Source organism: Phycicoccus sp. DTK01, assembly GCF_017312765.1.
Lineage (GTDB): Bacteria > Actinomycetota > Actinomycetes > Actinomycetales > Dermatophilaceae > Phycicoccus > Phycicoccus jejuensis.
This window is the reverse complement of the sequence record NZ_BOPU01000003.1, coordinates 299,075-413,347: the sequence shown is the minus strand read 5'-3', so window position 1 is coordinate 413,347 and position 114,273 is coordinate 299,075. Positions and strand designations below refer to the sequence as shown.

Here is a 114,273-nt window from a genome sequence, read left to right as displayed (position 1 = left end):
GCAGACGCAGGCGCTCTCGCTCCTGCTGTTCAGCGGCGGGTCCCAGTTCGCCGTCGTTGGGGTCCTGGGCGCCGGGGGCAGCGGCGTGGCCGCGGTGGCGACGTCGTCGCTGCTCGGCGTCCGCAACGGCCTCTACGCCCTGCAGACCTCCCGGTTCCTCGGCGTCGCCGGGCTGCGCCGGCTCGCGGCGGCCCAGCTGACCATCGACGAGTCGACCGCCGTCGGGGTGGCCCAGCCGGAGCGACCGGCCCAGCGGATCGGGTTCTGGCTCACGGGCATCGCCGTGTTCCTCGGATGGAACCTCATGACCCTCGTCGGCGCGCTCGTCGGCAACGCGCTCGGCGACCCCCGCACCTACGGGCTCGACGCCGCGGCGGCGGCAGCCTTCGCCGCGCTCCTCTGGCCGCGCCTGCGCAGCGGGGACGCGGCGGCCACCGCGGTGCTCGCCCTGTTCATCGCCCTCGTCACGAGCCCGCTCCTGCCGCCGGGCGTGCCGGTCATCCTCTCCGTGCTCGCCGCCCTCGCCGTGGGGCTGCGGCGCGGCGGACGGCACGAGGGGTCGCCGACGGCCGCCCCCGGTGAGCTCGACGGACGGGACCCGCTGCCGTGACGACCTGGACCACCGTGCTGCTCGCCTGCGCCGCGGCCTACGCGCTCAAGCTCGCCGGCTACCTCGTGCCCGCCCACTGGGTCGAGGGTGAGCGTCGTTCCCGCGTCATCGCCCTGCTGCCCGTCGCGCTGCTCGCCGCCCTCGTCACCGTCCAGACCGTCGCCGGGGACGCCGGGGCGCTCGTCCTCGACGCCCGCGCCGCGGCCCTCGCGGTGGCCGTCGTCCTGCTCCTCGTGCGCGCCAACTTCCTCGTCGTCGTCGCCGGCGCGGCCGCCACCGCGGCGCTGCTGCGGGCCGTCGGCTGGGGCTGAGTCAGGCCGTGCGGTAGCGCTCGAGCACGACGTCGACCACGCGGTCGTCCGGGAGCAGCGGGGCGGTGACGACGTCGGCGCCGCACCCCTCGAGCCGGCGCTGGAAGAACCCCGGCGCCAGGAGGTACGAGACGAGCACGACGCGCTCGGCACCGTCGATGCGCGCCGCCGTCACCGCGCAGGCGGCCGGCGGCCGCGGGCCCGCCGCGTAGCCGAGGCGCACCGGGCGGCGCAGGCGCTCCCCGAGCCGGCGCGCCGTCTCGGCCGAGGCCTCCTGCGCGTGCTCGTCGCTCGACCCGGCCGGCGCGAGGACGACCGCGTCCCGCGGGCCTGCTCCCCCGGCCTGCTCCACCCGCTCGACGAGGAGGTCGACGAGGCGGTCGTCCGGCCCGAGCGCGGGGGCGACGACGACGTCCGGCCGCTCGGCGACGGCCTCGGCGAGGTCGACCCGCACGTGGTAGCCGGCGGCGAGCAGCAGCGGGACGACCACGCCGGCGCGCGAGCCGTCGGGTCGGGCCGGCAGGGACGCCACGACCTCGTCGACGGCCGGTCCGTGCACGTCGACGTACGCCTCGCGGACCTCGATGCCCGGCAGCCGCGCCGCGACCGCCTCGACCGCTGCCGCGACGACCGCGCGACCCCGCGCGTCACGGGTGCCGTGCCCGCAGACGACGAGGGCCGGCGGCTCAGCCATCGTCCGACGCGAAACCGGGCGGGGTCGCGCAGACCGGGTCGTCGAGGAAGCCCTCGGCCGCGACCCGGCCGATGACGACGACGGCGGGCGGGCGAACGCCGGCCTCCGCGAACACCCGGGCCGCCGTGGCGAGCGTCGCGCGGGTCACGCGCTCGTGGGCGGTCGAGCCCTGCTCGACCGCGGCCACCGGCAGGTCGGCCGGCACGCCCTGCGCCAGCGCGGCGTCGCAGATGCCCGGCAGCGCCGAGACGGCCATGAGGAGGACGACCGTGGCCCCGGCGGCGAGCGCGCCGGTCATCGCGGGGTCGGCGCCGGCGTGCCCGGAGGTGACCAGGACCGACGTCGCGACGCCGCGCTGCGTCACGGGGATGCCGGCGAGCGCCGGCACCGAGAACGCCGAGGTGATGCCGGGGACGACGTCGACCTCGACGCCCGCCGCGCGGCAGGCGTGGACCTCCTCGCCCCCACGGCCGAAGACGTACGGGTCGCCGCCCTTGAAGCGCACGACCGTCCGCCCCGCGAGCGCGTGCTCGACGAGCAGCCGGTTGATCTCGGCCTGCGGCACGGGGTGGTTGGTCGGGCTCTTGCCGACGTTGACGACCTCGACGTCGTCGGGCAGGTGGTCGAGCAGCCACGTCGCGCCGAGCCGGTCGGTGACGACGACGTCGGCCGTCGCGAGCGCCTCGCGCCCGGCCGTGGTCACGAGGCCGGGCGCCCCCGGGCCGCTGCCGACGAGCACGACCCGGCCGGTGCCCGACCGGTGCCGCCGCAGGTCGACGCGGCCGGACTCCACGTGCGCGCCGAGGGCGTCGCGGACCGCGACGGTCCGGCGCGGGTCGGGGGCGCCGGTGCTCACGACCCCGATCCGCAGGTCGTCGTGGGTCGACTGCGCGGCCACCCGGGCGCTGCCCGCCGCGCCGTCCGAGGCGTCGACGCACCACGTGCGCCGGGCCTCGCACCACGCGACGACGTCGCGGTTGGTCGTCGGGTCGCTGGTGGCGGCAACGACGAACCACGCGTCGTCGACGTCCTGCTCGACGACCGGCCGCTGCCGGAGCTCGACGTCGCCGTGCGAGGCCATCCGGCGGACGTCCTCGGAGGGCGCGGGGTCGACGACGACGACCCGGGCCCCGTCCTCGACGAGGGTGCGGACCCGCCGCCCGCCGACCGCGCCGGCGCCGACGACGACGACCCGCCGTTCGGCGAGGTCGAGCCCGACGAGGGTGCTCACCCGAGGCCGAGGTAGTGCTCGAGCCCGACCGTGAGTCCGGGGCGGTCGCCGACCTGCCGCACGGCGGCGAGGACGCCGGACATGAAGGAGACCCGGTCGAAGGAGTCGTGCCGCAGCGTGAGCATCTCGCCGGGGCCCCCGAGGAGGACCTCCTGGTGGGCCACGAGCCCGCGCAGCCGCACGGAGTGGACGGGGACGCCGTGCACGCGGGCGCCGCGGGCGCCGTCGGGGTCGTGGGTCGTGGCGTCCGGGACGGGGTCGCAGCCGGCCTCGTCGCGGGCGGCCCCGATGAGGTCGGCGGTGCGCGCGGCGGTGCCGGACGGCGCATCCACCTTGTCGGGGTGGTGCAGCTCGACGACCTCGACGGACTCGAAGAACGGGGCGGCGCGACGGGAGAGCTCCATGAGGAGCACCGCGCCGATCGCGAAGTTCGGGGCGACGAGCACGCCGACGGCGGGGTCCTCACCCAGCTGCTCGCGCAGCGTCGCGAGCCGCTCCTCGCTCCACCCGGTCGTCCCGACGACGACGTGGACGCCGCGCTCCACGCAGTGCGCGACGTTGGCGGGCGAGGCGTCGGGCACGGAGAACTCGACGACGACGTCGGCCCCACCGAGGTCGCCGAGGTCGTCTCCGGCGTCGAAGCGGCCGACGAGCTCGAGGTCGTCGGCGCCCTCGACCGCCGCACAGACCGTGGACCCCATCCGGCCCGCGGCACCGATGACCGCCACGCGTGTCGTGCTCATGCCGACCACCCTAGCCAGCGCGTCGATGCCGGCCCGCTCGGCGTCCGCGCCGCGCCGTCGTTCACCGTCCGTTCACCTTTGCCGGTTCCGTCGGCTATCCTGAAGGTGAACAGCAGGTGAACACCACGGAAAGGGGGCCTGACATGAAAAAGGTCACGACCACGACGAGCCGCACCGGCCTGGCCGTGCGCTGGGTCCCGGTCACCGACGCCGAGGGCCGCACGCGGATGGAGATGCGCTGGAGCGCGCCGCACCAGCTGCGTCCCCGCGCCGCCGCCTGACCGGCCGCACGTCACGCCAGAGGCCCGCACCCCCACCGGGGGCGCGGGCCTCTCGCGTTCCCCCGGACGTCCGCGGTGGCGTTCTGACGCGCCGGAGCCCCGGCACACCAGGTGTGCCGGGGCTCCGGTCCGGATGACGCGCGCGGCGCCGGCCGGGTCAGTCCTCGCTGGAACCGCCCTCGCCGGAGCGCTCGCCACGACCGCGGCCGCCGCGACGGCGACGGTTGCGACGCGGACGGTCGCCGCCCTCGCCCGACTCGTCACCGGCGTCGCCGGCCTCGTCGTGGTCGTCGTCGGAGGCGTCCGCGTCGGCCGCGGGGGCCTCGGCGACCGGGGCGGTGGGGGCCTCGGCGGCCGGGGCGGCGGGCGCCTCGGCAGCGGCCTCGGAGCCGGCGTCACCCTCGGCCGTGACCGCCGCGAGGCTCAGCTTGCCGCGCGGGTCGATCTCCTTGAGCTCGACCTGGATCTTCTGGCCGACGGACAGGACGTCCTCGACCGCGTCGATCCGCTTGCCGCCGACGAGCTTGCGCACCTCGGAGATGTGCAGCAGGCCGTCCTTGCCCGGCAGGAGGGAGATGAACGCCCCGAAGGTCGTCGTCTTGACGACGGTCCCGAGGAAGCGCTCGCCGATCTCCGGCATCTGCGGGTTGGCGATGGCGTTGATGGCCGCGCGGGCCGCCTCCGCCGACGGGCCGTCGGTCGCACCGATGTAGATGGTGCCGTCGTCCTCGATCGAGATCTGGGCGCCCGTGTCGTCCTGGATCTGGTTGATCATCTTGCCCTTCGGGCCGATGACCTCGCCGATCTTGTCGACCGGGACCGTGACGCTGATGACGCGGGGAGCGAAGGGGCTCATCTCGTCGGGGGCGTCGATGGCCTCGTTCATGACGTCGAGGATGTGGAAGCGGGCGTCACGGGCCTGGGTCAGCGCGCCGGCCAGCACGTCGGCGGGGATGCCGTCGAGCTTCGTGTCGAGCTGGATGGCCGTGACGAACTCACGGGTGCCGGCGACCTTGAAGTCCATGTCGCCGAACGCGTCCTCGGCACCGAGGATGTCGGTGAGCGCCGCGTACTGCGTCTGCCCGTCGACCTCCGCGGAGACCAGGCCCATCGCGATGCCGGCGACCGGGGCGCGCAGCGGCACACCGGCGTTGAGCAGCGACAGGGTGGACGCGCAGACCGAGCCCATCGAGGTCGAGCCGTTGGAGCCCAGCGCCTCGGAGACCTGGCGGATCGCGTAGGGGAACTCCTCGCGGGTCGGCAGGACCGGCATGAGGGCCCGCTCGGCGAGCGCGCCGTGGCCGATCTCGCGACGCTTCGGCGACCCGACGCGACCGGTCTCACCGGTGGAGAACGGCGGGAAGTTGTAGTTGTGCATGTAGCGCTTGCGCGTCACCGGCGAGAGGGTGTCGAGCTGCTGCTCCATCCGGAGCATGTTGAGCGTGGTGACCCCCATGATCTGGGTCTCGCCGCGCTCGAAGATCGCCGAGCCGTGCACGCGCGGCAGGACCTCGACCTCGGCGCTCAGGGCGCGGATGTCGGCGAGGCCACGGCCGTCGATGCGGACCTTGTCGCGCAGGATGCGCTCGCGGATGAGCTTCTTCTGCACCGAGCGGTACGCGGCGGAGAGCTCCTTCTCGCGACCCTCGAACTGCTCGGCGAGGGAGGCCTTCATCGACTCCTTGATCTCGTCGATGCGCTCCTCGCGCTCCTGCTTGCCCGCGATCTGCAGGGCGGCGGTGAGGTCGCCGGTGGTGGCGGACTCGACCGCGGCGTAGGCGTCGTCCTCGTAGTCGAGGAAGACCGGGAACTCCTGCACCGGCTTCGCGGCGGTGCGGGCGAGCTCGGCCTGCGCGTCGCACAGGGTGCGGATGAAGCCCTTGGCGGCCTCGAGGCCCTCGGCGACGACCTCCTCGGTCGGCGCCTGCTTGCCCAGGGTCTTCACGAGGTCCCAGGTGTGCTCGGTGGACTCGGCCTCGACCATCATGATCGCGACGTCGTCACCCGCGACGCGGCCGGCGACGACCATGTCGAAGGTCGAGCGCTCGATGTCGCTGAAGTTCGGGAAGGCGACCCACTGGCCGTCGATGAGGCTGACGCGGACGGCGCCGATCGGGCCGCTGAACGGCAGGCCGGAGATCTGCGTCGAGGCGCTGGCCGCGTTGATGGCGAGCACGTCGTACTGGTGGTCCGGGTTGAGCGCCAGGACGGTGATGACGACCTGCACCTCGTTGCGCAGGCCCTTGGTGAAGGTCGGGCGCAGCGGGCGGTCGATGAGACGGCAGGTGAGGATCGCGTCGGTGGACGGGCGGCCCTCGCGGCGGAAGAACGAGCCGGGGATCTTGCCCGCGGCGTACATCCGCTCCTCGACGTCGACGGTCAGGGGGAAGAAGTCGAACCCCTCGCGCGGGTGCTTCCCGGCGGTGGTGGTGGAGAGGAGCATCGTGTCCTCGTCCAGGTAGGCGCTCACGGCGCCGCCGGCCTGCTTGGCCAGGCGTCCGGTCTCGAACCGAACGGTGCGGGTGCCGAAGCTGCCGTTGTCGATGACGGCTTCGGTGGCGGTGATCTCGGGACCCTCCACGGGGCCTCCTTCTCTCGTGTCATTCACGCACGCGCATCGTCGTTGTGCGCGGGTGTGTCCTTCAGGCGGCGTCGCGCGGGGCGACGCCGGTCGTGCTGTCGATGTTCAGTTGTGGGTTCTTCCGAACGGGCCGGGCCCGTTCATGCGAGAAGGGCGGCCCCTGCACACGTGTGCGGGGACCGCCCTCTCGGAAGTCTCAACGACGCAGACCGAGGCGCTTGATCAGCGAGCGGTAGCGCTCGATGTCGATGCTCTCCAGGTAGCGCAGGAGGCGGCGGCGACGGCCGACCAGCAGCAGCAGGCCACGACGGGAGTGGTGGTCGTGCTTGTGCGCACGGCTGTGCTCGGTGAGGTCCTTGATGCGCTGCGTGAGGAGCGCGACCTGGACCTCGGGCGAGCCCGTGTCACCCTCGGTGGTGCCGTACTCGGCGATGATCTGCTTCTTGACGTCGGTGCTCAGCGGCATGGGGCGACGACTCTCCTTCGGGGGTTTCTGCTGCGCGGCGCTCCCGGGCTGGTTCACCGGGGCTCTCTGGATCCGCGGCCGATCTGACGGCAGTTGGCAAGGTTACCAGCGGCCAGGTACGCACCCCTAATCGGCGAGGAGCGTCGCGACCCACGTCTCGAGGACGAGCGCCGCGTAGTCCTGTGGCGAGCGACCGTCGGCCGTGGAGAGCCGGTAGTAGGCCGCGCTGTTGGCCATCCACAGCCGGTGGGCGACCTCCCTGTCGTCGAGGTCGCGCCGCAGGCCACCACCGGCCCTCAGGTCGTGGGCCAGGTGGCCCATCATCTCGCGCCGACGCCGTTCGAGGGACTCGAGGACGGCTGCGCACTCCGGGTCCGTGCGGGCCGCCTCCTGGAGCGACTCGAGGAGGGGCACCACTCGGGGCAGCCGGTCGGCGAGCGCTGCGGCGTACACCTCGAGCTTGGCCCGCGCCGTCGGGGCGGCCCGGACGACGGCGACGTAGTCGCGCTGTGGCGAGGCGACGCCGTCCACCCCACCGGCGAGCTCGAGGTCGTGGATCGCCAGGAGCAGCTGGGGCTTGCGCCCTACCGCGGTGTACACCGTGTCGACGGAGACGCCGGCCCGCCGGGCGACCTCGGCGACGCTCGTCGCGGCATACCCCCGGTCGGCGAACAGCTCGCGCGCGGCGTCGAGGACCGCCCCACGGGTGGCGGCGGCCCGGGCCGCGCGCAGCGGCGAGCGGTAGAGGCGGGTCTTGACGGCGTCGGGCACGCGTCCTAGCGTAGCGATATTCGTCCGAAGCTTCTTCGGACCAATGAGGGAGGCCTCATGGACACCATCGTCGTGCACCGCAGCGGGCAGGGTCCCGGCACCTGGGCCATGGGGTCGCTCTTCGAGCACCTCCTGACCGCCCGGCAGTCGGGCGGCGCCCTCGGTGTCTCCCTCGTGACCCAGCCGCCGGGCGTCGCCACACCGGTGCACCGCCACACCCGTGAGGCGGAGGCACTCCTGGTCCTCGAGGGGGTCGTCGACTACCTCGCCGGTGACCAGCGGCACGAGCTGACCGCCGGAGCGTTCCTCTGGTTGCCGCTCGGGGTTCCCCACGCCTTCCGCATCCGGGGCTCCGCTCCCGCCCGCTTCCTCTCGCTCACGGCGCCCGGAGGGCTGATGGACCTCTACGACGAGGTGGGGGTCCCGGCCGGCGGGATGCACGTCCCGGGCGATGGCGAGGGCCTGACGACGACGCAGGAGATCGCGCGGTGGAACGAGGTCGGTCCGCGGTACGGCCTGGAGGTGGTCGGGCCTCCGCTCCCGGCCTGACCGGCACGGCACCGGTGCAGCGACGCGGTCCCGGACCCGCCGCTCTCCCCGTCTGCCTCCCGGCTCTGGTCGTGATCGCCCGGGTGGCGGTGGGTTCTCACCGCCACCCGGGAGAGCGGACCAGAGCCGACGCGGTTGCCCGCGGGGCAAGGGCGCGTCGTGCTCGGGGGGCTGCGCCGCGGGCCGGAGGACCTGCCGCTACCGGCGGGTCCGTCGTAGGCTGCCCGGACAGGTGAGCGACCCCACAGAGAGGTGGACGACGTGCGCCAGCGAGGACCCAGCCCTGCACCGGCCCCGGCGCCGGCCGACCCCGGGCGCGCGGCCGCCGTGCGGGCGCTCGCCGAGGGGATGGCCTCGATGCGCGGGCCGCTCCTGCCGGTGCTCCACGCGGTCGTCCACCAGCACGGCTACGTCCACGACGACGACGTGCCGGTCGTCGCCGACGTCCTCAACCTCAGCCGGGCCGACGTCCTCGGCGTGCTGACCTTCTACCACGACCTGCGCCGCACTCCCCCGACCGCGCACCGCGTCACGCTCTGCCGCGCCGAGGCCTGCCAGGCGCGCGGCGCCGAGGCCACCGTCGCGGCCGCCGCCGACCGGTGGGCCGGTTCGACGGACGTCGAGGTCGGCGAGGTCTTCTGCCTCGGCAACTGCGCGCTCGGCCCGTCCGGGATGCTCGACGGCGCCCTCCACGGCCGGCTCACCCCCGACCGGCTCGACGCCCTCACCGAGGGGTGGCCGGCGTGAACCCCGTCGTCTGGGTGCCGGCCGACGCCGCCGCCGTCTCGGTGGGGGCCGACGACGTCGCCGCGGCCCTCGAGGCGGCCGGCGCCACCGTCCGCCGCAACGGCTCCCGCGGCATGCTCTGGCTCGAGCCCCTCGTCGAGCTCGAGACCGACGACGGACGGGTCGGCTACGCGAACGTCGCACCCGGCGACGTCGACGCCCTGCTCGGAGGCGCGCTCGACGACACCGCCCGCTGCGTCGGCGTGGTCGACGATCACCCGTGGCTCGCGGGCCAGCACCGCGTCTCGTTCGCCCGGGTCGGCGTCATCGAGCCGACCGACCTCGCCGCCTACCGCGCCCACGGCGGGCTCGCCGGCCTCGAGCGCGCCCTCACCCTCGACCCCGCCCAGGTCGTCCGCGAGGTCACCGACTCCGGGCTGCGCGGCCGCGGAGGCGCCGGCTTCCCCGCCGGCATCAAGTGGGAGACCGTCCGCACGGCGCAGGCCGACACGAAGTTCGTCTGCTGCAACGCCGACGAGGGCGACTCCGGCACGTTCGCCGACCGGATGCTCATCGAGGGCGACCCCTTCACCCTCGTCGAGGGCATGACGATCGCCGCGATGGCCACCGGCGCGACCGAGGGGTTCGTCTACCTGCGTTCCGAGTACCCGCACGCCATCCGCACCCTGCGTCGCGCCATCGACGTCGCGTACGCGCACGGCGTCCTCGGGGCGTCGGTGCTCGGCAGCGGTCGCCGCTTCGACCTCGACGTCCGCGTCGGGGCCGGCGCGTACATCTGCGGCGAGGAGACGTCGATGCTCGAGTCCCTCGAGGGCAGGCGGGGCGAGGTGCGCGCCAAGCCGCCGATCCCCGCGCTCGAGGGGCTGTTCGGCCGGCCGACGGTCGTCAACAACGTCCTCACGCTCTCGGCCGTCCCGATGGTCCTCGCCGACGGCGGCGCGGCGTACGCCGCACTCGGCACGGGTCGCAGCCGGGGCACCCAGGTCTTCCAGCTCGCGGGCAACGTCGCCCGCGGCGGGGTCGTCGAGGCCGACTTCGGCATCTCGCTGCGTGAGCTCGTCGAGGGCTACGGCGGGGGCACGGCGTCCGGGCGGCCGGTCAAGGCCGTCCAGGTCGGCGGCCCGCTCGGCGCGTACCTGCCCCCGTCGCGGTTCGACCTGCCGATGGACTACGAGGCCTTCGCCGAGGCCGGCGCCATGGTCGGCCACGGCGGTGTGGTCGTCTTCGACGACTCGATGGACGCCGGTGCGATGGCGCGGTTCGCGATGGAGTTCTGCGCCAAGGAGTCCTGCGGCAAGTGCACCCCGTGCCGCGTCGGCTCGACCCGCGGCGTCGAGGTCATCGACCGCATCCGGGCCGGGACACAGCGCGAGTCCAACCTGGTCCTCCTCGAGGACCTCTGCGCGACGATGACCAAGGGCTCGCTCTGCGCGATGGGCGGCCTCACCCCGATGCCGGTCCGCAGCGCCCTCGAGCACTGGCCCGAGGACTTCGGTGTCGAGCCCGCCGCGGCCGACGCCGCCACCGACGCGATGCCCGAGTCAGCCACCAGCACCACCGGAGGAGCGCGGCCATGACCACCATCGACGAGCGACCCGACGCCCTGGCGTCCGAGACCGACCACGGCACACCGCCGGTCAGGGGCGGTGCGCCCGCCACCATGAGCATCGACGGCCGCGAGGTCACGGTGCCCGCCGGCACCTCGGTGATGCGCGCCGCCGCCGAGGTCGGCATCGAGATCCCCAAGCTCTGCGCCACCGACTCGCTCAAGGCGTTCGGGTCCTGCCGGCTCTGCCTCGTCGAGGTCGAGGGCGGCAAGGGCACCCCTGCGTCGTGCACGACCCCGTGCACCGACGGCATGGTCGTCAGCACCCGCACCGAGCAGGTGCAGGACCTGCGCCGGAACGTCATGGAGCTCTACCTCTCGGACCACCCGACCGACTGCGCCGGCTGCGCCCGCGGCAGCTGCGAGATGCAGAAGTGGGCGCGCGAGACCGGGGTCGCCGAGGTCCGGTACGGCCTCGACGGCGCGAGCCACCTCGCCGACACCACCGACCGCTCCAACCCCTACTTCGACTACGACCCGGCCGCCTGCATCGTCTGCTCGCGCTGCGTGCGTGCCTGCTCCGAGACGCAGGGGACGTTCGCCCTCACCGTCGAGGGGCGCGGCTTCGACTCGCGGATCTCGGCCGGCGGCACCGACTTCCTGCACTCCGAGTGCGTCTCGTGCGGCGCCTGCGTGCAGGCCTGCCCGACCGAGGCGCTGACGGAGCGGTCCGTCGTGCAGCTCGGGATGCCGACCCGCTCGGTCGTCACGACGTGCGCGTACTGCGGCGTCGGCTGCTCGTTCAAGGCCGAGGTGCAGGGCTCGGGGGACGACACCCGCGTCGTCCGCATGGTGCCGTGGAAGGACGGCGGCGCGAACGAGGGGCACTCGTGCGTCAAGGGCCGCTTCGCCTACGGGTACGCGGCGCACGACGACCGGCAGCTGCAGCCGATGGTGCGCGAGTCGATCGACGACGAGTGGCGCGTCGTCTCCTGGGACGAGGCGATCCGGACGGCGGCCGAGGGCTTCCGGCGCATCCAGGCCGAGCACGGCGTCGGGTCCATCGGCGGCATCTCGTCCTCGCGCTGCACGAACGAGGAGGTGTACGTCGTCCAGAAGATGGTGCGGGCGGCGTTCCGCAACAACAACGTCGACACCTGCGCACGGGTCTGCCACTCCCCCACCGGCTACGGGCTCAACCACGCCTTCGGCACCTCGGCCGGCACCCAGGACTTCCGCTCGGTCGAGCAGGCCGACGTCATGCTCCTCATCGGGGCCAACCCGACCGACGCGCACCCGGTCTTCGCCTCACGGATGAAGAAGCGCCTGCGGGCCGGCGCGCGGATCATCGTCGCCGACCCCCGGCGCATCGACCTCGTCCGCAGCCCGCACGTCGAGGCCGCGCACCACCTGCCGGTGCGGCCGGGCACGAACGTCGCCTTCGTCAACGCGATGGCGCACGTCATCGTCACCGAGGGCCTGCTCGACGAGGAGTTCGTCCGCACCCGCACCGAGGGCGCGGAGGGCTACCTCGAGTTCATCGCCCGGCCCGAGCACTCACCCGAGGCCACGGAGGCCGAGACCGGCATCCCGGCCGACGAGCTGCGTTCCGCCGCACGGTTGTACGCGGCCGGACCGAACTCCGCCATCTACTACGGCCTCGGCGTCACCGAGCACAGCCAGGGCTCGACGATGGTCATGGGGATGGCCAACCTCGCGATGCTCACCGGCAACCTCGGGCGCGAAGGCGTCGGCGTCAACCCGCTGCGCGGCCAGAACAACGTGCAGGGCTCCTGCGACATGGGCTCCTTCCCGCACGAGCTGCCGGGCTACCGGCACGTGTCCCGGCCCGAGGTGCGCGAGATCTACGAGTCGCTGTGGGGCGTCACCATCCAGCCGGAGCCGGGGCTGCGCATCCCCAACATGTTCGACTCCGCGATCGGCGGGTCCTTCCTCGGGCTCTACGTGCAGGGCGAGGACATCGCTCAGTCCGACCCCAACACCCAGCACGTCGAGGCCGCGCTGCGCTCGATGCAGATGGTGGTGGTCCAGGACCTCTTCCTCAACGAGACGGCGCGCTTCGCCCACGTCTTCCTGCCCGGCACGTCGTTCCTCGAGAAGGACGGTACGTTCACCAACGCCGAGCGCCGGCTCAACCGGGTGCGGCCGGTCATGCCGAGCCGCGTCGGCAAGGACGAGTGGCAGGTCGTGTGCGAGCTCGCGACCGCGATGGGCTACCCGATGTCGTACGGCTCGACCGCCGAGATCATGGACGAGATCGCCTCGACCACACCGACGTTCGCCGGCGTCTCGTTCGCCCGGCTCGACGCCGAGGGCTCGATGCAGTGGCCGGTCACCGACGCCGCGCCGCACGGCACCCCGACGATGCACGTCGGGCAGTTCGTCCGCGGGCTGGGCCAGCTGACCCCGACGGTCTACGTGCCCACCACCGAGCGCGCCAACCGCCGCTTCCCCCTCGTGCTGACGACGGGGCGCATCCTCTCGCAGTACAACGTCGGCGCGCAGACCCGCCGGACGCCGAACTCGACGTGGCACCCAGCCGACGTGCTCGAGATCCATCCGTCCGACGCCGAGCTGCGCGGCATCCGCGACGGCGACGTCGTCGAGCTCGCCTCGCGCGTCGGCGCGACCCGGCTCACCGCGCTCGTCTCGGACCGGATGCCCGCCGGCGTCGTCTACACGACCTTCCACCACCCGGTGACCGGCGCCAACGTCGTGACGACCGAGAACTCCGACTGGGCCACCAACTGCCCCGAGTACAAGGTGACGGCCGTCCAGGTGACGGTGGCGACCGAGGCCGCGCGGGCCGAGAGCGGCGCCGCACCCGAGGAGCGCGGTGCCCCGATGCCGGCGGGCGCGATGGCGAGGCACCGCCGGTGAGCGGCGGCGTCCCCCCGGTCGTCCGGCTCGGGCACGACCTCGTCCGCAACTTCGAGGCGCTGCCGCCGGAGAAGGCGGCCGAGGAGCTCGCGACCCACATCAAGAAGTTCTGGGAGCCGCGGATGCGGCACGAGCTGCTGGCGCGCGTCCGGCGCGGCGAGACCGACCTCCACCCGCTGCTCGTACGGGCCGCCGAGGACCTCGTCGACGGCGACATCGACCGCTCCGAGGTGCGAGAGCCCTCCGGGGGCTGACGCGGGCGGAGCGCTAGCGTGGTGCCGCGCGCCGGACGGGCCGGCCGCGGAGAGGTCCCGATGCGCGTCGCCCTGGCCAAGACCGTGCTGCGCCTGGCCCGGTGGACGGCCGTCGGCGAGGTCCCCCGCACCGGCGTCCTCGTCGGGGCGCCGCACACGTCCAACTGGGACTTCGTGATGATGCTGCTCGTCATGTGGCGCGGCGACGTCACGCCGCGCGTGCTCATCAAGCAGGAGCTGTTCAGGGGCCCGCTCGGCTGGCTGCTGCACCGCCTCGGGGGCATCCCGCTGGACCGCGGGAACCCCGGTCAGGTCGTGCGCGAGCTGGTGCGCGAGGCCCGCAGCGGGGAGCCGTTCCTGCTCATCCTCGCCGCCGAGGGCACGCGCGACCGCGGCGAGTACTGGAAGTCGGGGTTCTGGCGGATCGCGCGCGCGGCCAAGCTGCCGATCGCGCTGGCGTTCATCGACGGCCCCTCCCGCACAGCAGGATTCGGGCCGACCATCACGGCGACGCCCGACGTCCGCGCCGACATGGACCTCGTCCGGGAGTTCTACCGCGACAAGCGCGGGATCCACCCCGAGAAGCGCACCGAGCCGCGCCTGCGCGAGGAGGACCGCCCCACCGGGGCGTGACCGTACGGCAGCCGGCGCTCACCGGAGGCCGACCAGCTCCGGTCGGGGCACGGCCGGCACCGGGGCCGTCGCGCTGACGGTCGGCTCGTCCTGCCGGGGGCGGCGACCGGTGACGATGAGGCGGCGGGCCGGGCGCTCGACGAGGACCATCATCAGCCACGAGGCGAGTGCCAGGACGCCCACGAGCCCGACGAGCACGAGCTGCGCCAGCCACGGGTCGCCCGCCGCCAGGCCGACGGCCTGCTCGACCGGCCACTCGAAGAGCCAGTGGACCATGTAGAGCGCGAACGACGCCTCGCCCGCGGCGACGAGCCACCGCAGCGAGAGGACCTGGGCGAGCCACCCGGACGAGGCCGCCAGCGCGGCGACCCCGAGGCCGAGGGCGGGCGCCATCCAGTAGCGCCCCGCCGACGCCTGGGGGACGACGGCGGTGACGACGAGCGCCAGCGGCAGGACGGGGACGAGGCGGCCCAGGCGCGCCCCTCCGCGCACCCAGGCGAGGCAGAGGAGCATCCCACCGACGAACTCGAACATGATCCGGACCCAGAACATGTTCTCGAGGTTGCCGTTCGGCAGGGCCATCGTCGCGAAGATCCAGAGCATGACGCCGTAGCTGGCGGCGGCGAGGACCAGCGCGGTGGAGGACCGGCGCAGGCGCGCGACGGCGACGAAGAGGAGCGGCGCGAGCAGGTAGGCGAACCACTCGGCGCTGATCGACCACGCCGGGGTGTTGAAGCTCGGGCGGTCGCTGACCCAGTAGTGGACCATCCCGAGGTTCTGGAGGTAGGCGTCGCCGGTGCGGCGGCTGTCCTCGACGGTGCGCCCGAGGGTGCCGAGGAGGAAGGCGGTGAGGACGTCGACGTGCAGGGCGACGACGTGCACGGGCCAGACCCGCGCGAAGCGGTTGCGGACGAACGAGCGCGTGTCGCGCCAGCGGAAGGCGCGCATCCGGTCGGCGTACGTGTACGCGAGGACGAAGCCGCTCAGGGCGAAGAAGAGGTCGACACCGAGGTAGCCCGCCCGCATGAAGGTGTCGAGGGGCGCGAGCGAAGGCTCGAGGGCGAGGATCTCCTCGCGGTAGTGGAAGAGGACGACCCACACCGCGGCGACGGCTCGCAGGCCGGTGAGCGCGGGGAGGGCCGGCCGGCGGGTCAGCAGCTCCATCCCCACGACCTTGCCGAGGGGTCGTGCCGCGGCTCAAGTCGGCAGGCCCCGGGTCTCAGGTCGCTGAAAGCGCTCGGGAATGCACTGCGCCGCAGGTCAGGCGGTCGGAGCCCGCGACGGGATGGCTCGCCGGGGGCTCCGTCGCGTGCGAGGTACGTCACGCCGACGCCCCCTCCCCTCGCCGAGCCCGCCCTTGACAACATACAACCGTTTGATTGTATGTTGATCTCGTGACCGGGAGCAGCGAGGACCGCGCGGACGCGCTGTTCCACGCGCTCGCCGACCGGACGCGACGCGACATCCTGCGCCGGGTCCTCGCCGGAGAGCACTCGGTCACGACGCTGGCGGCGGGCTACGACATGAGCTTCGCCGCCGTCCAGAAGCACGTCGCCGTCCTGGAGAGGGCGGGCCTGCTGACGAAGCGACGTCACGGTCGTGAGCAGCTGGCCAGCGGTGACGTGGAGGCCGTCCGGTCGGTCGCCTCGATGCTCGACGAGCTCGAGGCGGTCTGGCGGGGACGGATCGCCCGGATCGACCTGTTGCTCACCGAGGAGACCTGACATGCCCGTCACCGACATCGCCAAGGACGTCGAGAACCACACCCTGACCATCACCGCGGAGTTCGCCGCCCCGGTCGCCCGGGTGTGGGCGCTCTACGAGGACCCGCGCCAGCTCGAGCAGGTCTGGGGCCCGCCGGAGTACCCGGCGACGTTCGTCGACCACGAGCTGCGCGCCGGCACCCGGACGACGTACTACATGACCTCCCCGGAGGGCGAGAAGTTCGCCGGCTACTGGGACGTGACGGGCGTGGAGCCGACGGAGCGGTTCACCTTCCGCGACGGCTTCGCCCACGAGGACCTGACGCCCAACCCCGAGCTGCCCGTCTCGGAGTGCGTCTACGACTTCTCGGCGACCGAGGGCGGCACCCGCGCGGTCTACACGACGACCTACGCCAGCGCCGAGGCGCTGCAGCAGGTCCTCGACATGGGGATGGAGGAGGGGGCGCGGTCCGCCATCGGGCAGATCGACGCGTTCCTCGCGCGCGGCTGAGGGCGGCACCCGGGCCGCTCGTCACGACCGTCACGCCGGACCCTCTTCTCCCATACTTCCGTTGTGTCACAATGGTTTTGACTGTTGATGAGTCTTCCGCTCGGCGGGTTCGGGGAGTAGGATGGGGTCACGAGGGGAGGGGGAGCCGATGGCCATCAGCACGCAGCGCCGGGCGAATGCTGCGGACGTCACTGCCGCTGCGGTCGGTGCACGCACGCTCGTCGCAGAGGCGCTCTCCCCCACCCTCGTGGGTGGTTCGGTCGCCGACTGGGCGCACGCGCTCCGCGAGCTCCAGGCCCTCGCCGACGTGGTCGCCGCGGCGCAGGACGAGGCCATCGTCCGGCTCGCGGCGATCGAGCCGGTCGTGCTGGAGACGGGCGAGCTGGTCGAGACCCACCGGGCGCCGGGGCACATCGCCCTCGACGCACCGGCCGTCGTGTCGGGTGCGCTGTCGGTGTCGGCGGTACACGCGGAACGCCGGGTGCGCGACGCGGTGCGGCGTGCGGCCGACGGCCCGGCGACGAGCACCGGCCTCGGCGGGCTCCACACGGCGATGGCGGAGGGGCGGCTCGACGCCTACCGCGCGCAGGTCGTCGCGGCCGAGCTGGAGGAGGTGCCGGCCGAGGTCGCCTCCGGCGTCGTCGCCACCCTCGGCCCGTGGTTCGACCGCGAGGACGCCGCCCGGTTGCGCCGACGGACACGGCGGGTGCTGGCCGCCATCTCCCCGGACCTGCTGCGGCAGAGGGCGGTCCGTGCGCGAGCGGCCTCGGGGCTGCGGCGCTGGGTCGACGAGCCAGGGGTCGACACGTGGCTCGGGACCTTCCCGTCCGAGGACGCCTGCGCGGCGTGGGCGGCCATCGACACCCTCGCCCGCCACTACGTCGACGACGGGACCTGCGAGCACCTCGAGCGGGCCCGGGCCAAGGCGCTCACCGACCTCGTCACGTCGAACGCGACGGTCGACGTGCGGGTGCAGCTCGTCGCTCCCGCCGACGCTCAGGTGGTCGCGGCCCCTAGCGACGTCACCCCCCTCGACGACCGCGACCTCGTCACCGTCCACGGCCTGCACGCCGGCGACCCCGACCTCGTGCCCCGCGGATGGTTGGCTCGCGCGACGCCCGTCACCGCTCCGGCGTCCCCGGTGCTCCACCCCACCAGCGGCGCCCTCACCGACCCCGACGACGAGCTCGCGACGGACGCCTACCGGCCCGGTGCCCGACTGGCCGCGCTGGTCCGCGCCCGGGACGGGCGGTGCCGCTTCCCCGGCTGTCAGGTCTCCGCCCGGTTCTGCGACCTCGACCACGTCCTCGCCTGGCCGCTGGGGCCGACGAGCGCCGCCAACCTCGCCTGCCTCTGCCGCCGCCACCACCGCGTCAAGCAGCGGCCGGGGTGGTCGGTTCGGATGTCCGCCGACGGCTCCCTCCACTGGACCGACCCCACCGGCGCGGTCCGCACCACGCACCCCCTCGACCACCGGCCGCTGGTGCTCCCGGCACGTGCCCCGGACCCGCCGCCTCCCCAGGTCCGACGCGACGCGCAGACCCGGGCGCCGCACTCGGCGCTCGAGTTCGGCCTCGAGCACCGCGGTGGCACCGGCCCACCCGTGACCCGCGGGTGCCGCATCGAGGTCCATCGGCCGGTGCGCACGTACCGGGTCACCGGTCTGCACCCACCGAGACGACGCGACCCGTTCCCCGCCACCCCACCCTTCTGACCCTCGTTCGCACTGGGCGTCGTCGTCGTGCCCGCACCGGGATGCCGCTCTGCCCGGGCTCTGGCGTCCGGGGCACCGCTCGGGCACGCTGTCCCCATGGCAGTCGAGGTCATCACCACGGACGCGGCGCCCCGCAACCCGCTCTTCGCGCAGGGGACCAAGGCCGGCGGGTTCGTCCACGTCTCGGGGACCGTCGGTGTCGACCCCGCGACCGGTGCCCTGGCCGGTGAGACCATCGGCGCCCAGACCACGCAGGCCCTCGCCAACTGCACCGCGGTCGTCGAGGCGGCCGGGGGCTCGAATGACGACGTCGTCGAGGTCGGGATCCTGCTGCACGACCCCGACGACTTCCCCGGGATGAACGCCGCCTACGCGCAGTGGGTCCCTGCCACGCCGCCCGCGCGGTACGCCGCGAAGCTCGGTGCCGTGATCCCCGGTGTGCTGGTCTCGATCAGGATGACGGCCTACGTGGGCTGACGTGACGTCGCCGACCGTGGCAGCGCGCTGGGCGGCGCCCGTGGCGTCGGACTGGGGGTGATCGCCCCACGTCCCGCGCCACCGGCCACGTCCCGGCGCCGGCCACCGTCGCCCGCAGCGCTCAGACGCAGAACTCGTTGCCCTCGGGGTCGCGCATCGTCACCCAGTGGACGCCCATCTCGGCGTGCTCCTCGCCCCGGACCGCGCCGAGCCCCTCGAGGCGCTCGACCTCGGCGGCGACCCGACGGCGCTGCTCCTCCATCGGCACGGAGGGCCCGCCCCCGCCGAGCAGGTCGAGGTGGAGGCGGTTCTTGCCCTCCTTGGGCTCGGGCACCCGCTGGAAGAAGAGGCGCGGCTGCCCCTCGGCCTCGAGCGCCGAGGCGTCGTTGAACCGCTCCTCCGGCAGGCCTTGCGCCGCGAGGAAGGACGGCCAGTCGGCGAACCCACCCGGCGGCGCCGGCACCGCGTAGCCCCGCGGGGCGAGGGCGCCGGCCCAGAACTCCGCGAGGGCGGCGGGGTCGGCGCAGTCGATGACGACCTGGACGGGCAGCGCTGAGCGATCCATGCGCCGAGTGTGGACCCATCCACCGACACCGGGTGCGTGACCCACGGAACAGCGCGACAGCGACCGCGGTGGGAGCATCGGGAGGCGTCGAGAAGGAGGCCCCACGATGGCCACCACACCCACCACCATCCCGGTCCGCGTCGCGGCCGCCGACGTCCTCGCCCAGCGCCGCATCGCCGTGACCGGCGTCTCGCGCACCCCGCGGGGCCACGGCGCGAACACCGTCTACACATGGCTGCGCGACCACGGCTACGAGGTCTTCGCGGTCAACCCGCACGCGACCGAGGTCGAGGGGGACCCGGCCTACCCGACGGTGCAGGCCGTGCCCGGTGGTGTCGACGCGGTCGTCGTCGCCACGTCCGCCGCGCACGCGCTCGAGAGCGTCGAGGAGTCTCTCGACTCGGGCGTCCGCCGACTCTGGCTGCACCGCTCGACCGGCGCCGGCTCCGTCTCCCCCGAGGCGGTGGTGCGCGCGCGGGCGGCCGGCGCGACGGTCATCGCCGGTGATTGCCCGATCATGTTCCACCCCGAGGGTGACGGCGTGCACCACGCGATGTGCCGCGTCCTCACGTGGACGGGGACGGTCCCCCGGACCGTCTGACGCGACCGACCGCCGGACGTCCCGAGGGCTGGACGCACCTACCCCCACCGGGTGTACCATCATCGGTTCGCCAGCATGGGAACCCCACACACCGCAGGAGGCGGCTCCGCCGTGCCCACGACGACCGCCCACCACCCGACCACCCCCACCGACGACGTGCTCGCCCGCGAGCAGGCCCACCTCGACCACGCGCGCGACGAGCTGCGCCGGATGCGCGAGACCACCGAGCGGCTCGACGTGTCGACCGCGGCCGACGCCTTCAACGCGGCCTACCTCGACCTGGTCCTCGCCCGCCGCGTCGCCTCGCTCCAGGACGACCCGCGCACCACGCTCTTCTTCGGCCGCATCGACTGCCGCACCGAGCACGGCGAGGAGACCTTCCACGTCGGGCGGCGGCACGTCGGCGACGCCCACGGCGACCCGGTCGTCGTCGACTGGCGAGCGCCCATCTCGACGGCGTTCTACCGCGCCTCCCCCGCCGAGCCGATGGGCGTCGAGCTGCGGCGCCGGTTCGGCGTCGACCGCGGCCGCCTCACCGCCTACGAGGACGAGCGCCTCGTCGCCGGAGACGCCGCCGACCGCAGCGGCATCCTCGCCGCCGAGATCGAGCGGCCCCGCTCCGGCCCGATGCGCGACATCGTCTCCACGATCCAGCCCGAGCAGGACGAGATCGTCCGCTCCGACCTCGCGACGAGCATCTGCGTGCAGGGGGCGCCCGGCACCGGCAAGACCGCCGTCGGCCTGCACCGGGCGGCGTGGCTGCTCTACTCCTTCCGCCGGCGCCTCGACCGGGCCGGCGTCCTCGTCGTCGGCCCCAACCGCGCCTTCCTCGACCACATCGGCGCGGTCCTGCCCTCGCTCGGCGAGGTGCGGGTGCAGCACGCGACCGTCGACACCCTCCTCGACCACGGCCGCGTGCGCGCCGACGACCCCACCGAGGTCGCGCTCCTCAAGGGCGACGCCCGCTTGGCCGAGGTCCTGCGGGCCGCGGTGTGGCGCAACGTCGCCCGAGCTCACGACGCGCTCGTCGTCCCCCGTGGCTCACGCCGCTGGCGCGTCCCTGCCTACGAGGTGCAGGACGAGCTCGACGGGCTCGTCACCCGCGGGGTCCGCTACTCCGCCGCCCGCGAGCTCCTCCCCCAGCGCCTGGCCCACCTCGTGATGCTCCAGATCGAGCGCTCGGGCGACTTCCCGGGCGACACCGTGCAGGACTCGATCGCCCGCTCGGCACCGGTCCGCACCGCGACGAAGGACCTCTGGCCGGCACTCGACCCGGCCGCCGTGCTCTTCGGCCTGCTCTCGGACGCCGATGCGCTGGCCGCCGCGGCGGACGGCGTCCTCACCGAGGACGAGCAGCGGGTCCTGCTCTGGGAGAGGCCGCCCCGCAGCAAGGGGGCAGCGCGCTGGTCGCGGGCCGACATGGCGCTCCTCGACGAGCTGGCCGACCTCCTCGACCGCACGCCGAGCCTCGGCCACGTCATCGTCGACGAGGCGCAGGACCTCTCCCCGATGCAGCTGCGGGCCGTCGGTCGTCGGGCCTCGACCGGCAGCCTGACCGTCCTCGGGGACATCGCGCAGGGCACCACCCCGTGGGCGACCCCGTCCTGGGAGGAGGCGATGCGCCACCTCGGTCGGACCGAGCACGAGCTCGTCGTCCTCGACCGCGGCTTCCGCGTCCCGGCCCTCGTCATCGACTACGCCGCGCGCCTGCTGCCCCTCGTCGCACCGGGGCTGGCGGCGCCGGTCTCGGTGCGCGACGACCCCGGCCGCCTCGACGTCCTGCGCGCCGACCCGGAGCGTCGCTCGCTCGCGGTGGTCGACGCCGTGCGCTCGCTGACGGACGAGCCCGGGTCGGTGGGCGTCATCGTGCCCGACGCGTTCGTCACCGCCGTCTCGTCGGCGCTGACCACCGCGGGCATCCCGCACGGACGGCTCGACGCCGACCACGGGGACGACGAGGACCGTCAGGTCGAGCTCGTGCCGGCGAGCATCGCCAAGGGCCTCGAGTTCGACCGCGTCGTCGTCGTCGAGCCGGCGGCCGTCGTGCGCGGCGAGCCGGACGAGCGCACCGGCCTGCGGCGCCTCTACGTCGTGCTGACCCGGGCCGTGTCGGCCCTCGTCGTCGTGCACTCCGAGCCGCTGCCCGAGGTGCTGACCGGCTGACGACGGTCGGGCGCGGCGGGTCAGCCGCGCCCGTGCACCAGCTCGTCGCGGAGCCGGCCGGCGAGCGAGGCCCGCATCCGGAAGAGCTCGACGTCGGCAGCGGTGACGGTGCTGCGCTCGACCCATCCGTCACCCACGGGCACGTCGCCGGCCTCGAGGGCGGCGACGCGCTGGCGGGTCGGCGGGTGGTCGGCGTCGACGGCCGTCGTGGGCGCGGCCTCGAGGCGGGAGCGCAGCTCGGTGGGCGCCGGCCGGTCGGCCGCCTCGATGGCGAGGAAGACGTCGGCCCCCGGTGTACGAGCGGCGTTGTGCGCGGCGGTCGCGCCGCGCGGCACCCCGACGCCGGCGAGCAGCCAGCCGCGCACCGCGGCGGGCCCGGCGAGCGCGGCGGCGCGCCGGTCGGCCTCGAACGCGGCGTGGTGCAGGGTCGGACGCCAGGCCCGGTCGAGGACCGCGTGGAGCGCACGGAAGGGCACCGCCACGACCTGCATCCCGGCACCGCCGACGGCCGCGGACGCCTGGCGACGCATGAGGTTGCCCGCCATCTCGTCACCCGGCCCGTAGTAGCCCATCGTCGAGGTCGCCTGCTCGACGGCCTTGCGGTCGGCGGTCACGGCTCGGACGGGCGTGAGGATCGTCCGGGCTCCCGAGAGCACGTCCCCGGCGAGGCGCACGAGGATGCCGGCCGGCCCCCGCCGGACGCCCGAGCAGCGCAGCTCGTGGGCGAGACCGGCGACCCGCTCCCCGGGGTCGAGGGCCGTCCACTCCGGCAGGCCGACGACCAGCGCGGCCCCGCCCAGGTAGCCCGTGGGGTGCACCCGGGTCGCGGCGACGGTGTCGACGAGCACGCGGGTCGGGGCGGCGACGCCCACCTCGCGCGCCACGGCGTCGACGAGCTCGTGCACGGCCGGCTGCTCCTCGCGGCTCGTCGCGACCGCCCGACGGTCGACGCGCGCGGGGCGCGGCACGAGCCGCCACAGCACCAGCGCGCCGAGGACTCCCCAGATCCAGCGGCTGACGCCGTCGTCGAGGACGAGCACGGCCACCCACCCGACGGCGAGCGCCAGCAGCGCGAGGACGACCAGCAGGGCGAGCAGGACGGCCGCCACCGCGGAGAGGGTCGCGGACGGGGCCCGGCGGGAGTCGGTCACCCGCCGAGGCTAACCTCGGGCGACCTCGCGTCAGGGCAGGCGCGGCGGCGGGCTCAGGCGCCGACCGTCCACTTCTCGCCGTCCCAGTAGCGGTGCCGGCGGCGGTGGTGCGGGGACGGGTACCAGCCCGGCGCCAGGGTGCCCCCACCCTTCGTCGCGTCCTTGATGACGCGCCGCGTGTGGAAGGTGGGGACGAGGGCCGCGAGGACGCCCGTCGCGCAGCCCACGGTGAGGACGTAGAGCCCGACCCCCGCGTCGACGGTGGTGGCCGAGAAGGCGTCGAGGACGGCCGGGGCGGACTCGGCGAACCACGACGGGCGGCCGACGGCCGCACCGGGGTCGAAGAGCAGCATCCAGAAGGCGAAGGTGACGAACGAGCCGGCCATCAGCCCGACGAGGGCCGCGAGACGCCACACCCCGCCGACGAACCGGAGGCGGGTGAGGATGAGCGCGACCCCCATGAGCAGCGCGACCGCGCCCGACAGGACGAGGTACTCGCGGAAGCCGTCGGCGAGGCGGACGGACGTGCCGTCCGCGCGCAGCCCCAGCGCGGCCCACACGTCGGGGGCCACCGCGCCGCGCCCGACGGTGTACACGGGCAGCAGCGTCCCGAGCATGACGACGGCGCTGCCGAGGGAGAGGGTCAGCCCGGCGACGGCGTGGCTCCTGCGGTGCCTGACCTGCGACATACGACTCCTCCCGGCGTGCTCGAGGCGAGTGTGACACCCGGTGGGCGCGTCCGCGGCCGGTTCCGGCGAAGTCGGTCCCCTCGACCGGAGGGGGGTCGCTCAGCGGGTCGCGACCGCCGCGCGCAGCAGCCGCCACAGCTCCTCGACGTCCGCCCGCTCGGTGGCCTCCGCGCCGACGGACACCCGTACCATCCAGCGGCCGTCGAGGCTGCTGGCCCCGAGGAAGACCCGGCCGGTCGCGTTGACGGCCTCGAGCCAGGCGAGGGTGTGCGCGTCGAGCTCCTCGCCCGTCAGCCCCTCGGGCTCGTGGACGACGCAGACCGTCTGCAGCTCGACGGGCGCCAGCACCCGCCATCCCGGCTCGGCCTGCACCTGCTCGGCGAGCCAGCGGGCGTTCGCGAGGTCACGCCGCAGCCGCTCACGGATGGCCTCCACGCCGTCGAGCCGGAGGTGGAACCACAGCTTGAGCGCGCGGAAGCGTCGGCCCAGCGGGATGCCCCAGTCCTTGTACTGGACGACCTGGTCGTCGGTGCTCGCCCGCAGGTAGCTCGGGGTCGTCGACATCACCGAGACGAGGTGGTCGACGTCGCGGACGTAGAGCAGGGAGGTGTCGAGGATCGTGCCCATCCACTTGTGCGGGTTCCACGCGAGGCTGTCGGCGTCGTCGACCCCCGCGAAGAGGTGGCGCATCTCCGGCAGGAGCATCGCCGAGCCGGCCATCGCCGCGTCGACGTGCACCCACGCCCCGTGCTCGCGGGCGATCTCGACGATGGCGGGGACGGGGTCCATCGCCGTCGTGCCGGTCGTGCCGACCGCGGCGACGACGACCGCCGGCACGCGACCGGCCGCGGCGTCCTCGGCCATCGCCCGGCGCAGGGCCGCGGGGTCCATCGCGTAGGTCACCGGGTCGACGTCGACGTAGCGCAGGTTGTCGGCCCCGAAGCCGGCGAGGAGGACGGCCTTGGGGACCGAGCTGTGCGCCTGCGGCGAGGTGTAGGCGACGAGTGGCGCCTCGAGGGACTGCAGGCCGCCGCGGTGCTCCGACCCGTCGCTCGCGCGCTCGCGGGCGGCGAGCATCGCGACGAGACACGCGGTCGAAGCGGTGTCCTGGATGGCGCCGCGCCACTCCGGGGCGAGGCCGCAGAGGTCGCGGAGCCAGTCGGTGACGACCTGCTCGACCTCGGTGAGCGCCGGTGCCGACTGCCACGTGATGCCGAGCGCGCCGACGCCCCCGGACGCGATGTCGCCGAGGACGCTGGCGAGGCTCGCGTTGCTGGGGAACCAGCCGTAGAAGCCGGGGTGCTGGGTCTGGGTGACGCCGGGGACGACGACTCGGTCGAGGTCGGCGAGCACGTCGGCGAACGGCTCCGGCTCGGTGGGGGCGTGGGCCGGGAGGGCCTCGCGGACCTCGCCCGGTCGGACCTGCGCGGCGACCGGGAGGTCCGGGACGCGGCTGCGGTGGTCGGCGATCCAGTCGATGAGCTGGTGTCCGGCGGCGCGGAACTCCTCGGGCGTCATGGGCGCCATTCTGCCCACGCGTGGTGGTCCCGGCCGCGTGCGCCCCGCGCCTCAGCCCGCACGTGCGGGCTCGTCGCTGTCGGACACAGGGTCTGACAGCGATCACCCCGCACGTGCCGGGTCTTCCCCCGTCGTCGGCCGGATCGCGTGCTCGGGTGGGCTGGGTGGCCGCGGTCAGCTGGGCGACGGCGTGGCCGTCGACGGGGCGTAGGTGATCTTCACGGCCTTCGGGACGCTGACGAGCGCCGCGGCGTCCGTCACCGTGAACGTCTGCGCGCGGCACGTCGAGGTCGGGAGCGTCGTCACCGAGTAGGGGGACGCCGTGCTGCCGTCGCCCCCACCCACGACGACCGGGATGCGCGGCGAGTCGGTCGTCGCCTGGCAGCCCGCGAGGCCGAGGAGCGACCACAGCTGCGACCCCGCCTCGGAGTCGACGCGCACCATCTCACCGACCACCGGCGCCGCGGGTGACTGTGGCTGCTCCCCCGGGTCCGACAGCGCGAGGACGTAGGCGATACCACCGATCGCCGCCATGGCACCGGCGCCCACCATCCTCCGGGTCCCCGACCTCGTGAGGCCACGCGAGAGTGTGAAGTACTCCGCCTGGGCGAGGAGCTGGGATCGCGAGTGGGTGTAGACCGCGAGGTTGTGCGTGAGGATGCGGTGGTCCTCCTCGAGCTCGGCCACCGCAGCCCTGGCGGCCACCTCCCCCTGCTTGCCCGCCCGGTCCACCGCGGCGGCCCTCGCCGCGGTGAGGGCCCCGTCGACCTCGAACAGGGCCGCTCGCACCCCGCGCAGCCTGGTCTGGAGGTCCGCCACCGTCCGGACCCGCACCGGCAGAGCGACCCCGGTGCCCGCCGACTCGATCTCCTGGACGAAGTCCGGCGGGAGCCGGTGCAGCTCGTACATCTGCGGACGCAGCAGGTCGGTGGCCTGGGCGATCAGCCATCCCACCCCGGCGAGGCCGGTGACACCGGCGACGAACGCGGCGCCGAGCTGGTAGGGATGCTGCTGCCAGCTGAGCGCAGGGGTGGTGACGAAGCCCTTGGCGAACATCAGGGCCCCCACCGCGGCGAGGGCCGTGATCACCCACCTCACCGTCGTGCGGACGGCCTCCGCACCCGCTGCCCATTCCCGGGGGGCGGGCAGCGTCGGGTCCTCCGCCGCGGGCGCCGGCCCGTCGACGGCCGGCTTGACCGTGGCCGCGAGGGACCAGGATCCCGCGGAGGGGGGCGTGGTCACGCGCCGACGCCCTCGTCCTCGGGCGCCTCGGCGGCCGTCCCGAGGTCCTCGTCGGGGACGCGGTGGTCCGGGGCGACGTCGGCCCCGAGCGGCTCCCACTCACCCGGAGGCTCGAAGTAGATCTCGCGCTCGCCGGTCACCGGGTTGCGTCGCAGCTCGCCGTTCTCGGGCATGTCCCTCTCCTCCCGCCGGTGGCGGAAGGGTAGCGACGATCGAGGGTGACTGACCAGACCCCCGGCTCGCGCGGGGGTCCTCCCGGCTCGAGACCCCGGAACATCGACGAGACCCCGGCTCGGAGCCGGGGTCTCGTGGACTTTTCGGGGTGACCCCGAAATGTGGAGGTACGAGGGGCGTGGGGTGCGCGGCTCAGAGGTTGATCATGTGGCCGGCGATGCCCTCGACGGCCTCCTTGACCGCCTCGGAGAGCGTCGGGTGCGCGAAGACGTTGCGCGACACCTCGTCCGCGGTGAGGTCCCACTTCTGCGCGAGGGTCAGCACGGGCAGCAGCTCGGTGACGTCGGGGCCGATCATGTGGGCGCCGATGATCTCGTTGTGCTCGGCGTCGGCGACGACCTTGACGAAGCCGACGGCGTCGCCGAGGCCCATCGCCTTGCCGTTGGCCGAGAACGGGAACTTCGCCGTCTTGACGTCGTAGCCCTTCTCCTTGGCCTGCGCCTCGGAGTAGCCGAACGAGCCGATCTGCGGGTGGCAGTAGGTGGCGCGCGGGATGAAGTCGTACTCGACCGGCATCGTCTCGGCGCCGCAGAGGTGCTCGGCGGCGACGACGCCCTGGGCCTCCGCGACGTGAGCGAGCATCAGCTTGGCGGTGCAGTCGCCGATCGCGTAGACGTTCTCGACGTTGGTGCGGCCGTACTCGTCGATGGCGATGGCGCCGCGCTCGGTCAGCTGCACGCCGGTGGCCTCGAGCCCGTAGCCCTCGGTGCGCGGGGCGAAGCCGATGGCCGACATGAACTTGTCGGCCTCGAGGACCTGCTGGTCGCCGCCGGCGGCGGGCGAGACGGTGACGCGGACGCCGGAGCCGGTGTCCTCGACACCCTCGACCTTCGTCGAGAGCATGACCTTGACGCCGAGCTTCTTGTAGTGCTTGAGGAGCTCCTTGGAGATCTCCTCGTCCTCGGTCGGGACCATCCGGTCGAGGAACTCGACGATCGTGACGTCGACGCCGAAGTTCTTCAGGACGTAGGCGAACTCGACGCCGATGGCGCCCGAGCCGGCGATGACGATCGAGCCGGGGAGGTTCTCGTCGAGGATCTGCTCCTCGTAGGTGACGACGTTCTGCGACACCTCGACGCCAGGAAGCATCCGGGTGACGGCACCGGCCGCGATGATCAGGTGGTCGAAGGTCAGCTGACGGGTCTCGCCGTCGTTGAGCGCGACCTCCATCGAGGTGGCGCTGGTCAGCGTGCCCCAGCCGTCGATCTCCTCGATCTTGTTCTTCTTCATGAGGAAGTGGACGCCCTTGACGATGCCGGCCGACACCTTGCGCGAGCGCGCGTGCGTGGCACCGTACTTCATCGTCGCCTCGCCCTCGATGCCGTACAGCTCCTTCTCGTGCTGGAGCGTGTGGGCGAGCTCGGCGTTCTTGATGAGCGCCTTCGAGGGGATGCAGCCGACGTTGAGGCAGACCCCGCCCCAGTACTTCTTCTCGACGACCGCGACCTTCTTCCCGAGCTGGGAGGCGCGGATCGCCGCGACGTACCCACCAGGACCAGCACCGAGCACCACGACGTCGAAGTCAGCCATGTTCGTCAGCCTATCGGGCGCAGCCCGGCGCCCTGATCCCGCGTCCGGACGGACACGCCACGGCCCGTTCTCCGGCGCGACTGCGCTGCGTCCTCCTACAGTGCCCCGGTGACGCGACGAAGCACGGTCAACGGGATCCCGGCCCTCTGGACGGAGGGCCCCGAGCCGTACACGGCCGCGCTCGTCGTGGGGGCAGGGGTGTGTGACGAGACCCTCCGCACGGCCGGGGTCGCGCACCTCGTCGAGCACCTCGTGATGGCCGCGATGCCCCGGACCACCCTCGAGACCAACGCCTGGGTCGACGACGAGCTGACGGTGTTCCACGCCACCGGCCCCCGGGAGGCGGTCGACGAGTGGCTCGGCACGCTCTGCCGGGTGGTGCGCGACCTGCCGCTGGAGCGGCTCGAGGTGGAGGCCCGGGTGCTCGAGGCCGAGGACGGAGCCGCCGCGCCGCCGGCGCTGGCCTTCATGGCGGGCGCCCGGTACGGGACCGACGGGGTCGGTGCCCTCGGACGTCATGGCGCGCCGTCCAGGACGCTGACCCGCGACCACGTGCGGGACTTCGTCGCCCGTCGGTACGTGAGCGGCAACGCCGTCGTCATCTCCACCGGCGCGCCGCCCGAGCACGCCGACGTCCGGCTGCCGGACGGCGCGCGTCCCACCCGGCCCGAGGCGCGGGAGTCCCGCCTCGCGCTGCCCGGGTACGTCGCCGACCCGCCGGTCCCCCTCGCGTCCTGGCTGGTGGAGCGCACCCCGGTCGCGCCGGTCCTGCTCACCCTGGTCATCGAGGCGCTGACCCGGTCGCTGCGACACGACCAGGGACTCGTCTACGAGGTCGACGGCGGCTCCTCGCCCGTCGACGACGCGACCCTCCTCGCCGTGCTGTGGGCGGACGGCGCCGAGGAGGGCCAGGTGCGGGTCCTGGAGTCGACCGTCGGGGTGCTGCGCGACCTCGCGGCGTCCGGGCCCGAGCCGTCCGAGCTCGCGCACGAGCAGGCGGTGGCGCGCCAGCGGCTGACCGACCCCCGCGGGACGGTCGACCGGCTCGTGGTCGGTGCCTACCGGCTCCTCGCGGGCCGGCCGGTGCGCACGGCGGAGGAGGAGAGCACCGACGTCGAGGCCGTCACGCGCGAGGACGTGGCCCGCGCCGCCGCTCGCGCCCTCGAGACCCTGCTGCTCGCCGGGACCCGACCCGTCCCGGGCGGTATCGCCGGGGTGCCGGACCGGACCGACGACGAGCCGCCACCTGTGCCCGAGGTGACGGGTCGTCCGTGGACCCGCCGGCTGCTCAGCACCGCGCCGAGGGACCTGCGGGTCGTCATCGGCGAGTCAGGCATGACGCAGACCGCCCACGGCCACCGGCACGGCGGGTCCTGGGCTGACCTCCGGGGCGTCGCGCAGGGGCCGGACTTCCGCGCGCTCGTCTTCGCGGACGGCGGCCAGACCACCGTGTGGCCCGGCCATCTCAGGAACGGCGCGGAGGCCATCGCGGAGATCGACCGGCGAGCAGGAGTCCTTGCCTTCGAGGTCGACGCCGACTGGCTCTGAGCCGGACGTCCCCGCAGGCAGCTCAGCCCAGCCCGCGCAGGGTGAGGTGCACCGCGCGCGTCACCGGCGCGGCCGTCGAGCCGCCGGAGCCGCCCTGCGCGACGACGGCGGCGACGACCCAGCGCGGCCGGGTGGCCGGTGCGTAGGAGACGAACCACGAGGTGTCGCGCTTCCCGACGACCTCGCCGGTGCCGGTCTTGCCCGCGACCGGCCAGTCCGCCGGCATCCCGGCGAAGGCGGCGGCGGCCGTCCCCGAGGTGACGACCCTGCGCAGGGCCGAGCGGAGGTAGCGGTCGGTGGCCGCGCTCATCGGCGCCCGGTGGGTCGGGCCGGGGTCGATCGCCGTCCGCTCGCCCGAGACCGGGTCGACGAGGGCCGCCCCGACGCGCGGGGTGCGGACGGTGCCGCCGTCGGCGATCGCGCCGTAGAGGACGGCCATCTGCAGGGGCGTCGCGAGGACGTCGCCCTGCCCGATGGCGAAGTTGGCCGCGTCGCCGGCGCGCAGCTGCCAGCCGGTCGCGCAGTTCTCGCGCGCGACCTCGGTGAGGAAGCGGCGCCGCTCGCGGTCGGCGACCTCCGGGTACCCGGTCCGCGCCCGGCGGCACAGCTCGTCCTTCTGCTGCTCCCACTGCGCGCGTCGCCAGGTGCGGTCGGGCACCCGGCCGGCCGACTCGCTCGGCAGGTCGACGCCCGTCGCGCGGCCGAGGCCGAGGCCCTGTGCGGTCGAGGCGAACGGGTCGGGGGTGGTGGCCGGCGCGTCGGGGCCGCCCTGGCGCAGCCACGCGTCGTGCGCGAGCCGGTAGAAGACGGTGTCGCAGGAGATCTCGACCGCCGTCGCCAGGCTGATGCGGCCCCGCGGCGCGCTGTCGACGTTCGTGAAGTCGCGGTTCCCGATCCGGTAGACCGCCGGGCAGTCGTAGGTGGCGCGCAGCGAGCGCCCGTCGCGGACGGCCGCGGCGACCGACGCGGGCTTCATCGTGCTCGCCGGGGCGAAGCCCACGTCGGTGGCGCGGGACAGCATGGGCGTCCCCGCCGCGGGGTCGGTGAGGCGCCGGTAGTCGGCGGACGAGATGCCGCCGGTCCACACGTTGGGGTCGTACGTCGGCAGGCTGGCGAGGGCAGCCACCGCGCCGGAGCGGGGGTCGAGGACGACGACCGCGCCGGAGTCGGCCGGCCATCCGCGGCCGCGCGCGCGTCGCATCTCCGTCGCGAGGGCCTTCTCGGCGCGGGCCTGCACGGCCGCGTCGAGCGAGGTGACGAGGTCACGGCCGGGAACGGGGTCGACCCGCGACACCACCCCGGTCACGAGGCCACGGGCGTCGACCGACACGACGGTCCGCCCGGGGGTCCCCCGCAGCTCCCGGTCGTACTGCTGCTCCAGCCCCGCGCGTCCGACGAGGTCGTCGGGTTGCAGCGTCGGGTCGGCCGCGAGGTCCTCCGCGGTCGCCCGGCCGAGGTAGCCGAGCACCTGCGCGGCCTGGGCGCCCGCCGGACGGGGGTAGGTCCGGACCGGGACCGAGGACACGGCGACGCCGGGGAACCGGTCGGGGCGCTCGACGAGCGAGAGCGCGCGGGCCGCGTCGACGTCCGCGGCGAGCGGGACCGGCACCTGGGCGGACCCGGCCCAGCACGCCGGAGCGGCCGGGGCGCCGTCCTCGCCGCACAGCCAGAGCCTCCCGAGCAGGTCCTCCGGCGGGCGCCCGAGCACCCGGGCGACCTCGCGGACCTCGGCCTGGGCGGCATCACGGTCGTCGGCGACGACCCGGCGCTCGAGGGTGACGACGGTGCTCGTCCGGTGCCCCGCCAGCTCGCGGCCGTGGGCGTCGAGGATGCGCCCGCGCACCGCCGGCACGAGGACCGTCCGGGTGTCGAGCGCGACCGCGCGGGCGGCGAGGTCGTCGGCCTGCGCGAGCTGCACCTTGCCGAGCCGGACCACGAGCCCGGCGAAGGCGAGGACGACGGCCACGAGCACCGCCGTGACGCGGCCGCGCCGGCCGACGACGCTCATCCGAACCTCCGCCGCACCACCGCGCGCTCGGCGCGGACCACGAGCGGGACCACGAGCGCGGCGACGGTCGCGGTGAGCAGCACGCGCACCACCACCTCGCCGAGGTCGACCGGCGCCCGGACCGACAGGGCCCGCAGCACGTCCGCCCCCTCGACGAGCCCCGACACGACGAGGGCGCTGCCGGCCACGCGCGCTGCGCCCACCGGGCCCTCGACGCGCAGGCGGCCGGCGAGCAGCCCGGCCCCGGCGTAGACGAGGGCGTGCAGCCCGAGCAGGTCGGCGCCGGGCGGCACGAGGTCGAGGGCCCATCCACCGGCGAGCCCGGCGAGCGCGCCCGCGACGGGTCCGCGCCAGAGGGCCCAGCCGACGACGAGCACCGCGACAAGGTCGGGCACCGGCCGCACGTGCCGGGCCGCGAGCGCGGCGAGCAGGACGGCCGCGAGGACGAGGAGGGCGGTCCGCGCGAGGAGCCCGAGGGGTCGCATCATCCCCCCGCGGTCGCGGACGGGCGCGGCTGCGCGCGGCGCTCACCGAGGACGACGCCGACGACGTCGAGCGTGGCGGGCGCGACGGCGGGGGTGACGACCCCGCCGGCCGTCGGCCGTCCCCGGGCGTCGTCGACGGCGGTGACCGTCCCGACGACGAGGCCGGCCGGGAACGGCTGGTCGCCGGGGCTGCCGAGCGTCGTCACGGTGTCGCCGATGGCGAGGGCTCCGCCGGTGACCGGGGCGAGCGCGAGGGTGCCGGGCTTCGGCGCGGGCGCGCCCGCGGGCGCCGCCGCGGACACCTCACCGAGGACGCCCCGCGGGCCGACCCGCACGCCGACGGCGACCTCGCGTCCGCCGAGGAGCAGGACGTCGCACGTCCACGGCCCGACCGCGACCACGCGGCCGACGAGCCCGTCGGCGGTGACGACGGCGCGGTCGGCCTGCACCCCGTCGCGCGCCCCGACGTCGAGGGTGACCCGCTCGGGCCCCGCCGGTCCGGACGGCCCGACCCCCACGACGCGGGCCGCGACGAGGGTCAGCCCGCGCAGGGTGGGGGTGTCGAGCAGCGCGTCGGCACGCTCGGCGGCGGCCAGGCGCTGCTCGGTGTCGGCGAGGCGCGTCGTCAGGCGGGTGTTCTCGGCCCGCAGGCGCGCGGCCTCGTCCTCGCGCGGACCGACGGCGCGCTCGAGCGGCCCGAGACCGGCGGCGGCGAGACCGCGGACGGGTGAGGTGTCGACGGCCCCGGACAGGTCGAGCGCGAGGACGAGCGCGGTCGCGACGGCGAGCCCGGCCACGACGCGCCGGCCGCGGGGGCGGCGGTGTCGGTCGCGGGTCACGGCCGGCGGGTGTCGACGAGGACGCGGTGGAGCGTGGCGAGCTCCTCGACGCACCGGCCCGCGCCGCGGGCGACGGCGTGCAGCGGCTCCTCGGCCGCGCGGACGGGGACCCCGAGCTCGTGCGAGAGCCGTTCGTCCAGGCCGCGCAGGAGGGCTCCCCCGCCGGTCAGGGCGATGCCGCGGTCGACGACGTCGCCGGCGAGCTCGGGCGGGCAGACGTCGAGGACGGACCGGACGAGGTCGACGATCCGGGCGACCGGCGTCTCGATGGCCCGGCGCACCTCGGCCGAGCCGATGGTCACCGTCTTCGGCAGCCCCGTCACGAGGTCACGCCCCCGGACCCGCTCAGTCAGCTCCTCGACGAGCGGGAAGGCCGACCCGACGGCGATCTTCAGCCGCTCCGCGCTCGACTCCCCGAGCAGCAGCGAGTACTCGGCCTTGACGAAGGAGACGAGCGCCTCGTCGATCTCGTCACCGCCGAGGCGCACCGTGCGGCTGACGACGATGCCGCCGAGGCTGATGACCCCGACGTCGGTCGTGCCGCCGCCGATGTCGACGACCATCGAGGCCTCGGTGCCCTCGACGGGCAGGCCGGCGCCGATGGCGGCGGCCATCGTCTCCTCGACGACGTGGACCCGGCGCGCGCCCGAGCGCAGCGTGGCGTCCTCGAGGGCGCGGCGCTCGACGCTCGTGATGTCGCTCGGGACGCAGACGACGACCCGCGGCCGGCGCAGGCGCGAGGGGGCGACGCGGTCGACGAACCAGCGGATCATCCGCTCGGTGACGTCGGCGTCCGAGATGACGCCGTCGCGCAGCGGCCGCACGGCCGTGACGGCCTCGGGGGTGCGCCCGAGCATCTCCTTGGCGCGGCGGCCCGCGGCGACGAGCTCGCCGGTGCCGGCGCGGACGGCGACGACCGACGGCTCGTCGAGGACGACGCCGCGGCCGCGCTCGTAGACGACGGTGTTGGCGGTGCCGAGGTCGATGGCGAGGTCCCTCCCCCGGACCCATCCCGTCGACCAGCCGCTCATGCGGTGCAGGCTAGGCCGGGCCCGCCGGTGGGCCGGGGACGCAACGCCGGGGAGGGGCGAGGCGCTCCGGCATCCCGTGGTCGGTGTGACGGGAGTGACGCGTGGTGCCTCGCCGGGGCGGGCGGCGCGCGCCTTGCCCGACATGACTGCGCCTCACCCGAGAACCGTTGTCGGGTGAGGCGCGGGCGTATCGGGTCACCCGATACGCGTGGTGCTCGTGGGGCTCAGAGCTCGGGGAACCAGATGCCGATCTCGTGGGCGGCCGACTCCGGGGAGTCCGAGCCGTGGACGATGTTCTTCTGCACCTTGGCGCCCCAGTCGCGGCCGAGGTCGCCGCGGATCGAGCCGGGCGCGGCCTTCGTCGGGTCGGTGGCGCCGGCGAGCGAGCGGAAGCCCGCGATGCACTGCTCGCCCTCGATGACGACCGCCGTCACGGGGCCGGAGGACATGAACTCGACGAGCGGCTCGAAGAACGGCTTGCCCTCGTGCTCGGCGTAGTGGCGGTGCAGCATGTCGGTCGTCGGGCTGACGACCTTGAGCGCGGCGAGGCGGTAGCCCTTGGCCTCGATGCGGCGCAGGACCTCCCCGGTGAGGCCGCGGGCGTAGCCGTCGGGCTTGACGAGGACGAGGGAGCGTTCGGTGGTCACGCGCCCAGCCTAGTCGGCGGCGACCGCGCCCCCGGCGGCCACCTCGGCCTCGTGCCGGGCGACGAGCGCGTCCGCCTTGACCCCCTGGACGAGCAGCAGCACCCACAGCGCCGTGAAGACGACGGCGACCCCGATCATCGCGGGGACGAGCACCGCGCTCAGCCAGGTCGCGAGCTGGACGAGCCAGCCGAGGGTGATGCCGTACGGACGGCGCATCAGGCCACCGGCGACGACCGCCGCGAGCGCCAGCCCCATCCCGACCCACAGCAGGCGGCTGCCGTCGTCGGGACGCCCGTCGGCGATGGCCTGCGCGCGGGCGACGAGCGCGAAGAACGACAGCACGATCGCCTGCCCGACGAGGACGACCGCCAAGAGACGGAACGTCAGCTTGCCCTGCTGCCCGTAGAGGTGCAGGCGCCTCATCGAGGCCCGCCGCTCTTCCAGCTGTAGGTCTCGACCGCGGCCTTGGACTGCGCGAGGCTCGCTCCGGTCGCCGCACGGTAGTGCTTGATCGCCGCGACCGCCTGCCCCTGCGCGAGCGAGGCGTCGATGACCTGCCGCACGTCCGCCGAGAGCTCCTCCACCGGGGTGAACGTCACGTCGGCGCCGCCCTGCTGCGCGCGCACCGCCCGGACGACGTACCAGACGGCCACGAGCGCGGCCACGATCAGCACGAGCTTGAGCAGGGTCATGCGTCCAGCGTAGGCGAGCCCGCCGGGAGGCCCTGACATCCGTCACACACCGACGCGCGCGGACGTCACGGCGCTCTCGTGACGGCCGACCGAGGCGTCCGGCCACCGCCCACGGGAGGGTCGTGGCCATGGACGCGATCACCCTCAGGGGACTCCGCAAGCACTTCGGCGACGTGCGCGCCGTCGACGGCATCGACCTCACGATCGGCCAGGGCGAGGTCGTCGCGCTGCTCGGCCCGAACGGCGCCGGCAAGTCGACGACGATCGACCTCGTCCTCGGCCTCGGCACGCCGAGCGACGGCGACGTCTCCGTCTTCGGGATGCACCCGCGCGAGGCCGTCGACCGGGGTCTCGTCTCGGCGGTGCTGCAGTCCGGCGGCCTCCTCAAGGACCTGACGGTCCGCGAGAGCGTCGAGTACACCGCCGCGCTCTTCCCGTCCGCGCGGCCGGTCGACGAGGCGCTCGAGGCCGCGGGCGTCACCGCGATCGCCGGCCGCCGCATCAAGGACTGCTCCGGCGGCGAGCAGCAGCGCACCCGCTTCGCGATGGCGCTCGTGCCCGACCCCGAGCTCGTCGTCCTCGACGAGCCGACGACCGGGATGGACGTCTCCGCCCGCCGCGCCTTCTGGCAGGCCATCCACGCGGACGCCGCGCAGGGGCGCACCGTCGTCTTCGCGACGCACTACCTCGAGGAGGCCGAGACCTGGGCCGACCGCGTCGTCGTCGTCCGCGGCGGACGGGTCGTCGCCGACGGCACGCCGGCCGAGCTCGGTGCGATGAGCGCGGGCCGCGTCGTGCGGGCCACCCTGCCCGGCGCCGACGCCGACGCGCTGCGGGCGCTGCCGGGCGTCGTCGAGGTCGAGGTGCGCGGCGCCGCGATCTCCGTCGTGAGCACCGACTCGGACGCCCTCGCCCGGCACCTGCTCACCACCACCGCCGCCCGCGACCTCGAGATCGCCGGCCGGCGCCTCGAGGACACGTTCGTCGCGCTCACCAGCGAGGACGCCACCGCCCCGACGACCGAAGGACTCCCCCGATGACCGCCCTGCCCACGTCGACGGCCCGACCGGCCCCGCGCCGCCCCCTGCTCAACCCGACCGTGCTGCGCATCGAGCTGCGCCGGCTCCTGCGCAACCGCCGCGTCCTCGTGTTCACCTTCGTCTTCCCCGCGGTGATGCTCGTCTTCATCGGCAGCCAGATCACCGGCCAGGACGACGTGCTCGGACCGCACGCCGTCGCCAACGTCGGCGCCTACGTCATGGCGAGCATGGCGGTCTACGGCGCGGTGATGGCCTCGACGTCGGCCGGCGCGTCGGTCTCGATCGAGCGCGCGGCCGGGTGGAGCCGGCAGCTGCGGCTCACCCCGGCCCGACCGGTGTCGCACGTCCTCGTCAAGATGCTCGTCGCCGTCGTGCTCGGCACCTGCGCCACGCTGGTGACCTTCGCCGTCGGCGCCGCCACCGGGACCGCGCACCTCACCCGGCTCGCGCCGTGGTGGCAGATGGCGCTCGTCATCGTCGTCGGGTCGCTCGTCTTCGCCGCCTTCGGGCTCTTCATGGGCTACCTGCTGCCCAGCGAGAACGCGATGCAGTTCCTCGGGCCCCTGCTCGCCGTCCTCGCCATCCTCGGCGGGCTGTTCTCGGGACCGCTCCCGACCGACTCCCTCTACGGGCAGATCGCGCAGTACACCCCGATCTACGGCCTGAGTCAGCTGGCCCACTGGCCCCTGACGCTGACCACCGCCGGCACGCACGACGCCTTCCACGTCTCCTGGGTGCTCGACCTCGTCGTCTGGGGTGCGCTGTTCGTCGCGGGAGCCGTGTGGCGCTTCCGCCGTGACACCGACCGGGTCTGACACCCTGTGAGCGTGACGGGGCGGCCCTGGGCGAGCCGGCGGGACGAGGACGACCTCGTCGCGCCGGTCCCGGCGTCGGCGGGGGTCGCGCGGCGGCTCATCGGGCTCATCTGGGTCGTCTACCTCCTCGAGCCCCTCGTCACCGCGTGGCGGACGACCGGGGCGGACCGGGTGGCCGGCGTCGGCCTGCTCGCGCTCTTCGTCGTCGTCTACGTGTGGCACTACGTCGTCTCCCCGCTGCCGGGCGTCTCGCGGTCGGGCGTCACGACGCCGGAGGGCGGCCCGTGGCCGCGCGCCCTGCGCTTCGCCCTGCTCTCCGCGCTGTCGGCCGGCTGCGTGCTCGTCATCGGGCAGACGGCCACCGCGACCTGGGTCTTCGTCGCCGTGTCGGCGATGTGGACCTTCGGCGGCTGGGTCCCCTACGTCATCGCGGTCGGTCTCGCCGCGCTCTACGAGGTTCTCGCACACCGGGTCCCGGGGTGGGAGCGCGACAACAGCCTGAGCTTCGCCATCGCCTTCGCGGTGCTGGCCATCACGAGCGGGATGGTGGCCGTCCGCCGCTCGCGCGACCTCGCCGAGGCCCAGCGCGAGAACGCCCGCCTCGCCGTCGAGGACGAGCGCAACCGGGTCGCCCGCGACCTGCACGACATCCTCGGCCACTCGCTCACCGTCATCCGGGTCAAGGCCGAGCTCGCGGCCCGGCTCGTCGACCTCGACCCGGCCCGCGCGAAGGCCGAGGTGGAGGAGGTCGAGTCGCTCGCCCGTGAGGCGCTGGCCGACGTCCGCGGGGCGGTCGAGGGCTTCCGCGAGATCTCGCTCGCCGGCGAGATCGCCCGCGCACGGGCCGCGCTGTCGTCAGCGGGCATCGAGGCCGACCTGCCGCGCCGGGTCGACGGGGTCGCCCCCGACCTGCGCGAGCTCTACGCGTGGACCGTCCGCGAGGGCGTCACGAACGTCATCCGGCACAGCGGGGCGAGCACCTGCCGGGTCACCATCGACGACGGCGGCCTGCGCCTCGCCGACGACGGACGGGTGCCGCCCGGAGGTCCCGCCGCCCGCTCGGCCGGCCACGGTCTGCGCGGGCTCGCCGAACGAGCGCGCACCGCCGGCGCCGTCCTCACCGCACGCCGCCTCGAGCCCCGCGGCTTCGAGATCGTCGTCTCCGCCACCGACACCGGGAGCCGTTCGTGACCCCCATCCGCGTCGTCCTCGCCGACGACCAGGCCCTCGTGCGCGGCGCCCTCGCCGCGCTGCTCGACCTCGAGCCCGACCTCGAGGTCGTCGGCCAGGCCGAGGACGGCGAGCACGTCGCCCGCATCGTCGCCGAGACCACGCCCGACGTCGTGCTCATGGACGTCGAGATGCCCGGTGGTGACGGCATCGACGCCACCGCGCTGCTGCGCGAGCGCCACCCCGACGTGCGGGTGCTCGTCGTCACGACCTTCGGCCGGCCGGGCTACCTGCGCCGGGCGATGCAGGCCGGCGCGTCCGGGTTCGTCGTCAAGGACACCCCGGCCCACGCCCTGGCCGATGCCGTCCGGCGCGTGCACGCCGGGCTGCGGGTCGTCGACCCGGCGCTGGCCGCGGACTCCCTGGCGCTCGGCGACTCCCCGCTCACCCCGCGCGAGACCGAGGTGCTGCGGGCCGCCGAGTCGGGCGCGACCATCGCGCAGCTGGCCCGGACCCTGCACCTCTCGGAGGGCACGGTGCGCAACCACCTCAGCTCCGTCATCGGCAAGACCACGGCACGCAACCGCGCCGACGCGGTGCGCGTCGCCCGCGAGGCCGGCTGGCTCTGAGGCCGCGCTGCCGGCGGTCAGACGTCGGTGGTGCCGAGGAGCATCCGCACCTCGGCGGCCGTGACGACCGAGCCGGTGGCGAGGACGCCGCCGGCGACGCCGCCCTCGTCGGCGAGGCCCGCCGCCCGGTCGAGTGCGTCCGGCAGGTCGTCGACGACGGTGACGCGGTGCTCGCCGAAGATCTCGGCCGCCAGCTCGCCGAGCTCGCGCGGGCGCATCGAGCGGGGCGAGGTGTTGCGGGTGACGACGACCTCGTCGAGCAGCGGCTCGAGGACCTCGAGCATCTCGGCGGCGTCCTTGTCGGCCATGACGGCGACGACCCCGACGAGCTTGACGAAGGTGAACGCGTCCGACATCGCGTCGCGCAGCGCCCGGGCACCGGCGGGGTTGTGGGCGGCGTCGACGAGGACGGTCGGGCTGCGACGGACGATCTCGAGGCGGCCGGGCGAGTCGACCGCGGCGAGACCGGCGCGCAGGACCTCGACGTCGAGCGCCTGCTCGCCACCCCCGACGAACGCCTCGACGGCGGCGACGGCCACGGCGGCGTTCTGCGCCTGGTGGGCGCCGTGCAGCGGCAGGAACAGGTCGGGGTACTCGCCGGCGAGACCCTTGAGCGACAGCTGTTGACCGCCGACCGCGACCTCGCGTGTCGTGACTCCGAAGTCGTTGCCCTCGAACACGATCCGCGCACCGACCTCGGCGGCGCGGTCGACGAGGACCTCGGCCGCGTCGCGGTCGTCCTGCACGCCGGACACGGCGATGCCGTCGGCCTTGATGATGCCGGACTTCTCCTGCGCGATCTCGGCCGGCGTGTCCCCGAGGAAGTGCCGGTGGTCGACGTCGATCGGCGTGATGACGGACACCGGGGCGTCGACGACGTTGGTGGCGTCCCACGCGCCGCCCATCCCGACCTCGACGACGGCGACGTCGACGGGCAGGTCGGCGAACGCCGCGTAGGCGACCGCGACGAGGACCTCGAAGTACGTCATCCGCGGGCCGCCCTCGGCCGCCGAGCGCGCATCCACGATCTCGACGAACGGGATGACGTCGTCGTAGGCGGCGAGGAAGCGCTCGGCGTCGACCGGGCGACCCCCGACCGCGATCCGCTCGAGCATCGAGTGCAGGTGCGGGCTGGTGAACCGGCCTGTCTTGAGGCCCATCTCGCGCAGCACCGACTCGATGATGCGCGCGGTGCTGGTCTTGCCGTTGGTGCCGGTGACGTGCACGACCGGGAAGGTGCGCTGCGGGTCGCCGACGAGCTCCATGACGGCCGCGATGCGGTCGAGCGAGGGCTGGAGGTCGTGCTCGGGCGCGCGGGAGAGGATGGCCTCCTCGACCTCGCGCAGGCGCTTGCGGACCTCGAGGGCGTGCGCGGCCTCGCGCTGGGCGGCGTCGGGTGCAGGGCTCACCCGCCCATCCTCCCGCATCCCACGGCCGCCCCGGGAACCGGCCGGTGCCCGCTCACGCGGGGCGGCGGGCCACCGCGCAGCGCGCGGTCGCGCCGAGCGTGAACGGCCCACCCGTCCCGCCGAGGCGTTGCTCGACGCCGGCGCGCACCCGGGCGCGCTGCTCCTCGGGCAGGCCGAGGAGGTGGCTGCCCGCCGGTCCGATGCCCGCGAGGAAGCCAGTCCAGAGCTCGTCGACGTCCGCGTAGGTCGACGACACGGCCAGCACGCTCTCCTCGACCTCGCCCAGCCCGGCCGCCGAGAAGAGGTCGGCGATCTCGCCCGGCCGCCCGAACCGGAGGGTGCGTGCCTCGTCGGGGGCCTCGGGGTCGACGTCGAGGGCGGCGTCCCAGTAGAGGCGGAGCATCTCCATCCCGGCCGAGAACTCCCAGACGCAGGCGGCCACCGTCCCGCCCGGGCGCACGACGCGGACCATCTCGGCGGCGGCCGCGGTGGGCTCGCTCACGAAGTGCAGGACGAGCTGCGCGAGGGCGACGTCGTGGGTCCCGTCGTCGACCGGCAGCGCCTCGGCCCGCCCCTCACGCACGTCGACGCCCGGGCACCGCCCGCGGCATGAGGCGACGAACGGCGGGGACGGGTCGACGGCGGTGACGGCCGCAGCCCCGAGCCGGTCCACGAGCACCTCGGTCAGGGCGCCCGGACCGCAGCCGACGTCGAGGGCGCGCTGCCCCGCTGCCACGCCGGCGGCGTCGGCGAAGACGGGGGCCAGCGCCCGGGAGTATCTGCCCATGAAGCGGTCGTAGACCTCGCCCGGCTGCCGGAAGGTCCGGGCACCGTCCACCTCGTCGCTGGCCATGGCTCCTCCTCGCCGGCGGGGCGCGGGCGCGTCCGTGGGCAACCGGTCACGCTACGCCCGAGCACCGGCGCGGCGACAGCCCTCGCCGACGGGCGGGTCGCCACGAGGACGCCACACAAGACAACAGTTGGTTATGGATTGCATAACCGTTGCTTTTTCATCTACGGTCGTCGCATGAGCTCGCCCCGATCGTCGACCTGCTCCCCGGCGCCCGTGCCGGCGGGTCGTCGCTGTCCGCGCTGACCGCTCCGCACGCCCGACCTCCCCCACCGATCGCCGTCGAGCGGCCGCGCCCTCGCGCGCCGTGACGGCCCCTCCCGCACGCACCGCCACCCGAAGGATCCGCCATGACCGTCATCTCCCGACCCCGAACCCTGACCACCCCCCTCGAGGCCGCCCGCCGGCTCGCCACCGATCCCGCCCTGTGGCGGCCCGCCGTCGACTTCGACCCCGCGCGCCGCTACTACCGGCGCCTGCTCGCAACCGAGGGGCACGAGGCCTGGCTGCTCACGTGGCTCCCGGGTCAGCACACCGAGTGGCACGACCACGGCGGCAGCGCGGGCGCCTTCGTCGTCCTCCAGGGCGCGCTCGTGGAACGGACCGCCGCGCACGGGCTCGTCCGCGGGCTGCGGCGCGTCCACCGGCGCGGCGACGCGCACGGGTTCGGGGCGCAGTACGTCCACCGCGTCTCGAACGAGGGCCCGGACCCGGCCGTGTCGCTGCACGTGTACGCCCCGCGGCTGGCGTCGATGACCGACTACGAGGAGCATGACGGGGTGCTGCAGCCCGTCGTCACCCGCACCGCGGAGGCCTGGTGACCAGCCGCGTCGACCTCCTGCTCTCCGCGGCGCGCGACCGCATCGAGCGTCTGACCCCGGCGCAGGCGCACGCCGAGCTCGCCGCCGGCGAGGCGGTGCTCGTCGACATCCGGCCGGCCGCGCAGCGCGCCGAGGAGGGCGAGCCCGAGGGCGCGCTCGTCGTGGAGCGCAACGTCCTGGAGTGGCGCTTCGACCCGACGAACGACGCCGCGCTGCCCATCGCGAGCGACGACCTGCGCGTCGTCGTCATCTGCCAGGAGGGGTACACCTCCTCGCTGGCCGCCGCCGCACTGCGCGACGTGGGGGTGCTGCGGGCCGCCGACGTCGACGGCGGCTTCGCGGCGTGGCGCGCCGCGGGCCTCCCAGAGCGCTGACCTGCGATTCGAGTGCGGAGGTGGTCGCCCGGACAACCACCTCCGCACTCGAGGCGGGGAAGGGGGGCCGGGGTCAGGGCCGGACGGCGGCCAGCAGGACCATGTCCCGCCACTCGTCGCCGAGGCGGTGGTGGTCGCGCAGCAGCCCCTCGCGGACGTAGCCGTTCCGCTCCGCCACCACGAGGGAGGCGGTGTTCCACGGCTCGACGTACAGCTCGACGCGGTGCGCCACCTCGACGCTCCACGCGAACGTCGTCAGTGCCCGCAGCGCGTCCGTCGCCAGGCCGCGGCCCCGCCACGACGGCGCGACGGTGTAGCCGGCCCGGAAGCGCCCGTGCCCGAGGTCGTCGACCCACAGCCCGGCGGTGCCGACCGCCTCGTCGGTGTCCGCGAAGGCCACGCAGAAGCTGAACCCGCGCCCCTCCCCGAGGCGCCCGTGCTGCCGCTCGAGGTAGGCGAGGGCATCCGCCTCGTCGGCCCCGGCAGGCAGCGTCGAGATGACCGGCACGTAGGGGTCGGTGGCGAGGTCGAGCACCATCGGGAGGTCGGCGTCCCGGAACCCTCGCAACCGGACCCGTCCGGCGGCCGGTGGGACCACGGGCCACGTCAGCACGGAGTGCGGGCCGTCGTCGGCGCCGTCCACGCCGCTCTCCCCGGGTCCGCCGCGCTTCACCCCGGAACCGTTCCCGGGTGGAGCGCGGCCGTATCGGGTGACCCGATACGCGTGGGACCCGTGGAGAAGCGGCCGGCCGGCAGGGTCACCGGCGGGTGACCCGCACGTGCGCCGTGTGGCCGTCGCCGACCGTGACGACCGCGACCCGCTCGCCGTCGGGCGAGTCGAGCGCGTCGACCCGCTCGGCCAGCGTCTCGCCCGCGACGAGCGCGCCGTGGGCCTCGACCGCGGCGTCGACCTCGGGGTCGCCCGACACCTCGAGGAGGATGCGGTCCGACACCTCGAGCCCGGCGTCCTTGCGGGCCTGCTGCACGGCGCGCACGAGGTCGCGCGCGATGCCCTCGCGGGCGAGCTCGGGCGTCACCTCGGTGTCGAGGACGACGAAGCCGCCGCCGGGCAGCATCGCCGTCGCCAGCGAGCCGCCGGCGCCGCCCTCGACGACCGTCTCGAGCGTGTACTCGCCCTCGACGAGCGCCAGCCCGCCGGAGGTGACGGTGCCGTCGTCGGCGACCGACCAGTCGCCGGACTTCGAGCCCTTGATGGCGGTCTGCACGTCGCGGCCGAGGCGCGGTCCGGCCGCGCGGGCGTTGACCGTGAGGCGCTGCGAGATGCCGAAGTCGGACTCGTGCGCCTCGGCCACGTCGAGGACCGTCACGCCCTTGACGTTCAGCTCGTCCCGGACGATGGCCGTGAACGGCGCGAAGCCCTCCGGGTCGGCCGTCACGACGGTCAGCTCGCGCAGCGGCAGGCGGACGCGCAGGCCCTCGGCCTTGCGCAGCGACGAGCCGGTCGAGCACACCGCGCGCACCTGGTCCATCGCGGCGACGAGCGCGTCGTCGGCCGGCAGGTCGGCCGCGGCGGGCCAGTCGGCGAGGTGCACCGAGCGGCCGCCGGTCAGCCCGCGCCAGACCTCCTCGGTGACGAGCGGCAGGAGCGGCGCCGCCACGCGGGTGAGGACCTCGAGCGCCGTGTAGAGCGTGTCGAACGCCTGCTCCGCGGCTGGGGAGTCGCCGGACCCGGTGTCCCAGAACCGCTCTCGCGACCGCCGGATGTACCAGTTGGTCAGCACGTCGACGAACTGCCGGACCGACTCGCTCGCGCCGGGGACGTCGGAGGCGTCCATCTGCGCCTCGACCGTGCCGACGAGGTCGTGCAGCTTCGCGAGCAGGTAGCGGTCGAGCGGGTCCGTGGATGCCGTCGACCAGCGCGCCTCGTACCCCGCGCCGCCGTTCGCGGCGTTGGCGTAGAGCGAGAAGAAGTACCAGACGTTCCAGAGCGGGAGGATGACCTGCCGGACGCCCTCGCGGATGCCCTCCTCGGTGACGACGAGGTTGCCGCCGCGCAGGATCGGGCTCGACATGAGGAACCAGCGCATCGCGTCGGCGCCGTCGCGGTCGAAGACCTCGCGGACGTCCGGGTAGTTGCGCAGCGACTTGCTCATCTTCTGGCCGTCGTTGCCGAGGACGATGCCGTGGCTGATGCACGAGCGGAACGCCGGCCGGTCGAAGAGCGCCGTCGCGAGGACGTGCAGCGTGTAGAACCAGCCCCGCGTCTGCCCGATGTACTCGACGATGAAGTCCGCCGGGAAGTGCGCGTCCTCGGTCTCGGTGCCGGCGAACCAGTCCGCGTTCTCGAACGGGTAGTGCACCTGCGCGTACGACATCGAGCCGGAGTCGAACCAGACGTCGAGGACGTCCTCGACGCGGCGCATCGTCGAGCGGCCCGTCGGGTCGTCGGGGTTGGGCCGGGTCAGCTCGTCGACGAACGGGCGGTGCAGGTCGGGGTTGCCGTCGCGGTCGCGCGGGAGATCGCCGAAGTCGCGCTCGAGCTCCTCGAACGAGCCGTAGACGTCGATCCGCGGGTACGCCGGGTCGTCCGACTTCCAGACCGGGACCGGGCTGCCCCAGAACCGGTTCCGCGTGATGGACCAGTCGCGCGCGTTCTCGAGCCACTTGCCGAACTGACCGTCCTTGACGTGCTCGGGCGTCCAGGTGATCTGCTGGTTGAGCTCGACCATCCGCTCCTTGACGGCGGTGACCTCGACGAACCACGACTCCACGCCCTTGTAGATGAGGGGCTCGCGGCAGCGCCAGCAGTGCGGGTAGCTGTGGTCGTAGGACTCGCGGCGCAGCAGCACCGTGCCGGGCGAGACCGCACCGGTCGCGCCCTCGCCGCGGGTCGCGGCCTTGAGGTGGTCGATGACGAGCGCGTTGGCGTCGAAGACCTGGATGCCCTCGTAGTCGGTGACCGGCGCGGTGAAGCGGCCGTCCTTGCCGACCGGCATGACCGCCTCGATGCCCTCGCGGTCGGTCACCTCCTTGTCGACCTCACCGAAGGCGCCGGCGGTGTGGACGACGCCGGTGCCGTCGGTGGTGGTCACGGCGTCGTCGGCCGCGACGATGCGGAAGGCGTTGGCGTGGCCGGCGTAGTAGCTGAACGGCGGGGTGTACGTACGGCCCACGAGGTCGGCACCCTGGTAGCGGCCGACGACGGTGAACTCGCCCTCGGCGGAGGCGAGCTCGCGCTTGTACGCCTCCAGCCGCGCGTCGGCGAGGACGTAGCGGGCCGTGCGGTCGGTGCCGGGGACGGGCGCCTCGACGACCACGTACTCGATGTCGGAGCCGACCATCGCCGCGAGGTTGCTCGGCAGCGTCCACGGCGTCGTCGTCCAGACGAGCAGGTGCGCGCCGTCGAGGACCGGGTCGGCGCCGGTGTCGTCGAGGAGGTAGCCGACGGTGACCGACGGGTCCTGCCGGTTCTGGTAGACCTCGTCGTCCATCCGCAGCTCGTGGTTGGACAGCGGCGTCTCGTCGTTCCAGCAGTACGGCAGGACGCGGAAGCCCTCGTAGACGTAGCCCTTGTCGTACAGGGACTTGAAGGCCCAGATGACCGACTCCATGTAGTCGGCGTTCATCGTGCGGTAGTCGTGGTCGAAGTCGACCCAGCGCGCCTGACGGGTCACGTAGTCGCGCCACTCGCCGGTGTACTTCATGACCGACTCGCGGCAGGCCGCGTTGAACTTCTCGATGCCCAGCTCGAGGATCTCGTCGGTCGTCTTGATCCCGTTGAGGCGCATCGCCTCGAGCTCGGCCGGGAGGCCGTGGGTGTCCCAGCCGAAGCGCCGCTCGACGCGCTTGCCCTTCATCGTCTGGTAGCGCGGGACGACGTCCTTGACGTAGCCGGTCAGGAGGTGGCCGTAGTGCGGGAGGCCGTTGGCGAAGGGCGGGCCGTCGTAGAAGACGAACTCGTTCTCGCCGCGCTCCCCCGCGTCGCGCTGCTCGACCGAGGCCCGGAAGGTGTCGTCGGCCGCCCAGTGCGCGAGCACCGCCTCCTCGACCTCCGGGAGGCGCGGGCTGGCGGGGACGCCGAAGGCCGCACCGGTGTGGTCGCCGGTGGTGGACACCTTGGGGTAGGTCATCGGGGCTGCTCCTGCGGGTCGTCGACTCGTGGGGTCGAGGACGACGGCTCCGGCTGCTGACCGGGCACCACCGCGGTACCACCTCGCTTGCCGCCCCGGAGGGCGACCGCTCTTGCACCAGGTCGTGACGTGACCCCGACGTCCGGGTCTAGTGAGGACTCGCGTCCCGTTCTTCCGGAGGCTCACCGCTGATGACGGCTCGAGCGCCTGTGGGCCCGATGATACCGGGGCCGGGTGCGTGGTACCCGCCGACGTCCCGTGGGGGTAGGCTCACCGCGTCGCACGTGAGCGCGACACCACACGCACCCGCCTGGGGGAAGCCGGTCGAAGTCCGGCACTGTCCCGCAGCCGTAGGTCACCCGCGAGGGTGGCGAGTCGGAATGCCCAGCGGGCGCGAGCGGCTCCATCACACCCGTCGAGGAATGCGGGACGGAGCCCGGGTGCCGGGGTGTCCCGGTGGGTCGGGCGTTCGTCACGAACCGCTCAGGAAGGCCCCATGTCCCCCACCACGCTCCGTCCCGGCGCCCGCGCGCTCGGGGCCCTGCTGCTCTCCGCAGCGCTCGTCGGCGCGCCCGCCGTGGCGCACGCCGACGACGCGTCCCCCTCCCCGTCCGCCACTGCCACGAGCTCGCCGTCGGCCACCACGACGCCGGACGCCTCCGCGTCGCCGAGCCCCTCGGAGACCGCCGAGCCGAGCCCCTCGGCCACCGCGACCGCCGAGCCGAGCCCGTCGGCCACGACGCCCGCCTCGCCGAAGCCCTCGGCCTCCCCCACCGACGAGGCCCCGACCGGTCTCGTCCCCGGTGGCGACGCCCGCCGCTACGGCGTCGCGGCCGCCCAGGGTCCTGCCACCTCCACGAACCCCGTGCTCGTCGGCGCCAACTACCTCGAGGAGCAGCTGCGCGACGGCGGGCACCACTTCTCCGTCGACGTGGCCGGGACGCTGTACGCCGACTACGGCGTGACCGCCGACGCGGTGCTCGCCCTCGCGGCCGCCGGCACCGGCCAGGACGAGGCGACCCTGGCGACCCAGTACCTCGCCGACAACGTCAAGAACTACGCCAGCTACGACGATGGCGACCCGACGACCGTCGACGACGTCTACGCCGGCTCGGTCGCCAAGCTGCTCAACGTCGCGGTCGCCCAGGGCGTCGACCCGACCGCCTTCGGCGGCTGGGACCTCGTCGACACGCTCGAGGGCCTGGAGAACGCACAGGGCCGCTTCGCCGACCAGTCGCCGTGGGGTGACTACTCGAACGTCTTCGGGCAGTCCTTCGCGCTGATCGGCCTGCACCGTGCGGGCGCCACCGTCAGCGCCGACGCGCGCGCCTACCTTCTCGCGCAGCAGTGCCCGGGTGGCGGGTTCGCCCTCGACATGACCGACGCCGGGTGCACCGACGCCGCGAACGCCGACCCCGACGCGACGGCGATGGCCGTCCAGGCCCTCGTGGCGGTCGGTGGCGCGTCCTCGGCCGTGTCCGACGCCCTGGACTACCTCGCCGGGCGCCAGAACGCCGACGGCGCCGTCGGCGGTGCCGGCCCGACCGCCGCGGTCAACGCCAACAGCACCGGGCTCGCCGGCCAGGCCTTCCTCGCCGGGGGCCGCTCCGCGCAGGCCCGTGCCGCCGTCGGCTACCTGACCGGCCTGCAGTACGGCTGCACCTTCCCCACGGCCCTGCGCGGTGGCATCGCCTACGACCAGGCCGCCTACGACGCGCAGCGCACCGCGGGCCAGGACGCCACCCCGGGCGACCAGGACCGCCGCTCCACCTCGCAGGCGCTCCTCGCCCTCGCCGGCACCCCGCTCGGCTCCGTGACCGCCCGCGGCGCGGACGCCGAGGCCCCGGACCTCGCCTGCGCGTCGGCCTCGCCGACGGCCAGCCCGTCCGGGTCCGCCACCTCCACCTCCGCCCCGACCTCGACGGGTGGCTCCACGAGCGACCCGACCGGCACCGCGGGCTCCGGTGGCGGTTCGACCACCGACCCGGTCGCGGCGGGGCCGACCGGGTCGCTGGCCCAGACCGGGTCCGAGCCGCTCGTCCCGGTGCTCGTCGGGCTCGTCCTGCTCGTCCTCGGCGGCGTCGCCGTCGCCCTCTCGCGCGGCCGTCGGGGGGCGCACGCCTGATGCGTCGCCTCCTCGCCCGCCTCCTCGCGGTCACCGCCGCGGCGTCCCTGGCCACCGCCGGGGTCGTCGCGGCGGCGGCCCCGGCGTCGGCCGCCGCGTGCTCCGGCACGACCGGTGTCACCGTCGTCGTCGACTTCGGCTCCTCGACGACCGTGGCCTGCGCCCCGGGGGACCCGACGAGCGGCCTCGACGCCCTCGCCAAGGCCGGCTTCTCGGTCACCCAGGTCCAGCGGCAGCCGGGCTTCGTCTGCCGGATCAACGGCGCCCCGAGCTCGGCCGGGTGCGTCAACACCCCTCCTGCGTCGGCGTACTGGGCGTACTTCCACGCCTCGCGCGGCGGCTCGTGGAGCTACAGCAGCCTCGGCGCGGGCTCCTACGACCCGAAGCCGGGCAGCGTCGAGGGCTGGAAGTTCGGCTCCGGCGGCGCCCCCGGCACGGCCCCGCCCGCGAAGACGGCGACGTCGACCCCGAAGCCGACCTCCACGCCGAAGAAGACCAGCAAGCCCACCTCCACCCCGAGGAGGACCACGAGCGCGCCGCGCACGACGTCGGGCTCGTCGGCGACCTCGGGCTCCTCGACCAGCAAGGGCGCGTCCCCGTCGGCGTCGTCCTCGACGGCGAAGAAGCCCTCGGCGACGAAGGCCCCCTCGGCGTCGGCGACCCCCACCGGCGCACCGACGACGTCGGCCTCCCCCTCGGCGACCGCGGCCGCGACCCCCGGCAGCGACCCGTCCGACGCCCCGAGCCTCGCCGCGGCGCCGACCAGCGCCGAGGCCTCCGACGGCGGCGGCCTCGGCACGCTCGCCGTGGGCGCGGCGCTCGTCCTGCTCGTCGGCGGCGGCGCCGTGTGGGTCTCGCGCCGTCGCGCGTCCTGAGCCGGCTGGGATGATGCCACGGTGACCCGATCGCTCCCCCGCGCCGTCCACCCGGGCGCCTGGTGGGGATGGGCGATCGGGCTCGCCGTGGCCGTCAGCGCGGTGACCAACCCGCTGCTGCTGCTCCTCGCGCTCGCCGTCGCGGCCCTCGTGGTCTCGGCCCGCCGTGGGTCCTCGCCGTGGGCCCGGGCCTTCCGGCTCTACCTGTGGCTCGGGCTGGCGATCATCGTCGTGCGCGTGGTCCTCCACGTCGCCGTGGGGCTGAAGTTCGGCACCCTCCGCGTCCTCCCGCTGCCCGAGGCGACGCTGCCGTCGTGGGCGGCGGGCATCCAGGTCGGCGGCGACGTCTACCTCGAGGGGCTGCTCGGCGCCGCGACGCTGGGCCTGCGGCTCGCCGTCATCATCGCGTGCATCGGGGCGGCCAACGCCCTCGCCAACCCCAAGCGCCTGCTGCGCAGCCTGCCCACCGCCCTGCACGAGGTCGGCGCCGCGGTCGTCGTGTCGGTCTCCGTCGCACCGCAGCTCGCGGAGTCGGTGCAGCGGGTACGGCGCGCCCGCGACCTGCGCGGTGAGACGCGCAAGGGCATCCGGGCCGTCCCCGCCATCGCCCTGCCGGTGCTCGAGGACACCCTCGAGCGATCCCTGCTGCTGGCCGCCGCGATGGACTCGCGCGGCTACGGCCGCAGCGGCACCGCCGCCCCACGGCAGCGCCTCGTGACGGGAGCGGTCACCCTCCTCGGGCTGCTGCTCACCGCCGTCGGCCTCTACGGCATCCTCGACGCCTCGACGCCGACGCTCATGGGCACCCCGTCGCTCGTCGTCGGCCTCGGTCTCGCGCTGACCGGGCTCTGGCTCGGCGGACGCCACGTGCGCACCACCACCTACCGACCCGACACCTGGGGCGGCCCCGAGTGGCTGACCGTCGCCTGCGGCGTCGTGCCCGCCGCCGTGCTCACGGTCGTCGGCCGCACCACCCCGGACGCCCTGGCCATGCCGCTCGAGCCGCTGGGCGTCCCCGCGCTCCCCCTGCTCGCCGTCGTCGGGCTGCTCGTCGCCGCCCTCCCGTCGTTCCTCACCCCCGAGCCGCCGCGCCCGCCCTCGCGCGTGCCCGTACGCGGCGCCCGGGAGGTGGCCGGTGTCTGACCAGGCCATCGTCCTCGAGTCGGTCTCGGTGACCCCCGCCGGCGCCGACGCCCCCGTCCTGCGCGACGTCGACCTCGTCGTCGAGGAGGGCGAGCTCGCGCTCGTCGTCGGGCGGACCGGCTCGGGCAAGTCGACCCTGCTCGGCGCGATGTGCGGGCGCGTGCCGCACTTCACCGGCGGCACCCTGCGCGGGCGCGTGCTGCTCCACGGCCGCGACACCCGCGAGCACCGACCGCGCGACCTCGCCGACCTCGTCGGGGTCGTCGGCCAGGACCCGCTCGCCGGCTTCGTCACCGACACCGTCGAGGAGGAGCTCGCCTACGGCATGGAGCAGCTCGGCCTTTCGGCGACGACGATGCGCAAGCGCGTCGAGGAGACGCTCGACGTCCTCGGCATCCCCGAGCTGCGCGGCGCGAACCTGCGCGAGCTCTCCGGCGGGCAGCAGCAGCGGGTCGCCATCGGCTCGGTGCTGACCGCCCACCCGCGCGTCATCCTCCTCGACGAGCCGACCTCGGCCCTCGACCCCACCGGCGCCGAGGAGGTGCTCGCGACGATCACCCGGCTCGTCCACGACCTCGCGGTCACGGTCGTCGTCGCCGAGCACCGGGTCGAGCGGGTGCTCCACTACGCCGACCGCGTGCTGCACGTCGGCGCCGGCGGGGTCGTGCGCGACGGCGAGCCGGCCGAGGTCATGCGGTGGAGCGACATCGCCTCGCCCGTCGTCGAGCTCGGCCGCTGGGCCGGATGGCGCCCGCTGCCCCTGTCGGTGCGCGACGCCCGGCGGGCCTCCCGGGGCCTGCGGGCGGAGCTGGCCGACGCGCCTGACCCTGCGGTCGAGGAACATCCGGGCGGGGCCCCCGTCCTGCGCGCCGCCGGAGTCGTCGTGCGCCACCCGGGCGACGTCATCGCCGTCGCCGGGGTCGACCTCGGCCTGGCCACGGGCGAGGTCACCGCCCTCATGGGGCGCAACGGCTCGGGCAAGTCGAGCCTCCTGTGGGCCCTCCAGGGCTCGACGCGGCCGACGTCGGGCCGGGTCGAGGTGGCCCGTCCCTCGGGCACCCCCGTCGAGCCGTCCGAGCTCTCGCCGGCCCGCCGGCGGGCCGTGGTCGGGCTCGTGCCGCAGACCGCGACGGACCTGCTCTACCTCGACACCGTCGGCGGGGAGTGCACGCAGGCCGACCGTGAGAGCTCCGTCCCCGCGGGGACGTGCGCCGGGCTCCTTGCCCGGCTGGCCCCGGGCATCCCGGCCGACCGGCACCCGCGCGACCTCTCCGAGGGGCAGAAGCTCGCCCTCGTGCTCGCCGTGCAGCTGACGGCCGACCCGCCCGTTCTGCTCCTCGACGAGCCGACGCGCGGCCTCGACCCCACCGCGAAGGCCGCCCTGACGACCACCCTGCGCGACCTCGCCGCCCGCGGCCGGGCCGTCGTCGTCGCGACCCACGACGTCGAGTTCGTCGCCGAGGTGGCGGACCGCGTCGTCGTCATGGCCGCCGGCGAGGTCGTCGCCGACGGCCCGACCGCCGAGGTCGTCGTCTCCTCCCCCGCGTTCGCGCCGCAGGTCGCCAAGGTCCTGCGCCCGGGCCCGTGGCTGACCGTCGACGCCGTCCGGACCGCGCTCCCGGCGGGTGCCCGGTGAGCGCCGCGGAGGCCCGCCCCGGGCGCGCCATCCGGATGCGGCCGCGCTCGACCGTGGCGGTCGCCCTCGTCAGCCTCGCCGGCCTCGTCGCGTTCGGCTGGCCGCTGCTCGTCGACCCGTCCTCGGGCCTGGCCCACTCGGCCGACGCCCCGCTGGTCTTCGCCCTCGTCCTGCCGCTGCTGCTCGCGGTCGTCCTCGCCGAGATCGCCGAGGGCGGGATGGACGTCAAGGCGGTGGCGATGCTCGGGGTGCTCTCGGCCGTCGGCGCCGCCCTGCGTCCGCTCGGTGCCGGCACCGCCGGGCTCGAGACCGTCTTCTTCCTGCTCGTCCTCGGCGGGCGCGTCTTCGGCGCCGGGTTCGGGTTCGTCCAGGGTGCGGTCACGCTCTTCGCGTCGGCCCTCATCACCGGCGGCGTCGGCCCGTGGCTGCCCTTCCAGATGCTCGGCGCCGCGTGGGTCGGGATGGGCGCCGGCCTCCTGCCGAGGGCGCGCGGCAAGGCCGAGGTGGCCCTGCTCGCGGGCTACGGGGCGCTCGCCGGCCTCGCCTACGGGTTCCTGCTCAACCTGTCGTTCTGGCCGTTCTCGACCGGCACCGGTGGCGGGCTGTCGTTCGTCGCGGGGGCGCCCCTGCTGGAGAACCTCCACCGGTTCGTCGTCTTCAGCCTCGCGACGAGCCTCGGCTGGGACCTCGGGCGCGCCCTGACCAACGTCGTCCTCGTCTCGGTCACCGCCCGGCCCGTGCTCGGGGCGCTGCGCCGGGCCGCCCGGCGGGCCGCGTTCGAGGCGCCCGTGGCGTTCGAGGAGGCGGGCGACGCCGACGCCCCGGCGAGCCCCCGGTCGCGGGCGCCGGGAGAGTTGGCACAATCGCCTCCATGAACCCCCTCGAGCTCGACCGCGACCCCGCCTGGCTGAGCCGCGAGGAGCTCGACTCGGCGCGCGAGAAGCTGCCGATCCTCTACGTCGACGCCGTGCCGGTGCGGGTCGACGACCGCGGCGAGGTCACCGCTCTCGGCGTGCTGCTCCGCCTCGACGACGAGGGCCGCGTCTGCCGCGAGCTCGTCTCGGGCCGTGTCCTGCACCACGAGCGCATCCGCGACGCGCTGCTGCGCCACATCGAGAAGGACCTCGGCCCGGTGGCCCTGCCACGCATCCCGGTGGCTCCCCAGCCGTTCACGGTGGCCGAGTACTTCCCGACGCCCGGCGTCACGCCCTTCCACGACCCGCGCCAGCACGCGGTGTCGCTCGCGTTCGTCGTGCCCGTGGCCGGTGACTGCGCCCCGCAGAACGACGCGCTCGACCTCACGTGGCTGACTCCGGCGCAGGCGCTCGACCCGGGCGTGCAGGCCGAGATGGACCGCGGCCACGGCGTCCTCCTGCGGCAGGCGCTCGCCCACCTCGGCCACTCCGTCTGACCCGCTGGGTCACACCCGCGGCGCGGTTGCTCCGGCGGGACGGGGATGCATCCGCGTCCCTGTGGAGGTTCCGCGTCGTCACCGTGACGGCGCGGATGCTCGGGCGCGCAGGACCTCCCGCGCCGCCGGGAAGCATCCGGGAGCCGCGAGAGCTCCTGCGTGCCGCCGGGATTCCGGTCCTTCGCCATCGGTCTTCCGCTCCTGCCCGGCGCGGTCCACACTGGGCCCATGACCCGGCACGGGACGGAGACGGCGCTCGCCGTCGGGGCGCTGCCGCGGCCGGTCAGCCTGGCCGTGGCCGGCGCCATCGGCCTCGGGCTGCTGGGCGCCACGGTGGGCCTGGTGCTGGGGCTGCTGGCCTACCCGCCGACCGCCTGGTTCGCCGTCCTCGAGGTGGGGGCGCCCTCGATGGTGCTCGGTCTCGTCGTCGGCCTGGTGGCAGGACTGGTCGCGCGCGCGCCGACCGGCGCCGGCTGACGCCCCGGACACTCGCACACGCAGAACCTTTCGCGACGCCGCACAGCATGAGGGAGCCGCGGGACCTCCTGCGCGCAGCCGGGGTCAGCCGGTGAACTTGTCGCGGGTGCGGCGCATGTCCTGCTCGTCGGCCTCGTGCGAGGCCTCGAGCGTCGGTGCGGTGCCGCCGAGGCGCGCCGGCAGGTAGACGAGCTCGTCGCCGGTCAGCGCCGGGTAGGCCGCCTGCTGCACGTCGAGCTGCGCCTGCATCGCCGCCTTGACCCGCGCGGTCGCCGCGGTGACGTCCTCGCGGCGCTCGAGGACGATCGGCTCCCCGACCGCGATGTGCACGGGGATGTGGGCCCGGCCCATCCGCTTGGGGTGGTCCTTGGTCCAGACCCGGTGCCCGCCCCAGATCGTCGTCGGCAGGACCGGCACGCCGGCGACCTGCGCCATCTTCACCGCGCCCGGCTTGAACTCCTTGAGCTCGAAGGAGCGCGACATCGTCGCCTCGGGGAAGACGCCGACGATCTCGCCGGCCTTGAGCGCGCCGACGGCGAGCCGGAACGCCTCGCCGCCGTTGTGCCGGTCGACGGGGATGTGGTGCATCCCGCGCATGAGCGGCCCCGCGACACCGTGGACGAAGATCGACTTCTTGGCCATGAACCGCACGTAGCGGCGGTGGGGCCACGCCGGCAGGCCGGCGTACATGAAGTCGAGGTAGGACGTGTGGTTGATCGCCATGACGGCGCCACCCGTGCGTGGCACGTTCTCCTCACCGGTGATGGTGAAGCGGGTGCCCTGGAGGAAGAACAGGGTCTTGGCCGCGTGGATGACGGGGCGGTACACGGGCTCCATGCGGGCAGCCTAGGTCAGCGGTGACGAGGAGGCTGCCAGGCGGTCTGGAACACCTGGTCGCCGAGGTCCCGCGAGACGATGCGCGCGCGGCCGGGCGGCTGCGGCGACGCCTTGACGCGGCCGATCAGCATCCCCTCGTCCGGGCTGCCCGAGAGCAGGATGCCTGGGCTGCCGAGGTCGCGGATGCTCTGGAGCACCGGCTCGAAGAGCGCCCGCGAGGCTCCACCGCTGCGCCGGGTGACGACGAGGTGGAGACCCACGTCACCGGCCTGCGCGAGCAGGGGCACGAGCGGCCGCAGCGGCGAGCCGGACGAGGTGACGACGAGGTCGTAGTCGTCGACGAGGAAGTAGACCTCGGCGCCGCTCCACCACGAGCGGGCCCGCAGCTGCTCGGGGGTCACGTCCGGGCCGGGCAGGCGGGTGCGCAGGAACTCCGTGATGCCCTCGACCGCCCCGACGGTCTGCTCCTCGGTCGTCAGGTACTCGCCGACGTGCGCTTCGGGCAGCTCGCCGAGCAGGCCACGCCGGTAGTCGACGACGAAGAGCTTCGCCTCGTCCGGGGTGTGCAGGCGCGCCACCTCGTGGGCCACGGTGCGCAGGAACGCGGTCTTGCCGCTGTCGCCGTCCCCGAGGAGGTAGAGGTGCGGCTCCTCGGCGAGGTCGAGGCCGATCGGGGCGAGGTTGGCCTCGTCGACGCCGAGCAGCAGCCGGCGGTCGTCGGGGCCGGCGAGCTCGCGGACGGCGTCGAGCGTGATCTCCTCGGGCAGCAGGCGCAGCTTGGGGCCGCGCGGACCCTGCCAGGCCGCGTTGACGCGCGTGACGAGGTCCTCGACCCCGTCGCCGAGGTCGTCGACGCTGCCGCGGTCGTCGATCCGCGGGATGCCGCCGAGGAAGTGGTGCTTGGTCATCGTCAGGCCGCGGCCGGGGCGCCCCTTGGGGACGTTGGCGGCGACGCGCCGGTCGACCTCGGAGTCGGTCGGGTCGCCGAGGCGCAGCTCGACGCGGGTGCCGAGGACGTCGCGGATCTGGTTGCGGAAGTCCATCCAGCGCGAGGTCGTGAGGACGACGTGGACGCCGAAGGTCAGGCCGCGGCCGGCGAGCTCGGTGATCTGCCCCTCGAGCTCGTCGAACTCGGCGCGCACCGTGGGCCAGCCGTCGACGACGAGGAAGACGTCGCCGTAGCCGTCGTCGACCCGGCCCTCGGCCCGTCGCCGTCGGTAGGTCTCGATCGAGTCGATGCCGTTGGCGCGGAAGTAGGCCTCGCGGGCGTCGACGATGCCCCGGATCTCGGCGACGAGCCGGCGGACGACCTCGGGCTCGCTGCGGTTGGCCACGCCCGCGACGTGGGCGAGCTTGGCCATCGGCGTGAACGTGCCGCCGCCGAAGTCGAGGACGTAGACCTGGCTCTCGAGCGGGGTCGTCGTCAGGGCGATGGCCGTGACGAGCGTGCGGGCGAACGTCGAGCGGCCGGAGCGCGGTCCGCCGACGACGGCGACGTGGCCGCCGGCCCCGCCGAGGCGCAGGACGAACAGCTCGCGGCGCTGCTCGAGCGGCCGGTCGACGATGCCGACGGGCAGGACGTAGTCGCCGCGCGCCCGCCACGACGGGCTCGTGAGCCCGAGCTGCGGGTCCTCGCGCAGGTCGCCGAAGAGCTGGTCCATCGAGTTCGGGACGTCGAGCGGCGGCAGCCACACCTGGTGGGCGGGGCGGCCGTGGCCCTTCATCCGCGAGACGGCGATGTCGAAGACCGCGCGCTCCTCGGCGGCCTCCTGGGGCGCCGGGGCCGCGGGCTCGACCGGTGCGCGCCGTCCGGCCGCGACCGGGGCGAGGGTGTACGGGAGGATCTCGGACGGGCCGCCACCGCCGGGCTCGCTCGCGGCGCGGCGCCGGCGGCCCTTCGGCGGGCCGGAGACGTACGCGGCCTTGAACTTCGTCAGGGTCGTCTGGTCCGGCTTGAGGTAGCCGAGCCCGGGGACCGGCGGCAGCTCGTAGGCGTCCGGCACGCCGATGACGGTGCGGGACTCGCCGGCCGAGAAGGTGCGCAGACCGATCCGGTAGGACAGGTGCGACTCGAGCCCGCGCAGGCGGCCCTCCTCGAGGCGCTGCGACGAGAGCAGCAGGTGCATCGAGAGCGAGCGGCCGAGGCGGCCGATGGCGACGAAGAGGTCGGCGAACTCGGGCTTGGCGGCGAGCAGCTCGGAGAACTCGTCGGCGACGATGAGCAGCGCCGGCAGCGGCTCGAGGTCGGCGCCGCCGGCCCGGGCGCGCTCGTAGTCGGTGACGTTGGCGAAGTTGCCGGCCGAGCGCAGGAGCTCCTGGCGGCGGGTCATCTCGCCCTGGAGCGCGTCCTGCATGCGCTCGACGAGCGTGAGCTCCTGCCCGAGGTTGGTGATGACGGCCGAGACGTGCGGCATGTCGGCCATCCCGGCGAACGTCGCGCCACCCTTGAAGTCGACGAGGACGAAGTTGAGCGACTCCGGCGAGTGCGTCATCGCGAGCGCGAGCACGAGGGTGCGCAGCAGCTCGGACTTGCCGGAGCCGGTGGCGCCGATGACGAGGCCGTGGGGGCCCATGCCCTGCTGCGCCGACTCCTTGATGTCGAGCGCGACGGGAAGGCCCTTCTCGTCGACGCCGATCGGGACGCGGAGGCGGTCGCGCTGGAGTCGCGCGCGCCACGCGGTGTCGACGTCGAAGTCGCGGACGTCGCCGGTGCCGAGGAGGTCGACGAGCTCGGTGGAGGCGCTCAGGGCGTCGCGCGCCTCGGGCTCGTCGGCGGTGTACCGCGGCGCGAGGCGGCGGGCGGCGGCCTCGGCGCGCGTGGTCGAGAGCTGGTCGGCGACCCCGTGGGCCACCCCGCGGGCGAGGCTGATGACCTCGAGCGGTGCGGTGCCGGCGCGCGGGCCGCTCGTCGTGCGCGGGCCGACCGCGAGGCGCAGCGTCGTCCCCGAGTCGAGCTCGCCCCACTGCTCCGGCAGGTCGAGGACGGTGACCCCGAGGACGCCGTCCGGCGTGACGACCGGGTTGCCCGGCGGCACGTGCCCGCCGTCGACGACGAGCAGGACGTGCGGCAGCGCGCCGCGCTCGCTCGGGCCGAAGCGCGGGCGCTCGACGATCTCCTGGGGCAGGAGCGGCAGGAGGTCGTGCACCGACTCCCCCACGAGCCGCACCGGCCCGACGGCGTCGTGCTCGCGGGGGCTGAGGGCGTGCGGCAGCCACTTGAGCCACTCCCACTCGGCGCGCGCCTCGCGCGAGACGAGGGCGGCGACGACGAGGTCCTCGGGGGCGTGCTGCATCGCGGCCTGGAGGACGAGCGAGCGGGCCAGCGAGCGCGCGGGGTCGGCGTCGCCCGTCACCTCGACGTGCGGCCACGCCCGCAGCGCCGCCGAGGCCGGCAGGCCGGGCTGGACCCGGTGGGTCGAGAGGAGGCGGTGCAGGGCCGAGGCGGCGACGGGGTCGAGCTGGGCCAGCGGCGGGGTCTCCGGCGGCTCGAGCTCGAGGCAGAGCGGCTGCGACGTCGTGCCCATCCGCACCTGGAGGAAGTCGACGTCGGAGACCTGCCGCTCCCAGACGCGCGTGCCCTCCGCGGCGATGACCGGGAGCGCCGCGGGGTCCGGGTAGTCCCACAGGGCCGCCTCGCGCTGGCGGGCGGCGGCGTCGCGGATGGTGCCGCGGACCTCCTGCAGGTAGGCGAGGTACTCGCGGCGCGCGGCGAGGACGCCGGCGGCGTGCTGCTGGCGCTGCCGCAGGCCGCTCGCGAGGACGAACCCGACGCTGGCGACGAGGAACATCCCGGCGGTCAGCCAGGCGCGGGCGCCGTTCTGCGACAGGGCCACGAAGCCGATGGAGCCGAGCGAGCCGAGCATCGGCACCGCCTGCATCAGCAGGCCGCTCGCGCCCTCGGACGGGGTGATCTCGGGAGGGGGCTGGAGCACGAGACGTCCCGTGGGGACCTCCGGTGCCTTCTCTCGCGTGCCGCTGCGTGCGGGCACCGACATCCTGCTTCCCCTCCCGGTGGTGCTTCTGGCGCTCGGCCTACCGTACCCGTGGATACTGTTCCCCGCGGGGAGTGGCCCGAGGTGGGCCGGATCGAGTGCGGGAGAACGACGGGAGGGCCCGGTGGACGGGACGACGCAGCAGCTGACGCTCGTCGCGGACGAGCGCAGCTACGACCTCGTCGTCCCGGTCGGCACCCGTGTCAGCGAGGTCCTCTCGGTCCTCGGCATCTCCTCCAGCGCCACGCCGAGCTCGGTCGCGACCGCCGCCGGCCACGTCCTCGGGCCCCAGGACCGGATCTCCGGCGACCTGCCCGCCGGCGCCGTCCTCACCGTCGTCCGGACGACCACCCACGCCGTGCACCGGGGGGTCGTCAGCCTCGACCGGTCCTCCGCCGCCCCCGGCGCCCGCCCGTCGGCCCCGGCGTGGGCCGGTGGGTCGCGCTCGCCGTCGGTCGCGACCGCCGACCCCGGGCTCTCGCTCGTCGACGACGCCACCCAGCGCCGCGACGCCGTCGACGACGTCGACGCCACGGTCAGCCGCTCCGCGCTGCACCACCCGCGGCGCCGTCTTCGCGGGCCCGCTCGACGCGCCGCGCGACGCGCCTCGGACCTCGGGCCCGTGCTCGTCGCGGCCAGCGCCGTCGTCGCGCTCGTCGCCGCGGCGCTCGCCCTCGCCGCACCGGCCGGCACGACCGACCAGGTCCTCGACGCCGCCGCGGTCCGCTGGGCGGCGAGCGGGGTGCTGCTCGCCGCCGCCGTGGCCGCCGTCCTCCTCACCCCCCGGCACCGCAACGGCGCCGCGCTGGTCCGGCTCGTCGGCGCCCCCTCGCTCGCGGGGGCCGCGGGCCTCCTCGTCCCGCTCGCCCCATCGCCGTCGCGGGTCGCGGTCGCGGTGGTGCTGGCGGCCGCGCTCGGGGCCGTGGTGCTCGCGCTCGCGTCGTCCGACGGCTCGCCCGCCGACCGGGCCGAGCGGACGGCACTGGCCTGCCTCGGCGGGCTCGCCGCCCTCGTCGCCGGCACCGTGCTCGCCGAGCAGCCGGTGACCGTGGCCGCCGCCCTCGTCGTGGGCCTCGCGCCCGTCGTGGTCCGCGCGCTGCCGAGCGCCAGCCTCGACGTCGACCAGACCCAGCTCGTCGACACCGACCGCCTCTCGACGACCGTCTGGTCGGTGCGCGAGCGGCACGCCGCGCGCCGCCGCCGCGTCACCGCCACCGACGTCCGCGACCGCGTCGCGCAGGCCCGCTCGGTGGTCTCGGTCGGCACGACCTACCTCGGCGTCCTCGCCGTCGTCGCCGGATGGGTCGTCGCGCTCACCGAGCCGCTGTCGACGCTCGCGCCGTGGTCGCGCTGGGCGCTCCTCCTCGCCTCCAGCGCCGCGCTGGGGTACCAGGCGCGGCACGTCCGCGACCGGCTGGCGCGCGCCGCGATGCTCGCCACCGCGGCGTCCCTCACCCTCTCGACCTCGGTCGCCGTCGTCGACTGGGACGGCGGCTGGCGCTGGGGCGTCGTCGCCGGGGCGGTCGTCCTCGGGGTGGCCGCGGTCCTCGGCGCCGTCGCGCTGTCCGGGGGCTGGGCCTCGACCCGGCTCTCGCGCGGCGCCGACCGGCTCGAGGCGCTCGCGGTCGTCCTCGCGCTGCCGCTCGCGGTCGTGGCCGGTGGCCTCGTCGAGGCGCTGCGCCGGTTCACCTCCGGCTGACCCCCGGGCACCGCGAGACCACCCCTGACCTCGCCTCGCCGCACCCACCTCGCCCCGCCGCCCTGCCACACCACCCCGGCGAGACGAGACGACCCCGGCACGACGGAGCGCCCCTCCCCCGGCACGGGGAAGGGGCGCTCGCGTGACGTGGCCGGGGCGTCAGCGCCAGACGGGCGGGGTCGCGTCGTCCTCGCCCTCGAACCAGGTCTCCTCGTCCTCGTGCGTCAGGTGGTCGACGTCCTGGGCCTGCTCGTCGCGGCCCCGGCGTCCACCGCGCCCCCCGGAGGCGGCTCCGACGGCACCCTTGGCCCCGGCACCGCGGCCGCCGCTCTCGCCGACCTTCGGGACCCCGTACTTCCCGGTGCTGCGCGACCCGGTGACCCCGGCCGCGCCGCGACCGCCACCGGCGCCCCGGGCACCGCCGCGCGCGGCGGCACCCTGACCACCGGGGGCGACGGTCGTGCGCCCGGCCGCGCCGGCCGCACCGCGACCCGCGGCTCCGCTGGCTCCACGGCCCGCGGCGGAGGTGCTGCCGGCCACCAGGCCGGGACGGCCGGCCGCGCCGGCGGCCCCGAAGGCACCACCGCCCATCCGTCCGAGCACGCCCTTGCCGAGCAGCGCGGCGCCACCCATGAGGGCTCCACCGCCGACCGCACCGGCGCCGCCGAGACCTCCGGCACCGCCGGAGACCGAGCCCCCGGCCGGTGACGTGCCGGCCCAGCCGGTGCTGCCGGCGCCGCCGGGCGTGACCGTGCCGGTCGTGCCGCCGTCGAGGTGGACCGGGGTCGGCGTCGGGCTGACCGGGCTCACGGGGGCCGGCGGCTCGACGGGCGGGTCGACGGGCGGCACCGGTGTGGGCGGCTGCGGGTTCTCGACGACGGGCTCCTGCACCCAGCCGGTCGGGTGCGACACGTGGTAGACGCCGCCGCCCCCGCCCGAGGGCGCGACGTAGGAGCCACCGCTGGGGCCACCCCCCGACGGGTAACCGCCCCCTCCACCGCTGCCCCCGGAGGACCCGGGGTCGATGGTGACGGACTCCTTGGCCTCGACCGGCATGTCCTTGGCCGCCTCTCCGATCTCACCGCTGAAGGCGGCGAGGACGGTGGCGGACTGCTGCTCGCGCTGCTCGCGCTGCGCGGCGACGGCGGCGTCGAAACCCGCCTGGTCGAAGACCTTGCCGTCCGGCGCGGGCTGGCCACCCTGACGCGCCTGGGTGCGCTCGTACGAGGAGCGGTCGACGTCCGTCGAGATCGTGCGCACCGTGTTCTGGTACGCCTGCCGCGCCGTGTCGGCGGCGTCGGCCGCCTTCGTCAGGCCCTGCTTGATGCCGGTGATCTCCTCGGCCCGCCGGTCGAGCTGACGGGCGAGCTGTTGGAGGGTCGCGTAGGCCCCGTCGGCCGCCGGGCCCGTCCACGGACGGTCCGCACCCTGGAGCTTCGTGATGACCGAGCGCACCTCGGTCGCGAGGTTGCTCACCGTGTCGGCGGTCGTCCCCCAGTCGTCGGCGGTCATCCGCACGAGGACCGTGGAGAATCCGTAGATCCCGTAGAGCCTGCGCTCGTTGGGACCCGCGTCGGCCGGCAGCGCCGGGTTGCTCGGGCCCTCGTCAGGAATGACCATCAGTGGTTCCTCCCCTCGGCGCCCGCGGCGCCGTCCGTCGTCGTGGTGCTGGTCGTGGTGGCAGAGGTGGTCGGTGCGGAGGACGCCCCCGCGGCCGCACGGCGTCCGCGCAGGGCGAGCCCACCTCCGGCGAGGAGCAGGAGCGCGAGCCCGACGGCGCCGAGGAGGAACCAGGGCGGTCCACCCGACCCGTCGTCGCGGACGGCCGGAGCCGCCTGGGCCGCCGGCGTGCCGGACGGGGTCGCACTGACGGTCGGTGACGCCGTTGGGCTCGCGGAGCCCGACGGCGTCGGCGCCGGCAGGCTCATGAAGGTCGCGACCTGCTGCGCCGTCGGCTCCTCGTTCTTGCCGGTGCGGACGAACGGGTTGTCCTTCGGCAGCGTCGTCGGGTCGACCTGCACGGCGTCGGCGGGGTCGAAGATGCCCCAGCCGTAGGCTCGGTTGGCGCTGCGCACGGTGGGGAGGTCCGACCCGTTGCGGCGGAACCAGGTCTCGTAGCCGCTGCCGTCCTTCTTCTCGCGCAGCCCCACGTTGTCCTTGACCGCGTGGAGGATCTGTCCGGCGCTGGCGTCCGGGTGGGCGGAGCGCATCGCGGCGATGCCGCCGGCGACGATCGCCGTGGCGATCGACGACCCGGAGACGACGGTGTCGCTGTGCCAGCCGGCGTCGTCGTAGCTGCCGGCCGTGACGTCCTTGCCCGGGGCCGCGAGGGCGAGGGACGGGCCGTTGCGCACGCTGAAGTCGGGGATGCGCCCCGCGGAGTCGACGCTCGTCACCGCGAGCACCCCGTTGCCCAACGCCGGCCACTGCACGGCGGTCTTGTCGTTCGGGGTGCCGGCCACGACGATCGCGTCGGCCCGGTACGCATTGAGGACGGAGTCGATCATCTCCGTGTCGTACCCCGCGATGAGGCTGATGCTGATGACGTCGGCACCGTCGGAGGCGGCCCGGTCGATCGCCCGGGCGATGCCCTCGTCGACGTCGTCCGCGCCGTCGACCAGCGGGCAGGTGGCCTTGTCCTTGTCGTTCCGGTACATCGCGGCGTAGTGCCGGATCGTCGCGTCGGGCGCGATGCCACGGATCCCGCGCCCACCCGGTCCCGTCCCCCTCCCCGAGCCGGCGATGAGCGCCGCCATGCTGGTGGCGTGCTCGGCGGGCTTGCCCGTGGCCGACGGCGAGCGGAGCGGAGAGTCGAAGCGGGCCCCCGTGCAGAAGCTCCGGCTGGAGACGACCTTCCCGCGCAGCTCGGGGACGTCGGCGTCGATCGGCCCGTCGATGACGGCGACCGTCACGCCCTTGCCGGTGCCCCGGCGGTTGAGCTCGTCCACGCCCATCGCCGAACGCCACCACTCACCCGGTGACGCGGCCGCCGACACACGGTCGGGCGCCCCGGCGAGCGTCCCGGCCGTCGCGGGCGCGGCCACGGCGCCGGCCGCCGTGGCCACGAGGGCCAGGGCGAGTGCGGTGGCGTGCGCGCGGGCTCGACGCATCAGCCGACGTCCATGCCGCTGGAGGGCGGGGTGGACGGCGCGGCGCCGCCGCTCGACGGACCGGTCGGGGTGGAGGCGGGCGTCCCGCCCACGCCGGTGTCGACACCGGGGTCCGTGGGGTCCGTGGGTGCGGGCGCCGCCTCGGCGATGCGCACCTGGGCCGCGCTCCCCTCGACCGCGGCCTCGTCCCGGGCGGCCTGCTGCGTCTGCTGCGAGGCCGCGAAGTCGTCGGAGCTGGCCCACCGTGCCTGAAGGGTCTGGAAGGCGTCGCCGGAGGCCTCGTCGCGCTCACGGATCTCGGCGCCGGCCTGGGCCAGCGCCCGCGCGGCGGCGGTCAGGTCGTCGCGGATGCCCCGCAGCGTGGCCTCGTAGATGTGGGCCGCAGCGGTGTAGACGGTCGCGAAGTCCTGCGCCTCCGGGATCTCGCCGAAGGTCGAGCGCGACGCGACGGTGTACTCCACCGTCCGCAGCGCGTCGTGGGTCGAGCTCGTCCAGTCCTGCTCGTAGTCCAGCCCGAGCGTCTGCAGGATGCTCGGGTACTGGATGGGTCCAGCGCCCGGTCCGCCGTCGTCGAGTCGTGGCACGTCGTCTCCTCGGTCCGTTCCGTCACGGGCGCCCCGCGCCCGTGGTCCTCCCCGTCACGCCGCGGTGCCGGTGCCTCCCGAGGAGGCACCGGCACCCGGCGCGTGCACGTCGGGCGCTCAGCCCCACATGTTGGTGTTGCGCAGCTCGCCGGCGAGGTAGTCCTCCTTGGAGGAGATGACCGCCTGGCGGACGTCCATGAGGAGCTGCTTGCACTCCTGGATCTGCTTCTCCCAGTCGGCCTGGGCCTTCGAGTACGCGGCGCGGGCCGAACCGTCCCACTGCTCCACGTACTTGCTGAGGTCGTTCTTCATGTCGCCGAGCCGGCCCTCGATCTGGCCGAGACCCTTCTGCATGTCGTCGACGAGCGCGTCGATGCCGGCGCCGCCGACCTTGATTCCGTCACCCATGATCGTTCAGTCCCCTTCGTCGGCTCAGCCGTTGCCGAGCATGCTGCTGTACTTGCTGAGGTTCGACGACGCGGCGGCGTCGTCGGCGTCGTACTGACGCTGCGTGCCGGTGAGGTTCGCCTCGAACGTGTCGAGCACGTCGACGATGTCCTGCGTCTGCACCTTCCACGCCTCGCTGACGTTCTGGAAGCTGGCAGCGCCCTGCCCCTCCCAGTGCGCCTTGACGGCCTCCATCTGCGTGCGCAGGTCGTTGACCTGCTTGCGGAGGTCCCCCCGCGCAGCCGAGACGATGTCGGCGCTGGCCTTGACGACGCCTGCGCCGGCCCTGAACTGGTCACCCATGCTGTGTCCTTCCCTCGTGCGACGACGATCGTGCCGCAGCCGTTTTCACTGACCCCCTGAAGGGCTGGTGTCCATCGGACGTGGTTCCGGTGCGGCCCCTCGTCCTGCACTGGACCCTACGGTGCCATGCGAAATGGGTCGATGGGGAGAACTCCCCGAACCCCACGCGTCTATGCTCGGGGCGCGTCGGGACCGGCACCGGGCCGGCCGTCGAGGGGAGAGTCGAAACCGTGAGCCAGTCCAGCGCCGCCTCCGCGTCGCTCGTCCGAGTCTCCGTGTCGTCGGGCACCCGTCGCGCGGATCTCGGTGTGCCGGGCGGCATCCCGGTCGTCGAGATCGTCCCCGAGCTCGCGCGCGAGCTCGGGGTCCTCGATCCCGAGCAGGCCACGCACGGCTTCCGGCTCGTCGCGGGCGGCGGGACCCTCCTCGACCCCGACCGCTCGTTCGCGGCCCAGGGGGTGACCGACGGGTCGGTGCTGAGCCTCGAGGTCGTCGACCCCTCGACCGACAAGGTCTACGACGACGTCGTCGAAGCCGTCGCTGACGTCGTCGAGACGCAGTTCGCCCCGTGGACCGCGCGGCACAGCGCCGGCACGGCGGTCGGCGCCTCCGTGGTCCTCTTCCTCTGCGCGGCCTGGGCCCTGTTCACCGCTCGGGACACCGGGCTCCTCGTCGCCGCCGTCGCGCTCGCCGTCGCCCTCCTCCTGGTCGGGTCGGCCGCCGTCCTCCACGCGCGGGCGCAGGCCGGCGGCGCGCTCGCCCTCGCGCTCACCGCCCTCGCGTTCGCGGCGACCTCCGGCAGCGCCGTCGCCCCGGCCGACGCGCTCTGGGGCCGCGGCCTGGTCTGGGTCGGCTCCGCCGTCGCGATCGTGGGGCTCGCCGCGGCCCTCGTCGTGGCCCGGCACCGTCTGGTGCTGGCCGCCGGGGCCGTCGTCGGTCTCGTCGCCACCGCGGTCGGCCTCGCGACCGGGGTGCTCGAGGTCGACGTGACGACGGTGTGCGCCGTCGTCCTCGTGCTCGCGGTCGTCGTCGGCAACGTCCTCCCCTGGGCCGGCCTCTCCTCGAGCCGGCTCAGCACGCACGCACCCCGCACCGAGGCCGAGATCGAGGCCGACGTGCCCGAGGTCGACCGCGAGCGCGTCCGCGGCCAGGTGGCCCTCGGTCACGAGGTGATGGTCGCCGTCGGGCTGTCGACCGGCGGGGCGGCGCTCCTCGTCACGCCGCAGCTCGTCGCCGACGGGCTGGCCGGGACCGCCCTCGTCCTCGCCGGGTGCGCCGCCACGCTGCTGCGCACGCGGCACGCCCGCACCCGCACCACCGTCGTCATCGCGATGGCCACGGGCATCCTCGGCGTGGCCCTCGCCGCCGTCGTCGCCGCGCTGACGCACCCGACGTGGCGCCCGGCCCTCGCGGTGCTCCTCGGGGCGACCGGCGCGGTCGTCGTCGCGCTGGCCGTCCTCGCCCCCCGCACCCGGGTCCGCCTCGGCCGGGTCGCCGACGCCCTCGACGGCGTCGCGCTCGTGTCGCTCCTGCCCCTGGCCGCCGCCACCGTCGGGATCCTCTGACGTGGCGACGAAGAAGGACCTCGTCGAGGCGCAGTCGTTCAGCCGTCGCCGGCTGACCACCGCGTTCGTCAGCGGTGCCCCGGGCGGTCGCGAGGTCGAGCCCGACCGCCCGCTGCGGGCCGTCGTGGGTGGCCTCGCGCTCACCGTCGTGCTCGTCCTCGGCAGCATGGCGTTCGGGTACCTGCGCTCGTCGCTCCCGGACGACTGGGGCAACGACCGGCTGGTCATCGCCGAGGACAGCGGCGCGCGGTACGTGTCCATCGACGAGGTGCTGCACCCGGTCGTCAACACCGTCAGCGCCCGCCTGCTCATCCCGAGCAACCAGTTCAAGGTGCTCGCCGTGCCGGACGAGGAGCTCGCCGACAAGGAGCGCGGTGCGACCCTCGGCATCCTCGGTGCCCCCGACTCCCTCGCACCGGCCGACCGCCTCGTCAACACCGGCTGGCTCTCGTGCCTCGGTGCGGGGCAGCAGGTCTCGTCCGCCATCGGTCCGAAGCGCCGGGCCGAGCCCGCCGACGGCGCCGCCGTGCTCGTCCGCACCGACGAGGCGGTGTTCGTCGTCGCGGACGGGATGCGCTACCCGGTGCGCGGCCGCGACCTGTCGGCCGTCTCGGTCGCCCTACGGCTCGACGGGCGCCCGCCGGTCGCCGCCCCGGCCGCGTGGCTCAACCTCTTCCCCGAGGGGCCGGCGCTCGGCCCGCTCACCGTCGACGACCTCGGCAAGCCGCTCCCCGGTCTCCCGCCCGGTGCCTCGGTCGGGTCCGTGCTCGAGCTGCAGGACGACGGTCGTCACTACCTCGTCACCCCCGACGGCACCCTCGAGCCGCTGCCCGACGTCGCGCTCGCGATGTACCGCCTCGGCTCGGGTGCGTCCGCCGACGTCCTGCCCGTCGAGGGCGCGCAGATCGCCCGCCTCCAGGTCGTGCCGCAGCGCACCGCCCCGACGGCCTGGCCCGAGAAGCTGCCGACGGCCCTGGAGACCACGCCGTGCGCGACGCTCACGGCCGCGGCGAACACGGCCCCCGTCGTCGCGCTGACGACGGTCACCAGCGACCCGCCGGCGTCCGACCGCGGCCGCACCGTCGTCGACACCGGGTCCGGCGCGCTCGTCCGGGCGGTGTCGGGGCAGGTGCTCGGCAAGGGCCCCGTGCTGGCCGTGGACCAGACCGCCACGGCCTACTCGGTCGTCGGCGCCGACACCGAGGTGCTCGCCCGCCTGGGCTACACGTCCGGGGACGTCGTCCCGGTCCCCGCGGCCTGGACCGAGCTGTTCCGCTCGGGCCCGGCCCTCGGCGAGGACGCCGCCCGCACGGTCGTCTCGGGCACGTCGTGACCTCGCGGCGCCGCGCGGCGCGCATCGCCGCGCCGCTCCTGCTCACGAGCACCGCCGTGCTCCCCTCGGCCGCACCGGCGCTCGCCTCCGCCGTGTCCGCCCCGGCAGTGGCCGCGGCCCTGCCCTCCGCGGCCGAGCAGTGCGAGGAGGGACGGACCCAGTGGGTCACCGACACCCCGACGGCGCTCGTCCGGCTCGGCTCCCGCACCGCGTGGACGATGGCCACCGGGCGGGGCGTCACCGTCGCCGTCGTCGACAGCGGGGTCGCCCGCAACCAGCACTTCACCGGCTCCTCCGTGCTCGACGGACGGAGCCTCGTCGGGGGGTCGGCCCGCACCGACACCCGCCTGCACGGCACCGCGGTCGCCGGCATCATCGCCGCCCGGTCCGTCGGCTCGAAGTCCGGCGTCGAGGGCCTCGCGCCGGACGCCCGCATCCTCCCGGTCAAGGTCGTGTCCGACGAGCGCACCTCGCAGGAGGGGCCGGACACCGACGCCGGCACCCTCGCGGAGGGCATCCGGGCCGCGGTCGACGGCGGCGCGAAGGTCGTCAACGTCTCGCTGAGCACGGCCGGTGACGACTCCCGCCTGCGGTCGGCGGTCGAGCACGCGCAGAGCGAGGGGGCCCTCGTCGTCGCGGCCGCCGGGACGAGCACCGAGCAGGACCCCGTGCGCGGCCCGCGCTACCCCGCCGCCTACCCCGGCGTGCTCGGGGTCGGCGCCAGCGACGCGGACGACCGGCCGGCCAAGGGGTCGGTCACGGGGTCGCACGTCGACGTCGCGGCGCCCGGCACCGACGTGCTGACGACCTTCGGCGCGTGGGGCGACTGCTACCTGTCCTCCGACGAGGGGTCGACGAGCTACGCCACCGCGTACGTCAGCGCGGCGGCCGCCCTCCTCGCACAACGCTTCCCGTCCGAGGGGCCGCAGCTGTGGGCCCACCGCCTCGAGGTCACCGCCGCCCGCGACCGGCGCGACGCGCGCGACGACGCCGTCGGCTGGGGCGTCATCCAGCCGGTCGAGGCGCTGACGGCGGTCCTCGACGCCGGGATGGCCGGGCCGCCGCTGCCCGGCACGACCGCCCCGCCGCGCGCGGAGGCCGCCACGACCCGCCTCGAGGTGCGCCCGGTCGCGGACCCGCGCGCCGGTGAGCGGCGGCAGGTGCTCTGGGTGGCCGTCGCGGCCGGCAGCGCCCTCACGGGGCTGGCGCTCGTGCGCCTCGCACGCCGACGCCGCACCGGCTGAACCCGGGTGAGGGCACCCTCCGCGGTCTGGGAGGATGTCGGCCATGACCGAGCACGCCTCCCCCACCGCCGCCTCCGCCATCCCGGACCGGCCGTCCCTCGACGGCCTGGAGGAGAAGTGGGGCGCGGTATGGCAGGAGCAGGGCACCTACGCCTTCGACCGCGAGGCCGCCCTCGCCGGTGACCGCTCGCAGGTGTTCTCGATCGACACCCCGCCGCCGACCGCCAGCGGCTCGCTGCACATGGGGCACGTGTTCAGCTACACGCACACCGACTGCATGGCGCGCTACAAGCGCATGCGCGGGTTCAACGTCTTCTACCCGATCGGCTGGGACGACAACGGCCTCCCCACCGAGAAGCGCGTGCAGAACTACTACGGCGTGCGCGGCGACGCGTCGCTGCACCACGACCCGGACTTCGAGCCGCCCTTCCGCGGCAACGCCAAGAGCACGAAGGCCGCCGACGAGATGCCCATCTCGCGCCAGAACTTCATCGAGCTGTGCGACGAGCTGACCGTCAAGGACGAGGAGGCGTTCGAGTCCCTCTTCCGCCGGATCGGCCACAGCTACGACTGGTCCATCGGCTACCGGACGATCGACGACCACTCGCGTGCCACCTCGCAGCAGGCGTTCCTCCGTAACGTCCGTCGCGGCGAGGCCTACCAGTCCGAGGCCCCCGGCCTCTGGGACGTCACGTTCCAGACCGCCGTCGCGCAGGCCGAGCTCGAGGCCCGCGACTACCCCGGCGCCTACCACCGCGTGGCGTTCCACGGCGCCGACGGCCCGGTGCACATCGAGACCACGCGCCCCGAGCTGATCCCCAGCTGCGTGGCCCTCATCGCCCACCCGGACGACGAGCGCTACCAGCCGCTGTTCGGCACGACCGTGCGCACGCCGCTGTTCGGTGTCGAGGTGCCGGTCGTGGCGCACCCCGCCGCCGAGATGGACAAGGGCGCGGGCATCGCGATGTGCTGCACGTTCGGCGACCTGACCGACGTGCTCTGGTGGCGTGAGCTCCGCCTGCCGACCCGCTCGCTCGTGACGCGCAGCGGCCGCATGCAGTCCGAGACCCCCGAGTGGCTCGTCGGCTCGGCGGGCGAGGCCCTCTACGCCGAGCAGGTCGCGGGCAAGACCGCGTTCTCGGCGCGCGAGGCCATCGTCGGCGCGTTGCGCGAGTCCGGCGACCTCGACGGCGAGCCGAAGCCGACGCAGCGCAAGGCCAACTTCTACGAGCGCGGCGAGAAGCCGCTCGAGATCGTCACGACCCGCCAGTGGTACATCCGCAACGGCGGGCGCGAGGCCGACCTCAACGCGGCCCTGGTGGCCCGCGGCGAGGAGGTCGACTTCCACCCCGGCTTCATGCGCAACCGCTACTCCAACTGGGTCCAAGGACTCAACGGCGACTGGCTCGTCTCGCGCCAGCGTTTCTTCGGCGTGCCGATCCCCGTCTGGTACCCGGTCGACGCCGACGGCGAGCCGGACCACGACCACCCGATCCTCCCCGACGAGTCCGAGCTGCCCGTCGACCCCGCGGCGAACCCGCCGGCCGGCTACACCGAGGACCAGCGCGGCGTGCCCGGCGGCTTCGTCGGCGACCCCGACATCCTCGACACCTGGGCCACCTCCTCGCTCAGCCCGCAGATCGCCGCCGGCTGGCGCGGCCGTGACGGCGTCGACCCGGACCCGTTGTTCGAGAAGGTCTTCCCGATGGACGTGCGCCCCCAGGGCCACGACATCATCCGCACCTGGCTGTTCTCGACGGTCGTGCGCGCGCACTTCGAGCACGGCAGCGTGCCGTGGACGAACGCCGCCATCTCGGGCTGGATCCTCGACCCGGACCGCAAGAAGATGAGCAAGTCCAAGGGCAACGTGGTGACGCCGGAGGACCTCCTCAAGGAGCACTCGGCCGACGCCGTCCGCTACTGGGCGGCCAGCGGTCGCCTCGGCGCCGACGCCGCCTACGACGTCGGGCAGATCAAGGTCGGGCGACGGCTGGCCATCAAGGTCCTCAACGCGAGCAAGTTCGCGCTCTCCTTCGGCGACGTCGAGGGCGACCTCGCCGCGCAGGTCACCGACCCGCTCGACCTGTCGGTGCTCGCCGCGCTGCGCGAGGTCGTCGAGAAGGCGACCGCCGGCTTCGAGGGCTGGGACCACACCCGCGCCCTCGAGGTGACCGAGTCGTTCTTCTGGACCTTCTGCGACGACTACCTCGAGCTCGTCAAGGACCGCGCCTACGGCTCGCGCGGTGACGCCGAGGCCGCCTCCGCCCGCGCCACGCTGCGCCTCGTCCTCGACGTCGTGCTGCGCCTGCTGGCGCCGGTCCTCCCGTACGTCACCGAGGAGGTCTGGAGCTGGTTCCACGAGGGCACGGTGCACCGCGCGCCGTGGCCGACCGCCGACGAGGTGCCGGCCGGTGGCGACCCCGCTGCGCTGCCCGCCGTCGGCGCCGCTCTCGCGGTCGTCCGCAAGGCGAAGTCCGAGGCCAAGGTCGGGATGCGGGCCGAGGTGCCCACCGCGACGATCGTCGCCCCGGCCGCGCTGCTCGAGCACCTGCGCGCCGGCGAGGCAGACCTGCGGGCCGCCGGCCGGCTCACCGGCTCGCTCGAGTGGGCCGAGGGCGAGGAGGTCGCGACGCGCGACCTCGAGCTCGTCCCGGTCCCCAAGCCGACCGCCTGAGGTCCCCCCTCGCCCGGGTGCGCTCTCACCCGTCGAGTGAACAGGACACGCCGTCTGCGGAGCCCCGCACGCGGCGTGTCCTGTTCACTCGACGGGGTTCAGGCGGGCATCGGGCCGAGGGACGGGGCGCCCTGACGTGCCTCGACCCGGCGCAGACCCGTCGGCCGCACCGCCACCCAGGGGACGTCCCAGCCGGACAGGCGCATCCGGTGCTGCACGACCTCGTCCCGGCGCAGGTGGCCCACGCGGCCGGTCCCGGGGTCGTAGACGTCGAGCATCCGGTCGCCGTCGCCGGGCAGGACGAGGACGACGTGGCGCGGCAGCACCGCGGTGCCGATGTACAGCAGCGCCGGCTCGCCGTCGGCGACGACCTGCTGGAGGGTCTCGAAGCGCTCGACCAGCCCGTACTCGTCGGCGCCGCGCAGCAGCTCGAGCGTGTAGCGGGTCCCGAGACGGGCCGCCCCGAACTCCAACTCGCGCAGCGCGCCCCACGGCGGCGTACCGAGCGCCCGCGGCCACGGCAGGTTCGGGCGCCGACCGCCCGAGAGCACCCCGTTCGTGCGTCGCATGACGACCCGCTCGTACGCGGCGAAGCGCTCGGCCTGGGTGGCCCCCGCCGGTGAGCCGGGCGGGTGCGGGTCGCCCGTCCGGACCCACGACGCGAAGACCGGGTCGACGAGCATCCGCGCGACGGTCAGGCACGCCGACCCGCAGGTCACCGGCGACTGCTGCACCGGGCCGGTGTCGCCGGCCCGCAGCCGGAAGGTCGTCGCCACGGGCACATCGTCCCCTCCCGGTCCCCCTCTCGCCAAGCCGCGTGTGGTTGGGTGTGTCGCGTGGGGGACGCACGACGCAGTGACCGCGCCCGGCGGAGCCGGGTCGCCCTGGGGGTGACCGCGGCCGCCGCGGCGCTGCTGGCCGTCTGGGCGGCGTCGGTCCCCGGCATCCCGCGGGTCATCAGCGGCCCGCACCTCGGCCCCGTGACGCAGTACGGCGCCGACGACGACGTCTTCCGCCCCTCCTCGGAGGTCGACGCCCGGGCCTTCCGCTCCGCCTCGGTCAACGGCGACTCCCTCGCGGCGCTCGTCGGGTGGACCGCGGTGGGCCTCGTCGGGCTCGCGCTCCTCGTCGTCCTCGCCCTCGTCCTGCGGGCGCTGCTCCGCTCGCTCCAGGGGCCGCGCGCCGTCGAGGCCGACGACACGGCCGGGCCGGACCTGGCCCGGCTGGGCACGGCGCTCTCGGAGGACGCGGAGGAGCGGTTGGTCGTGCTCGGGCGGGGCACGCCGGCGGAGGGCATCATCGCGGCGTGGGACCGGCTCGAGGACACGCTGCGGGCCGCCGGGCTCACCCTCAGCGCCTCTCGCACCTCGACCGAGACCGCCGTGGGCGTGCTGCGCCGCTTCGAGGTCGACGAGGAGACCCTGCAGTCGCTGGCGGCCCTCTACCGTGAGGCAGCCTGGTCGCACCACGAGCTGACCGAGGACCACCGGGCCACGGCGGAGGCCGCCCTGACCCGCCTCGCCGCCGACCTGCGCGCCGCCGTCGAACGGCAGGAGGCCGGATCCCGTGCCTGACCTGCACCTGACCCGAGGCCGGGTCGTCGGCCTCGGCGTGGCCGGCGTCGCGCTGGTCGCGCTCGTCCTCGTCCGCGGCGTCGTCGTGCTCGCGGCGGCCGCGGCGGTCGTCCTCGTCGTCTCGCTCATCGGGCTGCTCGTCCCCCTCCAGCGCGACGACGGCGTCGACTGGGACTGGCTCCCCCGCCGGGCCGACGAGGTCCCGCCCGAGCCCGGGATCGGTGCCCTGCGCCGGCTGCTCGCCCCGAACCGGACGGACACGAGCGCCCCGGCCGAGCTCCAGGAGCTCGTGCGCTCGTTGACCGCCGAGCGCCTCGGCGCAGCCGCGGGCCGCCCCGCGACCCCGCCCGACGGCGCCCTCGCCCGCTACCTCGCGGCGCCACCGCGCCGCCTGACCCCCCAGGACGCCGAGGCGGTCATCGCCGACCTCGAGTCGCTGCGCCCGACGCAGACCGTGACCCCGACGAAGGAGACCGCATGACCGACCTCGCCACGACCCACCGACGCGCCGTCGCCGTCCTCGACGAGGTCGACACCGTCGTCGTCGGCAAGCGGGCGGCCACCGAGGTCGTCGTCGCGGCGGTCCTCGCGGGCGGGCACGTCCTCCTCGAGGACTACCCCGGGCTCGGCAAGACGCTCGCGGCGCGCACCCTCGCGCAGGCGCTCGGCCTCGACTTCACCCGGGCGCAGTTCACCCCCGACCTGCTGCCCTCCGACCTCACCGGCAGCTTCGTCTACGACCAGGGCGAGCGGCGCTTCGAGTTCCGCCAGGGCCCGGTCTTCACCGGCCTGCTGCTCGCCGACGAGATCAACCGGACGCCCCCGAAGACGCAGGCCGCGCTGCTCGAGGCGATGCAGGAGGGGCAGGTCACCGTCGAGGGCCAGACCTTCCGGCTGCCGCGGCCGTTCCACGTGCTCGCGACCGCCAACCCCGTCGAGTACGAGGGCACCTACCCGCTGCCCGAGGCGCAGCTGGACCGCTTCCTCGTCCGCGTGGCCTTCGGCTACCCCGACGCCGACGAGGAGTGGCAGGTCCTCGGCCGTCGCCTCGAGCGACGCCGCGAGGAGCAGGAGGCGCGCCGCGTCGTCGACGCCGCCGAGCTGCTCGAGCTGCAGGCCTCCCTCGAGGACGTCACCGTCTCGCCCGAGGTCGGGCGGTACTGCGTCGCCCTCGCCCGGGCCACCCGCGAGCACGAGCACGTGCTGATGGGCTCCTCCCCCCGTGGCTCGCTCGGCCTCATGCTCGTGGCGCGCGGCCTGGCCGTCGTCCGCGGCCGTGACTACGTCGCCCCCGACGACGTCAAGGCCGTCGCCCCCGCCGTCCTCGAGCACCGCGTCGTCGTCCGGCCCGAGCTGTGGATGGGCGAGGTCACCTCGGCCACCGTCGTCGCGGACGTCCTGCGCACCGTCCGCACCCCGCGCACGACGGCCCGCACGGCGTGACCGGCGGGTGGCGCCCCACCCGAGCGCTCGGTCGGGCCCTGCTCGTCGGGCTGCTCGTGCTCGTCGTGGGCGTCGCGTTCGGGCGCGGTGACCTCGTCGTCGTCGGCGTGCCGCTCCTCGGGGCGGCCGCGTGGTCGCTCGTCACGCGCCCCCGCCGGGCGCCCCGGGTGCAGTCGTCGGTCGACCCGCTCGTGGTGCGCGAGGGCGAGTCGTTCGTGTGGCGGCTGGACCTCGCGCCCGTCCCCGGGCTGCGCGACGTCGTCGCCCACCTGCCCGCCGACCGCTGGGGGCGCTCGACGCCTCGGCACGGTCACGTGGCCGCGGCGACCGAGGGCCTGCAGCCGCACGAGCTGGTGCCGCTCGGGGTCGAGGTCGAGGCGCTGCGGTGGGGCTCGCGCCGGGTCGGACCCGCCCAGGTCGCCGGCTTCGGCGACCTCGGCGGACTCGTGTGGCTCTCGCCCGAGCAGCTGCGCGGGGCCGTGACCGTCGTGCCGCGCCCGGGCCGGTTCTCCTCGCGCGCCGGCCTGCCGCACCCGTCCGGCCTCGTCGGGCAGCACCGCTCGAACCGGCAGGGCTCCGGCACCGAGCTCGCCGACCTGCGCCCGTTCCGCACCGGCGACCGGCTGCGCCGCATCAGCTGGCCGGTGTCGCTGCGGACCGGCACCCTCCACGTCACGACGACCCACGCCGACCAGGACGCCGAGGTCCGCCTCCTCGTCGACGCGCTGCGCGACGTCGGCGTGCCCGACACCGACACCGGTCGCCGCTCGAGCCTCGACGTCGCGGTCGACGCCGCCGGTGCGCTCGCCGCCCACTACCTCTCGACCGGCGACCGGGTGGGCGTGTCGGTCCTCGGGGGCGGCGGGGTCGTCGACGTCCCGGCGGTCGGCGGGCACCACCAGCTGACCCGCATCCTCCTCGGCCTCGGCCGGGCCGAGCCCTCCGGCGGCTCGGTCGGTGAGGAGCGCGCCCTGCGGGCCCAGCTGCGCCGGTCGGTGCCACCCGGCGCCGTCGTCGTCATCCTCTCGGCGCTCGTGTCGGCCGAGCCGCTCGCTCACGCCGTCCGCCTGGCCCGCAGCGGGCATGTCGTCCTCGTCGTCGACACCCTGCCGGGGCACCTTGCGACCCCCGACGCCGACCCCGCCGCGCTCGTCGCCGCCACGGGCATCGAGGACCCGCGGCTGGCGTCCCTCACGTGGCGGCTGCGGCTGCTGGAGCGTGAGCGGGAGGCCCACCGCTGCGCGCGGGCCGGGGTGCCGGTCGTCCCCTGGGGCGCCGAGGGTGCCCTCGACACGGTGCTGCGCGGCATCGGACGTCGGCCCCGCACGGCAGGAGCAGCCCGATGACCCCCGCGCGCCGCTGGCGGTCGCTCGCCGCCCTCCTCGTCGTCGTCGCCGACGTCCTGCTCCTCGGGCTCGCCGCGCTCTCGACCCCGGTCACGGCTGCCGTCCTCGCGCTCCCGCTCGCCGGCCTCACGTGGTGGGGGCTGCGCCGGCCGGGTCGCTGGGGGGCGACCCTGCTGCTCGTCGGGCAGGTGGTCGTCGTCGGGATGAGCGGCGTGACGCCGACGGACGTCGGCGGCTGGGCCGCTGCGGTGCTGATCGCGACGCTCGTGCTGGCGACACATCTGTCCCTCTCCCTGCTCGCCGCCTTCCCGCCCGGCGCCGGGCTGCCCCGGGCGACCCTGCGCCGCTGGGCGACCCAGGGCGGGCTGCTCGCGACCGCGGGAGCGGGCGCGGCGATCGTCGGGCTCCTCGGCACCCGCACCCCGTCGGCCTGGGGTACCGCCGTCGTGACCCTCGCCCTCGCCGGGCTGGCCGCCACCGCGGTCCTCGCCTGGCGCGCCGCGCGCACCGGCTGACCCGGCCGGCCGCACCGCCCGAGCCCCCGAACGCCCGCGAGCCCGGACCGACCGGTCCGGGCTCGCGACGTGGCGGGGGTGCGCCGTCAGGCGGAGCGCTTGCGCGGCGTGCGCTTGCGGCCGCCCTCGTCGTCGTGGCGCACGATCGTCGGGTTGACGTTGCGCAGGACGACGTCGCGGGTGACGACGACCTTGGCGATCTCGTCGTCGCTCGGCACGTCGAACATCACCGGGAGGAGGACCTCCTCCATGATCGCCCGCAGGCCGCGGGCACCGGTGCCGCGGGCGAGCGCCTGCTCGGCGACGGCCTCGATCGCGTCGTCGCTGAACTCGAGGACGACGCCGTCGATGTCGAACATCTTCTGGTACTGCTTGACGAGCGCGTTGCGGGGCTCGGTGAGGATGCGCACGAGCGCCTCGACGTCGAGCGGCGCGACCGTCGTGATGACCGGGAGGCGACCGATGAACTCGGGGATGAGCCCGAACTTCATGAGGTCCTCGGGCATCACCTCGTGGATGCTCTCGATGAGGTCCTTCGGCGTGTGGAGCTCGGAGCCGAAGCCGAGGCCCTTCTTGCCGTTGCGCGACTCGATGAGCTTCTCGAGCCCGGCGAACGCCCCGCCCACGATGAACAGCACGTTCGTCGTGTCGATCTGGATGAACTCCTGGTGCGGGTGCTTGCGGCCGCCCTGCGGGGGCACCGACGCGGTCGTGCCCTCGAGGATCTTCAGCAGCGCCTGCTGCACGCCCTCGCCGGAGACGTCCCGGGTGATGCTCGGGTTCTCGGACTTGCGGGCGATCTTGTCGACCTCGTCGATGTAGATGATGCCCGTCTCGGCCTTCTTGACGTCGTAGTCGGCGGCCTGGATGAGCTTGAGGAGGATGTTCTCGACGTCCTCGCCGACGTAGCCGGCCTCGGTCAGGGCCGTCGCATCGGCGATGGCGAACGGGACGTTGAGCATCTTCGCGAGGGTCTGCGCGAGGTAGGTCTTGCCACAGCCCGTCGGGCCGATGAGCAGGATGTTCGACTTCGCGATGTCGACGTGGTCGGCGTCCTTCTTGGAGCCGGCCTCCCCCGCCTGGATGCGCTTGTAGTGGTTGTAGACGGCGACGGCGAGCGCGCGCTTGGCGACGTCCTGGCCGACGACGTAGTTCTCGAGGAAGTCGAAGATCTCGCGCGGCTTGGGCAGCTCGTCGAGGCCGAGGTCGCCGGTCTCGGCGAGCTCCTCCTCGATGATCTCGTTGCACAGGTCGATGCACTCGTCGCAGATGTAGACGCCGGGGCCGGCGATCAGCTTCTTGACCTGCTTCTGCGACTTGCCGCAGAAGGAGCACTTCAGCAGGTCGCTGGTCTCTCCCACTCGTGCCACGGAACGTCCTCCACCTCGGCTCGACAACGCCCCCGACGCTACCCGCCGACGGTTTCCGCCGCACCCATTGAAGCCCCCGCGGGCCCGGCGCGTCGCGTGGGTTCGCTGTCAGCGCAACGCGAGGTCGGTCCCGGTGGCCCCGGGTCCCTCGTGGTCGGCCCCCGGAGCCGCCACCCGCACGAGCAGCGCGGCCACGCGCAGCTGCTCGCGTGACGGCCGTCGCACACGTGCCGCGGAGGTCAGCGACACGTGTCCCACGACGCCCCGGGGCGAGGTGGCGACGACGGACGTGATGCGGTCGGTCGGCAGCCCCTCGCGCTCCGGCTCCCGCACCCGGCCGTCGACACGGAGCAGGCCGTCCGGCCCGACGACGGCGTCGCGGCGGTCCGGGGGCCCGTCGTGCCAGCGGGCGCGCTCGGCCCCCACCACCTCGCCCACCGCCCGCGCGAGGGCCTCGCGCCGCTGCGAGGGGCTCGTCCCCTCGTCGAGGTCGAGGAGGGCGGCGACCCCCGACAGGTAGCCCTCGCGGCGGGCGGAGGCGGCCTGGGCCCGCCGGCCCCGGATCGCGACCTCGCTCACCGCGAGCCCGACGAGGACGAGCGCCACGACGAGCTCGACGTCGGCCGGTGAGGCGATCGTCGGGCTGAGGAAGGGGCGCGTGAAGAACACGTCGTAGCCGAGCGCCGCGCTGAGGGCGGCGACGACCCCGGAGAGCCGGTCGCCGGCCGCCGCGACCGCGACGACCGCGAGGACGAGCACGAGGGCGACGACGGTGGGCGTCAGCGCGTCCCGGGCGAGGCCGAGCAGCGCGGCGAGCAGGACCGGGCCGAAGGCGGAGGCGGCGTGCAGGAGGGTCAGGTCACGACGGGCGGACATGCCCCCAGCGCAGCACCCCTGCGCCTCGTGGAGGGGTCGCCGACGCCGTGTTGACGGCGTCCTGACGCCATCCTGACGCCGGGTCAGCGCCCCCCGACGGCGGACACCCGCGGCGCGACGTCCGAGGCCTTCGGTGCCTCGACGGCCGGGCGCCTGACGACCGGCGCGGCGACGGCGGAGCCCGTGGACCCGAGGACGAACGGCACCCCGGCGATCGTGTCGGGGAGCTGGGGGAAGCCCTCGAAGGTGCCCGACACGTCCATCACCGCCTCCACCGAGCCGGAGGCGTTGTGCAGCCGGAACCCGTTGCCGGTGTCGAGCCCGGGCCACGCGGAGTTGGCCCGGGTGGCCCCGCGCATGAGGTTGAGGTTGCTCGCCGTCGGGCGGGCACCGGCGTCCCAGGCCGTGAGGTAGGTGTTCGTCGAGGGGGCGACGCCGGTGAGGTTGCCCACGAGGCTGTAGGTGTCGCGGCCCGCCACGGAGGTCGGCACCTGCACGCGCTGGACCTTGCCCGCCCCGAGGCTCGCCACGCCGAGGTCGCGGCGGGTGTCGACCACGCGGGTCGGCGCCAGGGAGCGGTAGCGCAGGCCGTAGTCACCGTCCTGCGGCGTGGCGAAGAAGCCGACGACGTCGATGACGACGTGGGTGCTCGCGGAGCCGGTGTTGGCGACCCACACGGTCGGCACGCGCAGCGAGGTGGACGTCGCGGCGACCCGGGGCACCACGGCCATGTTCGCGGCGGTCAGGCCTTTCGTGTAGTTGAGGGTCGAGGTCGAGGGCGGCGCGTTGCGCGGCTCGATGTCGGTGGCGCTGAGGTAGGAGGTCCCCGTCGTGCCGGTCGCCGTCACGTTGAGCACGAGCGCCTCGACGCGGTCGTTCATCGCGGCGCCGTAGTCGGCCCGCACGGCGAAGTACTCGTTCGGGCCCAGCCGTTCCTTCCACACCGTGCGCGAGTCGAACAGGCGGGTCGGCTCGTGGGGGTAGAAGTCGGTGGTGCGGCCCAGGCTCGTGAACGGGCCGGTCGAGTAGATGCCGACGAGATCGGCCACGAGGTGCGCCGACCCCGCGTTGTTGAAGAACGAGACCGAGCCGTTGCTGCCGATCGGGACGGTCACGAGGTTCGCGCCGGTCCAGCCGGCCGGGAAGTTGATGTTGGAGGCGGTCGGTCGGGTCGACCCGGCCGGGTAGGCCGTGACGTGGCCGGCCCGGGTGGTCCCGGTGACGGTGAGGTTGAGGACGGCGGCCGCGGTGCCGCTCGCCGGGACGACGCCCCGGCCGGCGACCTTGAGCGTGACCGTGCCGCCGGGCCCGACCGCCCCCTTGCGCACCCCGAGGCCCTTGCGGGTGTCCATGACCCGCCCCGTCATCGGGGTGTACTGCCCGCGCTGCGACATCGAGACGCCCTCGTCGCGCAGGGACGTGAGGCCGGTCGCCCCGTCGGCCGTGCCGAGGAGGAGTCCGTGGCTCCCGCTGGTGTAGCGGGGCGCCGTGGGGGCGGGTCGCAGCCGGATGGTGCACGTCTGGAGGTTCGTGAGCGTCCGGCCGGTGCACCCGTCCCCGCCGTGGAGGACGACGTACTGGGGCTCCTGGCCCGCCTCGGCGGCCACCGCGACGCTCGTGACGACCGGCGCCTGCGTCCCGCGCGCCCGGACGACGAGGGAGGTCGCCGGCGGGATCTCGCCCATCGTCACCCGCCCGAAGTCCAGCGCCTCGGGGACGTCGAGGCCCCCGTAGGCCACGTCGGAGGCGACCCGGACCTGGCCGGAGGTCGCGGTGCCGCAGCGTCCCTCCCAGTCGACGGCCAGGCTCGTGGGGGCGCCGGTGTCGTCGAAGGCCAGCTGGCGGACGAACACCGTGCCCTCGACGTGGCAGCTCGAGCGCGACCCCTCGCCGACGAGCAGCGAGAGCGGACCCGACGCCGAGACGTCGTGCGTCCCTTCCGTGGGCAGCTCCGCGGCCGCACCCGGCGAGAAGAACCAGGCATAGCTGTCGTTGCTGCCGTCGGGGTGAGTCCCCGTGACGATGACGGCCGAGCGGTCGCCCCGCCAGGTGATCGTGCTGTTCGAGGCGTCGTCCACCCAGGCGTTGCTGTCGGTGCCGCCGGAGACGACGATCGCGCTGCCGGTCACCTCCTTGGCGGCGGCGCCGGGGACCGCCCCGACGACGCCTGCCCCGACCATCGCCACGACGACCGCGACGACCCACCCACGACGACGACGAGCCACCACGGCCCCCCTCCTGCTCGGCAACTGCGCGAAGCCTAGGGCCGCGGGCCGGTGCACGCCGCACGTTCTGCGACAACTCGCAGACGGGGCCCGTCACCGGCAGCCTGCGCGGGCGCGAGAGCCCTCCGAGCCGCCCGACATCCTCTCGCCGACCCGACCTCGCCTCGCCGCCCACACCTCGCCTCGCCGCCCACACCTCGCCTCGCCGCCCTCACCTCGCCCTGCCGCCCCGCGACGACACCCCGGCAGGACGAGACCACCCCGGCGAGACGAGACCACCCCGGCGCCGAGAGTCGTCCCCGCGACCGGCGCTCGCAACCTGGCGCTCATCGGGGTCGGGCGCCGAGGTCGAACCAGGTGCTGCGCCGCTCGGGGCGGATGCCGACGCTCCCGAGCAGGCGCCCGAGCGCGGGCCGGTCGAGCGCGACGCGCCACACCCAGCGCGCCACCCGGGCCTGACGACGGAGGCGGTCCTCACGCTGCTTCTCCTGCCAGAGGACGCCCGCGGCGGTCTCGGCGTCCGCGCCCTCGGGGACGCGGTACTTGACGCGGCCGTCGAACTCCCCGACCACCCCTGACCAGCCGAAGTCGGTGTAGCCGATGAGTCCCTGGTCGTCGGTGAACGGCACCTGCAACCGTGGCCTCGGTAGCCCGAGCAGGAACATCTGCACCCGGGACAGGCTCTCGCCCGCCGACATGCTGCCCGGGTCCGCGAGGTCTCGCGCCAGGGCCGCGGTGCGGCGTCCGGCCACCCGGGGAGCGACGGCCGCCACCTCGGCCGACAGGTCCGCCGGCGTGCACAGGCCGCTCCGGAGAGCGTGGTCGGCGGCCGCGACGGCCGACGCCAACGTGCCAGTCCTGGCCACGTCGACCACGGTGCGTGCGGGTGGCGTCACCTCGAGCCCCTGCACCGTCACCGGGTCGGTGTCTCCGCCGACGACCGGCAGAGTCCGCCCGAGCGGCTGCTCCGCCGGGAGTGGCTGAGGATCCCGACGCAGTCGGGCCAGTCCTCCACCCTGGGCATGCCCCACACCGCCGCCGCCGACCAGCCGGCCACGACCCGGCCTCGATCGGGCCGCCGGACCAGGTCCGCGGCGTGCACCAGGGCGACGTGGCGTTGGCCCGGCCCGAGCTCGGCTCAGTGCGCAGCGGGCATCCACACCCCGTGGCGGACGTGGTGCCAGTCGTCCCCGTCGCGGGTCGGTTCGACACCGGCGCGTCGCAGGTCGGCCCCGAGGCGGAGAAGGCCCGGGTCGAGGGGCGTCGGGAGGAGGAGTGGCGTCATCCGGCGAGCGTGGCAGCACCGCCCGGACCGGCCGACGGGTTTTCCACACCCTCACGGAGAGGTCGGGGCGTCACGGCAACGTCGGGGCGTCACGGCGAGGTCGGGGCGTCACGGCGACATCGGGGTGGCTGGACGAGGTCAGGGCGGCGGTGCGAGGTCGACCCGACCCCGTCCAGCCGCCGTCCCCTCGCCCTGCCGGGGCGCCAGGACACCCCGGCGAGACGACATCGGGGCGGCACGGCGAGGGCGGGGCGGCACGGCGAGGGCGGACACGACGACGCCGCCCGGTCCTCGCGGAGCCGGGCGGCGTCGGTGGTGCGGGGTGCGGCGGACCTCAGACGGTCGAGGCCTTGCGCGAGGCGAGCACCTCGTCGATGAGGCCGTACTCCTTCGCGCCCTCGGCCGAGAGGATCTTGTCGCGGTCGATGTCCTTGCGGACGAGGTCGAGCTCGCGGCCGGAGTGCTTGGCGATCGTCTCCTCGAGCCACCCGCGCATCCGGATGATCTCGTTCGCGTGGATCTCGAGGTCGGAGGCCATGCCGCCCGTCCCCTCGATCGCCGGCTGGTGGATGAGGACCCGGGCGTTCGGCAGGGCGAAGCGCTTGCCGGGGGCGCCGGCGCCGAGCAGCACCGCCGCGGCCGACGCGGCCTGCCCGATGACGAACGTCTGCACGTCCGGGCGGATGTACTGCATCGTGTCGTAGATGGCCGTCATCGCCGTGAACGAGCCACCGGGGCTGTTGATGTACATGAGGATGTCGCGGTCGGGGTCCTGGGACTCCAGCACGATCAGCTGCGCGATGACGTCGTCGGCGGACGCGTCGTCGACCTGCACCCCGAGGAAGATGATGCGGTCCTCGAAGAGCTTGGTGTACGGGTCGAGGCGCTTCATCCCGTAGGAGGTGCGCTCCTCGAACTGCGGCAGGATGTAGCGGCTGCTCGGGCCGGGCACGTGGAGGCGGCCGGTCAGGTCTGCGTTCATGTCTCTCTCTCGCGTCGTCTCGGCCGGGGTCAGTCGCCGGTCACCGGGTTGTCGGCACGGCGTCCCGCCATGTCGGCCTTGGTGATGACGTGGTCGACGAAGCCGTACTCCTTGGCCTCGGCCGCGGTGAACCAGCGGTCGCGGTCGGAGTCGGTCTCGATCTGCTCGACGGTCTGCCCGGTGTGCTCGGCGATCAGCTCGGCCATCTGCTTCTTGATGTGCAGCAGCTGCTCGGCCTGGATCTTGATGTCGGACGCCGTGCCCCCGATGCCGCCCGAGGGCTGGTGCATCATGACGCGCGCGTGCGGGGTGGCGTAGCGCTTGCCCGGGGTGCCGGCCGACAGGAGGAACTGCCCCATCGAGGCGGCCATGCCCATCGCGACGGTGGCGACGTCGTTCGAGACCCACTGCATGGTGTCGAAGATCGCCATGCCCGCGGTGACCGAGCCGCCGGGGCTATTGATGTAGAGCCAGATGTCCTTCTCGGGGTCCTCGGCCGCGAGGAGCAGCATCTGCGCGCAGATCGCGTTCGCGTTGTCGTCGCGCACGTCGGACCCGAGGAAGATGATCCGCTCCTTGAGGAGTCGGTTGTAGATGGAGTCGTCGAGGCCGGCCTTCTGGCCCTCGCCCGCGGCGACGATCTCGGTGCTGGTCACGCTGGGATGCTCCTCGCTCGTGGTGGGTCGTTCCTGTCAGTGACCCTAACGCCCGGCCACCCCGCCGCACTCCACTGCCGGTCCCGTGTTCGCCGTGAGCACAACGGGCGATGGCGGGCCCGCGCACAAGGGTGCACGGGCCCGCCTCGGGTTCCCCCGGGCCGGTCAGCCGACCGGGCTGCCCGCGGCGGGGTCGTGGGGCCGCTCCCCCGCCGGGCGACCGTCCGGCTCGCGGACGGCGGTGACGACGGAGAGGGCGAGGATGGCCAGCGCGCCGACGACGAGCAGGGCGTGGAGCACGCCGACCCGGTCGCCGAGGAAGCCCAGGAGCGGCGGGCCGGCGATGAAGGCGACGTAGCCGATCGTCGCGACGACCGACATCCGGGCGGCGGCGCGCCGGGGGTCGTCGGCCGAGGCGCTCATCCCGACGGGGAAGCCGAGCGCGGCCCCGACGCCCCAGACCGCGGCGCCGACGAACGCGAGCCAGTCGGCCCCGAAGATGACCAGCGCGGCGCCGACGACGGCCAGGCCGAAGCTGACCCGCAGGACCGGGACGCGCCCGTGCGTGTCGAGCAGGCGCGTGCCGAGCAGCCGCCCGACCGTCATGAACGTGAGGAACGTGGCGAACGCGAGGACGCCGGCCCACGTCGGGAGCTCGTGGCCTTCGACGAACGCGACCGCCAGCCAGTCGTTCGCGGTGCCCTCGGTGAAGGCGGCGGCGAGGACGACGACGCCGATGAGCAGGGTGCGCGGCTCGAGCCAGGCCGAGCGCTCGCGCCCGCCACCCGCGACGGCCTCGCCCGGCTCCTCGAGCTCGAGGCCCTGAGGCAGGAAGCGCGGCAGCGCCCACGCGGCGCCGACGACGGTGACGACGACCGCACCCGCGAAGTGCAGGCTGAGCGGCACGCCGGCGGCCGACATCCCGGCCCCGACGAGGGCCGAGAGCACGGTCCCGCCGGAGAACGCGGCGTGGAAGTGCGGCATGACCGAGGTGCCGAGCTCGCGCTCGACGGCGGCGCCCTCGAGGTTCATCGACACGTCCCAGAGGCCGACGCCGAGGCCGACGAGGAAGAGCCCGACCATGACGAACCCGCGCGAGGCGCCGGCGTCGACGACGGCCCCGGTGCCGATCAGCCCGACGAGCGAGACGGCCATCCCGATCATCACGGTGCGGCCGGCGCCGAGCCGGTTGCTGACCCGGCCGGCGAGCGGCAGCCCGGTGACCGAGCCGACGCTCGCGGCGAACAGCGTCGCGCCGAGCTCGCCGGCGCTGAGGCCGAGCGCGACCTTGGTGTCGGCGATGCGGGCCGCCCACGAGGCGAAGACGAGCCCGGCGAGCGCGAACACGACGAACACGGCCGTGCGGGCGCTCGTGACGCGGGTTCGGGACAGGGGCGGGGCGGTCATGGCGGAGGTCACGGGTCGCTCTCGGGTCGGGGTGGTCGTCGTGCGGCGGACGCGGGCCTCGGCCGGCGTCGAATCGATTCGATCGAATCGATTCGATATTGTCGGACGCATGAGCCAGCCGCGTCAAGCCGGGGACCGCCGTCCCACCCTGCGCGACGTGGCCGGGCTGGCCGGGGTCTCGACCTCCACCGCCTCCCTCGTCTTCAGCGGCAAGGGGCCGGTCTCGCCGGCCACCGCCGACCGGGTCCGTGCGGCGGCCGACGAGCTGGGCTTCGCCGGGCCCGACCCCCTCGCCTCCTCCCTGCGCCAGGGCCGGGTCGGCACCGTGGCCGTCGTCGTCGAGGCCCCCCTGCGCGACGCGTTCCGCGACCCCTTCGCGCTCGCCGTCCTCGACGGCCTCGCCGAGGAGCTCGAGGCCGCGGGCCGCTCGATGCTGCTCGTCGCCCAGCCGGCCGACGACCCGGTCCGCGCCGTCGGGCAGCTCGCGACCCAGGCGGTCGACGCCGCCGTCTTCCCCCTGTGCGGCCTGCGCGACAACCCCGTCGTCGCCCACCTCGGCGCCCGCGGCATCCCGCTCGTCGGCGCCGGCTCGCCCGCCGACCCCGGCGTCGCGCACGTGCGGGTCGACGAGGCCGGCGCAATCGGCCTGACGACCCGGCACGTCCTGGGGCTGGGGCACACCCGCGTCGCGTCGGTGGCGATGGCGCTGCACCCCGGCGCCACGACCCGCGCCGTCACCGCCGCCGACCTCGACGGCGCCCTCTACCCCGATGCCGGCGGGCGCCTGCGAGGCTTCTGGGACCTCGTGGGCGCGGACGCCCCCGTCGTCCAGGCCGCCGCTCTCACCGTCGGGGCCGGCGAGGCGGCCGGCCGCCTCCTCCTCGACCGCCCCGCGTCGGAGCGCCCGACCGCCGTGGTCGTCCAGGCCGACCTGCTCGCGGCCGGCGTCGTCCGCGCGGCCCAGGCCCTCGGGCTCGACGTCCCGGGTGAGGTGTCCGTCACCGGGTTCGACGGGGTCGACCTGCCGTGGCTCGACCAGACGCTGACCACCGTCGTCCAGCCCGGCGCCGAGAAGGGCCGTGCGCTCGGCCGGCTGGTGCGCGCCGCCCTCGACGGCGAGCCCGTCCCCGACATCGACTTCCAGGTCACGCTGCGGGTCGGCACGACGACCGCTCCCCCGCCCGCCGCCTGACGCCGTCGCGCCGGATCTCCGCGCACCCCCGGCACGACGCACGGCGCCGCCCCGGTCGGGGGCGGCGCCGTGCGGTGGCTGCGGGTCGGGCGTCAGGCCTTCGCCGACTCCTGCTCGTCCGCCGGGGCCTCGTCGGCCACGGCCTCGGTCTCGTCGGCCGCCTCGTCACCCTCGGCGTCCGGCACGAGCTCGTCGAGGTCGACCGCGTTGCCGCTGGCGTCGGTGACGGTCGCGTCGTCGAGGACGGCCGCGAGCGCCTTGCGGCGGGCGACCTCCTGGACCATCGCGGGGACCTGACCCTGCTGGTCGAGCGCCTGGGCGAACTGGTTCGGGTCCATCCCGTACTGCTGCGCGCTCATCACGAGGTACTCGATGAGCTCGGGCTGCTCGACGCGGACCTCGAGCTTCTCGGCGATGGCGTCGAGGAGGAACTGGGCCTTGAGCGCCTTGCGGGTCGACTCGTCGACCTCCGCGCGGTGCTCGTCGTCGTCCATCCGGTTCTCGCCCTCGAGGTGGGCGTCGACCTCGGCCTTGACGATGCCCTCGGGGACCGGGACCTCGACGGTCTCGAGGAGGTGCTCGAGGACCTTGTCGCGGGCCTGGATGCCCTGCTCGTACTTCTTGGCCTGCTCGGCCTGGGTCACGACGTCGGCGCGCAGCTCGTCCATCGTGTCGAACTGGGAGGCGAGCTGGGCGAACTCGTCGTCGAGCTCGGGGAGCTCACGGACCTTGACGGACTGGACGGTGACGGTGCACTCGGCGTCCTCGCCCTCGTGGTCGCCGCCGGCCAGCGGGGCGGTGAAGGTCTTGGTCTCGCCCGCGGTCATGCCGGCGAGCGCCTCGTCCATCCCGGGGAGCATGTTGCCGCTGCCGACCTCGTAGGAGATGCCGGTGACGGAGTCGATCTCCTCGCCGCCGATCTCGGCGCGCAGGTCGATGGAGACGTGGTCGCCGTCCTCGACGGCGCGGTCGACGCCGACGAGGGTGCCGAAGCGCTCGCGCAGCGAGGTCATCCGCTCCTCGACGTCCTCGTCGGAGACGGCGACGTCATCGACGCTCACGGCGATGCCGGTGAGCTCCGGGAGCTCGATGGTCGGGCGCACGTCGGTCTCGACCGTGAAGGTGAGCTCCTGGCCGTCCTCGAGCGGCACGGCGGTGACGTCGACCTCGGGCTGGCCGATGGCGCGGACGTCCTCGGCCTCGGCGGCCTCGGCGAAGAAGCGCGGGAGGGCCTCGTTGACGGCCTCCTGCACGACGGCGCCACGGCCGACGCGCTGGTCGATGATCCGGGCCGGGACCTTGCCCTTGCGGAAGCCGGGGACCTGGATCTGGCCACCGATGGTCCGGTACGCGTCGTCGAGCAGCGGCTTCAGCTCGTCGAACGGGACCTCAACGGTCAGCTTGACCCGGGTCGGGCTCAGGGTCTCGACGGCACTCTTCACTTCGGGCACTCCACCTGGGGTGTCGGGGTTGACGGTCACGGGTCGCGGGGCCGGTCGCGCCGGCCGCACCCGGGCCGCGCATGGCGCCGGTGCCCGGGACGACACCAAAGGCCCATGCTAGCGGCCCGTCGCGGCGCGGCCGAATCGCCCTCCGGGCATCCCCGGCGCCCGGTACCTACCGTCGGGCGCCGGGGGCGAGTACCTTCCCGACCACCGCGCGTCCCCCACCCGGGGGCGCCCCCTCCGGAGGACGACGATGACCTCGATGACCAGCACGTTCACCCGCCTCGCCGCGGCCGGCACCCTCGCCGCCGCCCTGGCCGTCCCGACCGCCGGCACCGCCGGCACCGTGGCCGCCGGCGCGACCCCCTCCCCGGCTGTCGCCGCGTGCGCGCCGGCCAGCGCCGCCCGCGCGGCCGAGGGCGCGACCGTCGCCGAGCCGAAGCTCTACCCGGACAACCAGGCCAACGCCTACGGCGTGCTGCCCGACGCCCCGTACCTCGGCAACGGCACGGTGACGGTCAACACCGTCTTCCACATGGTCTCGGACGACGGCTTCACCGCCGCCGAGAAGGCACGCTGGAACACCCTCATCGCCGCCCAGATGAAGGTGCTCAACGACTCCTACTCCGGGCGCACCTCGGCCGACGCCTCGAACACCCCGTTCCGCTTCGCGCTGACCGGCACGACGTGGACGACCAACCCGGCCTGGTACACGGTCGTGCCCGGCAAGAACGAGCGCGACATGAAGAAGGCGCTCTCCCAGGGCGACTCGCGCACGCTCAACGTCTACGCGGCGAACATCGGCGGCGGGCTGCTCGGCTGGGCGTACTTCCCCAAGGGCTACAACAACGGTCGCGACTACATCGACGGCGTCGTCATGCTCGACGAGTCCATGCCCGGCGGCACCGCCGGCAAGTACGCCCTCGGCGACACCCTGACCCACGAGGTCGGGCACTGGCTCATGCTCGAGCACACCTTCGCCCACGGGTGCGCGGCCTCCGGCGACTACGTGACCGACACCCCCAAGGAGGCGCAGCCGCAGTTCGACTGCCCGGTCGGGGCCGACACCTGCAGCGCCCCGGGCCTGGACCCCATCCACAACTTCATGGACTACACGCAGGACTCCTGCATGGACATGTTCACCCGCGGCCAGGCCGAGCGGATGAGCGACGCGTGGGTCGCGTTCCGCGCGGGCGGCAACGGCGGCAAGTGACGCGATGACGGCACCGCGCCGGTGCACACTGGCGCGGTGCTGTCACTGCGGATCTCCGTCCCCGGGTCGCTGACCGACGACGTCCTCGCGCTGCTGGAGTCCGACGACTACGTCACCGGCCTCGCCGTGCACCGCGGCGCCTCGCGCATCCCCCCGGGTGACGTCGTCACCGCAGACATCGCCCGGGAGGGCGCCAACCCGGTCATCGACGGGCTGCGGGCCCTCGGGGTGCACGAGGAGGGGACGATCCGCATCGAGACGGTCGACACCTGGCTCTCGCGCTCGGGGCTGGAGGCCGAGCGGCTCGCTCCCGGGGCGAGCGCCGACGCCGTCGTGTGGACCGAGGTCGGCCACCGGGCCTACTCGGAGGCCGAGCTGAACTGGACCTACCTGTCGTTCATGGGGCTCGCGACGCTCATCGCCGGCGTGGCGATCGTCCTCGACTCCCCCATCCTCGTCATCGGCGCGATGGTGCTCGGGCCGGAGTTCGGCCCGGTGGCCGCCATCGGGCTGGCCATCGTCCGGCGCAAGGCCGGGCTGCTCGGCATCGCGACGCGCACGCTCGTGCTCGGCTTCCTCGCCGGGATGCTGGTGACGGCTCTGGCGGGCCTGCTCGGGCGGGCGCTCGGCTGGGTGACGTACGAGGACATCGTCGGCGAGCGCCCGGCGACGGCGTTCATCTACACCCCGGACCGGTGGAGCTTCGTCGTCGCGGTCATCGCGGCCGCGGCGGGGGTCCTGTCGCTGACCTCCGCGCGCACCGGCGGGCTGTCGGGGGTCTTCATCTCGGTGACGACGGTGCCGGCGGCGGCCAACGTCTCGCTCGGCGCGGCGTTCGGCGCCTGGCACGAGGTGACCGGGTCGCTCGCGCAGCTCGGGCTCAACCTCGCGGGGATGGCGGTCGCCGGCGCCCTGACGCTCGCGCTGCAGCAGGCGGTGTGGTCGCGGGTGCCGGCCCGGCGGCGGACGCTGGTCCGCGGGCGCGGGGTGCTCGGGCACCCCGACTACTGAGGGCCCGGATGGGCCGTGGAGCGGGCGACGGGAATCGAACCCGCGTAGTCAGTTTGGAAGACTGGGGCTCTACCATTGAGCTACGCCCGCGCACCTCGTCGGCGTGCACCGCGAGGGCACCGCTAGCCTAGGGCGGCTCGCGCGGGATCCGGAAATCGACGAGGACGCCCGCGCGTCACGGGGTATGGCGCAGCTTGGTAGCGCGTCCGCTTTGGGAGCGGAAGGCCGCCGGTTCGAATCCGGCTACCCCGACAGGAGGCTCGTCGGGCGCGAAGCGCCCTTCGAGCCTCCTGTCGTGGTGGCGGATGACGGGAGCGGGCGTGGGGCGCCGAGGGACGAGGCGCACCACCCCGCGGGTCCGGCTACCCCGACCCAGCACCGAGCGCTCAGGAACGCAGGGTGCAGCGGAACTCGTGGACCGAGCGCCCGGCCCGTCGCCCCTTGGCCTCGAAGCCGTCCTCGGGGCGCCAGTCGGGCCGCTCCCCCTCGACGACGTCGTAGCCGCCGTGCGCCGCGAGCTGCTCGCGGCAGTGCTCGGCGTAGGACGCGATGTCCGTCGCGATGAGCAGGTGACCGCCCGGGCGCAGCCGCGAGGCGACGAGCGTGAGCGTGTGCTGCTGGACGAACCGCCGCTTCGCGTGGCGCGACTTCGGCCACGGGTCGGGGAAGAACAGGTGCACGGCGTCGAGCGTGCCGGGGGCGATGCGGTCGGTGAGCAGCGGCAGGACGTCACCGGGGTGCACCCAGAGGTTGCGCAGGCCGGCTTCCTCGGCGGAGGCGAGCATCCGGGCGACACCGGGCACGTGGACGTCGACCGCGACGAGGTCGGCCTCGGGGTGCGCGCGGCAGAACGCGACCGCGGCCGCGCCGTGGCCGGAGCCGATCTCGAGGACGACGGGGCCGGTCCGGCCGAACGCGGCCGACGGGTCGAGCGGGCCGTCGGGCAGGGCGCGGGCGGGCAGCAGCGTCGCCATCCGTTCGTCGGTCAGCGGGCTGTTGCGCCAGCGCGGGGTGAAGGTGCGCACGCCCTCGCGGGGCTCGTGGTCGAGGACCGGGCCGGGTGCCACGGGTCGGGCCTTTCGGATCGGGGAGGCGGACCGGCCGCCTGCTCGCCGGGCCTCAGCCGCGGTGGACCGAGAAGGCGGACCGGTCGTCATCCTGCCCCGAACGCGCCGTCGCGCACACATCGCGGGCGATGTCACCGCCCGTGACGACCGACGCCGCGGCCACGCCGAGCATCCGGTCGACGCCGTCGGTGAGGTCGCGTCCGCGGGCCTCGATGACGCCGTCGGAGTAGACGAGCAGCGCGTCGCCGCGGTCGAGACGGCCGGTGGCGCGCGGGAAGTCGACATCCGGGACGACACCGAGCAGCGGTCCGTGCATGCCCTCGAGGACGGTCCACCGCCCGCGGCCGGCGGTGAACAGGGCCGGCGCGGGGTGGCCGGCGTTGCCGATCGAGAAGGCGCCGCTGCGCAGGTCGAGGTCGAGGTGCACGGCGGTCGCGAAACCCTCGTCCCATCCCTGCCGCACGAGGTAGTCGTTGGCGGCGCGGAGGAACCCGTCGGCCGACACCGACCCGAGCAGGCCGCCGAGCGCGCCGGACAGCAGGAGCGAGCGCACCCCGGCGCCGGTGCCCTTGCCGCTGACGTCGACGAGGGCCACCTGGAGCCGGTCGTGCGCCGGCGAGAGGTTGGCGATGACGAAGTCACCGGAGAAGCGGTCGCCGTGCGCCGAGAGGATGCTCGAGGAGGCACGCCAGCCGGCCGGCAGCGCCGGGACCCGCCCGACCTGGTCGATGCGGTCGCGCAGGTCGGCGAACATCCGGTCGGCGCCGAGCCCCCGGGTGCCGACGAGCGCGCGGGAGCGCGAGATGACGACCGTCTGCGCCATGACGAGCGCGACCGCGACGTAGACCCCGACGACGCGGGCGACGCTCAGCTGCGCCAGAGGACCCCAGAGCAGGACCACGGCCCCGGCCGCGGCGAGGACGATGCCGTGCCGCCGCGGCTCGAGGACCAGCCCCGACACGACGATCAGCGGGAAGACGAAGGAGATGGCGACGAGCTCGGGGTCGAAGACGACCCCGATGCCGAGCAGCGTGACGACGGTGACGAGGCCCCAGGTCAGGGCCCGCCCCTGGTCGACGCCGGAGAACCGGCCGGCGACCATCCGGTGGCGCGTGACCTCGGGGTCGTGGCGTGGGACGCCGGGGAGCTCGACTCCTGTGGCCATGCTCACCCCCTGCGTCGTCGTCCGGGCAGCGCCACAGTAGGCGATCGCCCTGACACGGGGCGACCGCTACGGGCGACGCGCCGTCAGGGGGCGGGCGGCAGGGTCCCGTCCGCCTCGAAGGCCTCGATCATCCGCAGGCGGCGCACGTGCCGCTCCTCGCCGCTGAAGGGGGTCGCGACGAAGGTCCGCACCATCGTCCGGGCGAGCTCGGGATCGGTCATCCGCGCGCCGATGGAGATGACGCGGGCGTCGTTGTGCTCGCGCGCGAGGCGGGCCAGCTCCTCGTCGTAGCAGAGGGCGGCGCGCAGGCCGGGGACCTTGTTGGCCGCCATCTGCTCGCCGTTGCCCGATCCGCCGAGCACGACGCCGAGCGCCTCGGGGTCGGCCGCGACGGCCTGCGCCGCCCGCAGGACGAAGACCGGGTAGTCGTCGAGGGCGTCGTAGGTGTGCGGGCCGTGGTTGGTCACCTCGTGCCCCTCGGCCTCGAGGAAGGCCGCGAGGTCGTGGAGCATCTCGAAGGCGGCGTGGTCGGCGCCGAGGTGGACGCGGGCCACCGCTCAGCCCTCCGTGTCGAAGATCGGGCCCTGGGTGCGCGAGCGCTTGAGCTCGTAGAACCCCGGGGTGCGGGCGACGAGGACGCACCCGTCCCAGAGCAGGCCGGCCGCCTCTCCCTTCGGGGCGGGGGTGACGACCGGGCCGAAGAACGCGACGCCGTCGACCGCGACGACCGGCGTGCCCACGTCGTCGCCGACGAGGTCGATGGCCCGCTGGTGGCTCGCGCGTAGCTCGGCGTCGTGGGCGTCCGAGGTCGCGGCGTCCGCGAGCTCCGCCGGCAGGCCGAGCTCCTCGAGCGCCCCGGCGATCGCGGTGTCGTAGTCCTGCTCCTCGTGGTGGATGCGGCTGCCGATCGCGTCGTAGAGCGGCTTGACGACGTCGTCGCCGTGCGCGGCGCGGGCGGCCACGACGACGCGCACCGGGCCCCAGCCCTTCTCCATCAACGCGCGGTACTCCTCGGGCAGGTCGCGCCCCTCGTTGAGGACCGACAGGCTCATGACCGACCAGGTGACGTCGACGTCGCGGACCTTCTCGACCTCGCCCATCCAGCGGGAGGTCATCCAGGCCCAGGGGCACAGGGGGTCGAACCAGAACTCGGCGGAGGCGCGGGCGGTGGGGGTGGTCTCGGTGCTCACGCGCGCCATCCTGCCACCGCGACCCCGCCGCCGGTCCCGGGGTGGCGGCCCGTGACAGGATGGTCCTCGGGGCGCCCGTGGACGGGCGCCCTTCCACGCTTGCGAACGACAGGAGCACCCGTGCCCGGCACGAACCTCACGCGCGACGAGGCAGCGGCCCGATCGGCCCTCGTCTCCGTCGACACCCACGACGTCGTCCTCGACGTGACGGCGAGCGAGGCGACCTTCCCGACCCGGAGCACCATCCGGTTCTCGTGCACGCAGCCGGGCGCCGAGACCTTCCTCGACTTCGTCGGCGCCTCCGTCGAGTCGATCACGGTCAACGGCACCTCGCTGGACCCGGCCACGCACTTCGCCGACAGCCGCATCCGGCTGACCGGTCTCGCCGAGCAGAACGAGGTCGTCGTCGAGGCCACCGGGCGCTTCACGAACACCGGCGAGGGCCTGCACCGCTTCGTCGACCCGGTCGACGACGAGGTCTACCTCTACACGCAGTTCGAGGTCCCGGACAGCCGCCGGATGTACCCCGTCTTCGAGCAGCCCGACCTCAAGGCGGAGTTCGCCTTCACGGTCACGGCGCCGGCGCACTGGCAGGTCGTCTCCAACTCCCCGACCCCGCAGCCGCAGCCGGCCGGCGAGGGCACCGCGACGTGGGCGTTCGAGCGCACCCCGCGGATCTCCAGCTACATCACGGCGCTCGTCGCCGGGCCGTACGACGTCGTCCGCGACTCCGTCGCCACCCGTGGCGGCGAGGTGCCGCTCGGCATCTTCTGCCGCAAGTCGCTCACCCCCTACCTCGACGCCGACAACCTCTTCGCACTGACGAAGAAGGGCTTCTCGTTCTTCGAGGAGGAGTTCGACTGCGCGTACCCGTTCGCGAAGTACGACCAGCTCTTCTCGCCGGAGTACAACATGGGCGCGATGGAGAACGCGGGCTGCGTCACCATCGCCGAGGTCTACGTCTTCCGCTCCAAGGTCCCCGACGCGCTCGTCGAGCGCCGCGCCCTCACCGTCCTCCACGAGCTCGCCCACATGTGGTTCGGCGACCTCGTGACGATGCGCTGGTGGGACGACCTGTGGCTCAACGAGTCCTTCGCCGAGTGGGCCTCGACGACGTGCCAGGCCGAGGCCACCGAGTGGGTCGACGCGTGGACGACGTTCGGCACGTACGAGAAGGACTGGGCCTACCGCCAGGACCAGCTCTCGACGACGCACCCGATCGTCGCCGAGATCAACGACCTGCAGGACGTCGAGGTCAACTTCGACGGCATCACCTACGCCAAGGGTGCGTCGGTGCTCAAGCAGCTCGTCGCGTACGTCGGCCGCGACGCGTTCCGCGAGGGCCTGCGCACCTACTTCCGCAAGCACGCGTGGAGCAACACGACGCTCGACGACCTGCTCACCGAGCTCGAGGCCACCTCGGGCCGCGACCTGCGCGCCTGGTCGCGCCTGTGGCTCGAGACCGCCGGCGTCAACACGCTGCGCCCGGTCGTCGACGTCGACGAGTACGGCCGCATCACGTCGGCCGTGGTCGAGCAGACCTTCGCCGAGGGCTACGAGACGCTGCGCCCGCACCGCCTCGGCATCGGCCTCTACGAGGAGCGCGACGGCGAGCTGCACCGCACCGACCTCCTCGAGGTCGACGTCGACGGCGAGCGCACCGAGGTGCCCGCGCTCGTCGGCCGGCAGCAGCCCGACCTCCTGCTCGTCAACGACGACGACCTCGCCTACGCCAAGATCCGGCTCGACGAGCGCTCGCTCGCGACGGCCCTGGCCCACCCGCGGGGCTTCACCTCCTCGCTCCCCCGGGCCCTCGTCCTCGCGTCGGCGTGGGACATGACCCGCGACGGCGAGATGGGCGCGCGCCGCTTCGCCGACCTCGTGCTCGCGAGCCTGCCGGGCGAGAGCGACTCGACCCTGCTGCGCACGCTGCTCATGCAGCTGCGCACGGCGGTGCTGTCGTACACGGCTCCCGCGCACCGCGACTCGACGCGTGCGGCGACCCGCGACCGGCTGTGGGAGATCGCCCGCGCCGCGGCTCCCGGCAGCGACGCGCAGCTCCAGCTGGTCACCGCCGCCGCCGGGTTCACCTCCGCCGGTGACGACGCCACGACGCTGCGCGGGCTCTACGAGGGCACCGAGGTGCTCGACGGGCTCGACGTCGACTTCGAGATGCGCTGGACGCTGCTCACCGCGCTGGCCGCGGCCGGGGCGTCGTCCGAGGACGAGGTCGCCGCCGAGCTGCGTCGTGAGGACACCGCGACCGCCCGCGAGCGCGCGGCCCGCACCCTCGCCGCGGTGCCGACGTCCGAGGCCAAGGAGCGCGCCTGGCGCGAGGCGGTCGAGGAGACCGGCCGCCCGAACGCGATCGTCGACGCCAGCGGGATGGGCTTCGCCCGTCCCGGCACCCCGGCCGAGCTCCTCGCGCCGTTCGTGGAGCGCTACCACGCGATGCTGGACACGGTGCAGCAGAAGGGTTCCCACGCCCTCGTCGAGTCCATCGTCGCCGGCTTCTACCCGCACCCGCTCGTCGACGCCCACCTGCTGGAGGCCACGCAGGCCTGGCTCGACGGCACGCCCGACGCCCCCGCCGCGCTGCGCCGCCTCGTCGCCGAGAACCGTGACCCGGTGGCGCGCGCCCTCGCCGCCCAGGAGCGCGATGCCCGTGACTGACCTGTTCCCCCTGCTCGACGTCGCCACCCCGACCGCCGAGGAGGTGAGCACCTACTGGGACAAGCTCCAAGAGTGGGCGCTCACCAACGGCGTGAAGATCGTCCTCGTCCTCGTCCTCGGGTTCGTCGCCCGCTGGGCGGCGCACCGGCTCATCGGCCGGGTCGTCGCGACGATGACCTCGCGGACCGCCAGTCGGCTGGCCACGAGCGGCGGGGCGGGGCGGGTCCTCGCCAACGCGACCGGCATCGCCAACGAGCGGCACCGCCAGCGCGTGGAGACGATGGGGTCGCTGCTGCGCAGCATCTCGACCTTCGTGCTGGCGATCATCACGGCGCTGACGGTGATGGCGCTGCTCGGGCTCCCGCTCGGGCCGCTGCTGGCCTCGGCCGGCGTCGGCGGCGTGGCCATCGGCTTCGGGGCGCAGAGCCTGGTCAAGGACTTCCTCTCGGGGATCTTCATGATCCTCGAGGACCAGTACGGGGTCGGTGACGTCATCGACACGGGCGAGGCGATCGGCACGGTCGAGGAGGTCACGCTGCGGGTGACCCGGCTGCGCGACGCGAACGGCGTGACCTGGTACGTCCGCAACGGCGAGGTCATCCGGATCGGCAACCTCTCGCAGGGGTACGCGGCGGCGTGGATCGACATGCCCGTCTCCTACCTCGAGCCGATCGAGAAGGTGCTCGAGGTCGTGCGGCGCACGACGGAGGACTTCGGCAACGACCCCGAGTGGGAGCCGAAGATCACCGAGCCGCCGACCGTGCTCGGCGTCGACGCGATCACCGGCCAGACGGTCACGGTGCGGGTGCTCGTCAAGTGCCTGCCCGGCGAGAACTTCGGGGTGCAGCGCGAGCTGCGGCTGCGCCTCAAGGACGCGTTCGACGCGGCCGGCATCCAGGGCCCGCCGCTGCCGCCGTTCGCGACGGGGGCGCACTCGTGAGCGTCTACGAGGAGGTCGGGGGCGCGCCGACGTTCGAGCGGCTGGTCCACGCGTTCTACGAGAACGTGCGCGCGGACGAGCCGCTGCGCGCGCTCTACCCCGAGGAGGACCTCGCGGCGGCGGAGCGACGGCTGCGCATGTTCCTCGAGCAGTACTTCGGCGGGCCGACGACCTACAGCCAGGAGCGCGGCCACCCGCGGCTGCGGATGCGGCACGTGCCGTTCGCGGTGACTCTCGACATGCGCGACCGGTGGATGCGGGCGATGCTCGGCGCGGTCGAGGCGGCCGGCATCCCCGAGCCGCAGGCCGAGCAGATGCGCGACTACTTCCTGCGCGCTGCGCACATGCTCGTCAACACCGACGACGGGCACGGGCACCCGCCCCTCACACCCTGACACCGGAGCCGCGGGGCGACGCGTCCGCGAACCTGAGAGCGGCCGGGAGACATGTACTCCCCCAGCCTCCTGTCAGTCCGGAAGGTTTCCCTTCCACCCCGCAAGGTTTCCCTTCCACCTCATAAGGTTTCGCTTCCACCCCGCAACCAAGTCACTGCGCCGGGGAAGGGAAACCTTCCAGCAGCAACTGATTCCTTGCGGAGCGCAAGGTAAACCTCGCATCGGCAAGGAGGCTGGGAGAGCACCTACCGCCCGGCCGGGCGGGACGGTTCGGCGACCGGGGTGGGGCGGACCTGGGTTTTACCCGGCCCGTCCTGCGAGACACGCCGACCTCGTTTCGCGCCGGCCGCCGCTGTTTGCGAGCATGGGCACGGTGAGCGCGCAGACCTCCCGCAGCCCCCTGACCGCCCCCGGCACGACGGTCCACCCGGCCGACGCCCCCGGCGCCCCGTGGTGGCACGACGCCGTCATCTACCAGGTCTACCCGCGCAGCTGGGCCGACGCCGACGGCGACGGCATCGGCGACCTCCCCGGCATCACCGCGCGCCTGCCCCACCTGCGCGACCTCGGCGTCGACGCCGTGTGGCTCAGCCCCTTCTACGTCTCGCCGATGAACGACGCGGGCTACGACGTCGCCGACTACCGCGACATCGACCCGCTCTTCGGCTCCCTCGAGGACGCCGACCGCCTCCTCGCCACCGCCCACGACCTCGGGCTCAAGGTCCTCGTCGACCTCGTCCCCAACCACACGAGCAGCGAGCACGCCTGGTTCCGCGCCGCCCTCGCCGCCGGCCCCGGCAGCCCCGAGCGCGACCGCTACGTCTTCCGCGACGGCCGCGGCCCGAACGGCGACGAGCCGCCGAACAACTGGCCCAGCGTGTTCGGCGGCAAGGGCTGGACCCGCGTCACCGAGGCCGACGGCACCCCCGGCCAGTGGTACCTGCACATCTTCGACGTGACGCAGCCCGACCTGAACTGGCAGAACCCCGAGGTCCGCGAGGAGCTCGAGTCGATCCTGCGCTTCTGGTGCGACCGGGGCGTCGACGGCTTCCGCGTCGACGTCGCCCACGGCCTGGTCAAGGAGGAGGGCCTTCCCGACTGGCACGGCGCGGTCGGCCTCTACGACGAGGTCCTCACCGAGGACGGCCCGCAGGACGGCGCCGATGCCGACGCCGTCCCCGACGCCGACGGCCCCGTGCTCGACCACACCGGCACCGGCCGCGCCCCGATGTGGGACCAGGACGGCGTCCACGAGATCTACCGCTCCTGGCGCACGGTCCTCGACTCCTACGGCGAGCCCGACCGCATCCTCTGCGCCGAGGCGTGGGTCAAGCCCGAGGAGCGCCTCGCCCTCTACGTCCGCCCCGACGAGATGCACCAGGCGTTCAACTTCGACTTCCTCGAGACGCCGTGGCACGCAGGCGAGCTCGCGGCCGTCATCGAGTCCTCCCTGCGCTCCAACGACGCCGTCGGCGCCCCCACGACGTGGGTCCTCTCCAACCACGACGTCGTCCGCCACGCCTCGCGCCTCGGCCTGCCCCAGGACGGCCCGCGGCCCAACGGCATCGCCGCCGACGACCCCCAGCCCGACGCCGAGCTGGGCCTGCGTCGCGCCCGCGCCGCGACAGCGCTGATGCTCGGCCTGCCCGGCGGCGCCTACCTCTACCAGGGCGAGGAGCTCGGCCTGCCCGAGCACACGACGATGCCCCACGACGTCCGTCAGGACCCGACCTTCCACCACACCAAGGGCGAGGTCGTCGGCCGCGACGGCTGCCGCGTCCCGATGCCGTGGACCGCCGACGGCCCGAGCCTCGGCTTCGGCCCGGGTGACCATCCGTGGCTCCCCCAGCCCGAGGCCTACGCCGCGCTGGCGGTGGACCGGCAGGAGGGCGTCGAGGGCTCGACCCTCGAGCTCTACCGGACCCTCCTGCGCCTGCGCCGCGAGCTCGGCCTCGGCGGCAACGCCCTCACCTGGGACGACCTGACCGACGGCGACGTCGTGGCCTACCGCTCCGGCGAGGGCGCCGACGCCGTGTTGGTCGTGACGAACACCGGCGAGGCGCCGGTCGCCCTGCCGGACGGCGAGGTCCTCGTCGCCTCCGGTCCGCTCGAGCACCCGGGGACGCTCCCGGCCGACACGACCGTCTGGCTGCGCCCCACCGCCCGCTGACCGTGCGGGCCGCCGACCACGCCTACCTCTCGGACCCGACGCCCCTGGCGCTGGCCCACCGCGGGGGCTCGCTCCTGCCCGCCAACGTCGGGCTCGAGAACACCCGGGCCGCGTTCGCCCGCGCCGTCGCCCTCGGGTACCGCTACCTCGAGACCGACGTGCACGCCACCCGCGACGGGCAGGTCGTCGCGTTCCACGACACCGTCCTCGACCGCGTGACGGACGCCCGCGGCGCCGTCGCGGACCTGACCTGGGACGAGGTCCGCGAGGCCCGGGTCGGCGGCACGGAGCCCGTCCCGCTGCTGGGCGACCTCCTCGAGGCGTTCCCGACCACCCGCTTCAACATCGACGTCAAGGCCGACGCGGCGCTCGAGCCGACGGTCGCCGTCCTGCGCGAGCACGACGCCCTCGACCGGGTCTGCCTCGGGTCGTTCTCGCCGCGCCGCATCCGGGCGCTGCGCCGCGCCCTCGGCCCCCGCGTCGCCACCGCCGCCGGCCAGGTCGGCACCGCCGCGCTGCGCTTCTCCCCGGCCCTGCTCGCCCGGATGCTGCACACGCCGGCGCCCGTTCTGCAGATCCCGGCCGTGCACCACGTCGCCGGCCGGAGCCTCGTCCTCGTGACGCCCGGGCTCGTCCGGCGGGCGCACGACCTCGGCAAGCAGGTGCACGTCTGGTTCCACGACGGCCGTCGCGAGGACGCCGCCGAGTTCCACCGCCTGCTCGACCTCGGGGTCGACGGCCTCGTGGCCGATCGGATCGACGTGCTCGCCGATGTGCTGGCGCAGCGGGGTTCCCCCCTCCTGCCGCAGGCCGGGGGGCTACTGTGACGACGATGCGCACGACGGGGAGCGACACGACCACGGGTGGGCCGCTCAGTCGGTCCTACCTCGAGGTCACCCTCGCCGTCCTCGCCCTCGTGACGATCGTCGCGTTCGAGTCGATGGCCGTCTCGACCGCGATGCCCGACGTCGCCCGCGAGCTGAACGCCGTGCGCTCCTACGGCTTCGCCTTCTCGGTGATGCTCACCGCGCAGCTCCTCGGCATCGTCCTCGCCGGCGTCTGGACCGACCGGTCCGGTCCGCTGCCCGGCACGTTCGTCGGTCAGGCGCTGCTCGCCGTCGGCGCCGCGACCTGCGGCTGCGCGACCCGCCTCGACGTCTTCCTCGTCGGCCGCGCGCTGACCGGCCTCGGCGGCGGCCTGCTCGTCGTCATGCTCTACGTCATCGCCGGCCGGATCTATCCCGAGGCGATCCGTCCGCGCCTGTTCACGTACATCTCCGCCGCGTGGGTCGTCCCCTCGCTCGCCGGGCCGCCGCTGTCGGCCTGGCTGACCGAGAACATCTCGTGGCGCTGGGTGTTCTGGATCGTCGTCGCCCCCGTCATCGTCACGGGGATCTCGCTGTGGCGCGCCCAGCGCCGCGTCGACGTCAGCCGGCTCCAGGAGGCGGTGTCCAACCGCGACCACGGCACGCACGTCCGCACCGCCTGGGCCGGCCTCGCCGTCGCCGTGGCCGCCGGCGCGCTCCAGGTCGGCACGCACGAGCTCGTCTTCACGTGGTCGTGGAAGACGGTGGTCGCCGTCGTCGGGCTCGTCGGCGTCGTCGTCGTCGCGCCGCGCCTGCTGCCGACCGGCACCTTCGTCATGCGCCACGGCGTCCCGAGCGTCGTCCTCGCGCGGGCGCTGCTCTGCGCCGCGTTCTACGGCGGCATCACCTACGTCCCGCTCTTCCTCGCCGGCCAGCGCGGCGCCAGCCTCCAGGTGGCCGGGCTCGCCCTCGCGGTGGGCGCCGTCGGCTGGGCGCTCGGCGCGCTCTACCAGGGCCACGACGCGCTGCACCTGCCGCGCCACCGGCTCATCGAGGTGGGAGGGCTCGTGCTCGCCGTCGGGCTCGGCTGGCTCTCGCTCGTCGCGTGGGTCAACCTGCCGGCGTGGCTCAGTGTCTTCGCGCTGCTGCTCGCCGGCTTCGCGATGGGCACCGGCGTCACGACGACGACCATCCTCGCGCTCGAGCTGAGCCCGGTCGAGGCGCACGGCGAGACCTCGTCGTCCATCCAGCTGTCCGACGTCCTCGGCAGCGTGCTCGGCATCGCGGGCGCGACCGCCGCGTTCGCCGCGGCGCACGACCCCGGCGAGGACAACGCGCTCTTCGGGGCGATCTTCCTCGGGCTGGCGGTCGTCGCCGCGGTGGTCTACCCGACGGGTCAGCGCATCAGGACGTGACCGCCGGCGCAGCTGAGCCGGGTCCACCGGTTCGCGCGCAGCACGCGCACGCTCGACCCGGGCGCGAGGAAGCCCAGCGAGAACGCGGCGAAGGCACCGCCCGCGCGCACACCCTCGACGTCACGCCCCCACACGCGGTCGCGCACGAAGCCGGCGGCCGCCCCGCGCTCGCGGACGGCCGCCCCGACCTCGACGAGACCGCTGCGGGCGGCCTCGGCGAGGGTGTCGGCCGGCAGCTCGCCGGCGGGCTCCCAGCCGGAGCGCGGCGGGGTGACGGCCGACCAGGCGGCGAGCGCTCGCGTCGGGGGCAGCGGGAAGGTCGCGTCGCGGCCGGGCCTCGAGGTCCGGTCGGTCACCGCCCCGAGCGGGACGACGGCGTCGCACGTGGCGGGCTCGGCGAGGGCGAAGGTCCGCAGCCCGAGCACGGCGCCCTCGGAGAGGATGCCGCTGCCCGGCAGCACGCCGACCCACGCGGCGAGGACGTCGCCGGAGGCCTGCAGCCGCATGGCGCCCTGCTCGTCGAGCGAGCGCGCCCGGCCGGCGAAGCGCCCGAGGTCGCCGAGCGCGGCGACGTCGACGAGGTGGAGCACGTCGCTCATCGGCCACCCCACCGGAAGGCCACGGGCTCGCCGACGTGCCCGGCGAGCGCCTCGCGGGCCGCGGCTTGGAGCCGGCGCGGGCGGGCGGTCGCGAAGTCGTAGAGGACGAGACCAGTCTCGGCGACGGCGTAGACGGCCTCGCCGACCGACGCGGGGTCGCGCACGACGTACCCGAGGTCGAACCCGGCGCCGTGGACGCGGGTCACCCACATGTCGACCTCGACGGGCTCGGGCCGGTAGGTCAGCGGGGCGCGGTACTCGATGGCGTGCCGGGAGACGACGATCCCCTCGTCGAGCAGCGTCGGCCGGTCCGGGAACCACTCGCGGAAGCCGATGACGCGGGCGTCCTCGAGCAGGCGGAGGTACTGGACGTTGTTGACGTGCCCGTAGGCGTCCATGTCGGACCAGCGCAGCGGGACCTCGACGACGTAGCGGTCGGCCATGCGGGCCATCCTCGCAGCCACCGCCCGGGAGCGCGGTCCTAGGGTGGCCGGGTGACCGTCCTCCCCCGCACCGCCGCCCTGCTCGACCACCGCCTCGCGACCGCCCAGCGCGAGGGACGGCTGCCCTCGGTCGTGGCCGGGCTGGTCCGCGACGGAGGGCTCGCCTGGAGCGGTGCCGTCGGCACGCTCGACGGCCGGGCGGACGGCGAGCCGGCCGACGCCGACACGCAGTACCGGATGGGCTCGATCACCAAGACCTTCGTCGCCGTCTGCGTGCTGCGGCTGCGCGACGCGGGGCGCCTGGACCTCACCGACCACTTCGAGCAGCACGTGCCCGGCTCGGCCCTCGGCGGGGTCACCGTCGAGCAGCTGCTGACGCACGCGGCCGGCACCCAGGCGGAGACCGACGGCCCCTGGTGGGAGCGGACGCCCGGGGGCGACTGGGACCACCTCGTGGGTGCCGGTGCCGGGCAGCGCTTCCGGGCCGGCCGCCGCTTCCACTACTCCAACGTCGGCTACGGCGCGCTCGGCCGCCTGCTCGAGGTGGCCCACGGCACCGGCTGGGCCGAGGTCGTGCGCGCCGAGCTCCTCGAGCCGCTCGGGATGACCCGGACGACGACCCGGCCGGACGGCCGCGCCGCGCAGGGGCTGGCCGTCCACCCCTTCGCCGACGTCCTCCTGCGCGAGCCCGAGCACGACGGCGGGGCGATGGCTCCCGCCGGCCAGCTGTGGACGACGGTCGAGGACCTCGCCCGCTGGGCCACGTTCCTCGGCGGCGACACCGCGGGTCTGCTCTCCGCCGACACCCTCGCCGAGATGTGCGAGCCGCACCACGTCGTCGACGAGCCGGGGCAGCCGTGGACCGGCGCGCACGGGCTCGGCTGGCAGGTCTGGAACGTCGACGGCGTCCGGTACGCCGGCCACGGTGGCTCGATGCCGGGCTTCCTCGCGGGGCTGCGGGTGCGGCTCGACGGCGGCGACGGCGTCGTCACGCTGACCAACACCACCGCGTCCCCGGCGCTCAAGGGCCTCGGCGACGACCTGCTCGAGGTGCTGCGCACCGAGGAGCCGCCGTCCGTCGAGCCCTGGTCGGCCGACGGGGACCCGGCGCTGCTCGAGCTCGTCGGGACGTGGCACTGGGGCGCGTCGACGACGACGGCGAAGGTCGTCGGCGAGCACCTCGTCCTCGGCGAGCCCGGGCAGGGCCGCGGGTCACGCTTCGCGCCGGTCGGGGCCGACGCCTGGGTCGGGCTCGACGGGTACCACACCGGTGAGCCGCTGCGGGTCGTGCGCCGCGCGGACGGCACCGTCTCGCACCTCGACCTCGCGTCGTTCCGCTTCTCACGCACCCCCTACGCGCCCGACAGCGACGTGCCCGGCGGCGTCGACGACCTCGGCTGGCACTGACCGCCGCCCCACCCGCACCCCGCCCCCCAACCCCTCACCCCCCACGCGTATCGGGTGACCCGATACGGCCGCGCTCCACCCGAGTTCGGTACCCCCGCGAAGCGCACCCTTCCCGGGTCAAGCCCGCCCGCACGAGCGCCGCCGCCACGCCGATCCCCACTCGCCCCACGCGTATCGGGTGACCCGATACGGCCGCGCTCCACCCGAGTTCGGTACCCCCGCGAAGCGCACCCTTCCCCAGCGAGGCCGGGTCGTCCCGGTGCGCCGTCGTTCGCACGCCGGCCTGTGGACGGCGGGCGACCCGGTGTCGGCCGGGGTGCGTACGGTGGACGGACCATGACGACACCGGCCCAGGTCCTCGCTCCCCCGTCCCCCGAGGTCGCCGACCGCGCCCGCACGGCGCTGCGGCGGCTCGTCGGCCGCGACGACGTCGACTTCCGCGACGGCCAGCTCGAGGCCGTCTCGGCACTCGTCGAGCACCGCTCGCGCGTCCTCGTCGTCCAGCGCACCGGATGGGGCAAGTCGGCCGTCTACTTCGTCGCCACGGCACTGCGCCGGGCCGAGGGTGCCGGACCGACGGTCATCATCAGCCCGCTCCTCGCGCTGATGCGCGACCAGATCGCCGCCGCCGGCCGCGCCGGCATCCGCGCCGTGACGATGAACTCGGCCAACGCGCAGGACTGGGACGAGGTGCGCGCCGCCCTCGCCGAGGACGCCGTCGACGTCCTCCTCGTCAGCCCCGAGCGCCTCAACAACCCGCGCTTCCGCGACGAGCAGCTGCCCGACCTCGCCCGGCGCTGCGGCCTGCTCGTCGTCGACGAGGCGCACTGCGTCAGCGACTGGGGGCACGACTTCCGCCCCGACTACCGGCGCATCCGCGACCTCCTCGACGGCCTGCCCGCCGACGTCCCGGTGCTCGCGACGACCGCGACGGCCAACGCCCGTGTCGTCCACGACGTCGAGGAGCAGCTGTCCACCGGCGGCCGGCCGGTGCTCACGGTGCGCGGCGGCCTGGCCCGCGACTCACTGCGGCTCGGCGTGCTCCGCTCGATGTCCCCCGAGCAGCGGCTCGGCTGGCTGCTGGCACACCTCGGCGAGCTGCCCGGCTCGGGCATCGTCTACGCGCTGACCGTCTCGGCGGCCGAGGACGTCGCGGCGTCCCTGCGCGAGGCCGGTCACGCCGTCGCGCCGTACACCGGCCGCACCGACCCGGCCGACCGCGAGCGCCTCGAGGAGGCGTTGCGGCACAACGAGGTCAAGGCCCTCGTCGCCACCTCCGCGCTGGGGATGGGCTTCGACAAGCCCGACCTCGGCTTCGTCGTGCACCTCGGCGCGCCGAGCAGCCCGGTCGCCTACTACCAGCAGGTCGGTCGCGCCGGGCGCGCCACCGACCGCGCCGACGTCCTCCTCCTCCCCGGCCCCGAGGACCGCGACATCTGGCGCTACTTCGCGAGCGTCTCGATGCCGCGCGAGGAGCAGGCCGCCGCCGTGCTCACCGCGCTCGCCGAGGCCGGGCGCCCCCTCTCGACCGCCGCCCTCGAGACGATCGTCGACGTCCGCCGCACCCGCCTCGAGCTGCTGCTCAAGGTCCTCGACGTGGACGGCGCCGTGCAGCGCGTCTCCGGCGGCTGGGTCTCGACGGGCGTCCCGTGGACCTACGACGCGGAGCGCTACGACCGGGTCGCCGTGGCCCGGCAGGACGAGCAGCAGCTGATGGTCGACTACGAGCGCACCGACGCGTGCCGGATGGCCTTCCTCCAGGAGTGCCTCGACGACGACAGCGCCGTCCCCTGCGGCCGCTGCGACGGCTGCGCCGGGCCCTGGTACCCGACCGACGTCCCCGACACCGTCGTCGGTGCCGCCCGCGAGCGCCTCCAGAAGGTCGGCACCGTCATCGACCCGCGCGCCCAGTGGCCCTCGGGGATGGACCGCCTCGGCGTGCCGGTCAAGGGCCGGATCGCCGCCGACGAGCAGCTCGAGCCCGGCCGCGCGCTCGCCCGCCTGTCCGACCTCGGATGGGGGCAGCGGCTGCGCGAGGTGCTCCGCGAGGACGCCCCCGCCTCCCCCGAGCTCCTGCGGGCCTGCGTCCCGGTCCTCGCCGAGTGGGGCTGGGCGCAGCGCCCGGTGGCCGTGGTCGCGATGCCCTCGCGCTCGCACCCGCAGCTCGTCCGGTCGCTCGCGGCCGGGCTGGCGCAGATGGGGCGCCTGCGCGACCTCGGCACCCTCGACCTCGCCCACGGCGGGCCGACCGGCGAGATGGGCGGCAACAGCGCCTACCGCCTGGCCGGCGTCTGGGACCGCGTCGTCGTCGGCCCGGACCTCGCGGCGCAGCTGGCCGACTGCCCGGGGCCGGTGCTCCTCGTCGACGACGTCGTCTCCTCGCGCTGGAGCCTCACCGTCGCCGGGCGGGCGCTGCGGCAGGCCGGGGCTCCGGCGGTGCTGCCGCTCGTCCTCGCCGTCGACGGCTGAGGCGCCACCCGCACGGGTCCCCCCGATGCCCGGACCCCGCGTCGGTCACACCCCGTCGCCGAGGCGTTCCATCGCGGCCACGAGCTCCTGGAGCGCATCCCGCACCTCCCGTGCGCGCCGCTCCCCCAGCTCGTCGACGAGCCGCCGGGCCGCGGCGCGCTGCTGGGGCGCGATGTCGCGGACGGCCGCCAGGCCCGCCGGGGTCACCTCGACGAGCTTGGCCCGGCGGTGCGCCGGGTTGTCGCGGTAGGCGGCGAAGCCACGCTCGACGAGCAGGTCGGCGATGCGCTGGACACTCTGCCGGGTCAGGCCCATCTCGCGCGCGATCCCGCTGACCGGCAGGGGTGTCGGCAGCACGGCGCCGAGCACCTGCCACCACGCCGCGGTGAGGCCGGCCGGTCGGGCCAGCTCCTCGGCGAGGGCGAGGAACTGGCCGTTGAGCCGGAAGACCGCGAGCGCGCTGTCGGCCAGCAGGGTCTGCTCGGGGGTCGGCTCCGCGCGCCGGCCGCTCACGCGCTCTCCAGCTCGAAGTACCCCGCCGGGTCGTGGTCGGCGTACAGCCGCCCGTAGGAGTCGATCCGCTCCGCGGGGTGGGCCCCGAGCCGCCGGAAGACCGCCATCGCGAAGTGCACCGGGTCGATGCCCGTCGCCGTGACGACGTCGCCGTCGACGACCGCGGGCTCGTGCACGTAGCGCTCGCCGCCCGCGTACCCGCTGGAGGCGAGGAAGCCGGGGTCGTTGCTCGTGTGGCGCACGTCGTCGAGCAGCCCCGCCGCGGCGAGCGCCCACGTGGCGCCGCAGACGGCCGCGACGGGCACCCCGGCCGCGAGGTGCGCGCGGGCCGCGTCGACGAACGGGCCGGCGACCTGGGGATCCGTCCAGGTCCGGCCCCCGGGCAGGACGAGCATCGCGGAGTCGGCGGGGTCGAGGTCGGCGAGCACGAGGTCGGGCAGCACCGTGAGGCCGCCCATCGTGCGCACCGGGCCCGGCCGGGCGGCGACGGTCGCGAGGGTGAGGCCGCCGACGGGGCTCTGCCCGCCGAGGTGGCGCAGGTGCGCGGCGAGGTGGCCGACCTCCCAGTCCGCCATGGTGTCGAGGACGGCGAGGTGCACGGTGGTGGAAGTCATGACAGCATCCTGCATTTTTGACAGCCTGTTGTCAATACCTCCAGTGACCTTCGCGCTCCATCCGCTCGCCGCGCACCCGACGGCGTCACCGGCCCCGACGGCCCCTAGCGTGGAGCGGTGAGCCAGGAGACCGAGGAACGCGCCGAGACCACCCGCGACGACGCGCCCGACCCCCGGCGCTGGCGCATCCTCGGCGTCACCCTCGTCGTCGGGTTCATGGTGCTGCTCGACGTGACGATCGTGAACGTCGCCATCCCCTCCATCCGGACCGGGCTCGACACCTCGGCGGGCGGCGTCCAGTGGGTCGTGTCCGGCTACGCCCTCGCCCTCGGGCTGATGCTCGTCATCGGCGGGCGCCTCGGTGACGCGCACGGCCGCCGGGCGATCATGCTGCTCGGCCTCGGCGGCTTCGTCGTCGCGAGCGCGGCCGCGGGGTTCGCGCCGAACATCGGCGTCCTCGTCGCGGCGCGCCTCGTCCAGGGGTTCGCCGCCGGCATCCTCACGCCGCAGAGCTCGGGGCTCATCCAGTCGCTGTTCCAGGGGCGCGAGCGCGGGACCGCCTTCGGGCTGTTCGGGTTCACCGTCTCGGTGTCGTCGGCCGTCGGGCCGGTGCTGGGCGGGCTGCTCATCGCCGCGTTCGGCGAGGAGAGCGGCTGGCGCTGGATCTTCCTCGTCAACGTGCCGATCGGCCTCGTGCTCCTCGTGGGCATCGCCCGGCTCGTCCCCGGCCGCACCGACGACACGACCGGTGACACCCACCTCGACCTCCCCGGCGCCGCACTCCTCGGGGTGACGGTCCTCGCGCTCCTCTACCCGATCGTCAGCCTCGAGTCCGGCAGCCGCTGGCCGCTCCTGCTCCTCGCCCTCGTGCCGCTGGCCGGCGCCGCCTTCGTCCGCCACGAGCGGCGCGTCGTGCGCGACGGGGGTGCGCCGCTGCTCGACCTCGGCCTGCTGCGCGAGACGCCCGGCTACGCCAGCGGCATCGTCATCGGCAGCCTCTACTTCACCGGGTTCACCGGGATCTTCCTCGTGCTCAGCGTGTTCCTCCAGGACGGGCTCGGGTTCACGCCGTTGCACGCCGGGCTCCTCCTCACGCCCTTCGCCGTCGGGTCGGCCGTCGCGAGCCCGTTGGCCGGCCGGGCGGTCAGCCGCGTCGGCCGCCCGCTGACGGTCGTCGCGCTCGCCGTGATGATGGTCGGCCTCGTCGCCCTCGCGGCCGTCGTCCCGGCGGCCGACCGCGACCTGCCGTGGTGGCTGCTCGCCCTCCCCCTGCTCGTCGCCGGCCTCGGCGGAGGCGCCGTCGTCTCGCCGAACATCACGCTCTCGCTCGCCGAGGTCCCGCCGTCGATGGGTGGTGCCGCGGGCGGGGCCCTCCAGACCGGCCAGCGGATCGGTGCGGCCATCGGCGCGGCCGCGCTCATGACGACCTACCAGGTCGCGGTGGGCCGCACCGAGGACCCCGGTACCGCGCTGCGCTGGGCGCTCGGCGCCTCTGTCGTCCTGCTGCTCACGGCCTGGGCGGCGGCCGTCTGGTCCTGGCGGCGCGAGCCCGACGCCCGGGTCGGCTGACCTGTCGTCCCCGGGTGAGGATGGGGCCATGGCCCACCCCGCCTACACCTACGTCGAGGAGCACGCGCGCCGGTCGCTGACGGTGCTCGTGTTCGTCCTCGCCCTGTCCGTCCTCGCCGCCGGAGCGCTGCTGCGCAGCCGCGACGGCGGGCTCGACCTCACCCCGGACGGCCCGCTCGACTGGCTCGTCGCCGTCCTCGCCCTCGCCGCCGTCCCGGCCTGGCTCGTCCTCGGCGACGGCGCGTGGGGCGACTGGCCACAGCCGTCCGGCCTGGCGGTCGGCGCGGACCGGCTCGTCGTCGACGAGGTGACCTTCGGCTTCGCGGAGCTCGCCGACGGAACGGCCACCCTGCCGGACGCGCCGCCCGGCCGACGGGGGGTGGTCGAGGTCCCGCTCGCCGCCGGCGGCTCGCTCACCCTGCGCCCGCACGACGCGGGCGCCTTCACCCGCTCCCTCGTCAGCGCGTACCGCGCGTGGGCGGCGGGTCGACCCGCACCGTGAGCAACGGCAGGAAGAGCTGGACGACCGGCCCGATGAGCAGCGCGTAGACGAGCGTCCCGAGGCCCACCACCCCGCCGAGCAGCCAGCCGAGGACGACGACGGTCACCTCGAGCGAGGTCCGCACGAGGCGCACCGAGCGGCCGGTGCGGCGGGTCAGGCCGGTCATCAGCCCGTCGCGCGGCCCCGGCCCGAGCTGGCTGCCGATGTACATCGCGCCGGCCACGCCGTTGCCGACGACGCCGAGCAGCATGACGAGGACGCGCCAGCCGAGGCCCTCGACCGGCGGGACGACGGCGAGCGTGGCGTCCGTCGCGAGGCCGATGACGACCGCGTTGGCCACCGTCCCGACACCCGGCCACTGGCGCAGCGGCAGCCAGAGCAGGAGCACGACGAACGAGGTGGCGATGACCATCTCGCCGTAGGTGATCGGCACGTAGCGGATGAGCCCCGTCGTGAGGACGCCCCACGGCTCGACCCCGAGTCCGGCGCGCAGCATCAGCCCCATCGTCACGCCGAACAGCCCGAGCCCGACGAACAGCTGCGCGAGCCGGTGCGGCAGCCGCCCGGCCCGCAGCTGCTCGAGCGGGGTCATCGGGACGAGGGGGACCCGGCGGGTCATCCCGCGGCGGGCCAGCTGGAGCGGTGACATGCCGCCCATCCTGCCGCGGGATTGGCCTGTGAATCGAGGGCCAATCGTGCGACAGTGGCCACGTGAGCACCGTCCCCAGCGTCAGCGCCGCGCGCACCGCCCGGCTCGTCGGCGATCTCGGGGCCACCCGCCCCGCGTACCGCGGCCTCGCCGACGCACTGCGCCTCGCCGTCGCCGACGGCCGGATCGCCGTCGGGACCCGGCTGCCGAGCGAGCGCGACCTCACGACCCACCTCGGGGTGAGCCGCACGACGGTGACGCGCGCCTACGACGTGCTGCGCGAGCTCGGCTACCTCACCTCGCGGCAGGGCTCCGGCTCGGTCGCGACCCTCCCCGACGGCGCCCGCCGACGTGGCACCGGGGGCCTGTTCCCGGCCGACGTCGCCGACGACGTCCTCGACCTCACCTGCGCCGCCACCCGCGCGCCCGCCGGGGTGCTCGAGGCCTACGAGCGGGCGCTCGAGCGCCTGCCCTCCTACCTGTGCGGCGCCGGCTACCTCACCTACGGCGTCCCCGAGCTGCGCGAGGCGGTCGCCGACCGCTACACCGCCCGCGGCCTGCCGACGAGCCCCGACGACGTGCTCGTCACCTCCGGGGCCGTCGCCGGGCTCGCCGTCGTCGTCCGCGCGCTCCTGCAGCCGGGCGAGCGCGTCGTCGTCGAGGACCCGAGCTACCCGAACACCCTCGACGCCCTGCGCGGCGCCGGCGCGCGGCTGCGCGGGCTGCCGGTCGACCCGACCGGCTGGGACGTCGACGAGGCGGTGCGCGCGGTCGCGACGGCCGGGGCGCGGGCCGCCGTCCTCATCCCGGACTTCCACAACCCGACCGGCGCCCTGCTCGACGACGAGGACCGCGGCCGGCTGGGTCGCGCCCTCGCCGCGGCCGGCACGGTGCCGGTCGTCGACGAGACGATCGTCGAGATCGACCTCGAGGGCGGGGCGATGCCACTGCCCTTCGCGGCCCACGCGCCGACCGCGGTGAGCATCGGCAGCTCCTCGAAGTCACACTGGGGCGGCCTGCGCACGGGATGGGTCCGCGCCCCCCGCGGCGCGCTGCGGTCGCTCGTCGAGGCCCGGGTCACGAGCGACCTCGGCGCCCCGGTCCTCGAGCAGCTCGTCCTCGTCGAGCTGATGCGCCGCTCCCCCGGTGTCACCACCGAGCGCCGCGACGCGATCGTCGCCGCGCGCGACGCCCTGGCCGCGGGGTTGCGCGCGCACCTGCCCGAGGCGTCCTTCCGGGTGCCGCGCGGCGGCCTCTCGCTCTGGTGCGAGCTGCCGGCCGACCTGCCCTCGAGCAGCCTGGCGGCCGCCGCCGAGGACGAGGGCCTGCTCGTCGCCGCCGGCCCGCGCTTCGCGCTCGACGGAGGCCTCGACCGCTGGCTGCGCCTGCCGCACGTGCTGCCGCCGGAGACGATGGCCGAGGCGGCCGTCCGCCTCGGGCGCGCCGCGGAGCGGGTGCGGTGCGGTCGCACCGGGCGGGCGCGCCCCGGCCGCCCGCTCGTCGCCTGACGCGCGCTGGCTATCGTTTCCCCGTGACCGACCCGCACCCGGACCCGCTCGTCGACCTCCTCCAGACCCTCGACCTCGAGGAGCTCGGCTCGGCGCAGGTGAGCGTGCAGCCGCGCAGCCTCGCGGCGGCGCCCGGCGTCGAGCTGCCCGACACCTTCGCCGAGGACGTCACCCTCTTCCGCGGCTCGAGCCAGAAGCAGCCGCACGGCCGCGTGTTCGGCGGCCAGGTCCTCGCGCAGGGCGTCGTCGCGTCCGGGCGCACCGTCGCCGGCGTCGGTGACGTGCCGCGGCGGCTGCACTCGCTCCACGCCTACTTCATGCGCCCCGGCGACGACACGCAGCCGATCACCTTCAGCGTCGAGCGGATGCGCGACGGCCGCTCGTTCTCGACGCGGCGCGTGCACGCCGTCCAGCACGGGCACCCCATCCTCTCGATGAGCACCTCGTGGCAGGCCCCCGACGGCGGCCTGGACCACCAGGACACCGCCCCGCAGGTGCCCGACCCCGAATCGGTCCCGTCCCTCGCCGAGCTCTTCGCCGGGCTGGACGACCCTCGCGCACAGCACATCTCGCGTCGCGCCATCGAGCTGCGCCACGTCGAGGGCAACCTGTTCGCCGGGCCGCCGGCCGAGCAGGTCGCCGAGCAGCACGTGTGGATGCGCGCGGTCGGCCGCCTGCCCGACGACCCGCTCGTCCACGACGCCGTCCTCGCCTACGCGTCCGACTACAGCCTGCTCGAGCCGGTCCTGCGCCGGCACGGCCTGCCGTGGACGACCCGGGGCCTGAAGATGGCCAGCCTCGACCACGCGATGTGGTTCCACCGTCCGGCACGCGCCGACGAGTGGGTGCTCTACTCGCAGGAGTCGCCGTCGGCGCAGGGCGGCCGCGGCCTCGGCATCGGCCGGATGTTCTCCGCGGACGGCACGCTCGTCGCGACCGTCGCCCAAGAGGGCATGGTCCGCGTCCCCGAGTGACCCCTCCTTCCCCGCACTTCTTGCGACTTCCGCCGCTCGACACACCGTCGGACGGCGTGTCGAGCGGCGGAAGTCGCAATCAGTCGGGAGGTGCCGGCGCGTCGAGGTGATGTCCGACCCTGTCGTGGTCGGGTTTCACCTCCACCCGCTCAGCCGGCGTCGACGAGGTGGCCGTCGGCGATCTCGACCACGCGGTCGGCCACGGCGAGCAGGGCGGGGTCGTGCGTCGTCACCAGCGTCGTCATCGTCCGCTCCTTCGCGAGGCGCGCGATGAGCCGCATGATGTCGCGACCGGTCTCGGAGTCGAGCTGACCGGTCGGCTCGTCGGCGAGGAGCAGCCCGGGC

Annotated in this window: 106 protein-coding genes, 2 tRNA genes and 1 riboswitch (2 of these 109 only partly in view); of the genes, 55 read left to right on the top strand and 53 right to left on the bottom strand. The window is 74.8% G+C overall.

Going from position 1 to position 114,273, the window contains the following annotated elements; translation table 11 throughout:
* Positions 1-610, top strand: partial view of an AzlC family ABC transporter permease gene (locus J3473_RS09440; protein WP_207022863.1) — the 3' portion only. It extends 137 nt beyond the left edge of the window; 610 of the gene's 747 nt are visible here — the last part of the coding sequence; its start codon lies beyond the left edge, outside the window; it ends in the stop codon at positions 608-610.
* Complete coding sequence (locus J3473_RS09435) at positions 607-921, top strand: AzlD domain-containing protein (protein WP_207022862.1); 315 nt, start codon at positions 607-609, stop codon at positions 919-921. The genes J3473_RS09440 and J3473_RS09435 overlap by 4 nt, the downstream gene beginning before the upstream one ends.
* Position 922: 1 nt before the next feature.
* Here J3473_RS09435 and J3473_RS09430 read toward each other — a convergent pair whose 3' ends face one another.
* The 3 genes from J3473_RS09430 to dapB are packed head-to-tail and all read right to left on the bottom strand — an operon-like array spanning position 923 to position 3,589.
* Positions 923-1,615, bottom strand: a complete 693-nt coding sequence (locus J3473_RS09430) for a sirohydrochlorin chelatase (protein WP_207022861.1) — start codon at positions 1,613-1,615, stop codon at positions 923-925.
* Positions 1,608-2,846, bottom strand: coding sequence for a uroporphyrinogen-III C-methyltransferase (gene cobA, locus J3473_RS09425; RefSeq protein ID WP_207022860.1), 1,239 nt, complete (start codon positions 2,844-2,846; stop codon positions 1,608-1,610). Before cobA ends, J3473_RS09430 begins: the two co-directional genes overlap by 8 nt.
* Positions 2,843-3,589: a 4-hydroxy-tetrahydrodipicolinate reductase gene (gene dapB, locus J3473_RS09420; protein WP_207022859.1), complete on the bottom strand. Its 747-nt coding sequence runs from the start codon at positions 3,587-3,589 to the stop codon at positions 2,843-2,845. The genes cobA and dapB overlap by 4 nt, the downstream gene beginning before the upstream one ends.
* 143 nt (positions 3,590-3,732) lie before the next feature.
* Between dapB and J3473_RS09415 the strand changes: the two genes are divergently transcribed.
* Complete coding sequence (locus J3473_RS09415) at positions 3,733-3,870, top strand: hypothetical protein (protein ID WP_169742042.1); 138 nt, start codon at positions 3,733-3,735, stop codon at positions 3,868-3,870.
* A 157-nt stretch (positions 3,871-4,027) separates the two neighbouring features.
* On the opposite strand, the gene J3473_RS09410 is transcribed toward J3473_RS09415, so the two are convergent.
* The 3 genes from J3473_RS09410 to J3473_RS09400 form a co-directional block, all read right to left on the bottom strand.
* The gene (locus tag J3473_RS09410; protein ID WP_207022858.1) at positions 4,028-6,451 is read right to left on the bottom strand and encodes a polyribonucleotide nucleotidyltransferase; all 2,424 of its coding nucleotides are present in this window, start codon (positions 6,449-6,451) and stop codon (positions 4,028-4,030) included.
* A 196-nt stretch (positions 6,452-6,647) separates the two neighbouring features.
* Positions 6,648-6,917: a 30S ribosomal protein S15 gene (gene rpsO, locus J3473_RS09405; protein ID WP_030527353.1), complete on the bottom strand. Its 270-nt coding sequence runs from the start codon at positions 6,915-6,917 to the stop codon at positions 6,648-6,650.
* Positions 6,918-7,043: 126 nt separating this feature from the next.
* Entirely contained in the window at positions 7,044-7,688 is a 645-nt protein-coding gene (locus tag J3473_RS09400; protein ID WP_242525791.1) for a TetR/AcrR family transcriptional regulator, read from the bottom strand.
* A gap of 57 nt (positions 7,689-7,745) precedes the next feature.
* On the opposite strand from J3473_RS09400, the gene J3473_RS09395 reads away from it, so the two are divergent.
* From J3473_RS09395 to J3473_RS09370, 6 genes are all read left to right on the top strand, one after another.
* The gene (locus J3473_RS09395; RefSeq protein WP_207022857.1) at positions 7,746-8,237 is read left to right on the top strand and encodes a cupin domain-containing protein; all 492 of its coding nucleotides are present in this window, start codon (positions 7,746-7,748) and stop codon (positions 8,235-8,237) included.
* A gap of 261 nt (positions 8,238-8,498) precedes the next feature.
* Positions 8,499-8,984: an NAD(P)H-dependent oxidoreductase subunit E gene (locus J3473_RS09390; RefSeq protein WP_242525790.1), complete on the top strand. Its 486-nt coding sequence runs from the start codon at positions 8,499-8,501 to the stop codon at positions 8,982-8,984.
* Positions 8,981-10,561 (top strand): NADH-ubiquinone oxidoreductase-F iron-sulfur binding region domain-containing protein, encoded by a 1,581-nt coding sequence (locus tag J3473_RS09385; RefSeq protein WP_207022856.1) that lies wholly within the window; start codon positions 8,981-8,983, stop codon positions 10,559-10,561. The genes J3473_RS09390 and J3473_RS09385 overlap by 4 nt, the downstream gene beginning before the upstream one ends.
* Entirely contained in the window at positions 10,558-13,431 is a 2,874-nt protein-coding gene (gene fdhF, locus J3473_RS09380) for a formate dehydrogenase subunit alpha (RefSeq protein ID WP_207022855.1), read from the top strand. The genes J3473_RS09385 and fdhF overlap by 4 nt, the downstream gene beginning before the upstream one ends.
* Positions 13,428-13,685: a formate dehydrogenase subunit delta gene (locus tag J3473_RS09375; RefSeq protein WP_207022854.1), complete on the top strand. Its 258-nt coding sequence runs from the start codon at positions 13,428-13,430 to the stop codon at positions 13,683-13,685. Before fdhF ends, J3473_RS09375 begins: the two co-directional genes overlap by 4 nt.
* Before the next feature lie 60 nt (positions 13,686-13,745).
* Positions 13,746-14,318, top strand: coding sequence for a 1-acyl-sn-glycerol-3-phosphate acyltransferase (locus J3473_RS09370; protein WP_207022853.1), 573 nt, complete (start codon positions 13,746-13,748; stop codon positions 14,316-14,318).
* An 18-nt stretch (positions 14,319-14,336) separates the two neighbouring features.
* On the opposite strand, the gene J3473_RS09365 is transcribed toward J3473_RS09370, so the two are convergent.
* On the bottom strand, positions 14,337-15,482 hold the full coding sequence (locus J3473_RS09365; RefSeq protein ID WP_207022852.1) for an acyltransferase: 1,146 nt from the start codon (positions 15,480-15,482) through the stop codon (positions 14,337-14,339).
* 230 nt (positions 15,483-15,712) lie between these two features.
* Here J3473_RS09365 and J3473_RS09360 point away from each other — a divergent pair, with 230 nt between their 5' ends.
* The 4 genes from J3473_RS09360 (at position 15,713) to J3473_RS09345 (ending at position 18,723) form a co-directional block, all read left to right on the top strand.
* Positions 15,713-16,042, top strand: coding sequence for a helix-turn-helix transcriptional regulator (locus J3473_RS09360; protein ID WP_030527365.1), 330 nt, complete (start codon positions 15,713-15,715; stop codon positions 16,040-16,042).
* Position 16,043: 1 nt separating this feature from the next.
* Positions 16,044-16,532 (top strand): SRPBCC domain-containing protein, encoded by a 489-nt coding sequence (locus J3473_RS09355; protein ID WP_207022851.1) that lies wholly within the window; start codon positions 16,044-16,046, stop codon positions 16,530-16,532.
* Between the two features lie 148 nt (positions 16,533-16,680).
* Entirely contained in the window at positions 16,681-18,246 is a 1,566-nt protein-coding gene (locus J3473_RS09350; RefSeq protein WP_207022850.1) for an HNH endonuclease signature motif containing protein, read from the top strand.
* A gap of 96 nt (positions 18,247-18,342) precedes the next feature.
* Positions 18,343-18,723, top strand: coding sequence for a RidA family protein (locus J3473_RS09345; RefSeq protein WP_207022849.1), 381 nt, complete (start codon positions 18,343-18,345; stop codon positions 18,721-18,723).
* Between the two features lie 121 nt (positions 18,724-18,844).
* Here the strand turns inward: J3473_RS09345 and J3473_RS09340 are convergent, their stop codons facing one another.
* Complete coding sequence (locus J3473_RS09340) at positions 18,845-19,288, bottom strand: VOC family protein (RefSeq protein WP_207022848.1); 444 nt, start codon at positions 19,286-19,288, stop codon at positions 18,845-18,847.
* Positions 19,289-19,394: 106 nt separating this feature from the next.
* Between J3473_RS09340 and J3473_RS09335 the strand changes: the two genes are divergently transcribed.
* Positions 19,395-19,889 (top strand): CoA-binding protein, encoded by a 495-nt coding sequence (locus tag J3473_RS09335; protein ID WP_207022847.1) that lies wholly within the window; start codon positions 19,395-19,397, stop codon positions 19,887-19,889.
* Between the two features lie 111 nt (positions 19,890-20,000).
* Positions 20,001-22,052: an AAA family ATPase gene (locus tag J3473_RS09330; protein WP_242525789.1), complete on the top strand. Its 2,052-nt coding sequence runs from the start codon at positions 20,001-20,003 to the stop codon at positions 22,050-22,052.
* Between the two features lie 20 nt (positions 22,053-22,072).
* Here J3473_RS09330 and J3473_RS09325 read toward each other — a convergent pair whose 3' ends face one another.
* The 6 genes from J3473_RS09325 to lpdA form a co-directional block, all read right to left on the bottom strand.
* Positions 22,073-23,203 carry a hypothetical protein gene (locus J3473_RS09325; RefSeq protein WP_207022845.1) on the bottom strand — a complete coding sequence of 377 codons (1,131 nt, stop codon included), beginning with the start codon at positions 23,201-23,203 and terminating at the stop codon, positions 22,073-22,075.
* Positions 23,204-23,256: 53 nt separating this feature from the next.
* Positions 23,257-23,892, bottom strand: coding sequence for a DUF2510 domain-containing protein (locus tag J3473_RS09320; RefSeq protein WP_207022844.1), 636 nt, complete (start codon positions 23,890-23,892; stop codon positions 23,257-23,259).
* A 99-nt stretch (positions 23,893-23,991) separates the two neighbouring features.
* A complete protein-coding gene (locus J3473_RS09315; RefSeq protein ID WP_207022843.1) occupies positions 23,992-25,410 on the bottom strand; it encodes a pyridoxal-dependent decarboxylase in 1,419 nt (472 codons plus the stop codon).
* 174 nt (positions 25,411-25,584) lie between these two features.
* On the bottom strand, positions 25,585-26,652 hold the full coding sequence (locus tag J3473_RS09310; RefSeq protein WP_207022842.1) for a hypothetical protein: 1,068 nt from the start codon (positions 26,650-26,652) through the stop codon (positions 25,585-25,587).
* Complete coding sequence (locus J3473_RS09305) at positions 26,649-26,825, bottom strand: hypothetical protein (protein WP_207022841.1); 177 nt, start codon at positions 26,823-26,825, stop codon at positions 26,649-26,651. The genes J3473_RS09310 and J3473_RS09305 overlap by 4 nt, the downstream gene beginning before the upstream one ends.
* A gap of 193 nt (positions 26,826-27,018) precedes the next feature.
* Positions 27,019-28,416, bottom strand: a complete 1,398-nt coding sequence (lpdA, locus tag J3473_RS09300) for a dihydrolipoyl dehydrogenase (protein WP_207022840.1) — start codon at positions 28,414-28,416, stop codon at positions 27,019-27,021.
* Between the two features lie 108 nt (positions 28,417-28,524).
* Here lpdA and J3473_RS09295 point away from each other — a divergent pair, with 108 nt between their 5' ends.
* Positions 28,525-29,964 carry a pitrilysin family protein gene (locus J3473_RS09295; RefSeq protein WP_207022839.1) on the top strand — a complete coding sequence of 480 codons (1,440 nt, stop codon included), beginning with the start codon at positions 28,525-28,527 and terminating at the stop codon, positions 29,962-29,964.
* Between the two features lie 22 nt (positions 29,965-29,986).
* Here J3473_RS09295 and mrdA read toward each other — a convergent pair whose 3' ends face one another.
* The 7 genes from mrdA to J3473_RS09260 form a co-directional block, all read right to left on the bottom strand.
* Positions 29,987-31,972, bottom strand: coding sequence for a penicillin-binding protein 2 (mrdA, locus tag J3473_RS09290; RefSeq protein WP_207022838.1), 1,986 nt, complete (start codon positions 31,970-31,972; stop codon positions 29,987-29,989).
* Complete coding sequence (locus tag J3473_RS09285) at positions 31,969-32,460, bottom strand: rod shape-determining protein MreD (protein WP_207022837.1); 492 nt, start codon at positions 32,458-32,460, stop codon at positions 31,969-31,971. The genes mrdA and J3473_RS09285 overlap by 4 nt, the downstream gene beginning before the upstream one ends.
* Complete coding sequence (gene mreC, locus J3473_RS09280; protein ID WP_207022836.1) at positions 32,457-33,296, bottom strand: rod shape-determining protein MreC; 840 nt, start codon at positions 33,294-33,296, stop codon at positions 32,457-32,459. The genes J3473_RS09285 and mreC overlap by 4 nt, the downstream gene beginning before the upstream one ends.
* Positions 33,293-34,327 (bottom strand): rod shape-determining protein, encoded by a 1,035-nt coding sequence (locus J3473_RS09275; protein WP_207022835.1) that lies wholly within the window; start codon positions 34,325-34,327, stop codon positions 33,293-33,295. The genes mreC and J3473_RS09275 overlap by 4 nt, the downstream gene beginning before the upstream one ends.
* Positions 34,328-34,551: 224 nt before the next feature.
* Positions 34,552-34,974 carry a nucleoside-diphosphate kinase gene (gene ndk, locus J3473_RS09270; RefSeq protein ID WP_030527382.1) on the bottom strand — a complete coding sequence of 141 codons (423 nt, stop codon included), beginning with the start codon at positions 34,972-34,974 and terminating at the stop codon, positions 34,552-34,554.
* A 9-nt stretch (positions 34,975-34,983) separates the two neighbouring features.
* Positions 34,984-35,397: a DUF4233 domain-containing protein gene (locus tag J3473_RS09265; protein WP_030527383.1), complete on the bottom strand. Its 414-nt coding sequence runs from the start codon at positions 35,395-35,397 to the stop codon at positions 34,984-34,986.
* Positions 35,394-35,666, bottom strand: coding sequence for a hypothetical protein (locus J3473_RS09260; RefSeq protein ID WP_030527384.1), 273 nt, complete (start codon positions 35,664-35,666; stop codon positions 35,394-35,396). Before J3473_RS09260 ends, J3473_RS09265 begins: the two co-directional genes overlap by 4 nt.
* Before the next feature lie 128 nt (positions 35,667-35,794).
* Between J3473_RS09260 and J3473_RS09255 the strand changes: the two genes are divergently transcribed.
* From J3473_RS09255 to J3473_RS09240, 4 genes are read left to right on the top strand one after another with little or no spacing between them, the layout of a single operon-like run.
* The gene (locus tag J3473_RS09255) at positions 35,795-36,706 is read left to right on the top strand and encodes an ABC transporter ATP-binding protein (protein WP_207022834.1); all 912 of its coding nucleotides are present in this window, start codon (positions 35,795-35,797) and stop codon (positions 36,704-36,706) included.
* A complete protein-coding gene (locus tag J3473_RS09250) occupies positions 36,703-37,521 on the top strand; it encodes an ABC transporter permease (RefSeq protein WP_207022833.1) in 819 nt (272 codons plus the stop codon). Before J3473_RS09255 ends, J3473_RS09250 begins: the two co-directional genes overlap by 4 nt.
* A 12-nt stretch (positions 37,522-37,533) precedes the next feature.
* Positions 37,534-38,712, top strand: coding sequence for a sensor histidine kinase (locus J3473_RS09245; RefSeq protein WP_242525788.1), 1,179 nt, complete (start codon positions 37,534-37,536; stop codon positions 38,710-38,712).
* Positions 38,709-39,320, top strand: coding sequence for a response regulator transcription factor (locus J3473_RS09240; RefSeq protein ID WP_030527388.1), 612 nt, complete (start codon positions 38,709-38,711; stop codon positions 39,318-39,320). The genes J3473_RS09245 and J3473_RS09240 overlap by 4 nt, the downstream gene beginning before the upstream one ends.
* Before the next feature lie 17 nt (positions 39,321-39,337).
* Here J3473_RS09240 and J3473_RS09235 read toward each other — a convergent pair whose 3' ends face one another.
* Together J3473_RS09235 and J3473_RS09230 are read right to left on the bottom strand one after the other, a co-directional pair.
* Positions 39,338-40,747, bottom strand: a complete 1,410-nt coding sequence (locus J3473_RS09235; protein ID WP_207022832.1) for a folylpolyglutamate synthase/dihydrofolate synthase family protein — start codon at positions 40,745-40,747, stop codon at positions 39,338-39,340.
* A gap of 34 nt (positions 40,748-40,781) precedes the next feature.
* Positions 40,782-41,582: a class I SAM-dependent methyltransferase gene (locus J3473_RS09230; protein ID WP_207022831.1), complete on the bottom strand. Its 801-nt coding sequence runs from the start codon at positions 41,580-41,582 to the stop codon at positions 40,782-40,784.
* A 347-nt stretch (positions 41,583-41,929) separates the two neighbouring features.
* Between J3473_RS09230 and J3473_RS09225 the strand changes: the two genes are divergently transcribed.
* Complete coding sequence (locus J3473_RS09225; RefSeq protein WP_051750316.1) at positions 41,930-42,400, top strand: cysteine dioxygenase family protein; 471 nt, start codon at positions 41,930-41,932, stop codon at positions 42,398-42,400.
* Positions 42,397-42,774, top strand: coding sequence for a rhodanese-like domain-containing protein (locus J3473_RS09220; RefSeq protein ID WP_207022830.1), 378 nt, complete (start codon positions 42,397-42,399; stop codon positions 42,772-42,774). Before J3473_RS09225 ends, J3473_RS09220 begins: the two co-directional genes overlap by 4 nt.
* Positions 42,775-42,847: 73 nt before the next feature.
* On the opposite strand, the gene J3473_RS09215 is transcribed toward J3473_RS09220, so the two are convergent.
* Both J3473_RS09215 and ileS read right to left on the bottom strand, forming a co-directional pair.
* Positions 42,848-43,417 (bottom strand): GNAT family N-acetyltransferase, encoded by a 570-nt coding sequence (locus tag J3473_RS09215; RefSeq protein WP_242525787.1) that lies wholly within the window; start codon positions 43,415-43,417, stop codon positions 42,848-42,850.
* A gap of 115 nt (positions 43,418-43,532) precedes the next feature.
* The gene (ileS, locus tag J3473_RS09210; protein WP_207022829.1) at positions 43,533-46,865 is read right to left on the bottom strand and encodes an isoleucine--tRNA ligase; all 3,333 of its coding nucleotides are present in this window, start codon (positions 46,863-46,865) and stop codon (positions 43,533-43,535) included.
* A 313-nt stretch (positions 46,866-47,178) separates the two neighbouring features.
* Positions 47,179-47,251, top strand: a riboswitch (cobalamin riboswitch).
* A gap of 110 nt (positions 47,252-47,361) precedes the next feature.
* On the opposite strand from ileS, the gene J3473_RS09205 reads away from it, so the two are divergent.
* From J3473_RS09205 to J3473_RS09175, 7 genes are all read left to right on the top strand, one after another.
* Entirely contained in the window at positions 47,362-48,990 is a 1,629-nt protein-coding gene (locus tag J3473_RS09205) for a prenyltransferase/squalene oxidase repeat-containing protein (RefSeq protein WP_207022828.1), read from the top strand.
* A complete protein-coding gene (locus tag J3473_RS09200; protein ID WP_207022827.1) occupies positions 48,990-49,865 on the top strand; it encodes a hypothetical protein in 876 nt (291 codons plus the stop codon). The genes J3473_RS09205 and J3473_RS09200 overlap by 1 nt, the downstream gene beginning before the upstream one ends.
* A 21-nt stretch (positions 49,866-49,886) precedes the next feature.
* Entirely contained in the window at positions 49,887-51,008 is a 1,122-nt protein-coding gene (locus J3473_RS09195; RefSeq protein WP_207022826.1) for an energy-coupling factor transporter transmembrane component T, read from the top strand.
* Positions 51,001-52,644 carry an ABC transporter ATP-binding protein gene (locus tag J3473_RS09190; RefSeq protein ID WP_242525786.1) on the top strand — a complete coding sequence of 548 codons (1,644 nt, stop codon included), beginning with the start codon at positions 51,001-51,003 and terminating at the stop codon, positions 52,642-52,644. Before J3473_RS09195 ends, J3473_RS09190 begins: the two co-directional genes overlap by 8 nt.
* Complete coding sequence (locus J3473_RS09185) at positions 52,641-53,519, top strand: ECF transporter S component (protein ID WP_242525785.1); 879 nt, start codon at positions 52,641-52,643, stop codon at positions 53,517-53,519. Before J3473_RS09190 ends, J3473_RS09185 begins: the two co-directional genes overlap by 4 nt.
* Positions 53,516-54,055 (top strand): NUDIX hydrolase family protein, encoded by a 540-nt coding sequence (locus J3473_RS09180; RefSeq protein ID WP_030527400.1) that lies wholly within the window; start codon positions 53,516-53,518, stop codon positions 54,053-54,055. The genes J3473_RS09185 and J3473_RS09180 overlap by 4 nt, the downstream gene beginning before the upstream one ends.
* A 228-nt stretch (positions 54,056-54,283) precedes the next feature.
* Positions 54,284-54,532: a hypothetical protein gene (locus tag J3473_RS09175; RefSeq protein ID WP_207022825.1), complete on the top strand. Its 249-nt coding sequence runs from the start codon at positions 54,284-54,286 to the stop codon at positions 54,530-54,532.
* 84 nt (positions 54,533-54,616) lie between these two features.
* On the opposite strand, the gene J3473_RS09170 is transcribed toward J3473_RS09175, so the two are convergent.
* Together J3473_RS09170 and eccCa are read right to left on the bottom strand one after the other, a co-directional pair.
* Positions 54,617-55,369, bottom strand: coding sequence for a 1-acyl-sn-glycerol-3-phosphate acyltransferase (locus J3473_RS09170; protein WP_207022824.1), 753 nt, complete (start codon positions 55,367-55,369; stop codon positions 54,617-54,619).
* A 14-nt stretch (positions 55,370-55,383) separates the two neighbouring features.
* Positions 55,384-59,364: a type VII secretion protein EccCa gene (gene eccCa, locus J3473_RS09165; RefSeq protein ID WP_207022823.1), complete on the bottom strand. Its 3,981-nt coding sequence runs from the start codon at positions 59,362-59,364 to the stop codon at positions 55,384-55,386.
* Between the two features lie 121 nt (positions 59,365-59,485).
* Here eccCa and J3473_RS09160 point away from each other — a divergent pair, with 121 nt between their 5' ends.
* A complete protein-coding gene (locus J3473_RS09160) occupies positions 59,486-61,060 on the top strand; it encodes a hypothetical protein (protein ID WP_207022822.1) in 1,575 nt (524 codons plus the stop codon).
* A gap of 159 nt (positions 61,061-61,219) precedes the next feature.
* Here the strand turns inward: J3473_RS09160 and J3473_RS09155 are convergent, their stop codons facing one another.
* The 5 genes from J3473_RS09155 to J3473_RS09135 form a co-directional block, all read right to left on the bottom strand.
* Positions 61,220-62,680, bottom strand: coding sequence for a hypothetical protein (locus J3473_RS09155; RefSeq protein ID WP_207022821.1), 1,461 nt, complete (start codon positions 62,678-62,680; stop codon positions 61,220-61,222).
* Positions 62,680-64,170 carry a S8/S53 family peptidase gene (locus J3473_RS09150; protein ID WP_207022820.1) on the bottom strand — a complete coding sequence of 497 codons (1,491 nt, stop codon included), beginning with the start codon at positions 64,168-64,170 and terminating at the stop codon, positions 62,680-62,682. The genes J3473_RS09155 and J3473_RS09150 overlap by 1 nt, the downstream gene beginning before the upstream one ends.
* Positions 64,170-64,754, bottom strand: a complete 585-nt coding sequence (locus tag J3473_RS09145; protein ID WP_207022819.1) for a hypothetical protein — start codon at positions 64,752-64,754, stop codon at positions 64,170-64,172. The genes J3473_RS09150 and J3473_RS09145 overlap by 1 nt, the downstream gene beginning before the upstream one ends.
* Before the next feature lie 117 nt (positions 64,755-64,871).
* Positions 64,872-65,162 carry a WXG100 family type VII secretion target gene (locus J3473_RS09140; protein WP_036829365.1) on the bottom strand — a complete coding sequence of 97 codons (291 nt, stop codon included), beginning with the start codon at positions 65,160-65,162 and terminating at the stop codon, positions 64,872-64,874.
* A gap of 24 nt (positions 65,163-65,186) precedes the next feature.
* Positions 65,187-65,504, bottom strand: coding sequence for a WXG100 family type VII secretion target (locus J3473_RS09135; RefSeq protein ID WP_030527409.1), 318 nt, complete (start codon positions 65,502-65,504; stop codon positions 65,187-65,189).
* 230 nt (positions 65,505-65,734) lie between these two features.
* Here J3473_RS09135 and eccD point away from each other — a divergent pair, with 230 nt between their 5' ends.
* Genes eccD through valS form a run of 4 tightly spaced genes read left to right on the top strand, consistent with a single transcriptional unit; the run spans position 65,735 to position 72,320 of the window.
* The gene (gene eccD / locus J3473_RS09130) at positions 65,735-67,069 is read left to right on the top strand and encodes a type VII secretion integral membrane protein EccD (RefSeq protein ID WP_207022818.1); all 1,335 of its coding nucleotides are present in this window, start codon (positions 65,735-65,737) and stop codon (positions 67,067-67,069) included.
* Between the two features lies 1 nt (position 67,070).
* Positions 67,071-68,402 (top strand): type VII secretion protein EccB, encoded by a 1,332-nt coding sequence (gene eccB / locus J3473_RS09125; RefSeq protein WP_207022817.1) that lies wholly within the window; start codon positions 67,071-67,073, stop codon positions 68,400-68,402.
* Positions 68,399-69,646, top strand: coding sequence for a S8 family serine peptidase (locus J3473_RS09120; RefSeq protein WP_207022816.1), 1,248 nt, complete (start codon positions 68,399-68,401; stop codon positions 69,644-69,646). Before eccB ends, J3473_RS09120 begins: the two co-directional genes overlap by 4 nt.
* A gap of 43 nt (positions 69,647-69,689) precedes the next feature.
* The gene (valS, locus tag J3473_RS09115; RefSeq protein ID WP_207022815.1) at positions 69,690-72,320 is read left to right on the top strand and encodes a valine--tRNA ligase; all 2,631 of its coding nucleotides are present in this window, start codon (positions 69,690-69,692) and stop codon (positions 72,318-72,320) included.
* A 98-nt stretch (positions 72,321-72,418) separates the two neighbouring features.
* Here the strand turns inward: valS and J3473_RS09110 are convergent, their stop codons facing one another.
* Positions 72,419-73,096, bottom strand: coding sequence for a hypothetical protein (locus J3473_RS09110; RefSeq protein ID WP_207022814.1), 678 nt, complete (start codon positions 73,094-73,096; stop codon positions 72,419-72,421).
* Positions 73,097-73,156: 60 nt separating this feature from the next.
* On the opposite strand from J3473_RS09110, the gene J3473_RS09105 reads away from it, so the two are divergent.
* The 5 genes from J3473_RS09105 to J3473_RS09085 are packed head-to-tail and all read left to right on the top strand — an operon-like array spanning position 73,157 to position 77,198.
* Complete coding sequence (locus tag J3473_RS09105; protein ID WP_207022813.1) at positions 73,157-73,894, top strand: DUF4129 domain-containing protein; 738 nt, start codon at positions 73,157-73,159, stop codon at positions 73,892-73,894.
* Positions 73,887-74,375 (top strand): hypothetical protein, encoded by a 489-nt coding sequence (locus tag J3473_RS09100; RefSeq protein ID WP_207022812.1) that lies wholly within the window; start codon positions 73,887-73,889, stop codon positions 74,373-74,375. The genes J3473_RS09105 and J3473_RS09100 overlap by 8 nt, the downstream gene beginning before the upstream one ends.
* Entirely contained in the window at positions 74,372-75,337 is a 966-nt protein-coding gene (locus J3473_RS09095) for a MoxR family ATPase (RefSeq protein ID WP_030527418.1), read from the top strand. Before J3473_RS09100 ends, J3473_RS09095 begins: the two co-directional genes overlap by 4 nt.
* Positions 75,334-76,683 carry a DUF58 domain-containing protein gene (locus J3473_RS09090; RefSeq protein WP_207022811.1) on the top strand — a complete coding sequence of 450 codons (1,350 nt, stop codon included), beginning with the start codon at positions 75,334-75,336 and terminating at the stop codon, positions 76,681-76,683. The genes J3473_RS09095 and J3473_RS09090 overlap by 4 nt, the downstream gene beginning before the upstream one ends.
* Positions 76,680-77,198, top strand: coding sequence for a hypothetical protein (locus J3473_RS09085; protein ID WP_207022810.1), 519 nt, complete (start codon positions 76,680-76,682; stop codon positions 77,196-77,198). The genes J3473_RS09090 and J3473_RS09085 overlap by 4 nt, the downstream gene beginning before the upstream one ends.
* 86 nt (positions 77,199-77,284) lie before the next feature.
* Here J3473_RS09085 and clpX read toward each other — a convergent pair whose 3' ends face one another.
* The 8 genes from clpX to J3473_RS09045 form a co-directional block, all read right to left on the bottom strand.
* On the bottom strand, positions 77,285-78,568 hold the full coding sequence (clpX, locus tag J3473_RS09080; RefSeq protein WP_030527421.1) for an ATP-dependent Clp protease ATP-binding subunit ClpX: 1,284 nt from the start codon (positions 78,566-78,568) through the stop codon (positions 77,285-77,287).
* A 108-nt stretch (positions 78,569-78,676) separates the two neighbouring features.
* The gene (locus tag J3473_RS09075) at positions 78,677-79,444 is read right to left on the bottom strand and encodes a DUF4118 domain-containing protein (protein ID WP_207022809.1); all 768 of its coding nucleotides are present in this window, start codon (positions 79,442-79,444) and stop codon (positions 78,677-78,679) included.
* Positions 79,445-79,527: 83 nt separating this feature from the next.
* Positions 79,528-81,669 (bottom strand): hypothetical protein, encoded by a 2,142-nt coding sequence (locus J3473_RS09070; RefSeq protein ID WP_207022808.1) that lies wholly within the window; start codon positions 81,667-81,669, stop codon positions 79,528-79,530.
* Positions 81,670-81,995: 326 nt separating this feature from the next.
* Positions 81,996-82,535 (bottom strand): hypothetical protein, encoded by a 540-nt coding sequence (locus J3473_RS09065; protein WP_207022807.1) that lies wholly within the window; start codon positions 82,533-82,535, stop codon positions 81,996-81,998.
* A 272-nt stretch (positions 82,536-82,807) separates the two neighbouring features.
* The gene (locus J3473_RS09060) at positions 82,808-82,954 is read right to left on the bottom strand and encodes a hypothetical protein (protein ID WP_207022806.1); all 147 of its coding nucleotides are present in this window, start codon (positions 82,952-82,954) and stop codon (positions 82,808-82,810) included.
* A 334-nt stretch (positions 82,955-83,288) separates the two neighbouring features.
* Positions 83,289-83,936, bottom strand: a complete 648-nt coding sequence (locus J3473_RS09055; protein ID WP_030527423.1) for an ATP-dependent Clp protease proteolytic subunit — start codon at positions 83,934-83,936, stop codon at positions 83,289-83,291.
* 29 nt (positions 83,937-83,965) lie between these two features.
* Positions 83,966-84,592, bottom strand: coding sequence for an ATP-dependent Clp protease proteolytic subunit (locus tag J3473_RS09050; protein ID WP_036829374.1), 627 nt, complete (start codon positions 84,590-84,592; stop codon positions 83,966-83,968).
* A gap of 165 nt (positions 84,593-84,757) precedes the next feature.
* Positions 84,758-86,011 carry a sugar MFS transporter gene (locus tag J3473_RS09045; RefSeq protein ID WP_306790182.1) on the bottom strand — a complete coding sequence of 418 codons (1,254 nt, stop codon included), beginning with the start codon at positions 86,009-86,011 and terminating at the stop codon, positions 84,758-84,760.
* Positions 86,012-86,108: 97 nt separating this feature from the next.
* On the opposite strand from J3473_RS09045, the gene J3473_RS09040 reads away from it, so the two are divergent.
* Positions 86,109-87,191, top strand: a complete 1,083-nt coding sequence (locus J3473_RS09040) for a LacI family DNA-binding transcriptional regulator (protein ID WP_207022805.1) — start codon at positions 86,109-86,111, stop codon at positions 87,189-87,191.
* A gap of 92 nt (positions 87,192-87,283) precedes the next feature.
* Here J3473_RS09040 and tig read toward each other — a convergent pair whose 3' ends face one another.
* On the bottom strand, positions 87,284-88,633 hold the full coding sequence (tig, locus tag J3473_RS09035) for a trigger factor (RefSeq protein WP_207022804.1): 1,350 nt from the start codon (positions 88,631-88,633) through the stop codon (positions 87,284-87,286).
* 265 nt (positions 88,634-88,898) lie between these two features.
* Between tig and J3473_RS09030 the strand changes: the two genes are divergently transcribed.
* Positions 88,899-89,849: a zinc metalloprotease gene (locus tag J3473_RS09030; protein ID WP_207022803.1), complete on the top strand. Its 951-nt coding sequence runs from the start codon at positions 88,899-88,901 to the stop codon at positions 89,847-89,849.
* Positions 89,850-89,885: 36 nt separating this feature from the next.
* Entirely contained in the window at positions 89,886-90,860 is a 975-nt protein-coding gene (locus tag J3473_RS09025; RefSeq protein WP_207022802.1) for a DUF389 domain-containing protein, read from the top strand.
* Between the two features lie 16 nt (positions 90,861-90,876).
* On the opposite strand, the gene J3473_RS09020 is transcribed toward J3473_RS09025, so the two are convergent.
* A tRNA-Gly gene (locus tag J3473_RS09020) sits at positions 90,877-90,950 on the bottom strand.
* Positions 90,951-91,038: 88 nt separating this feature from the next.
* Between J3473_RS09020 and J3473_RS09015 the strand changes: the two genes are divergently transcribed.
* Positions 91,039-91,112: transfer RNA gene (locus tag J3473_RS09015), tRNA-Pro, on the top strand.
* A gap of 134 nt (positions 91,113-91,246) precedes the next feature.
* Here the strand turns inward: J3473_RS09015 and trmB are convergent.
* The 4 genes from trmB to J3473_RS08995 all read right to left on the bottom strand — a co-directional run bounded on the left by trmB (position 91,247) and on the right by J3473_RS08995 (position 94,291).
* On the bottom strand, positions 91,247-91,927 hold the full coding sequence (trmB, locus tag J3473_RS09010; RefSeq protein WP_242525784.1) for a tRNA (guanosine(46)-N7)-methyltransferase TrmB: 681 nt from the start codon (positions 91,925-91,927) through the stop codon (positions 91,247-91,249).
* A gap of 52 nt (positions 91,928-91,979) precedes the next feature.
* Positions 91,980-93,092: a PP2C family protein-serine/threonine phosphatase gene (locus J3473_RS09005; protein ID WP_207022800.1), complete on the bottom strand. Its 1,113-nt coding sequence runs from the start codon at positions 93,090-93,092 to the stop codon at positions 91,980-91,982.
* Positions 93,093-93,175: 83 nt separating this feature from the next.
* Entirely contained in the window at positions 93,176-93,646 is a 471-nt protein-coding gene (locus J3473_RS09000) for a ribose-5-phosphate isomerase (RefSeq protein ID WP_256437935.1), read from the bottom strand.
* A gap of 3 nt (positions 93,647-93,649) precedes the next feature.
* On the bottom strand, positions 93,650-94,291 hold the full coding sequence (locus tag J3473_RS08995; protein WP_207022799.1) for a DsbA family protein: 642 nt from the start codon (positions 94,289-94,291) through the stop codon (positions 93,650-93,652).
* Positions 94,292-94,402: 111 nt separating this feature from the next.
* On the opposite strand from J3473_RS08995, the gene pepN reads away from it, so the two are divergent.
* The 6 genes from pepN to J3473_RS08965 all read left to right on the top strand — a co-directional run bounded on the left by pepN (position 94,403) and on the right by J3473_RS08965 (position 102,681).
* On the top strand, positions 94,403-96,955 hold the full coding sequence (gene pepN, locus J3473_RS08990) for an aminopeptidase N (RefSeq protein ID WP_207022798.1): 2,553 nt from the start codon (positions 94,403-94,405) through the stop codon (positions 96,953-96,955).
* The gene (locus J3473_RS08985) at positions 96,942-97,895 is read left to right on the top strand and encodes a mechanosensitive ion channel family protein (RefSeq protein WP_207022797.1); all 954 of its coding nucleotides are present in this window, start codon (positions 96,942-96,944) and stop codon (positions 97,893-97,895) included. The genes pepN and J3473_RS08985 overlap by 14 nt, the downstream gene beginning before the upstream one ends.
* Positions 97,892-98,290 (top strand): globin, encoded by a 399-nt coding sequence (locus J3473_RS08980; RefSeq protein WP_030527435.1) that lies wholly within the window; start codon positions 97,892-97,894, stop codon positions 98,288-98,290. The genes J3473_RS08985 and J3473_RS08980 overlap by 4 nt, the downstream gene beginning before the upstream one ends.
* Before the next feature lie 364 nt (positions 98,291-98,654).
* Positions 98,655-100,460: an alpha-amylase family glycosyl hydrolase gene (locus J3473_RS08975; protein ID WP_207022796.1), complete on the top strand. Its 1,806-nt coding sequence runs from the start codon at positions 98,655-98,657 to the stop codon at positions 100,458-100,460.
* A 2-nt stretch (positions 100,461-100,462) separates the two neighbouring features.
* Positions 100,463-101,287, top strand: coding sequence for a glycerophosphodiester phosphodiesterase family protein (locus J3473_RS08970; protein ID WP_207022795.1), 825 nt, complete (start codon positions 100,463-100,465; stop codon positions 101,285-101,287).
* A 5-nt stretch (positions 101,288-101,292) separates the two neighbouring features.
* The gene (locus J3473_RS08965; protein WP_207022794.1) at positions 101,293-102,681 is read left to right on the top strand and encodes an MFS transporter; all 1,389 of its coding nucleotides are present in this window, start codon (positions 101,293-101,295) and stop codon (positions 102,679-102,681) included.
* Here J3473_RS08965 and J3473_RS08960 read toward each other — a convergent pair.
* Both J3473_RS08960 and J3473_RS08955 read right to left on the bottom strand, forming a co-directional pair.
* Positions 102,663-103,280 carry a hypothetical protein gene (locus tag J3473_RS08960; protein ID WP_207022793.1) on the bottom strand — a complete coding sequence of 206 codons (618 nt, stop codon included), beginning with the start codon at positions 103,278-103,280 and terminating at the stop codon, positions 102,663-102,665. The two genes, J3473_RS08965 and J3473_RS08960, sit on opposite strands and share 19 nt — an antisense overlap.
* Entirely contained in the window at positions 103,277-103,723 is a 447-nt protein-coding gene (locus J3473_RS08955; RefSeq protein ID WP_207022792.1) for a thioesterase family protein, read from the bottom strand. The genes J3473_RS08960 and J3473_RS08955 overlap by 4 nt, the downstream gene beginning before the upstream one ends.
* A 51-nt stretch (positions 103,724-103,774) precedes the next feature.
* Here J3473_RS08955 and J3473_RS08950 point away from each other — a divergent pair, with 51 nt between their 5' ends.
* Positions 103,775-105,130 (top strand): serine hydrolase, encoded by a 1,356-nt coding sequence (locus J3473_RS08950; protein ID WP_207022791.1) that lies wholly within the window; start codon positions 103,775-103,777, stop codon positions 105,128-105,130.
* A gap of 336 nt (positions 105,131-105,466) precedes the next feature.
* Positions 105,467-107,599: an ATP-dependent DNA helicase RecQ gene (locus J3473_RS08945; protein ID WP_207022790.1), complete on the top strand. Its 2,133-nt coding sequence runs from the start codon at positions 105,467-105,469 to the stop codon at positions 107,597-107,599.
* A 45-nt stretch (positions 107,600-107,644) separates the two neighbouring features.
* Here J3473_RS08945 and J3473_RS08940 read toward each other — a convergent pair whose 3' ends face one another.
* Both J3473_RS08940 and J3473_RS08935 read right to left on the bottom strand, forming a co-directional pair.
* Positions 107,645-108,112, bottom strand: a complete 468-nt coding sequence (locus tag J3473_RS08940; protein WP_207022789.1) for a MarR family winged helix-turn-helix transcriptional regulator — start codon at positions 108,110-108,112, stop codon at positions 107,645-107,647.
* Positions 108,109-108,726, bottom strand: coding sequence for a DJ-1/PfpI family protein (locus tag J3473_RS08935; protein ID WP_207022788.1), 618 nt, complete (start codon positions 108,724-108,726; stop codon positions 108,109-108,111). The genes J3473_RS08940 and J3473_RS08935 overlap by 4 nt, the downstream gene beginning before the upstream one ends.
* 117 nt (positions 108,727-108,843) lie before the next feature.
* On the opposite strand from J3473_RS08935, the gene J3473_RS08930 reads away from it, so the two are divergent.
* Both J3473_RS08930 and J3473_RS08925 read left to right on the top strand, forming a co-directional pair.
* A complete protein-coding gene (locus J3473_RS08930; protein WP_242525783.1) occupies positions 108,844-110,295 on the top strand; it encodes an MFS transporter in 1,452 nt (483 codons plus the stop codon).
* Between the two features lie 28 nt (positions 110,296-110,323).
* Positions 110,324-110,797 (top strand): hypothetical protein, encoded by a 474-nt coding sequence (locus J3473_RS08925; protein WP_207022787.1) that lies wholly within the window; start codon positions 110,324-110,326, stop codon positions 110,795-110,797.
* Here J3473_RS08925 and J3473_RS08920 read toward each other — a convergent pair.
* Positions 110,754-111,446, bottom strand: coding sequence for a YitT family protein (locus J3473_RS08920; protein WP_242525782.1), 693 nt, complete (start codon positions 111,444-111,446; stop codon positions 110,754-110,756). The genes J3473_RS08925 and J3473_RS08920 overlap by 44 nt on opposite strands.
* Positions 111,447-111,508: 62 nt before the next feature.
* On the opposite strand from J3473_RS08920, the gene J3473_RS08915 reads away from it, so the two are divergent.
* Together J3473_RS08915 and J3473_RS08910 are read left to right on the top strand one after the other, a co-directional pair.
* Positions 111,509-112,954 (top strand): PLP-dependent aminotransferase family protein, encoded by a 1,446-nt coding sequence (locus J3473_RS08915; RefSeq protein ID WP_207022786.1) that lies wholly within the window; start codon positions 111,509-111,511, stop codon positions 112,952-112,954.
* Positions 112,955-112,977: 23 nt separating this feature from the next.
* On the top strand, positions 112,978-113,928 hold the full coding sequence (locus J3473_RS08910) for an acyl-CoA thioesterase II (protein WP_030527448.1): 951 nt from the start codon (positions 112,978-112,980) through the stop codon (positions 113,926-113,928).
* 149 nt (positions 113,929-114,077) lie between these two features.
* Here the strand turns inward: J3473_RS08910 and J3473_RS08905 are convergent, their stop codons facing one another.
* Positions 114,078-114,273 carry the 3' end of an ABC transporter ATP-binding protein gene (locus tag J3473_RS08905; RefSeq protein ID WP_030527449.1) on the bottom strand. Its footprint extends 488 nt past the window's final position, so 196 of the gene's 684 nt are visible here — the last part of the coding sequence; the start codon falls outside the window, past its right edge — the gene reads right to left on this strand; its stop codon occupies positions 114,078-114,080.

Bases quoted from the DNA above. Each gene is read 5' to 3' on its own strand.
- J3473_RS09430 (WP_207022861.1), bottom strand. From the start codon at position 1,615: ATGGCTGAGCCGCCGGCCCTCGTCGTCTGCGGGCACGGCACCCGTGAC.
- dapB (WP_207022859.1), bottom strand. From the start codon at position 3,589: ATGAGCACGACACGCGTGGCGGTCATCGGTGCCGCGGGCCGGATGGGG.
- J3473_RS09415 (WP_169742042.1), top strand. From the start codon at position 3,733: ATGAAAAAGGTCACGACCACGACGAGCCGCACCGGCCTGGCCGTGCGC.
- rpsO (WP_030527353.1), bottom strand. From the start codon at position 6,917: ATGCCGCTGAGCACCGACGTCAAGAAGCAGATCATCGCCGAGTACGGC.
- J3473_RS09395 (WP_207022857.1), top strand. From the start codon at position 7,746: ATGGACACCATCGTCGTGCACCGCAGCGGGCAGGGTCCCGGCACCTGG.
- fdhF (WP_207022855.1), top strand. From the start codon at position 10,558: ATGACCACCATCGACGAGCGACCCGACGCCCTGGCGTCCGAGACCGAC.
- J3473_RS09370 (WP_207022853.1), top strand. From the start codon at position 13,746: ATGCGCGTCGCCCTGGCCAAGACCGTGCTGCGCCTGGCCCGGTGGACG.
- J3473_RS09365 (WP_207022852.1), bottom strand. From the start codon at position 15,482: ATGGAGCTGCTGACCCGCCGGCCGGCCCTCCCCGCGCTCACCGGCCTG.
- J3473_RS09355 (WP_207022851.1), top strand. From the start codon at position 16,044: ATGCCCGTCACCGACATCGCCAAGGACGTCGAGAACCACACCCTGACC.
- J3473_RS09350 (WP_207022850.1), top strand. From the start codon at position 16,681: ATGGCCATCAGCACGCAGCGCCGGGCGAATGCTGCGGACGTCACTGCC.
- J3473_RS09345 (WP_207022849.1), top strand. From the start codon at position 18,343: ATGGCAGTCGAGGTCATCACCACGGACGCGGCGCCCCGCAACCCGCTC.
- J3473_RS09340 (WP_207022848.1), bottom strand. From the start codon at position 19,288: ATGGATCGCTCAGCGCTGCCCGTCCAGGTCGTCATCGACTGCGCCGAC.
- J3473_RS09335 (WP_207022847.1), top strand. From the start codon at position 19,395: ATGGCCACCACACCCACCACCATCCCGGTCCGCGTCGCGGCCGCCGAC.
- J3473_RS09320 (WP_207022844.1), bottom strand. From the start codon at position 23,892: ATGTCGCAGGTCAGGCACCGCAGGAGCCACGCCGTCGCCGGGCTGACC.
- J3473_RS09315 (WP_207022843.1), bottom strand. From the start codon at position 25,410: ATGACGCCCGAGGAGTTCCGCGCCGCCGGACACCAGCTCATCGACTGG.
- J3473_RS09305 (WP_207022841.1), bottom strand. From the start codon at position 26,825: ATGCCCGAGAACGGCGAGCTGCGACGCAACCCGGTGACCGGCGAGCGC.
- lpdA (WP_207022840.1), bottom strand. From the start codon at position 28,416: ATGGCTGACTTCGACGTCGTGGTGCTCGGTGCTGGTCCTGGTGGGTAC.
- mrdA (WP_207022838.1), bottom strand. From the start codon at position 31,972: ATGAGCGTCGTCGGCCGGCGCGGCCGCGTCACGGCGGTGCTCGTGGCC.
- J3473_RS09285 (WP_207022837.1), bottom strand. From the start codon at position 32,460: ATGATGCGACCCCTCGGGCTCCTCGCGCGGACCGCCCTCCTCGTCCTC.
- J3473_RS09275 (WP_207022835.1), bottom strand. From the start codon at position 34,327: ATGAGCGGCTGGTCGACGGGATGGGTCCGGGGGAGGGACCTCGCCATC.
- J3473_RS09265 (WP_030527383.1), bottom strand. From the start codon at position 35,397: ATGAGGCGCCTGCACCTCTACGGGCAGCAGGGCAAGCTGACGTTCCGT.
- J3473_RS09260 (WP_030527384.1), bottom strand. From the start codon at position 35,666: ATGACCCTGCTCAAGCTCGTGCTGATCGTGGCCGCGCTCGTGGCCGTC.
- J3473_RS09255 (WP_207022834.1), top strand. From the start codon at position 35,795: ATGGACGCGATCACCCTCAGGGGACTCCGCAAGCACTTCGGCGACGTG.
- J3473_RS09250 (WP_207022833.1), top strand. From the start codon at position 36,703: ATGACCGCCCTGCCCACGTCGACGGCCCGACCGGCCCCGCGCCGCCCC.
- J3473_RS09235 (WP_207022832.1), bottom strand. From the start codon at position 40,747: ATGCGGGAGGATGGGCGGGTGAGCCCTGCACCCGACGCCGCCCAGCGC.
- J3473_RS09230 (WP_207022831.1), bottom strand. From the start codon at position 41,582: ATGGCCAGCGACGAGGTGGACGGTGCCCGGACCTTCCGGCAGCCGGGC.
- J3473_RS09225 (WP_051750316.1), top strand. From the start codon at position 41,930: ATGACCGTCATCTCCCGACCCCGAACCCTGACCACCCCCCTCGAGGCC.
- ileS (WP_207022829.1), bottom strand. From the start codon at position 46,865: ATGACCTACCCCAAGGTGTCCACCACCGGCGACCACACCGGTGCGGCC.
- J3473_RS09205 (WP_207022828.1), top strand. From the start codon at position 47,362: ATGTCCCCCACCACGCTCCGTCCCGGCGCCCGCGCGCTCGGGGCCCTG.
- J3473_RS09200 (WP_207022827.1), top strand. From the start codon at position 48,990: ATGCGTCGCCTCCTCGCCCGCCTCCTCGCGGTCACCGCCGCGGCGTCC.
- J3473_RS09180 (WP_030527400.1), top strand. From the start codon at position 53,516: ATGAACCCCCTCGAGCTCGACCGCGACCCCGCCTGGCTGAGCCGCGAG.
- J3473_RS09175 (WP_207022825.1), top strand. From the start codon at position 54,284: ATGACCCGGCACGGGACGGAGACGGCGCTCGCCGTCGGGGCGCTGCCG.
- J3473_RS09170 (WP_207022824.1), bottom strand. From the start codon at position 55,369: ATGGAGCCCGTGTACCGCCCCGTCATCCACGCGGCCAAGACCCTGTTC.
- eccCa (WP_207022823.1), bottom strand. From the start codon at position 59,364: ATGTCGGTGCCCGCACGCAGCGGCACGCGAGAGAAGGCACCGGAGGTC.
- J3473_RS09155 (WP_207022821.1), bottom strand. From the start codon at position 62,680: ATGGTCATTCCTGACGAGGGCCCGAGCAACCCGGCGCTGCCGGCCGAC.
- J3473_RS09150 (WP_207022820.1), bottom strand. From the start codon at position 64,170: ATGCGTCGAGCCCGCGCGCACGCCACCGCACTCGCCCTGGCCCTCGTG.
- J3473_RS09140 (WP_036829365.1), bottom strand. From the start codon at position 65,162: ATGGGTGACGGAATCAAGGTCGGCGGCGCCGGCATCGACGCGCTCGTC.
- J3473_RS09135 (WP_030527409.1), bottom strand. From the start codon at position 65,504: ATGGGTGACCAGTTCAGGGCCGGCGCAGGCGTCGTCAAGGCCAGCGCC.
- valS (WP_207022815.1), top strand. From the start codon at position 69,690: ATGACCGAGCACGCCTCCCCCACCGCCGCCTCCGCCATCCCGGACCGG.
- J3473_RS09095 (WP_030527418.1), top strand. From the start codon at position 74,372: ATGACCGACCTCGCCACGACCCACCGACGCGCCGTCGCCGTCCTCGAC.
- J3473_RS09085 (WP_207022810.1), top strand. From the start codon at position 76,680: ATGACCCCCGCGCGCCGCTGGCGGTCGCTCGCCGCCCTCCTCGTCGTC.
- J3473_RS09075 (WP_207022809.1), bottom strand. From the start codon at position 79,444: ATGTCCGCCCGTCGTGACCTGACCCTCCTGCACGCCGCCTCCGCCTTC.
- J3473_RS09060 (WP_207022806.1), bottom strand. From the start codon at position 82,954: ATGACGCCACTCCTCCTCCCGACGCCCCTCGACCCGGGCCTTCTCCGC.
- J3473_RS09055 (WP_030527423.1), bottom strand. From the start codon at position 83,936: ATGAACGCAGACCTGACCGGCCGCCTCCACGTGCCCGGCCCGAGCAGC.
- J3473_RS09040 (WP_207022805.1), top strand. From the start codon at position 86,109: ATGAGCCAGCCGCGTCAAGCCGGGGACCGCCGTCCCACCCTGCGCGAC.
- J3473_RS09030 (WP_207022803.1), top strand. From the start codon at position 88,899: ATGACCAGCACGTTCACCCGCCTCGCCGCGGCCGGCACCCTCGCCGCC.
- J3473_RS09005 (WP_207022800.1), bottom strand. From the start codon at position 93,092: ATGGCCACAGGAGTCGAGCTCCCCGGCGTCCCACGCCACGACCCCGAG.
- J3473_RS08995 (WP_207022799.1), bottom strand. From the start codon at position 94,291: ATGGCGCGCGTGAGCACCGAGACCACCCCCACCGCCCGCGCCTCCGCC.
- J3473_RS08985 (WP_207022797.1), top strand. From the start codon at position 96,942: ATGCCCGTGACTGACCTGTTCCCCCTGCTCGACGTCGCCACCCCGACC.
- J3473_RS08975 (WP_207022796.1), top strand. From the start codon at position 98,655: ATGGGCACGGTGAGCGCGCAGACCTCCCGCAGCCCCCTGACCGCCCCC.
- J3473_RS08965 (WP_207022794.1), top strand. From the start codon at position 101,293: ATGCGCACGACGGGGAGCGACACGACCACGGGTGGGCCGCTCAGTCGG.
- J3473_RS08960 (WP_207022793.1), bottom strand. From the start codon at position 103,280: ATGAGCGACGTGCTCCACCTCGTCGACGTCGCCGCGCTCGGCGACCTC.
- J3473_RS08955 (WP_207022792.1), bottom strand. From the start codon at position 103,723: ATGGCCGACCGCTACGTCGTCGAGGTCCCGCTGCGCTGGTCCGACATG.
- J3473_RS08945 (WP_207022790.1), top strand. From the start codon at position 105,467: ATGACGACACCGGCCCAGGTCCTCGCTCCCCCGTCCCCCGAGGTCGCC.
- J3473_RS08935 (WP_207022788.1), bottom strand. From the start codon at position 108,726: ATGACTTCCACCACCGTGCACCTCGCCGTCCTCGACACCATGGCGGAC.
- J3473_RS08925 (WP_207022787.1), top strand. From the start codon at position 110,324: ATGGCCCACCCCGCCTACACCTACGTCGAGGAGCACGCGCGCCGGTCG.
- J3473_RS08920 (WP_242525782.1), bottom strand. From the start codon at position 111,446: ATGTCACCGCTCCAGCTGGCCCGCCGCGGGATGACCCGCCGGGTCCCC.